Here is a 115,343-nt window from a genome sequence, read left to right as displayed (position 1 = left end):
GCTGCGATCTACCAAAACATCGCAGCCAACGAACAGCGGCAAATGCTGAACGATCTGTTTGTGAATGCTACACATACCTATGCAGAATGGCTAAATGCCTGGTTAAATACAAAGGTTTACGAAAGAGCAGTTGATCTGGCCTTAGTAAGGCTTGAGGGTGTAAATCTGCTTTATAAAAATGGGGACAGACCGGCAATTGACACCTTAGAGGCGCTGACGCTTCTTCAAAGCAGGCAGCAAAAGCTAACCGAATATCAGAATTTGGTTTTAAACAAAAAGAATGAACTGGCTGCCTATTTATGGTTGGATAATTTAAAACCTGCAGACCCGAAAAAATTAAAAATTAAACCAGATACCAGCCTTCTTAAAATGGCTGTATCCGATAGCCTGCTTTTAAAAGAACCGGCTGCGGTGTATGCCCAAAATCCGGATGTAAAAGCATATATGTTTAAAATAGATCAGTTAAATATTGAAAGGAAACTGAAATTAGAAGAGGTCAAACCAATATTCAACGTAAATATCGGTGTCCTGAACTCGGGCGGCGCGTTGTTTAATAACCTGAATTCAAATTGGTTGCAAAACAACCAGAAATTTGGTTTCACTATTGCGATGCCGTTGACGTTCACCAAACAACGGGCCGCCTACAGTTTAAGTAAAATAAAGATAAAGGAAGCGGAATATTACCTTTTAGACAAGCAAAACCTAATAACTGTAAAGTGGAATAATTACCGTAACGAATTTATGAACCTCGAAAAGCAGATTCTGATCAATAATGCGATACAAAACAACAACAGGACTTTATTGACAGGCGAGGAGACGAAATTTAAGATGGGCGAAAGTTCTTTGTTCCTGGTGAATTCGCGGGAACAAAAAGTGCTGGATACACAGGAAAAGCTGAATGAAATTTATACCAAGCGATTTAAAACAATACAATACCTTAATTGGCTGACCAACAATTGGTGACCGGCTCAAAAGTTAAATTTTAATATAACACGAACGTAGAGGCCGAGCATTCTATCAATGAAATTTTATATTTAGGAGATCCGCAAAGTACTGTATCAGGGCGGTCAATGCTGAAAAAGGCAGTATATCTAATTTTTTAACTGGGTTTTGAAGAGTTTACCTTCAAGAAATTAGCTTGTGAAAAATATTCTACCGAAGCTAGCGTCTATAGATATTTTCAAAACAAACGCAGACTTTGATTATAAATTACTGATTTGTATAATAAAATAATAATAAATGAAAGCAGTAAAGTTTATCTCTCAAATGATGTAATAGGAATAAATAATGTGAGATAGTCACGATTTAATCTGACAAGTGCATGTTTTTCTCTGAGATAGTCACGATTTAATCTGACAGTTACGTTCTTTAATTTATCGTAACTGTCAGATTAAATCGTGACTATCTCATTTATATTGAGCTGATCAGTTCTGAGATCCGGTTAGATATGCCAACTTCGTTATCATACCAGGCTACCACTTTAACCAATTTTCCGATAGCCTTGGTCATAGTGCCATCTACAATTGAAGAGTGTGTATTACCCAAAATATCGGACGATACAAAAGCCTCCTCAGTATATTGCATAATTCCTTTTAATGTGGTGTCTGAATAGCGCTTTAATACCTCATTGAGTTCAGCAACTGATACCTCGTTTTTCAGGTTGATCGACAGGTCGACAATTGAACCGTCAATTACCGGAACACGGTATGAGTAACCGTCCAACTTACCTTTAAGATTCGGTAAAACATCGCCTATAGCCTTTGCCGCGCCGGTAGTTGTTGGAATAATATTATAAGCGGCGGCACGAGCCCGGCGAAGATCTTTATGCGGCGCATCCTGTAAGTTTTGGTCAGCTGTAAATGCGTGAACCGTAACCATAAAGCCTGATTCTATTCCGTATTCTTTTTCTAATATGTGCAGCATCGGTGCGATACTGCCTGTGGTACATGAGGCTGTAGAGTAAATCTCGTCATCACTAATTAATTCATTATTTACACCATGTACAACGGTCTTGATGCCGCCTGTAGCAGGTGCCGTGATCAACACTTTTTTGGCTTCTGCACGGATATGAGCTTCGACAGATATTTTATCTGTAAATCTTCCGGTCGACTCAATCACCCGTTCAATTCCTAACTTACCCCAAGGCAGTTTTTCAGGATCTCTTTCGCTCAATAGTTTAATTCGGTTTCTGTTAACAACCATGTAGTCGCCATCAGCGCTAACCTCACCAGGAAAACGGCTGTGGGCTGTATCGTATTTAAGCAAATGCACCAATGTATCTATATCAGTCAAATCGTTTATTGTGACCGAACCACAGTACTTCAATATTTTTAAATACCAGTGGCTACAAGGTAATTCTGCTACAGCTTTAAAAGAGCCGTTTAAGGTAGTATTGTCCAGAAGCGAAGCATTGAGGTATTTTGGCACCGTGCCATTAGCAGCTATTATAGGTAAACAGGTTATTTACAATGATTCATTACGTCTTACAGTTTCCGGGATAGTGGAAGACTGGACTAAGAACTCTGATCTCGCTTTTAAAGATTTTATTTCGTTTGCAACGGTTGAACACAGCTTTTTAAAGCACGATATCGACCTGCATAACTGGGGGATGTGGGAATTTAATTCGCAGGGATATGTGAAACTTGCGAAAGGAGTTACGCCTGCACAGATCGAAAAACAATTTCCGGGTTTTGTAAAAGCTCATATAACGGGGTATGGTAAGCCACCGCGGTTATTGCTGCAGCCCCTGGCTGATATTCACTTTAACAATCGCTACCACGATGTCTATTCCAGGCAAACACATTTGCCAACGTTATATGCCCTGATAGCCATAGCGGTTTTTATTTTACTCATAGCGGTTATCAACTTTATAAACCTTTCTACTGCCCAATCCCTGGCAAGAGCCAGGGAGGTGGGTGTACATAAAGTATTGGGCGGGAGTAAAACAAGCCTAACGGTGCAATTCATGGTGGAAACCTTTATACTAACCCTCATCGCTGTAGTTATTGCGTTGTTCGCCATACACCTGGTAATCTTCTTATTTCATCCCTTTATTCCACCGGGGGCAAACTTGAGTTTATTCAGCCCGGCATTGTCTTTGTTTTTGGTTTTAATCCTTATCGTAACTTCCATACTTGCCGGTTTCTACCCTGCAAGACTGTTATCATCTTATCTGCCCGTATTAAGCCTGAAAGGACAGGGGGCCACACAATTTAATAATAAGAGTTATCTCAGGAAAACATTGATCGTATTCCAGTTTACTGTATCACTGGTGTTTATTATCGGTACGCTTATCGTTGGTAAGCAAATCAATTTTATATTAAATAAGGATCTGGGTTTTAACAAAGATGCAATTATAACGATGCATACAGAATGGAATAATAGCATCGATCAACTAAATGTTTTTTGCAATAAAGTTAAAGAAATACCGGGAGTTCAAGTAGTAAGCCGCCACCGTACGACACCCGCGGCAGAGCGGCACGGCGGAACAATCATTTTTAACAAGGGGGCGGAAAACTCAAAGACCGAAGCTTCATTTGATTTTTGCGACGAAAATTATGTGTCGTTATTCGGCTTAAAGATTGTAGCGGGTCGCAATCTTATCCATTCGGATACTATTAAGGAGTATTTGATAAATGAGACATGTGCTAAAGCCCTTGGGTTTAAAAAACCGGAGGATGCTGTAGGGAAATTTGTCGGGATAGGCATGCCCAATTCTACAAGGCAAATAGTTGGGGTCGTAAAAGACTTCAATTCAAAATCGTTGCATGAAACGGTTACCCCTTTCTTTATGGCCTCGGTTACAAAAAGTGAAAGGACTGTTAGTATCAAATTATCAACCGGGAAAGGAATCAATGATTTTAAAACAACTATAGACCAAATTAACAAAGCGTGGAAGGAAGTGTATCCAAATGAAAAATTCGAATATACTTTTTTCGACCAGACCATCGCTAATTTCTATAACAAGGAACAGAAAACTTCGCAATTGATGAATACGGCCATGCTGATTGCGATATTTATTTCATGTATGGGGCTGTTTGGCCTTGCAACTTTTACCGCACAGCAGCGCGTAAAAGAAATAGGCATCCGGAAGGTGCTTGGAGCAACTGCTGTAAGCATTGTATCGATGTTGAGTAAAGAGGTTTTAGGATTGATTATTATTTCATTGTTAGTGGCCTCGCCGATTGCCTTTTATTTAATGCATAATTGGTTACAGGATTTCGCCTACCGCATTAACATAAATTTATGGGTTTTCTTATTATCAGGATTGGCTGCAATCGTCATTGCCTTGCTAACTGTTAGCTTCCCTGAGATGCATCGGTAAAGCCGGACAGTCGAGATGCTTAACTTAGCAAATCAATGGACAAGAAAAAGTCAAGCCGCCGTGTTTACGATGCGGATTTTAGGTCGGATGTATTGAAGATGGTTTTTAGTGGTCGTTCGGTTGTGGACGTGGCCGCTTCGTTGGGGATCAGGGAGAATTTGATCCACAAATGGAAAAGCCGTTATAAAGAAACAACGGGATCATCGGCGCTGAAATCGCCAGGGTCAGAAACGCCGATTGTATCGGTAGAAGAATATGAACGAATGAAGGTACGTCTGCGAGAAGTGGAGCAGGAAAGGGATATCTTAAAAAAAGCATTGGGCATTTTCAGCCGGACAACTTAAAGCAGGTGTACGCTTTTATTTTATCACAGGAGCTGTTTTTTCCGGTGATAAGGATGTGTGATGTATTATCGGTGAGCAGGAGCTGTTACTATGCCTATCGTAAGCAGGATGAGCAGGCTGAATGCTCAGTTCAAAAGAAGATCGAAGCGCAGGTAGTTGAAGCCTTCCGGTTACATAAACACCGTTATGGTATCCGTAGGTTAGTCCCGGAGTTGTCAGACCAGGGATTAAAGATAGGTCATTACCGGGTACGGCGTATCTTACATCAAAATGGATTGAAAGCGATTCAACCCAGATCATTTGTGCCCCGGACAACAGATAGCCGACATCCATATCCAATCAGCCCCAACCGGTTGAAAGACAGGTTACCGCCATCAGGGATAGACCAGATATGGGTTGGCGATATCACCTATATCCCGCTAAGAGAAGGATCCTGGTGCTATCTGGCGGTATGGATGGATCTGTTTTCCCGCAGAGTGATCGGGTGGCAGTTGTTGCACCACATGAAAGAGGCCCTTGTACTGGAGGCGTTTCAGAAGGCCTATAGCAATCGTAAAGCTGATAAGGGGTTGATCGTTCATTCAGATCGTGGCGGACAATATGCAGGGAATATATTCCGCCGATGGCTTGCCAGGTGTCATGTACTACAAAGCATGAGCGATGCGGACAATCCGTATGACAATGCTTTTATGGAATCGTACTTCTCCCGGTTTAAAGCCGAGCTATTGCAGGACGGCTCTTTTGAAAATATAGAAAATGCCCGCAGCGAGATATTTGAATATATTGAAATGTACTATAACCCTATCCGAAGACATTCAGCCTTAGGCTATATCAGCCCGATGGCGTTTGAGCGAAAGGCAAGTTATCCACAAAAAGCGGAGGCCCGATAAAAAGAAAAAAGAAGCAAAAAAGAAAAACGTGTTGAAATATGGAAAACTCTCCGAGTTTCCCACATTTCAACACCACAAACAAACAACAAGTTATTTATTTTTACTTTTATAAATCATGACAGATCAACTGTCCGGATAAACCATCACACCCCACCAGACACTGAAAGCTGCGTTGACCAACCCGGTTAAGAGTTTAAGAAATGAATAATCACTTGGTTCAAATACCAAAAAGCATAAATAATTATCAAGGCTTTTCTTTTAAGTGCCACTTCAGGCTTCGAACCGACAGAAATTAAAAACAGAAATTTTTTTAAGTGCAATCCTTTCTCTGGTTCAATCAAAAACGGGTTAGATATTCCGAAATCGGCCTTAATCATCAAATAAAGGCGCGAACCTTTTAAGGTCATCTATGAATTGGTTCGTGTGGCCGACGGGTTTGAGTGTACAAGGTTTGACATTTAGTGCAAAGCCATAACCGGCGGGGAAAGATTTTTCTCCGCAAGTTTTTTATTTCCACTCATTCAGTCAGTAATAACCACGCAGTTAGGAAGCAACGCTTTGATGAGATTTATATCTCGTTTATTGATAGAGGTTCTTTCAATATGCAATTCCTGTAATTGCTTTAAATTAGCAATGGATGATGGTAATGATTTTAGATTCTTATTCATACTAACATCCAGGTAAAGTAAATTACTTAGTTCACCTATTTGTACCGGTAACTTTGAGAACGAATTGAAGTCAAGTATTAAAATCTTTAAGTTTTTAAGTTTGCCAATTTCGGGGCCAACATAACGCATATCGTTGGAAGCAAAGGATATTTCCTCAAGTTGACTTAATTTTGTTATTACGATAGGAAAAGTCGTAAATCGATTACCCAAAATGTTTGTAGAAATAACATTATGCAAGTTAAAAAGTTGTCGAGGTAGTTTGGTAAGTTGTTGATTTGCAGCATCAATGCTTACAACATCATCTTTATGCTTGATCGCAGAATCGATATTGTGATATTCTTTGAGCGATCTGTATTTTTTAATATAATCCCAATAAGATTTCATGCCCATAACTAAAGTAAGTCACAATGGAAATTCATGCTTTTTATCGCCTGATTTCCAGATACCCGTGATTGTATGTCTGTCCTTTGACACTTGTCCATCAAATCGTCCAGTGTTATGGCCTTTGATGTCCCATTCAAAAAAAGTTATAGAATAGTCAGTATTAAAAATGCCAGCAAGCTTCAGTCGGCCATTTTGGGGATTATAATTATAGGATCCAACAATCGAGGAATCCAACAGCACCAGAAAGTTAAGCTTAATAGGCAATTTTTTATCATTTGAAATTTGTAGATAGCCATCGTAGTTATAAGTGGGGCGGACACTTTTATCTTGGGCTTGAATTTTGGCAAGCAATAAAATAAGTAGTAAGGTAAGGTTGACAAATTTCATTTTCTAAAAAATATTGCACCAATTTGTAAAAATGGTGCAGATATTACCCATTAGGGTTCATCAAAATCCTTTTACAAATTAGCAAGAAGCCGCATATCATCTAAAAAGTGGTGCGTAAGTTGCCCATTTTGGCGCACGGAAGGTGCACCAAAATGGGCTCGAACCTGTATAAAAACATTAAACAACCAATAGTACTCTTTCGGTGCTTCTCAAAGCAGTCATTAAATTGAATAATGTTTTCAATTTAATGGGAAATTGTTAAGTCATGTTTTATTTCCCCTGTAAAGGGATTTTGGACAATATTTGCAAGTCTTCTTTGAATTGGTTCGAACCAACTAAGTCAAGGAGTACCGAGTCGGGATGAAGCTTTTCGAAGTTTTTATCCCGGCTTTTTTTCTTCCTAACTTATTGTTAGTGTGGTGAATTAAAAATGCAGTCAAGTTAATTTGATTGGTTCTTACAGCTTTTTCTAAAATCTTCTATTTTTCTGGAAATATCGAACCAATAATCGGCCTTTTTTCGTCAATTTTAGCCTTTCTATACGCTTTAAACAGCATATTTAGCCGCAACGATGCTATGTCTATAATTTTGGCATTATCTAAATGTTCGGTGTTATTTTCCTTCAAAGTTTTTAACCCCGCTTCAAATCAAGTTTCATTGGTTTTAAAATTCAGGTTGGAAACTGAATTTGATGCTGAATACGCGTGCGCCGGGTTGGTCAAGATAATTGCAACGGCGAATAAGGTCGATCCGCAAAAATTTGAAAATATTGGCTATACCGGCCCCGACTTCAACATACGGTGCGCTGCCAAGGGTGTAAGTGCCGTTGGAGCTTTTGGTTGCAGCAGGTAAGCGATAAAGGCCTGTGCTTTGCGTCGGATCGTTTTCGGCACGCAAGCCACCGTACAATATTTTAGCAGAGATGAATTCCCGCCATTTTAGATGCTTGATTAGCGGGACTTTGTTTAGCAGGAAGCCGTTAAAGGTGTGCGTAAGGTTAAGGCCAAGGTAGTGATCGCTCACAAATTCAAGATAGTTCAAGGCATTATAAGCATCTCGCTTATAGGCGAGCGATTGATTGGCGGGGCTGATATTGAGCAAGGGAAAAGGCACTTTGCCCAGCACATAGCCGCCGAGCAGGGTAACATCGGTAAAGCCCGCCTGAGAGAGATAAAAGCGCTTATAAATGTTAATGCCAAAGTCGGTATAGGCATACTTGCCACCAAGGCTACGGTTAATAAGAAGGTCATAAATAGGATAAGGGTTATGGATACTATGCCGCGTGCGGCTGCCCTGAATAAGCTCTTCGTGCGGTGCATAGCGTAAGTGAAGATTTAGCTCGCTGGTAGTTAAATTGTTCACCAAACTGCCATCATCATTCTTTTGATAAACCAGTGCTGCAGCCGGTGTTTGCTGCCAGTTTTTATAACCCAGAATATACGAGAAATGATTTTCGAAATCACGAAAATATTGTAGCTCAAATATTCTACTATATAGCCAATAGTTGGTTTTTCCGGTTTGAAAAGATGAGAATGCTGTAGCACGGTTGGTTACCGAAAAAGTATGACCAGGTACATCTACATCATATAAATAGCTTACCTTAAAATAATTATTAGGAAAACGGTAGGGCGCTGTTTTATTTAATGAAAGATAAGCGATTGCACTCCCTTTTACCCGATGATCTTTAGTGCCATAAGCAACGTATCCCTCAAAATAAAAGGTGCTATCCAGCAATGGAGTAGTCTCGTCCGCCCAATTCCAAATGCAAGCCTTCCTGGCTATTAAAAGATAAAAAATGTGCAATAGGTCCGATTTGCACCGGGCCGGTATCGGCATAGCCCGCTGTAAGTGTGGACAGCCACCACATTGTTCTTTTGTAAGACGGCATCTGTTCCAGTTTGTACAACTTTTCGTAAACCTGTGCCTGGCCTTTGCTAAGCGTATCAAAACCAGCTTTGCCCGTAGCCACCTGTAAAGTCTCACCCTGGTAAAATGCCGCAGTCTGCGACGCGCCGATTTTGTAGTTACGATATATCACCTTACGCTCACCAAATACACCCCAGCCTTTTTTAGTCAGCCCAAAATCAGCCTTAACCCTACTGCTGGCCAGTTCATACCGACCGCCAGTTTGCCGGGCAAAATCTAACAGTACATCAAAGCTTCTTACAAAATTTACATTGATCTTCCCATTTAGCCTTAATTCACAAGCTGTTACTGAAAAACGCCCGTCCAACGTTACAACCAACTTGCCCTCAAATAACAGATCCCCTTTTGCGCGCGGCGTAAAAGCGAGCTCTACTTGTTTACCCATAGCTGTGCTAATGGTATCTGTAATAAAAAACTTATAATAATTTGGCGCATGATCCGCTATAGGGCTCAAAAACTGGTTAGCTATAATGAACAGGTTATTCTCATAAATATCCACCTGATGACCGTACAATTGGTTTACATAAAGTTTAACCCCCGCGGTGTCAATAAACTGCAATATATTAACGCCTTTATAGGCTCTCTGTATCTGTATTTTCTTCTCCGGCTCCTTTCGAAAATAAATGTCCGACAGCTTTTCTTCCAGCAATACCGGCAAAAAAGTTTGCCCCTGCACCGTATCCAACATAAACTTATATTGGCTAAAAAATTTACTCTCAACCACTTTCTGCGGTAAATTAAAAAAGATAGTCCCATTCGTTCATACTGCTCGTATTGCAAATAAGCTGCAGCCTCTGCCCGGTTCTCCTGCTTATGATCGATCACTTGCTGAATGAGCGCGACTGCCGGATTTCCTTTGTTGCGATAACGCTGCCCTCTCACAGAGGTTATCGTTACATTTGCCAGCTCATTGGCATCCCGTTCAAGCAATACTTGTAATTTATTCGCTTGCCCGGGTACAATTACTTTGACGGCGGGTAAATAACCAACATGCGAAAATGCTACCTGTGTAAACGTTACTGCTCCGGCCAGCCGAAACCGCCCCAGCGAATCTGACTGTGTGCCAATATTACTACCTGCAAAAGTCACTGAAACTGATGCAAGGGGCTCACCGCTAGACGCATCTACCACTTGCCCTGTTACTAACGTCTGCGCTGCGGCCCATAAGCCTGATATTGAAAAGCATATCAAAAAATAAAGACGCAAACGCATGATTAATTAACCATTTCTGTGAAAATATGTTTTTGCCTTAAATAGCATTTAGATAGTCTTCACTTTCTTTTTCGACCTAACAACTCGTAAAAAATCAATACAATCATGAACCTGTTTGGCATTTGAGCTATCGCTCGGTTGAATGGCTGTATTTTCAGACTGAAGAAGAAAATTACTTTTGAGAGTTTCCTCGTTTGTTGACTGATTTGCCGTATCGCATCATTCAAATATTATGGGTCAAGACTAGGTAAATTGCCTATTTATCTATACTCAGTAAAATTTCAGTCAATTCATCGGGGCGATGCTCCATAACATTATGTTCACAATCAATCACCTCCACTCGCCATTCCGGAGAATTTTTATGTAATTCATATAGTTGCCGGAAAGGAGTACTTTCCCAGCCGCTGAGATAGATAAAAGTAAGGTTTCGAATTTGCTTGTAGTTACCAATTAATTGTAGACTTTGCATAAAGGTAGCCAAAGGGTGTGGGCGCCTTCTACTATCAGAACCTGGTCTGCTAACTACATTAAATCCATCCGCCGCGGCGCCAGCTGCAAAAAGCTCGCGATATTGATCACTAGTTAGCTTCCAACATGAATCCCCGTCTTTGGGAATATAGGCATCTATGTATACAAGCCCGAAAATATTTTCAGGAATAATATCAGCTACACCTGTAATAACCATTCCAGCATAGCTATGCCCGCATAAGATCACATCGGTCAATTTCTTTTCAACAATAAAATCAATGACAAATTGAATATGAGTTGTCAAATTAATGATCTTGTCTTGGCTAACGGCTTTTTGCTCGAGTCCGGGTAATGTTAAAGAAAAACAATCTTTTTCATACGATTTCATTCGCGTTGTTATTGGATCAAATACCCACGCACCATGCCACCCGCCTGGTATAAATAAATAAGTTTTTTTAGTTCTTTCAATCATTGGTTGAAAAGAGTTAGTGAATATTGTGCTTTACTTCAAGTTTTTAGAAGACGAAAGCTAACGGTAATAAAAGGACTGCGCTGTAAAAAAACAACGATCAACGGAACAAGCTTTTGATTAAAAGAAGTTTATTTTTCATTGTGATACGTTAAATATTTATGTATAAGCTAAGATTTTGCCGGGCCGAAAGGTTATCAATTAAGGTGCACTATAAATAGTCCTTTTCTACAAAAACTTCTTCCCGGTTTTGTTCAATAGGAAAGGTTATCGTTAAGGTAACGCCATGGCCATTTTCAATTACAAATTTCCCCTTTAACTGCTTGCCAAGCGCCTTCATCATTTCCATCCCAAGGGAATTAGCTTCACTAAAGTCAAAGTCGGGAGGGAGGCCGCGCCCTGTGTCAGAGACCTTTAAAATAGCGTTTTCATCGTCTGATGTTGACAGGCTCACCTTGATCTCGCCGCCCTTATGATCAAAAGCATATTTTATAGCATTGGTGATAGCTTCGTTTAATATTAAGCCGATGGGTACCGCCAGGGCCGGATCAAGGTTAAGAGGATTTAATACCTGGTTTATTTTGATCTGCCTGTAACCTGTATCGAACGAATCGCTCAGGTAATCGATCAATTCACCAATATAAGCGGGCATAGATACGAGGGCAGTTGTTGTACTGCTGTAGAGTTTCTGGTGTAAAAGCGCGATAGCGTTTACCCGGTGCTGGCTGCCGCGAATTGCTTCAAGCGCGATATCATTTTGTAAATAAGCCGACTGGGTGTTCAGAATGCTCATTACAATTTGCAGGTTGTTTTTTACCCGGTGATGTACTTCTTTCAATAACCATTCCTTTTGCAGCAGCAAATCTTCCAGAAGAACGTTTTTGGAAGTGATCACTTCGTTGCTTTTTTGCTTATGTACGTTTTGCCTGAATAATAAAGCCGCTATGACCAGTAATAAAAATATGGCGCCGATAGTAAGGTTTTTAACCAGGTTGGCCTGCTGTAAATTAGCCTGCTCAAGCTTGCTCTTTTGGTTTAAAAGTGTAATTTGTGCTTCTTTTTGCCGGGTTTCATACTCAATTTGCAACTGCTCAATCTGTTTGCTTTTGGTGGTATTAAATATCGAGTCTTTGATGGTATTGGCTGATATAAGATGATGAATAGCCGACTGATACTGCCTCCGGCTGGTATCAAGGCCAAACCAAAGAGTTTCATTGGTGCCAAGGTCATTGTTATTGCCAATCTTCCTCAATAGATCCTGATTCATTTTGAGGTATTTTAACGCTTCGGCAAACCTGGAGGTTGCGGTGTAAAACTTAATGATTAGTTCATAATAGCTGGTCCGGGCATATAAGTTGAGGTTGGAATTGTTAGTTTGCTGTATCAGTTTGTCGCAGTAAAGTTTGGCCGTATCATACTGTTTTAATGCCAGGTAAACTTTAAGATAGGTTTGACTTACCTCATCGCCTCCTTCATATAATTCTCCGGAGGGCTGTATGAATTTTCGAGTTACCTGTGTTAAAAAAGCTTGGGCTTTTTGGGGCTTATGCATCCGGAGGTAAACATCAACTATATTGCCTGCCAGCAGGTATATGGTTGCATTATCTTTCTCTGATTTGGCAATTTCCAAAGCACGTGAAAAATAATTGATGGCCTTTTGATTGTCGCCAAGCTTTACAAAATTATAGCCCAGGTTATTGTTGATCTGGCATATTAACCTCACATTATCCGCGTGGCTTGTGGTGGCAATTTTCAGGGCCCTCAGTTCATAGCTGATTGCTGTTTTATAGTCGCCCTGGGTATAATACAGCCTTCCTAATAACGCGTACAGCCCCTGGGTTTCCGTGTAATGGGCCTGGTCATAATAGGCTAATGCTTTTTTAGTTTCGGCAAAAGCAAGGGTATAATCATTCATCATCTGGTGAAGGTCGGCTAGTAACCGGTAACACCGGGCAAGTTCAACCAGGTGGTTTGTACGTTCAAAAGCACCGATGGCCTGGTTCAGGTAATCAATCCGGGAAATCATGCTTTGCTGTAAAAAATCCTGGCTGTAATATTCAGATAACTCAAAATAAGCTTTACCAAGCAGCACCCAGTTATGTGCCTGCTTAATTTCCTGTATGGTTTGTTCAAGCAATGCGCGGCCGTTTTTGGATTGGCCTTTCGACTTGTAAAAAGCCGAACGGATCAATGCAATGCGAAAGCTGGTTTCAGCCTGCGGAGAGCGGTAATTAAGCTGTTCGGCCTGGTTAATAAAATGAGAAGCACTATCCAACTGTGCAGTGGAAGGGTGGCGCAGATGGGTGAAAAACTCCGCCAGTTGCAGCGCAACATGGATGCGGTCGGCGGAAGAACCAGGGAAGCTTTTTTGCGAAAGCAAAGAATCAACATGGTGCCTGGTAATTTCCTGCGCGTTTGCTGAAATGGCCAAAAGAAAGCACAGGATAATCAGTTTGCATTTTGGTATCGTTTCAGCTCGTTTCATCTTTGGTTGGGAGCCTGTATGCATCAATCTTTTTTTAAATTTAGGTATATTCAACTACATCTGCTAATTTAAAAGCTATCCTGGTGTGATGTAATTTATTAGTATTCAGTTATTTTAAAGCTTTGTTGAAAGAAATGATTAGCAACATCGAAAAAGAAATAGAATTAAAAACATTAGCAAGGCTATATCAGCATTCACAGGATCTTTTAATATATTTTCTCCGGTATAAATATATCCGTATTTGATAGATCGTCATTGATCAGGATGCTGCAGCTCAGTACATTTATTTTTATTGCTGAGTTATGGCCGGTAATTTGTATCAAACAGGTGCCACAACTCCCCATTCCGCAGCACATCCCCAAGCCCGTTCACTATTGCCCAGGTGATGTAATGTAAATAAAATGCCTTTTTTTCGGGCATCGTATGCTACTTTAAACTTTAACGGGTGCGATAGGTAAATTAATAAAAAATCTCCGGTTACCCGTAATACCCGTAAGGATGCTCGGTTTAAGCCAACGGTAAACTGAAGTGAAAAACAGATCCTGTACCGCTTTCGCTTTCTGCCCAGATCTGTCCTTCGTGCCGGCGGACGATCTCGGCACTTAAATAAAGTCCTATACCGAAACCTGAAATATGACGGGTTTGGTTGCTTTCAACCCGGTAATAACGGTCAAAGATCCTCGGCAGGTCCTGTGCATTAACCCCCATTCCCTCATCTTTTATGCTAACCTGTGCAAAGCCATTGACCGGAGCGCATTTCACTTCAATCTTCCTGCGTTTGGGCGAGTATTTAACGGCGTTGCTAATCAGGTTGGAAATTACCGAGCCGATCTTTTCCCTGTCGGCGTTAACCTGCACATGATTACTGATATCAATGTCAATAATATGAGTGGAAACAGTGAGCCCGTATTCCTCAACAACTTCCCTGATCAGCAGGTCCAGATCAAATAATTCTTTATTGATCGCGATTTTGCCCGATTCCAGGCGCGATATATTCAGGAACCCGTTAATCATGCTGCTCATCCTCTTCGCTTGGATATCCGCTTTTTCCATAGCACCCGCGAGAAAATTATCAGGATTATTTTTCAACTTGAGGTTAGCTACCTGGATCAGCGCCATCAACGAGGTTAACGGGGTTTTAAGTTCATGGCTCACCATGCCTATAAAATCATTTTTTCGCAGCTCGTCCTGTTTCTGTTCTGAAATATCCCTGGCGATCTTGGAAACCCCGGTGATCTTTCCGTGTTTGTCACGTATAGGCGAAATGGTTAGGGATACGTCCAGGACACGACCACCATTCGCCAGTCTTTTTGTCTCAAAATGTTCCATGCGCTCCCCGTTTTTCAAGCGGGCTATTATCTGCGGTTCCTCATCCTGCCGGTCTTCCGGAACCAGTTTAAGAATAGATTGTCCTATCATTTCTGAGGCTGGATAACCAAAGATCCTTTCTGCAGATTTGTTCCAGCTGGTGATCGTCCCATCCAGCGATTTGCCTATTATCGCATCATCTGATGATTCTACGATGGCGGCCAGTTTGGCACTGCGTTCCTCTGCTTTTTCTGATCGGATATGTCAAGCGCGATCACCAGTCCGGCATAAACCATTCCCCGTTCATCTGTTAATGGTACAAAATCTACCTGCAGATCATGACCGCCGGTGCTTTTAAGTTCGGTCCTTATCTGCTCACCGTTCAACATCAGCTCATGGTACTCCCTGGTTATGGCATATCGCTCCGGAGAGTTAAGTTCGGCCATGTGTAAACCTGCATAACTATCTTCGTTGTAACCTAATTTTTGCATCAGGTCACCTTCCATCGTTATCAGGTTATACTCCCTGTCAATAACGAGGATCAGCGAGCGGGGAATATTGACGGCTATAGAACGGAATAACTGCTCCTTCTTTTGTATTTCTTCCCTGCTTCTTTGCAGTTCCTCATTACTTGCCAGCATTTCTTCGTTTGATGCCGCAAGTTCTTCGTTAATAGCTGTAAGTTCTTCATTAAGGGCTTGTGTTTCCTCTTCGCTTTCTGCAAGGGATTTAGTGCGTGCGGCTACCAGTTCCTCCAGCGATCCGTTCATCCGTGAAAGTGCTTGTTGTGCCTCCAAAAGCTCACCATTGATAGAGATGAGTTCTTCGTTTGCTGTGCTGATCTCTTCGTTAGCCGCGGTAAGTTCCTCATTAAAAGCCGCGGTCTCCTGTTCTTTGACCTCCAGTTCCCGCTGCAGACGGTCTTTGACCTTCACATCGCGAATTGCACTGATATATGATAGTGAGGCGATCACAACGGCGAGTATGAGCACTACGATTATGGCTGCAGGAGCAACAAAGGTATAACGCTCCAAAACTGCCCGGCGTTCATCCAATAGTTTGCGTTCGGTATCTTCTGCATGGTCAATGGCATGTCGTAATTCATCCATGGCAGATCTTCCTTCTTCCAGATCGGCAGTGGAAACAAGCTGTTGATGTTGTTTTTTTGAAACAAGTTGCTCCAGGATAGCCATTCGATGGGTTAGTATTACACGGATGCCTGCCATGTTGGCCTCCTGCAGGGCGTTACCGGCGGTTAAGGCACTTACCTCGCTAATCAGGCTCTGTGTTTTGAGATATGCACCCTTATAAGGACCTAAGAAGATGGCCTTGCCTGTGAGTAGAAAGCCACGCTGTCCTGTTTCTGCATCTTTCATTGATGAAATAGCTTGTTCAAGCTTCTGGATCACCAGCGTGCTGTGCCCAACAGCTTTATTGCTGTTTAGCAAATTATTAATCGTAGCGTAAGAAAACAATCCTACGATCAACAGGATCAATATTGAAAACCCGTAGCCGAGCTGCAAATTGCGGGTAAAGTTCAGTCGCATAGAGATACCGGGTAACAATGTTTTTAAGGGGTATGCAATAATTTATGATTTTACGAAAAAAACACGGAGATGGTTTGGCGTTGCCGGTAATAAATGCTGAAGGTAACATAGATGTTACAATTTTATGCCTGCTATTTATACAAAGGTTTAACTTTAACTAAGGGGCTTAATTTTTTTAATTGGTAACTTACTAATTAACAATAACGTTTAACAACTTTATTGATTTACTAACTATATATGAGAAAAGGGGCGTTTGGAATTGCCTTTGCTTATTTGTTGATTAGCCTGTTGTGGATCATGTTCAGTGACCGGCTATTGTTTTATTTCGAAGGAATACTTAGCCCCAACCAATACCTGTGGCTGAGTTTAGGAAAAGGGTGCTTGTTTGTGGTGGTTACAGCAATTGCTCTTTACGCTTTGATCAGGTCAGAAGACCAAAGGTTGAAGCAGAGCGAAAAGCAATACCGGAGCATGTATGAATCCAATCCAAACCCGATGTGGATTTACGAGCCGGGGACACTCCGGTTCATTTCGGTAAATGATGCCGCCATTGCTGTTTATGGCTACAGTGCGGAAGAGTTCAGGCAGCGGACAATTCTGGATATCAGGCCTTTGGAAGACCGGGAAAATGTGATTTCTTCATCAGAGCGGGTGAACAGTAAGCTCAATGATAGCGGTACCTGGCGTCACATTAAAAAGGACGGGCAACTGGTTTATGTAAATATTACCTCCCATAAAATCTGGTTCAATAAAAAGCCTCATATCATGGTTATGATACGTGATATGACCGAACGGGTGGCATTTGAGCGGGCTCTTGAAAAAGTAAACCAGGAGCTTTTAGAAGAAAAACACAAGCTCAGTGAAACCCAGTTGTTGTCGCGGGTGGCCGGATGGGAATTCTACCCTCGCGAAAACAAGTTGATATGGTCAGACGAAGTTTATCGCATTGCGGGCTTGAAACGAGATGGGCGCGAAGCTTTCGATATTTATGTACAGCATATTTTTCCGGAAGACCGGCCGCTGATGATCAACGCTTTGCATGACCTGATCAGTACCGGTAAACAACTCGATATAACGCACCGCATTACTGCGCTGGACGGCACAACCCGTTACATCCGGCAGCTTGCCCGCGTAGAAAGCAGCGGGGAGCAGGAACTTAAAATAGCAGGTTCGCTACAGGATATTACTGAGCTCAAGCTATTGGAAATGGAGCGTAACCGGTACCAGTATAGCTTTGAGCATACGCTGAACAGTATCACCGATTGTTTTTTCGAGCTCGACCACCAAATGAAAATAACCCGGATAAACGATATTTTTCGGGAGATGGTTAAAACAGACAGAAGTCGGATTATTGGTGCAAGTGTTTTTGAGTTTTTTCCTAAAGCCGAAAATAAGTTTTATCATGTTTACCAGAAAGCGCTTGAAGAAAGGATTATTGTAAGGCACGAAGATTACTCGGTTGTCCTGCAGCGCTGGCTGAGAATGGCTGCATATCCTACTGATGAAGGCGTTGCTGTATACTTCGCCGACATTACCGAAGACAGGCTTAAAGATGAACGGTTAAAAGAAGCAGTTGAACGTTACGAACTGGTGGCCCAGGCGACGAGGGATGTTGTTTATGACCTTAATATTGTTGAAAACAAACTGGTATACAATACAAGCCTTACGCATTTGGTGCAAATACCGCTCGATGAAATTAGTTATGAGCTGGAATGGTGGCGGTCACTGATTCATCCGGATGATATGGAAGAAGTAGTGAGCAGCCAGGAAAAGATTAGCCGCGCGGGTTTAACCAACTGGGAATGCGAATACCGGCTCAATTGCGGTAAAGGCGAATATAAATACGTGATGGACCAGGGGTATTTTATATATAACGAACAAAAGCAGCCGATACGACTGATAGGGGCGGTAAGAGATATTGATGCCCTTAAACGCAGCACCCAGGAAAATAAGCGGCTGGCGCGCATCATCAAACAGGTAAATAACATGGTGCTTATTACAGATGACCTGCGAAGGGTACAATGGGTAAATAATGCCTTTGTAGAGCTGACCGGTTACGCTATGGAAGAGGTAGTAAATAAAATGCCGGGTGATTTTTTGACAGACCCCGATGACCCGGTGATCCAAACGTTAATAAGAAAGCAACAGGCCAGGGAAGCTTTTGGTATAGATACAATCATTTATACCAAAAACAGAACCCCGGTTTGGGTATCAGCCCAGTTAACCCCGGCATATGATGAAGATAACGCTTTTCAGGGTTACATCATCGTTTGTCAGGATATAACCTACCGTAAAGAAAAAGAAGAAGAGATTAACAGGCAGAACCGTTTACTCCGTGAGGTTGCGTGGATAAGCTCACATGAGATAAGGCGGCCCGTGGCAACTATGCTCGGATTGGTAAACCTGCTGGATATGACTGAAGATGAGAGCGAGCGAAAAGAAATCTTTTCAAAACTCCGCGAATGCGCCGCGGAAATGGACAGCATGGTGCATGAGATCCACCGTCGCATTGAAGCGGAAAAAGTCATGCAAATTGCGCGCGACCTTTAAACAGGTCATTTAATGGTTAACATTAAAACTTAGTAAAAACTTCACATCACTTTGCCTTAGCGAAAGCCTGCCTGAATAAAGTTACGACAGGTTTTTTAGTATTATACTCCATATGCCGTAGCCGGAATTGTTCCGGCTATTCGCTTTTCAGGCTTTTTATGGGGCAAGTTAACGCTGCTTTTATCGTGTGTAAGCTAACCGTAAGCAGTGTGATGACAAGGGCAGTAAAACCGGTAACGATAAATATCCATGCCGATATACCCGTCCGGTAATCAAAATGTTGAAGCCAGTTGTACATCAGGTAAAATGCTATAGGTGTAGCCAATAGTAATGAAAGCATGACCAGGCTAATGAAATCTGCAGATAATAACCGCCAAAGGTTGAAAACTGTTGCCCCCAACATCTTACCAACGCCGATTTCTTTTACACGTTGTTCGGTCATAAAGGAAGCCATGCCAAACAATCCCAGGCAACTGATAAAGATTGCCAGCCCGGCAAAAAAGGCGGCCAGCCTGCCCATGCGCTGCTCGTTACCAAATTTTTGAGCGTAGGCTCCGTCGATAAAAGTATATTGAAAGGGTTGCTCGGGATTAAAACGTTTAAATACACTCTGGATATTTGCTATAGCAGTACAGGCACTCACCTTTGGGTTAATACGCAGCTATACTGTACCCCCGGCATCTTTATTAAAAAAATAAACACATGGCTTCACCTCCGGGACAACGGGAAAGGTATCCCTGAACAAGCGCAATCAAAAATATTCAACAAATATACCTCATATACTACTTTTGGTACAGCCAGTGAAAAGGAAAGCGGTCTTGAGCTGTTATTATGTAAAGAGTTTGTAGAAAGAAACAATGGCATCATACGGTTTGAAAGTAAGGCAAGGATCGGAAGTACGTTCTATTTTACTGTGCCAATAGAAAACGAAGAGTTGGTTGCTCTTTAAGGGGCTTTAAACAGGTCAGAAGATGGGGTGTCTACCTATTTTTCAATAATCCTCCGATATCAGGGCATGATGTTTGTGTGAAAAGAGTTATGTTAAAACGTAGCTTTTAGAACTATAATGATTGCCTCTTATCAGAAGAGAGTCCTGGTTGTTGATGATGATAAGGACATTCGTGAATTAATGCACCTGATCCTGGAAATGGAGGGATATGCGGTAACCGAACTGGATAATGGTCATGGCGTCCTTGAAGCTATACAAGTCTTACGACCGGATGTTGTGCTGCTGGATGTTATGCTGGGCGATATGGATGGCCGTGACATTTGTAAACATTTGAAGAATGACCCGGGTATGCAGGATATACCTATAATCATTGTTTCGGCAAGTCACGGGTTGCATACGATGAACGAGAAACAATGTGGCGCCAATGATTATCTGGCCAAGCCTTTTGATGTCAATGAGCTCATTAACCATGTCCGGCGTTTTGCCGCCTGACGGGTGCCATTTCGTAAATCTCCGGTTGTGCAATGGCCTGGCAGTTGCCATAGTGGCTCAAATAATTTTTTTATATAGGCTGCCAGCAGGTTAATTAAGGTTGAAATTTCAGGAAGGTTTTCGAGGGTACGAACGATGCCTATCAGTTGGTCCTGCATCTCTGCGGAAAAATATTGTTGCTGAGCCGCCGAAATTTTTCAATCGTATCATTCCACGTAAACGGACGTGTAAAAAAACATGATAATCTCCCTGTTCCCTAATTAGGGTTTGGCTGTTTTTGAGGCCGATCTCCACCTTGGTTTTCATTTTATAGAGATAAGCAACAGTATAAGGATCAAGCAGGCAGGCAACTATCAGCGGTTGATGAAGCGGGAAACCTGTACTTACTTTCAATTGGCTGCATTTTGCATTTGCCGCCTTCGCCCATAGCCTGCAATTGCCTCAATAATTTGGGGATGGCAGGTTTGTTACCAGCGTGGATCAGCGACCCCAAAGCATCAAGCAAATGGCGTTTCAGTTATTCGATGGCGGTTTCACCGATGTCATCATAACGGGCATTAAGCGCGAAGCGGGCGATCTTAAAATTCTGCAGCTCTTTTTCCATGATCTACCTGTTAATTGCTGCGGCCGCGAAACAATGAGATAACCCAGATGATGACCGCGATAACGACGATTACCGCGAAAATGCCCACGGCAGCACCTGCTTTAAAAATACCGACAATGGCATCACAGCTGCTCAATAACACGCAAAGGCTTAAGAATAGTGGTGTAGTTAACTTTTTCATAGACTGATAGTTTTATACTTAAAACTTAAAACAGTGAGCGATGTTTTAATTATCATTTAAAAGATATTTTTTCAACGATTTTTTTAATTGTTAATCGATTTAAACCTATGAACGCATCACCCTGGTTTTGGAATACCAAAGCCGCCCTGCACTTGCCTGACCTTATTCCGGTATATAAAACCACAGCAGGCAATTATGATTTTAAAATATATGACCTTGGCGACAGTTGCTGGCTGGTGGCTCGATGGCCGGATGGCAACCAGATTGCTTTCCGGCTGGCTTATTCACCAAACGACCGGTTGCAGATCACAATAAAAGAAAGGAAAAATGACCTGCGATTGAAGATTGGCTCGTTACTGGGCGACTACGAAGTTGTTTTGACGCTACCCACAGAAAACCGGCCCGTACTTCATTACACCACCAGGTTAACGCCGGCCTCCACCTTATTGTCCCCTTACTGGCCGCGCGACATTGTGCCGCTTGGTTCCGGGGAAAGTGAAAGCATGGCCGAAGGACAAATACATACCCGGCAGGTGGGTACACGTTCGGGACAGCTCTATTTTAGCATGAACCAGCCAAAAGCGGGTTCGGTATTATATCTGCAAAACCTGACCGCTTTGGCCGGTTACAACCAGCAAACCGAAACCTCCGCAGGGGACAGTGTAGGCGGCGAATGGCCCGAAATCGGCTTCGGCCTGCCGCCCACCATTAAAAATAAACCGCTGGCAGCAGGTAAAAGCTATACTTTGAGTGATGCCTTTATTGTTTTTTCGGAAGAAGTGCCTGATGATGAGGCGGCTATGGCTCAGCAATATCTCAACCTGCTGGCTGAAGTTTACCTGGCTTTACCCAAACCGGCAACCAATTATACCCATTGGCCCGACATACTTGGCAAAGGACTAAAGGACCTGATAGACAGCCCGGGCTGCTGGGTACAACTTGATGGTCATCATTATTTTAACGCCTATGTATCAGACTATGTCACTCCTCCCGAAATCATGGTGCAACTGGCGGTACTGCTTCCTTTACTTGATTATGTGGAATGGAGCGGCGCGGAACTGGAAGTAATGAAAAAGTTAAAGCCAGCTTGCCATCATTCTATAGTGAAAAATACAGCACCATAATGCGCTGGCACCCAAAAGCAGCCGATACGCTGGAAGGTGAGGAGGAGCAAAAACAACCGCTGGTTATGGATTCCTGGTACCTGCACCACCCTTTGTTAAACCTGTCGCGCCTTGCGCTGAAGGGCGATAAGGTTGCCAGGAAACTCTTTTTGGATTCTTTGGAATTTTCGATAAGGGTGGCGCATCATTTTGATTATAAATGGCCGGTTTTTTATAAAGTGGATACTCTTGAGGTAGTGAAAGCCGAAACGCAGCCAGGCAAAGGAGGTGAAAAGGATGTGCCGGGTTTATTTGCCCATGTCATGCTGCAGGCCTGGGAGCTTACGGGCGAAAAACGATATTTAACCGAAGCGGAAAAAGCTGCTATGCATTTGCGCGGACAGGGGTTCGACCTGTTTTATCAGGCCAACAATACAGCCTTTTCAGCTGGTGCAATGCTGCGCTTATATAAAATCACCAAAAAAGAAATTTACCGCCAGCTTAGTTATCTGTGCCTGGCCGGTGTATTTAACAACGTGAAGCTTTGGGACTGTGATTATGGCTATGGGAAGAACTTCCCGACATTTTTTGCGCTGTTTCCGCTTAATGATGCTCCTTATACGGCAGTATACGAAGAGCAGGAAGTGTTTTGCGCGCTGCATGACTATCTCCGCAACGCCCAAGATATTGAGATTTTACCATCGGTACGCCTCCTGATAACCGAATATGTCCGTTACCTTGTAGACCGTGCTGCTTATTACTACCCAACAATGCTTCCAAAAGAAATGCTCCAGGAAAAGCCCAAAATAGGAGAGGTTGATCCGAACCTGTGGATCGCGCTTGAGGATTTACATGACGGCTGGGAAAAATCAGGGCAGGTAGGCCAGGAAGTATATGGGGCAGGCAACGCTTTCGGGATCCTGCCACGCCACTATATCCGTATACCCGATCAGCCTTTCATGGTCTTCACTGATTATCCTCTCTATCGATTTTCAACCAGGAAGCAAGATTATCTTCATGTCCGCATGGCGGGCGATAATCGCATCGACTGCCGCCTGATGGTGGTTAAGACCGGTCCTGGTAAATTACCAGGGGTAGAAGTGCACATTAATCATAAGCCTATCCACGGCAAAAAAAGCAAAGGCGGCCACTTTGAATATTTAATACCCGGCAATGCCGAAATCACTATTAGCTGGAAATAACATGAAAAAGAAAATCAATTACTTTGAGCGGTTCTCTAACTGGGCTACTGCGGCAACCGGCAGTTCGGCCGCTTTTATTATCGCTGTGTCCACCATCGTTGTATGGGCTGTTACCGGGCCGGTATTTCACTACTCAGAGACCTGGCAACTTATTATCAATACCGGTACAACCATCGTTACTTTTTTAATGGTCTTCCTTATCCAGAAAGCTCAGAATAAGGATTCGAAAGCTGTCCATTTAAAACTGAATGAATTGCTGGCCTCTCACGAAGGTACCAGTAACAGGATGGTAAATATTGAGGACCTGACTGAAGAGGAGCTGGATCACCTGTACAAATTTTATATCCGTTTATCAGAACTGGCGCAAAAGGAGAGTGACCTTACCAAAACACATTCTATTGATGCAGCGAAGGTAAATCAACAAAATAAATCAAAACGTTATACCAGGAGTAATAAGAGGTCAGAGTAACCGGATTCCTGGAAGCGCCGGTGGCGCGTCAGTTATTGAGTTTATGATAAGCAAAATAAGATTTTTGATCATCATCGGGTTTGTTGCAGCGGGCATTTGGCTGGCGGTAAGGTATCGTTCGGCCCAAAACGTCAAGCCCGTAGTTGTTTGCAGCGGACCTTTAAAAAATTGAGTTATGGAAAAGTTATTGATCACTGTTTTTGGAGAGGGGAAGGACCTGAATGCGCTGCAAATGAGCAGCCGCGGCGTTGTTATCTTTTTTATAGCGCTTATACTGATCCGCATTTCAGGACGTCGCTCTTTTGGGTTACGTACCCCGCTTGATAATATCGTCAGCATTTCGCTTGGGGCTGTTATGAGCAGGGCGGTGGTTGGCGCATCGGCTTTTGTGCCGGTTATTGTTTGCTGCTTTGTGATGGTTCTGCTGCACCGGCTGCTGGGCTGGCTTATTGCACGTAACAGTCCTTTGGTTAGTTGGGTAGAAGGAGAGAAGATCCCGCTTTTTCGTGGCGGCCGGTTTGATGAAGAGCGGATGAAACGGGCGCTGGTTTGCCGTGAAGATGTGATGCAGAGCGTTCGCAAATCTGCACTTACCGAAGACTTAGAAAAGATACACAAGGTGTATATGGAAAGGAATGGCGATATCAGCGCCATTAAAAAATGATACCTATGGAATGGGATATAAGATGTTCAGGGTTTTACTATCTTCACTGGAAAAATACTTTTACCCGGAGGTCTTAACCCTGGCTGCCGGACTGCTGAGAGACTGCCAGGGACTATTCCTGGTAACATCTCGTTTGAGGTTCATAAATGTCATTGAATAGATTTTAAATACATTGTAAATGCGTAATAGTTCTTTTGAAGAATATTTTTAATTATTTAATTAAATTGAGGAGAGGGTCGGCTGAATAATCAACTTTTTCGCGGGGAAGTGCTGTTAGGGGTTAATCCAAAGGGAACGATTTGAACAGTTTTGTTTGGCTTATCACATTTATGTCAACCATTTATGCAAATGTTTGTTAAGCCAATCATGCAACAAGAAACTACTAAAACACGGTACACTGATACCGAATTACATGAATTCAAAACGTTGATCAAAGAAAAGATCGGCATGGCACGCGAAGAGCTGCAGGAACTGGTGGGAACGCTAAGTGCTTCAAACACCAACGGGGACGATGCCGCAATTGCGGGCAAGACGCTTGAAGATGGTTCGGCAACTTTTGAAAAGGAACAGATCAACCAGCTGGCCGCCCGTCAGAAAAAATTCATCGAGCAGCTTGAAGCCGCGCTGATGCGTATTGAAAACAGGACTTATGGCATTTGCCGTTCTACCGGTAAACTGATACCAAGGGAACGCCTGCTTGCGGTGCCGCACACTACCCAAAGCATGGAAGCCAAACTTAAACAGGCATGAGTTCGGCATTTGTAAAAGAGGGGGAGGCCAGGCACCTTAAAGATGTTGCACCGAATATAGGCGCGCTACTTTTTTCTGCGGGTGGAAAACAATGGTACTATTATCCGTGATGAGAAAATCTACTTTAGTCAAAAACATGGCCGTGACGTTTTTGAATTGAGTGACGGCCTGGCTTATGCCCTTGACGATGACAATCATTGGTATATCATACTTGACCTATGAAAGGACTATTTTTTGGAGGTACCAGTGGCTTACAAATCGACAGGCCCAGGCGGGATTTTCCCCCTGAATACAGCCATTTGTCGCGGCTGGGTTATTATGCTTTGCAGGAGAACAGTATAGAGATCAACAGCTCTTTTTATAAAATCCCGCAGGCAAAAACCATAGCCCGGTGGGCAACGGAAGTAACCGAGGGGTTTCGTTTCACTTTCAAGCTGTGGCAGGGGATCACGCACCAGAAAAGTTTGTTTTTTAATGAGGAAGAGGTTACCCGTTTTATGCAGGCTATCCATTTGCCGGAAACTGAGCGGGGTTGTCTGCTTGTTCAGTTTCCGCCAAGCCTGCAGGCGGGAGCTCTTCCTCAGTTAACGGAATTGCTGGAGGCCCTTAAACCTTATACCTGGTCCATGGCCGTCGAATTTCGTCACCCGTCCTGGTACAGGGATGAAGTTTTTGAACTTTTAAACTGGTACCAGGCAGCAATGGTACTGCAGGATATGCCCAAATCGGCCACGCCCATGGAAATCACCGCCGATGAACTGGTTTACCTGCGCTTTCATGGCCCATCGGGCAATTATAAAGGAAGTTACAGCGAAAGTTTCCTTTCTGAATATGCTTCGTACATCAATGAATGGCAGCAGGAGGGTAAAATAGTTTACGTTTACTTCAACAATACCGCCGGGGCAGCGCTGGAAAATCTCCAGTTATTGAAACAGCTTCTCGCTTAATCGAAGCCCTTGGTAGCTTAAACTTGCCCTGTACGAACGCTTTATTGGATCGCCAAGCTGCATGTATTTATTAGTGTTGTAAATACAATTAATTTTTTTATTTCTGTTTTTCAATATAAATTATTTCTTATCTTGTCGTCGTTATAGCCTAAAATAGTTACACCATGCCAAAATTGCTGCTTGGGATGTGATAAGCGTAAACAACAATCTGAATTAATAATTTTATCTCGTCAATTGAATGTATTTAGTACGCTTATAATTATGTACGTACGAAATGCCGGTAAGGATGATTTTATCTTAAATGAAAAATTTTTATGATCATACGGATGTTCAATTGACCGGGCTCTTTGAACCTGGAGATATTGATGCGTTTAAAGAAATCTACAAATGGTATTGGCTAAAGCTCGTAGGTTACTAATAAAAATAAATAAAGCGCGGGATGGTGGGTTGACCTGCATTGTTTTTTTGAACTAACATATCATCAGGATGAAAAAAGATTACTTATTGCATTATCATTTTATTGCGGCATTGCTTATGCGCAAACCAAGGATTATCCCATTAAGCCGGTATCATTTACCAATGTAAAGCTTAACGATAAGTTTTGGACCTCGCGTATTGAAACCAATCGTACGGTCACCATCCCGGCATCATTTGCCCGGTGCGAGAATACCGGCAGGGTTAAAAATTTTGAAATGGCCGCCGCCCGCAGCGGTAAGTTTTGTACTAAGTTTCCTTTTGATGATACGGATATTTATAAAACCATTGAAGGGGCATCTTACTCGATGGCCGTTCATCCTGATACAAAGTTGGATGCTTATGTCGATTCATTGATCACGATAGTAGGAAAAGCGCAGGAGCCGGACGGATATCTTTATACCGCCCGTACTATTGACCCATTGCATCCGCACGCATGGTCGGGCCCGGAGCGTTGGGTAAAAGAGAACGAGCTGAGCCACGAGCTGTATAACTCCGGACACATGTTTGAGGCCGCGGCCGCACATTACCTGGCTACCAACAAGCGCAACTTTTTAGATATTGCGCTTAAAAATGCCGATCTGCTGATTAAAACCTTCGGGCCGGGTAAAAGGCATGTAGCGCCCGGCCACGAAATTGTGGAAATGGGCCTGGTACGCCTGTACCGCATCACCGGCAAAAAAGAATATCTCGATCTTGCTAAATTTTTTATTGACGAAAGAGGGCATCGCACCTATGATAAAACCAGTACCGACGAATGGAAGAACGGGATGTACTGGCAGGATAATGAACCTGTTATAGCCCAGGAAGATGCTGAGGGCCACGCCGTAAGGGCAATGTACCTGTACTCGGGCATGGCCGATGTTGCCGCTTTAACCGGCGATAAGGAATACATTGCCGCCATTGATAAGATCTGGAACAACATGGTTGGAAAAAAATCTATGTGCAGGGCGGCATCGGAGCTGTACCGGGCGGTGAACGTTTCGGAGCCGATTATGAGCTGCCAAATACTACCGCTTATAATGAAACCTGTGCGGCAATAGGTGATGTGTTCTGGAACCAGAGGATGTTTCTGCTGCACGGCGAGTCGAAATATATTGATGTGATGGAAAAAGTTTTGTACAACGGGTTAATTTCGGGTGTTGGGCTGGATGGTAAGACATTCTTCTACACCAACGCCATGCAGGTAACCAATGGGGTTACACATCATGAACTTGAGCCCGAGCGTTCCGGCTGGTTTGAGTGCTCATGCTGCCCAACCAATATGGCGCGTTTCCTGCCCTCATTGTCAGGCTATATGTATGCCCAAAAGGATAATAATGTATTTGTAAACCTGTTTATTGCCGGCACAGCCAATATGGAGATAGGTAATAAAAAAGTGAGCATTGTTCAAAGCAATAATTACCCGTGGAATGGTGCACTGTCGTTTGCTGTGACACCGGAAACTCCAACTAATTTTGCCATGCACATCCGGATCCCGGGCTGGGCAAGGGTAGAGGCGATCCCGTCTGATCTGTATGCTTTCCAAAATAAATCAGCCGCAAAAATCAGCCTGAAACTAAACGGCAAAGCTGTTGCTTATAAAGTTGAAAATGGCTACGCTGTAATTAACAGGCAATGGAAAAAAGGTGATAACATCCAATTAAACCTGCCGATGGAAGTTAAAAAGGTTATTGCCAATAAAGCATTGGTTGATGATAAAGGTAAAACAGCCCTTCAACGCGGCCCGATTATATACTGCGCCGAGTGGAAAGATAACGGCGGAACGGTGAGCAATTTAGCAATCCCTGCAAACGCAGCTTTTAAACCTGTAACCGAACCCAACCTGTTAAATGGCATAACTGTTTTAAAAGGAGAGATCCTGAGTAAAACAAAAGGCGAAGCTGCTAAAAAGGTAGAGCTTACGGCCATCCCTTATTATTCATGGGCAAACCGTGGTAAAGGCGAAATGACCGTTTGGTTTCCCGAAGTAAATGCCGCTACCAAATAAATATTTAAAGCCTCAGTAACTCTCCAGCAAAAAAATAGGATGGTTTAGGGTAATTGCATTCAGCATTCCCGTACTTGTTTTATTATTTGCCAAAGCATTGCTAAGGCTTTTCCATTACAGGCATGATACCAGCCTGTTTAGCAAATACCCTTGATGACCCTGACTATTGGGTGATCAATAAATACGCGAAAAGTATTTATATACACTACCAGTTCAACTGAGTTAACCGGCGCAGGAATTGGCAACTCATCACAGCAAACTTCCGAAACCTATACGCCATCATTTAAGCTCCCCGGCGTAATCTGAAAACATTTATATATTTTTTTAATTGTCAGATATTAGGCTTAAAATTAAATAATTAAAATTTACAAGTCTTAACTACCTATCCCTTAAGATTTACTGGCATATCTTTTTCTAAAAATGTAATGTTTAATAAGCAATCATGAAAAATATTAAAGTGATCATCCTTGCAATCATAACTACCTGTTTTATGGCCGGGGTTTCGGTAAATGCGCAAAGCAGCAAATTAATTACGGCTGATATTTGTGTATATGGCGGAACCTCCGCAGGCGTAATTGCTGCGTATACGGCAAAAAAGATTGGGAAAACGGTGATTTTGATAGAGCCGGGAAAGCATTTGGGTGGTATGAGTTCGGGAGGTCTTGGCTATACGGATATTGGGAACAAATATGTGGTGACAGGTTTAGCACGGGATTTTTACCGCCGTATAGGTACGCATTATGGGAAATTTGAACAATGGATATTTGAGCCAAAGGTAGCGGAGGGCATTTTTAACGATTATGTAAAAAGAGCTGGCTTTCCTGTTTTATTCCGGAACAGGCTTATAAAAGTGAAAAAGGAAGAAAATCAGCTAAAGGAAATTATAGTAGAGGACAGCTATAAGCCCTCGACTGCTACCAATAAGACTATTCGAGCTAAGGTATTTATTGATTGTACTTATGAAGGGGACCTGATGGCCCGCTCGGGTGTTTCTTATACTGTAGGAAGAGAAGCTAACAGCCAGTATGATGAAACTATAAACGGAGTGGAGTTGCTGGATAAACACCAGTTTCCGGATAATATTGATCCCTATAAAGTGCCGGGCGACGCGAAAAGCGGTTTGTTGTGGGGTATAAGTAAGGAAGTATTACAAGCAAATGGTGCAGGAGATAAAAAAGTGCAGGCATACAATTTTCGTATCACGTTAACCAATGTGCCCGAAAACCGGATCCCAATTTCAAAACCCGAAAATTATGATCCCAAAAAGTATGAGTTACTGCTGCGTTTAAAGGAGAAACAACCCTGGAAATCATGCTCCGATGTTTTTTTTATAAGTAAAATGCCTAATGGCAAAACGGATATCAATAATAACGGAGGTTTCTCGACGGATATGATCGGGATGAACTGGGAATATCCGGAGGCTGATTATAATACGAGGACAAAAATTTGGAAGGAGCATGAAGATTATACCAAAGGCTTCTTTTATTTTATCGGCAATGACACCCGCATACCCGGAAATATCAGGGACGAAATGAAACAATGGGGCTACCCTAAAGATGAATATACGGATAACGGGAACTGGACACCGCAGCTTTATATCAGGGAAGCCCGCCGAATGATTGGTGAACTGGTTATGACCCAGCATCATTGCCAGGGAAAAGAACAGGTAGAAGATGGAGTAGGAATGGCCGCATATGGTATGGATTCGCATAATTGCGAAAGGCTGGTAGTGAATGGCGTGGTGAAAAATGAGGGGGATGTTCAGGTACATGGTTTTGCGCCATACGCTGTTTCGTACAGGGCAATAGTCCCAAAGCAAAAGGAAGCCGCTAATTTATTTGTCCCGGTATGCTTATCTGCAAGTCATATAGCTTACGGATCAATCAGGATGGAGCCGGTATTCATGGTATTAGGCCAATCTTCGGCTGTGGCGGCATGCCAGGCTATTGATAAAAAAATAGCAATACAGCAGGTTAATGTAAAAGAAGTACAAAGCTTGCTCAGGACAGACCCTCTTGCAGACGGAAGTATGCCCGAAGTACTGGTTGACAATGAGGACAGTCACATAACAGGCAATTGGAAAACTGAAAAATCAGGCGGTTATGGGCCAACCTATCTCACTGATAACTCAAAAGCAGAAACTGCGAAATCGGTAAGATTTATTCCGGAAAAATTAAAAAAAGGTGCTTACCATGTTTATACCTATTTCCCCAAGGTTATGAATCCGGCAGCAAAAACTTACATTACTATTTACGATGGTGAGAAGGCCACAGAAAAGATAATCAACCAGTCTGATTTGCAGGTAGAAGGCCAAACTTCAGGTGAGTGGCTTCCACTGGGGCTATATAACTTTTCAGAAGAAAATAAGGTATATGTAGAAACTTCGAATAAAAACGCAGATGGCGTAATTGTGGCTGATGCAGTGCTTTTTGTGCCTGTTAGGTAGTTTTATCGTTTTTGTGCGACGCTTAAATTATTAAATGGTCATATTAAACATAGATTTATTTTATTAGAGGTGGAGCCTTAAAGTAGCTGATAAAAAATACCGATGCTGCCTATAACCCCAATATTTTAATTTAATAACATATTTTATATTTTCATTGCTTATAACGGCTTTGATAAATTTAAACTATGTTTAACGGCCGTTGTAAACCAATTAAACAAGCATAATGCAAACAAAGCAAAGAGCTAATTACGGGGTGAAATCCCTCGTACAGCAAATTGTCGGATCAATCAGTAAGAATATTGACAAAGGTGTTTACCGGAAAAATGAAAAGCTGCTATCAATAAATACATACAGCAAGCAACACGGTGTAGCAAGGGACACCATTGAAAAGGCTTACACGATACTTAAGAGCAATGGCTATATCCGTTCGGTTTCCGGAAAGGGTTATTTTGTAGTCGGTAAGCCCGATGTGCGGATCAAGGTACTTTTGTTGTTTAATAAGTTAAGCTCTTATAAGAAAACGGTTTATGATACCATCGTACGCACCCTGGGTGATAAAGCCAGGGTCGATCTTCATATTCATCATTATAATCCCGCTTTGCTCGAGGAAAGTATAGATTCAAATTTGGGCAATTATCATTATTATGTGGTAATGCCGCATTTTTTTGATTATAGTAACGAGCAGGAATATTTAACCATTTTAAAGAAGATCCCGGTTGATCAGTTGATATTGCTGGATAAAGATTTGCCCAAATTAACCAGGCAGTCGGCTGTATTCCAGGATTTTCGCAACGATATCTACGGGGCATTAAATGTAGTCACCGATCTGATTGCCAAATACAAAAAATTAATTATCATATATCCTGTAGACCGCCACCATCCGCCCGAAATTAAAGATGGAATAATGCAGTTTTGTGAAGAGAAAAACAAAAAGTTTGAAGTAATAGACGCTTTTAAAACAGACGATCTCAAAAAAAGCACCCTTTATATTGCATTGACCGAAAATGACCTGGCCGATCTGATTAAAGGCGCCAGAGCAAGTGGATATGAATTAGGGAAAGATATAGGGATCATATCTTTTAATGAAACCGTGTTTAAAGAATTATTGGATATTACCGTTATTACCAGTGATTTTGAAGAAATGGGCAGAAAAGCAGCTGAGCTAATGTTGCAAAACAAAGCCGCGGTTATTAAAAACGCTTTTAAAATAATTATCCGAAAATCGCTATAACGATGCTCTGAGTGTAAGGTAAAAAGGCACCTCGTAACGGCCGGTAGAACCATTTTTAATAATCTCCGCGGTCATTTTTCCCATTTGTTCAAAATCTGTGGATATAGTGGTTAAGCCATTGAGGATGATTTTTTTTAACGGGGTTTCATTGTATGATATCACGCCAACATCTTTACCTATTTTTAACTCCGTAGCCAGGATCCTTTCAATCAAAACCACAAGGTCGTTTTCCATCAGGTTAATGAATACATCTCCTTCATGTATGGGTTCGCCTTGTATGTCATGAACTACTTTGTAGGTAAATGCATATTGGATACAGAAACTGAAAAAGCCTTTCAAAATCTCGCCTGGAAAATAAGTGTATTCAGGAAATATAATCTTTAGGGTGTGATACTTTCTTAATTGCGGCAGGGCTTCCTCCAGGGCCTGGAAAATGTCTTTTTCAAAATTCTCGTACACGGCAGCAAAATCGCCTTTTATCCCTGGCACTAATTTATCAAGTATGATCAGTTTCTCTTTGGGCAGGGTATTGATAATATCGTGAACGTTTTCGCCGCCGTGCATAAAGTGCGGCAGGATCACATAATGAGTATAATCGTTGCTATTATTTTGAAGTAGTTTTTTAAAAAATTCGAAGTCGTTATTGTATATATAAAAGTCGATAGCGGCTTCATGCCCAAGACCATCAACTATGGCATCATAAACCAGCTTTTTATGGGTGCTTAGTTTATTAAATATTAAAAAAACTTTAAATTGCTGCCCCGCCTCGGTGTTTTTGATGTAATACCCCTTGCCAGGTACCGAGCCAAGCAGGCCGATTGATTTCAGGTGTTTATAAGCCTTTTCGGCGGTGTCACGTGATATTTCAAAGTTGCAGTTTAACTCATTAATGGATGGCAGCGTTTCGTTAATGATTAATTTCCCTTCACGAACACTTTTGATGATCGAGTTAGCTAACTGGATGTATTTAGGGGTAGATGAATAATAATCAATATAAATGTATTCTAAAAATCGTGAAGACTTCATAACTATTGAACTGGCTACTGGCAAAAACTTAAAGTTAATCAAATTAGGTTTGATAAGACTCCCACCTTTTGCGTGTGTAAGCCGGGGAAGCTTAATAAGCAGCCAAAATAAATAAAGTGATGAATTTGTTACAATAAGAGGGCCTTCAATCAGGATGGTGCAGGACGCTGTTGGTATGAACATGCCATAACTTTATCTATTATAAACCAGGGCTCGTGTTAGCCTGCAAATAACCAGATAAATACTATCCATAATGATCAAGCTGCCTTACAAGATCTTGTTTTGCGCTATTGGCGTCTCGCTTCGGCTTATTTTGCCTGCGCCACTTTTTGCACAGGCGGTTAAAACCAGCTTTAAGTTTGACTTTGGTAATGGAAAAGCTGCAGCGGGTTATCAAAAAGTAAGTCCTGATGATATCTTTAGCGAGCTTAAAGGCTATGGATTTGATTTTGGCCAGGAAGTAAAGGCAATAACGCGCGGCGAGGGGAATAAACTTACAGATGATTATATAACCGCTGATAAGCCTTTTTATCTCTCAGTAAATGTGCCTGAGGGTAATTATAAGGTTACCTTAACGGTTGGCGACGTCAAAGGTAGTGGTGATATTACGGTACGAGCTGAATCGCGGAGGTTGATGCTGGAAAAAGTAACGACCAATAATTCGGTTAAAAAGTTAAGCTTCATCGTAAACATCCGTAAGCCGGAAATAAGTACGGGCGGTAAAGTAGCGCTTAAGCCCCGCGAGTTGGGTAAATACGATTGGGACAATAAGCTTAGTCTTGAATTTAACGGTACAAGGCCCTGTGTTGATGCGCTGGAGATAGAAAAGGTAGATGACCAGGTAACCCTTTATCTGGCCGGAAATTCAACCGTAGTTGATCAGGATGATGAGCCATGGTGTTCCTGGGGCCAAATGATCCCCCGGTTTTTCAAACCGGGTGTGGCCATTGCCGATCATGCCGAATCAGGACTTAGTTTGGGTAGTTTTTTAAATAGTCATCGTTTAGATAAAGTGCTGAGTGTAATTAAGCCGGGCGATTATCTGTTTATAGAGTTCGGCCATAACGATCAAAAAGAAAAAGGGCCGGAGGATGGCGCCTATAAATCATATACAGAACGTTTTAAGCTGTTTATCAATAAAGCTCGCCAGAAAAAGCCATTCCGGTAATCATAACCTCTACCAGTCGCCGGGCTTTTAATGACAGCAATAAAGTGGTAAATACCCTTGGCGATTATCCCGATGCAGCCAGAAAAGTTGCTACAGAACTGCATGTGCCTTTGATTGATCTTAATGCGATGTCTGCTAAATTTTATGAGGCATTAGGTAACGAAGGGTCAAAAAAGCCTTTGTTTGGTATCCTGCAAACTCGTTCCCAAACCAGCCGAAAGATTTGGCTGATAACACGCATTTTAACAGTTATGGTGCTTATGAACTTGCAAAATGCATTATAGAAGGCATCAGGAGCAATCATTTGGGTATTGAGCAGTATATTATTGATGCGTCGCCTTTTGATTCCGCTCATCCTGATCCGGCAGAAACATTCAGCTTGCCAGCGAGTCCTAAAAACAGCACTGTAAAACCTGATGGAAATTAATTGGCGGTATGAACGTCGGAGCATATAAATTTTAATAAAAATGATAATGAGTAAAAAACTGGCTGTATTAACGCTTGTTGTTTTACAAGCAGGCATGACCGCTGTAAAAGCCCAGAAGGTAATGGAAACAGGTGGCGCCAAACCTATGCCCGCACAGTGGATTGATAGTGAAACAAGTCATAAGGTAATCCGCCTGGTGAACCGCGAAAATGACAATGGTAGTTTTTACTTCAACAATACACCTTTTGTTCCTCAAATAAAGAATGAAGGCGACCTAATGGTATTTTATGGTAAAACGGACAAGGGGGAGCAGCTATTTACGGTTAATTTAAAAACTCAGAAAATAGAGCAGTTAACAAACAGGTCGAAAGTATCCGGCGAGATGGTTTGCGCCAAAACCCGTGAAGCGTTTTACCAAAGTGCCGACAGTATATTCGCCGTAAATGTTAACACCCATAAAACAAGGTTCATTTACGCCTTTTTTCCCGACTTTAAAGGAAGGGTAGGTACTGTAAATGCCGATGGAACCTATATGGCCTCTGTTAAAGCTACCGGTGAGCAGGAGCGTGAAATACTTGCAAAATATCCCGAAAAGCATGATTTCTTTAACAGGATCTATGATGCCCATATCCAACATACCTTATACGTGCTCGATGTTAAACATAAAACATTGAAACAAATACACCAGGAAAACGAATGGACAAATCACCTGCTTTTTTCGCCTACAGATCCTGATAACCTTTCCTATTGCCATGAAGGCCCCTGGGAGAAGGTGGACCGGATCTGGAACATCAATATAAAAACCGGCGAAAACAAGCTGTTGCATAAACGTACCATGGTAAATGAAATAGCAGGCCACGAGTTTTTTCACCGCTGGGTAATACCGAGTGGTTTGATTTGCAGAAACCCAAGGGGCAAACATTTTTTCTGGCAGGCATTAATATGAAAACAGGAAAAGAAGACCGCGTTTATCAAATGGACAGGAACGAATGGTCGATCCACTTTAATGTAACTAAAGACGAGCAAACATTTGCCGGCGACGGAGGCAATTCCGGACAGGTAGCCAAAGCACCCGATGGTATGTGGATCTATTTGTTTAAGCCTAACGGCGATCATTTTAAATCAGAAAAACTGGTAAATATGAAACATCATAATTATCACCTGGAGCCTAATGTGCATTTTTCGCCCGATGAAAAATGGGTTATCTTCAGGGCCAACTTTGAAGGTCACGAAGGTGTTTACGCCGTGGAAATTGCCAAACATCAATAATTTTAAACAGATGTCATTCATTAAAAATAATATAAAAATAGCCCTTGTATTTGCACTGTTAGCAGGTACTCAAACCGCATCTGCACAAATTGGCTGGCCTGCAACCACCGAACAAACCAAACCCTGGGCCCGCTGGTGGTGGGAAGGCAGCGCTGTAAATAAAAAGACCTTACCTGGAACATGGAAAGCTACCATAATGCCGGTTTGGGTGGATTGGAGGTAACGCCGATTTATGGAGTGAAAGGGCATGAAGATGAGTTTATTCAATACCTGTCGCCGCAATGGGTGGATATGTTAAAGTACACGCTAACCGAGGCAAAAAGGCTAAATATGGGTATTGATTTGGCCAATGCTACAGGTTGGCCTTTTGGCGGTCCCTGGGTTAGCAACGAAGATGCCAGTAAAGAACTATTTTGGAAAAATTACGATGTTAAAGGTGGCGAAAAACTGAGTGAACCTGTGGTATTCGTACAGCAGCCCCTGGTGAGGGCCGACGGCCAGGCTCCGAAGATTACAGATTTGGTTGAACCCATTAGCAGCAATAAAAACCTCCAGTTAATGGCCCTTGACCAGGTAAGGTTTGAGAAACGGATTCCTTTAACGGTTTTAATGGGTTATGATGACAAGGGGCAGGTATTGAACCTTACCGATAAAGTTGATGCAGCCGGCAAACTTAACTGGACAGCACCCGCCGGCGAATGGAAGCTGTACGCACTTTTCCAGGGTTGGCATGGTAAGATGGTTGAGCGTGCGGCTCCCGGAGGTGAGGGTTATGTTATCGATCATTTTTCCAAGCCGGCACTTAATCATTACCTTGCCCGGTTTGATCAGGCATTTAAAGGGCAGGATTTAAGCGGGATCAGGGCATATTTTAATGACTCGTACGAAGTGGATGATGCCCGCGGGCAATCGAACTTTACCCCGCTGTTTTTTGACGAATTTATTAAACGCCGCGGGTACGATCTGCGCGATCACTTGCCGGCTTTATTAGGTAATGATAATAAGGAAAATAATAGCCGCATACTATGCGACTATCGCCAAACCATATCCGACCTGTTGCTTGATGATTTTACCAAACCATGGCATGACTGGGCCAAAACCAGGGGCGCTTTAATCCGCAATCAATCACACGGTTCCCCATCAAATATACTGGATCTGTATGCTGCTATTGATATTCCCGAAACAGAGGGCGATGATGTGTTGCGGTTTAAATTTGCCACATCGGCAGCACATGTAATGGGAAAACCTCTTGCATCGTCCGAGTCGGCAACATGGCTTAATGATCATTTTCTATCGTCGCTGGGAGATGTGAAACAGGCTATCGATAAATATTTTGTAGGAGGCGTAAACCATATTTTCTATCACGGCATCAGTTACTCGCCTCAAAATGCCCAATGGCCGGGATGGTTATTTTATGCTGCAGTTCACTTTAATCAAACTAACCCGTTCTGGAATGATTTCTCAACTTTAAATCAATACATAACTAATTGTCAGTCGTTTTTGCAGCAAGGAAAGCCCAATAATGATATATTGGTTTATTACCCGTTATTTGATAGCTTTTCCGAGCCGGGGGATAGGGGCTTGCTTAAGCATTATGATGCCATGAAACCCGATTTTAAGGGGACAGGCTTTGAATCCTCTGCCGAAGAAATGCTTAAAAAGGGCTACACGTTTGATTTTATATCAGATAAGCAAATAATGGATTTACAAACCTCCGGTAGTCATTTGCTTACCGGCGGTCTTAATTATAAGACTATCCTTTTGCCTGATAATAAATATATCCCGCTCGAAACCTTTAATAAAATGGTGGATCTGGCAAAGACCGGGGCAACAATTGTGGTGTATAAAAATCTTCCATCGGGTGTTCCGGGATATTCCGGGTTGCAGGAACGCGAAAAAGCATTTAAAACACTGCTTGCCGGGCTTAATTTTACTGCTGAAAATAATGGTGTTAAAATTGCCAAAGTTGGCAAAGGCCGTTTTTTAATAGCAGATGATATTGCTCCGTTGCTGGACGCGGCGGGAATAAACAGGGAACAAATGACCGATAAAGGGCTGCAATTTGTACGCCGTACTTATGAAAATGGCAACAGCTACTTTATAACAAATAGCGGCGGTAACCAGGTTAATGGTTGGGTTGATCTATCTGTTAGTGCTGCATCAGTAGTAGTATTTGATCCGATGACAAAAAACTACGGACTCGCAAAAAGCCGGAAGCAGGCCGATGGTAAAACCGGCGTTTATCTGCAATTATCGCCGGGGCAAAGCTGTATTTTACAAACCCTGCCTGTAAAAACTCAAATAGCAGCGTATCTCTATTATCAGGTTGCAGGTAACAAGGTGCCTGTTAACGGTACGTGGACACTGAGCTTTACCGAAGGTGGTCCGACATTACCTCAGCCAATAAAAACCGCAGCGCTCAAATCATGGACAGATTTAGGTGGTGATGACCTTAAAGCTTTTTCCGGAACAGGTAGTTATAATATCATCTTTAAAAAGCCGGTACAAAATGCCGCTGTTTGGAAGCTTGACCTGGGAAAAGTTAATGAAAGTGCCGAGGTTTATTTAAATGGTAGAAAACTGGCAACACTTATTGGTCCGCAGTATGTGGTTACTATACCTTCAGCACAGTTAAGGACAGTTAATCAGTTGCAAGTGAGGGTAGCTAACCTCATGGTTAACCGGATCATTGATATGGATAAGAAGCATATGCCTTACCGGATATTTTATAATACCAATTTTCAATCACATAGTCCTGGTTCTAAAGGGCCTGATGGGCTTTTTACCACGATAAACTGGGAACCAAAGCCTTCCGGTTTGATTGGGCCGGTAACACTTGAACCGGTTAAGCCGTTGTTTGTTAGGTAATTATTTAAGGGTTAATTTCAAAAAGGTGGTCATGTTGGCTACCTTTTTTTGTGTTTTTGATGTATCGGAGCAGGATACTACAGGATGGTATTATTGAAATTAACTTTTATGTTCGTTTATACAATTATAACCCAAACTGTACCAAACAGTAAACCCCTTAATTTGATTTTATGAAAAGAATTTTTATTTATTCTTGTAAAATGCTATTGCTGTTGCTGCTCTTTAATGTGGCAGGGGCAAACAGTGCGTTGGCACAAAAGCTTAGCATTACGGGTACTATTACAGATAGTAAGCACCAGCCGGTTTCGGCTGCTTCCGTGCAAATAAAAGGCACGAAATCAGGTACCACGTCTGATATTGACGGAAAATACTCCATTAAGGCTTCCGCAGGGCAGGTTTTAATATTTAAATCAATCGGTTTTGATGCTAAAGAAGTTACCGTAGGCACAAACAATACCATCAATGTTAGTTTAACGGAAACTGAATCGCAATTGAACGAAGTGGTAGTAATCGGCTACGGCGCTCAAAAACGGGCTAATGTTACCGGATCTCAGGCTACCTTCAAGGCCGATAACCTGAACGAGCGGGCTATAACCCGTGTTGACCAGGCCTTGGTAGGCCAAATGGCAGGTGTAACTGTTAAGCAAACAACGGGTGTGCCGGGTAAAGCATTTAGTGTTAACGTGCGCGGCAGCGGCTCCATAAGTGCCGGTAATGAGCCTTTGTATGTAATAGATGGCTTTCCTTTGTCTGTATCGGCAATAGGCAGCGGTGGTAGCTTTGGCTCAGGAAATCCGCTTGATAATATCAACCCAAATGATATTGAAGATATCCAGGTTTTAAAGGATGCAGCAGCGGCGGCTATCTACGGCTCAAGGGCGTCAAACGGCGTTGTATTGATCACCACTAAAAAAGGAAAATCGGGCAAGGCTAAAATTAGCTATAGTGCTTACTACGGTTACAATGCTGCCGCCAAATATTTGCCCATGCTTAACGGCGACCAATGGATTGACAGGGCTACCGAAATGATCAATGCTGCCTATGTGCTCAAATATGGCGCAAAAGGAGCAACTGCCAGTGACGATAATGCAACACGCCAGGCGATGAATGGCGGTGCCTTTAGCTCAGCCTATATGCTCGATCCTAGATGGGCCATGCCGGGCCATCCCGGGCTGCAGTATATAGACTGGCAGAAAGCGATTGAGCAGAAAGGAGCTATGCAAAACCAGGCATTGAGCGCAAGCGGTGGCAATGAATTTGTAAATTATTTTATTTCGGGCAACTACGCCAACCAGGATGGTTTTGTGAAAGGCCTGGGTTATAAAGCCTACTCGGCCAGGGCCAATGTGGAAGCTCGTATTGCCAAAAACCTGAAATTAGGTTTAAACATTGCACCCACTTATTCAATTTCGCAGGACCCTGGTGTAGAAGGGAAAGACAATATTTTTCACCAGGCCATAAGCTATAGTCCTATTCAGGAAGATACGGTAGGTTTATATCCCAACGCGTTTAAGAACGGACAATACACCTGGGGTAATTCACCAAACAGCCCCATAGCTAAATTGGAGAACAAGGTAGGGCAAACCAAAAAATACCGCACACTGGGCAGCATATTTGCCGAATACGAAATTATAAAAGGGTTGACGTTAAGAAGCTCATTGAATCTTGATAATGTTGACAATGCCACTAATAGCTACACACCGTATACCATAGCCGGTAATCTTGCTTCCAGAACGTTTGATGCTGCTAAAAATCCTAATTTAACAGCTAATACTTCAGGATCATACAGCACCTTTAAAAGGCAAACCTTTGTTAATGAAAACACGCTGACTTATAATACCACTATTCACGCAAATCACAGTCTGAGTATATTGTTAGGCCAGTCTTACAATACCGATCGTTTAGATCAGTCTTCATTATCATCAGTTGGCGGTTATACCAGCAGCGTTATCCAAACTTTAAATGCTGCCGCAGCGGTAACAGGCAGTACCTCCAGCACCAAAAGTGTGTTGGTATCCTACTTTAGCCGCGCGCAATATGCATATAAGAACAAGTATCTGTTATCCGCAAGCTTGCGTGAAGACGGTTCCTCAAGATTTGGCGGCAATACCAAATACGGTATTTTCCCCTCAGCATCTGTAGGCTGGCGTATCATACAGGAAGATTTTATGAAAAGACTGTCTGCGGTAAGCGACTTGAAACTACGCTTTAGTTATGGCGTAAATGGTAATAACAGCATTGCCGATTATGGAAGTATTTCGCAAATAGGTTCATATGGATATGTTTTGGGTTCACCTCAGGCTTTAGCCATCGGGCAGGCACCAAGTAACTTACCAAACCCAGATATCAAATGGGAAAAATCACAAACTTATGATGTGGGCCTCGACTTCGGGTTTTTCAGCAATCGTTTAACCGGTTCATTTGATTACTATAACAAACTAAATACCGACTTGTTGCTGAATGTACCTATCCTGCAATCTACCGGTTTCAGCAGCCAGCTGCGCAATGCAGGTTCAGTGCGTAACATTGGTCAGGAGCTGGAATTGACAAGTCGTAATTTGGTTGGCAAAGTTCAATGGAGCACATCAATTAATATCAGTCATTACAAAAATAAAATCGTAAGCCTTTACGGTAATCAGAAACAAATTATTATTCCAAACTCCTTTGATGTTTCAGACGCTATTTTGCGCGTAGGCCAGCCAATAAACAGTATCTATGTAGTAAGGCAGATAGGTTTCCTTACACAGGCCGATATTGATAACCACGTGGCAACCTACGGCACGGGTGAAACCGTTGGTGACCCGAAATATCAGGACCTGAACGGCGATGGTGTGATAACCGAAGCCGATAAACAAATTGTTGGCCACCCCAGCCCTAATTACACCTGGGGTATTACCAATACCGTGCGCTGGAAAGGTTTCGACTTTACTGTTTTAGTTCAGGGCCAAAATGGCGGATCTGTTTATTCACTGCTGGGCAGGGCTATAACTCGTACCGGCCAGGGCTTTACCGATAATGCTCCTGCGTTTTATGATAACCGCTGGAGATCGCCCGAAAATCAGGGAGCGGGTAGGGTTAGTAAAGCTTACTCTACATTCGGTTTCGTAGCCAATACCGATTGGTTATACTCTTCAGATTATGTGAGGGTTAGAAATATCACATTAGGGTACGATCTTAAAAATATCTTTAAAACCAAAGTTTTAGGAGCAGCTCGCTTGTATGTTACGGCCGAAAACTTCTTCGGGCATGACAAATATTATGGAGGTTTCAACCCGGAGGCGCAAAACACAGCCATCAGTTCGGACAGTAACTATCCCGAAGCAGGGGATTACGGAGGCTTGCCGCTGGCTAAATCATTGATTTTCGGCTTAAATGTTACTTTTTAATTATTTCAACCAATTAAAATGAAAAAGATATTTTTTCTATCAACCATATCAGCTGTTATTTTAATGGCTTCCTGTAATAAGGATTTAAACCAGGTACCAATATCCAGCTCAACAACAGCAACTTTTTATAAATCGCCAAGCGATTTTTTGCAAGCAACAAACGCTATTTATGCCGATCTGCACAATTACCCGGTACGGTTAGCCAACATGTCTGAAATCCGTTCGGATAATATTTACGGTGTTTCAGTTACCGTACGTGACTGGGACCCGGTAAATGATTTTTCTCCCTCATTAGCAGCAAACGCTTACGTTACCGAAGCCTGGGGCACCGACTTTAACGGTATTTTCAGGGCTAATACCCTGCTTGACCAGATTGCCAAAAATGGCAGCTACGTAGGTTCGGCTTCATTAGCAACCAGGTTACAGGCCGAAGCTAAGTTTCTGCGGGCATTTTATTACTTCGATCTGCTTAGGTATTTCGGCAAGCTTCCAATCATTGACCACCCGGTTACTGCGCCTGAAGCTAATTCTATCGGCCGCAGTTCTGTAGCTGATGTTTACAAACTGATTATAGCCGATCTGCAATCGGCCATAGCTAACTTACCTACCACGTATACCGGGGTAGACGTAGGTCGCGCTACCAAATATGCAGCGGAAGCCTTGCTGGCACAGGTGTATATGGCTAAATCCGCGCCAAATTATGGTATTGAAGGGCCGGGAACCGGATCAAACGAATGGAATTTAGCTTTGCCTTTGTTGCAGGATATTATCAGTAGTGGTAAGTTCGCTTTTGAGTCTACTTACAGCAATATATTTTCATATGCTAATCAAAGCCCTGCAGTTAATAAAGAGGCCATTTTTGATGTGATGTATACCAGCGGTATCAGCGGTACAAGTGATCTTTACGGCGCCTCATACCCATGGACGCTTGCACCAAGCGCTTATTTTTTATCTATCAAGGATACCAAATCAAACGGAAGCCTGGAGATTATCCCGGTATCAAATGATCTGGCAAACAGCTATGACGCTGCCGATACACGCAAGGCTTTTAGTATCTACACCGCAGGCTATACAAATGCTGGAAGTACAGAAAACCGCCCGTTCTTTAAAAAATGGCTTGATATAACAAAGATTCCAACTGCCAGTAGGTTTGACTGGGGCATCAACTTTATCGCTATCAGGTACACTGATGTTTTGATGCTTAAGGCCGAGTGTATATTGAACGGTGCAACCGGAGGCTCGCAGGCTGATGTGGATGCTATTGTTAACCAGGTGCGCACACGTGCCGGGTTGCCATCCGTGGCAGGTGTAACGCTTGCTCAACTGTTTGATGAACGCCGCAGAGAATTTGCAGATGAAGGCTCACGCTGGTTCGATCTGCAAAGAAGCGGCAACCTCTTAACCATTATGAATAGCTGGATCGCCAAAGAAGATGCCCAGAAAGCTATCAAGCCGGTTATTGCTAATTATGTTATCTACCCTGTACCGCAAACACAACTGGATGCGGCACCTGGGTTATACTCACAAAATCCCGGATATTGATCCGGGGGAATGATGAACAAACGATTTTGATCATCATAAAAATGGTTTATCCCCTGCTTGGGTATAGCCGTCAATTTATGTGGGGATTGAATAGAAGATTTGGAAATTCCCTCTTGAGAGAGTAATAGCCCATGAAAAGGCAGGAATAATTTGTATATTTATGATAATGAATATCATAGAGACGATTAAGCGTTTTCCAGATCAGTCCAGTTGCATAGACTATCTTGAAGGATTAAGATGGCAAGGATTGCCAGAATGCCCGTATTGCAACAGCAAACGGAGCAGCAAGCGCCAGGAAAGCCAACGGCATATTTGCAATAGCTGTAACCGCAGCTATAGCGTTTTGGTCGGCACTGTTTTCGAGGGCACCAAACTTCCTTTGCCGCAATGGTTTTTGGCTATTTCATTAATGCTGAATGCGAAAAAGGGGTTATCTGCACGTCAGTTAAGCAGGGATCTGGGATGCAATCGTAAGACAGGCTGGTATTTGCAGATGCGGATACGGGAAGCCATGCGGGACGGCGGGGATGGCGGTTTGTTTAAGGGTATTGTTGAGGTAGATGAGACTTATTTAGGTGGTAAAAAAGCCAATCACTCAAAGAAAAAGCGGCAGGAAAGGCGCGATAATAATTTGCAGGTCACCGGCATGCAGGATAAACAGCCCGTGATTGGGTTATTGGAGCGGGATGGCCGTCTAAAGCTTCAGGTCATAGATAAGGCACATGGGAAAACGCTCAAACCCATTGTTGAACAATCAGTGAGCACAGATGCTACTATTGTAACGGACGGCTTTGGTGGATATGCCGGTTTAAATAAAATATTCCGTGAACATCAGGTATTAAACAAGGAAAAAGAAGAGTATGCCCGGGGAGAGTATCACACCAATACGATTGAGGGCTTTTGGACATTGTTAAAACGGGGGATATATGGTCAATACCATAAAGTATCGCTCAGACATTTGCAATCATACCTGAATGAGTTCACATTTAAATATAACAATAGAGGCAATAACCAGGTGTTTAACTTTTTAATTAACAAAATGGCTACTGCCTCTTGATGGGCTATTACTCTTGAGAGGGGGCGCGGAGGGAGAGTGGTAGCAGGGGTGTGTTTCTGCAGTAGGTTTATCAAAGCAGAGACACACCCCTCAGCTCCTCTCAAGAGGGGAATCGCACGTTCCCCCGCTTTTTATACCTTAGGTTGACGGCTATGCCTGCTTGGGGGGATAAACCATTTAAAGAATAAGCTTACCTATGAAATTATTACGTTATTCTGTTTTCCTGATAGTTATTGCCGCGAATGCAGTAAACGGGCAAACTAACCTGGACTGGGCAAAAAAGGTTGGGGCCAGGCATGCGCCGCAAAAAACAGTAGTGTGGTATGTTAATGACAATGGTGCGGCTAACGATGGCAACACCGTAAATACAGTAGCGATACAAAAAACTATTGACCAATGCTCGGCAAAAGGAGGTGGTATAGTCTCATTTAAACCCGGTAAATATTTGACAGGTTCCATTTTTTTAAAGAATAATGTTTGCCTCAATATTGATGAGGGAGTAACGTTGTTGGGTAGCCAGGACCTGAAAGATTACCCCGAAATTGATACCCGCGTTGCCGGTATTGAAATGAAATGGCCTGCCGCTTTGATCAACATAGCCGGGCAAGCCAATGTGGCAATTACCGGGAAAGGACTGGTAAACGCACAGGGTAAACCATTTTGGGACCTCTACCGGAAAATGCGGGCCGAATATGACCCTAAAGGTTTACGCTGGATAGTTGACTACGACGCCAAGCGTCCGCGTACGTTGCTGGTTTCCAACTCGGCAGATGTTACCATTAAAAATGTTACGTTGCAACAGGCGGGGTTCTGGACGGTGCAGTTGCTTTACTCAGATCATGTAACTGTTGATGGCATCACCATCCGCAATAACGTTGATGGGCATGGGCCATCGACAGATGGCATAGATATAGATTCGTCCAGCTGGATCCTTGTGCAAAACTGCGATATTGATTGTAACGACGATGATTTTTGCCTTAAAGCCGGCAGGGATTGGGATGGGTTGCGGGTAAATAAACCGACCGAATATGTGGTGATCCGCAAATGTGTATCAAGGGCGGGGGCAGGATTGCTTACCTGCGGCAGCGAAACTTCGGGCGGGATCAGGCATGTGCTTGCCACCGACCTTACAGGTAACGGAACCAGTAATGGGTTAAACATTAAATCTGCAATTACGCGCGGCGGCACGGTTGAGGATATCCACTTTACAAACATAACCATGAATGGCGTAGGCACGGCTTTTCAAATCACTATGAACTGGAACCCAAGCTACAGCTATTCTAAATTACCCGATGGTTACAATGAAGCAACGCTGCCCGATCATTGGAAAAAGATCCTGCATAAAGTGGATCCCGCGGAAAAAGGGATCCCGCACTTTAAGGATGTTTATATTTCAAATATTAAAGTTACCGGCGCTAAAAAGGCCATTAATGCTATTGGGCTTAAAGAATCAACTATGCAAAATTTTCATTTTGATAGAGTTAATATTGAGGCGGGTACTGCAGGTGATGTGCAGTTTGCACAGGCATGGGAGTGGAAAAACTCACAGATCAATACTCAGGATAACACAAAACTTAATTTAAATGATGCCGGCGCAGGTCAATAATAAATACAAGTTTTTAAAGAGAATTCTTGTTTGCGTGGGAGCAGGTTTGGCATTGCTTTTTAGTGCCTGGTCAGTTCCTTCGGCACAAAAGAGAGGTAGTGTTATTTCGCTGGCAGGCCGGTGGCAGTTTCAGATGGATTCGGCCGATAAGGGGATTGAAGAGAAATGGTTCTTGAGACCGCTTACGGATACTATCCATTTGCCAGGCTCCATGATCCAAAACTTAAAAGGAGATGACATCAGCCTTAAAACAAAATGGACAGGAAGTATTTATGACAGTTCATGGTTTTATAACCCGCGTTTAGCTAAGTACCGGGTGCCTGGCAACCTCAAAATACCTTTCTGGCTTACACCGCCGAAACACTATACAGGAGCTGCATGGTATAAAAAGAAGTAATTATCCCTGCAGATTGGAAAAACAAACACCTTGTGCTTTTTCTCGAACGGGCTCATACCGAAACCAGGTTATGGGTTGATGATACCGAAATTGGGATGCAAAACAGCCTGGTAGCCCCGCATCAATTTGATCTGGGAAACAAACTATCGCCCGGAAAACATCAAATTACACTTTGTATTGATAACCGCGTTAAAGCGATCAACGTAGGACCCGATTCACATAGTATTACTGATCATACACAGGGCAACTGGAATGGCGTGATCGGCAAAATGGAGCTGAGAGCCGGAGACCAGACCTGGCTGGATGAGATCCAGGTATACCCTGATCTGAAACAAAAAACAGCCCATATCAAAATACTGATTAAAACCGAAAGGGGAACTGCTAACGGTAAAATCACAGTTTCGGCCAAAGCATTTAATAGCCCGGTTTTACAGCTAATACCAGTTGTAAGTAAGCCTGTTGATATCAAGGATAGTGTAGCAGAGTTAACGATTGACTTGCCGATGGGCGTAAAAATGCAGACATGGGATGAATTTAATCCGGTTTTATACCGGCTTACAGCAACGCTGCACACTGCGGATGGATCAACAGATACAAGGCAGGTGGATTTTGGCATGCATGAGTTTAAGGCCGATGGAAAAACATTTACCATAAATGGCAAACCCGTTTTTCTGCGTGGTACGGTGAATAACTGTGAGTTCCCGCTTACCGGTTATCCGCCTACTACCGAAGCAGAATGGGACCGGATCTTTAAGATTTGCAGGGAACACGGGCTTAACCACATGCGGTTTCACTCCTGGTGCCCGCCTGAGGCTGCTTTCGATGCAGCTGATAAAGCCGGCTTCTACTTGCATGTGGAAGGGCCGTCATGGGCAAATCATGGCAGTGGTTTGGGTGTGGGGCGGCCTATCGACCAATATATTTATGACGAGAACAAACCGCATGGTTAAGTGGTACGGTAATCATCCTTCGTTTTGTATGATGGCTTATGGTAATGAGCCAAGCGGTAAACAGGTAGAATACCTTACTAAATTTGTTGATTACTGGAAAGCTAAAGATCCGCGCAGGCTTTACACAGGAGCGGCGGTAGGCGGTAGTTGGCCGGTAATCCTCAATAACGAATATATGGCCCGTGCGGGTGCGCGTGGTTTGGCCTGGAACCAGCGGCCCGAAAGTTACTCTGATTACAGCAAACAGATAGCTCAGTTTAATGTGCCCTTTGTGGCCCATGAGATGGGGCAATATTGTGCTTTCCCCGATTTTAAGGAAATCAGGAAATATACGGGGATATATAAAGCCAAAAACTTTGAACTTTTTCAGGAAGACCTCCAAGATCATGGAATGGCCGATGAGGCCGAAAAATTCCTGATGGCTTCGGGAAAATTACAGGCTTTATGTTATAAGCACGAAATTGAAAAAGCCATGCGTACACCCGGCTATTCGGGCTTTCAGTTGCTTTCGTTAAATGACTATCCGGGACAGGGTACTGCCCTGGTTGGTGTACTCAATGCCTTTTGGGATAGTAAGGGCTATATTACAGCAAGGCAGTTTGCCCGGTTTTGCAATGCAACAGTGCCGCTTATCCGTACCGAAAAGTTTGTATATCAAAACAACGAAACGCTAAAAGCGCAGGTTGAGCTGTTTAACTATAGCAAGCCTATGACAACCGCGATGAACTGGAAATTAACCGATGCGCAACATAAAGTGATTAGCGAAGGTGTGCTTGATAAAAAAAGCTATGTAATGGGTAACTGCCAGCAGGCAGGAGTGATTAGTGTGGCTTTATCAAAAATAAAATCGCCGGTAAAACTGAACCTTGAAGTAGCCGTGCCTAACACTCAATATGTAAACGACTGGGATTTTTGGGTGTATCCCGCAAACTTGCCTGCTGTGAAAACCGATGTGTATTATACTACTTCGCTGGATGATAAGGCCAAAGAGGTACTCAATAATGGCGGCAAAGTATTTCTGAATGCCTCGGGTAAGGTAATAAAGGGCAAGGAAATTATACAATCATTTACTCCTGTTTTCTGGAATACCTCCTGGTTTAAAATGCGCCCTCCGCATACGCTTGGTTTTGTGTGCGATCCTAAGCATCCTGCGTTTAATGATTTCCCGACATCATCCTATAGTGAAATACAATGGTGGGATATCCTCTCGAATGTGCAGGTAATGCACCTGGAAGATTTTCCGGCAACATTCCGCCCGGTTATTCAGCCTATTGATACCTGGTTCATGAACCGCCGTTTGGCATTGCTCTTTGAAGTCAGGGTGGGTAAGGGGAGCCTGATGGTGAGCAGTGCCGATCTTTCGCCAACAACCGGCGAAGACAGGCCGGCGGCAAAGCAATTATATTACAGCATTTTAAAATATATGTCGTCACCGCAGTTTAAACCTGCTGACAGCATTTCGATGGAAACTGTTGATGATCTTTTCAAAACTGCTTCAAAAGAGGTGTTTGTGTCCTATACCAACGGCGCACCTGACGAACTGAAGCCTAAAAACATAAAAAAGTAATATGAAAGTATTGAAACCAGTTTTAGCTTTATTAATAATGGCCTTTGCCGGCCTGTCTTTTATCAATCAGCAAAAGCCAACCATTTATTTAATTGGCGATTCTACCACGCATAACAACGATAAAGAAACATGGGGCTGGGGAAGCATTATCCCATACTATTTCGATCTGGCAAAGATCAATATTGAAAACCATGCCATGGCTGGTCGCAGCACGCGCACTTTTATAAAGGAAGGCCGCTGGAACAAGGTTGATTCATTATTAAAACCGGGCGATTATGTGATGATGGTATTTGGTCATAATGAAGGCAGTAAGCCCGATACCACAAAAGCCGGTTATCGGGGTGTATTAAAGGGTACAGGTAATGAAACGGTAGAGCTTACCTGGCCTAATGGTACCAAAGAAACAGTACATACCTATGGCTGGTATTTTCACAAATTTATAAGGGATACCAAAGCTAAAGGTGCAACACCTATAGTACTGTCCATGATCCCTCGTAATGAATTTCGTGATGGCAAAGTTATTCGTGCCGATAATGATTATGGTAAATGGGCACAAGAAGTGGCACAGCAGGAAGGTGCCATCTTTATTGATATGAACCATATCACTGCCGATAAATATGATCAATGGGGAGCTGATTCGGTTAAGAAATTTTTCCCCGGAGATCATACCCATACTAACAAGATGGGCGCTACTATAAATGCAGAATCAGTAGTTGATGGCATCCGGGCCAATCCCGTAAACTCTCTGAATAAATACCTTAAAAACTAAAATTTCGGGCTGCTATGAAAAATATGATCCGTACAAATGCCGGCTTAGGCTTATTGCTTGTCCTGGTTATGCTGTTATCTTCTTTTATGTTGATGAAACCTGCCGATAAGCCAACCTTTTACCTGATAGGCGATTCGACTGTAAAAAATGGTAAAGGCAAAGGCGATGGTGGTTTATGGGGATGGGGGAATTACATAGCCCCTTATTTTGATACAACAAAAATAACGGTCGAAAATGACGCGCTTGGGGGCACCAGCAGCCGCACCTTCCAAACTATGGGTTTGTGGGACAAGGTATTGGTTAAAATCAAACCCGGCGACTTTGTGATCATGCAGTTTGGCCATAATGATAGCGGCGCGCTTGATGACACAGCCCGGGCCCGCGGAACTATCAAAGGTATTGGCGGCGAACAGCAGGAAATATACAACCCGATACGGAAAGTAAAAGAGGTGGTACATACCTACGGCTGGTATATGCGCAAATTTATTGCGGATATTAAAGCGAAGGGCGCAACGCCTATTATTTGTTCGCCTATACCCCGTAATGTGTGGAAAGATGGCAAATCTGCAGGCCGCAATAATGAAAACAGCTATGGGCAATGGGCACGTGAGTTGGGCGAACAAACCGGGGCGTTTTTCATCGACCTAAACAAACTGATTGCCGATGATTATGACCAGGAGGGCGAAGCAAAAGTTAAATCAACTTACTTCGGTACTGATGCCACGCATACACTTGAGCCGGGTGCGCAGCTAAATGCCAGCATGGTTATTCAGGGCATCCGATCGTTCAATCAGTTGGCGCTCAATAAATATCTGAAGTAACAGGTTCTGTAATTGATTGTGTCCGGATGATGAAAAGAAGAGATTTTATTGAACAGTTAAGTATGGCTTCGGCAATGGCGTTATTGCCGGGTTTGGCTTTTGGTAATCCAAATGATCATGTTTCGGCATTCGCTAAAAAACTGAAGCCTGTTGGCCGTAAGCTGGAAATGGAGGGTTATTACGTTTGGTGCAATAGCCCGATAGAGGGACCTGATGGCAGGATCCACGTATTTTTTCAAGATGGATTGCTTCAAAAAAATGGGCGGATGGATCAACGGATCTGAAATATGCCATGCTGTGGCAGATACGCCGGAAAGCGAGTATAAGTTTTTAGAAACAATCCTCGCCCCGCGTGGTCCGGGTTATTGGGATGCTACTACCTGTCATAACCCGTCGATAAAAGTAGTTGATGGTAAATATTGCCTGTTTTTTATGGGCAACTCCAACGGTAAAACCAATACAAAACGAATAGGCCTGGCTACAGCCGATTCGCTTGACGGCCCCTGGACCCGTCCGGATGAACCACTGTTGCTGCCCGGTCCCGAAGGTGCATGGGACGATCATTGTACTACAAACCCCGCGTTTGTTAAACATCCCAACGGGCAATATTGGCTGTTTTATAAATCATGGAACACCAAAGAATATGAAACATCAACCGACCCATTGGTAAAGGGGAACCGTAAATATGGTTTAGCTATTGCCGATAAGCTGGAAGGCCCTTATATCAAGTATGATGGCAACCCGGTTATAGATTTTTCGGGACGAGGCAATAATGCCCAGTTGGAGGATGCTTTTGTTTGGCTTGACAGGGGACGCTTTAGAATGCTTGCCCGGGACATGGGGGTATTTAATCACCAGTATGGTTTATACATGGAATCAAAAACCGGTAAAAAATGGGGCGAACCGGAGATTGGCTATTTTAACGCCGATTATTACCATATCAATCAACCACCGCCACCGAAATATTTGAATAAATACGGCAGGTTTGAAAGGCCTCAGCTTTTATTTCAAAATGGTAAACCCACTTACATGTTTACTACATCGCAGGGCGGTAAATACATGACAGCATCGCCATTCATATTTAAAATAGAATCATAGCATCCTCAACATGAAGAAAATACTGCCCGTATATTTTGCATTATTTGTTGTTGTTTGGCCGGTTTTATTGAGGGCGCAAAATAAAATTGACCGTAAGGCTTTGGTGCAAAGGCACAATGTCATAAATAGTGGCACGGATACGCTTTCTCCTCTCTCGGTTGGTAATGGTCGATTTGCTTTTACGGTTGATGCTACCGGCTTGCAAACTTTTCCTGAACATTACGATAAGGGCATTCCCTTAGGAACACAATCAGAGTGGGGCTGGCACAGCTTTAAAGATACAGCAGGCTACAAGTTTGATGAAACTTTAAAAACCTATACGCTCAATGGCCGTAACGTAAGTTATTCGATACAATGGAACCAGCCCGGCCGTAACAGGAATGCTGCCAATTGGTTCAGGGAAAATGTACATCGCCTGCAATTGGGTAACCTTGGTTTCCTGTTATTGCATAAGGATGTGAGCGAGGCACAGATAACCGATATTCAAAATATCCGGCAGGAACTTAATTTGTGGACAGGGTGCATCAGCAGCTCATTTACTTTTGACGGCGAACAGGTAAAAGTTGAAACCTATGCGCACCAGGGGCAGGATCTGATAGCTGTGAAAGTACAATCGCCATTGTTAGCGCAGGGGAGACTTAAGGTAAGGCTATGTTTCCCTTTCCCCACCAATCAGTTTGCCGACTATGGCGATAACTGGAAAAATCCGCAAAAACACTATTCGGCAATTGTTGGTTCCGGTGCCAGCGAGGCTACCATCATTCATCGTTTGGATACCAGCCAATATTTTGTTCGCCTCGCCTGGAACGGTGTAGCTTCGGTTAAGCATACTGCTGCCCATCAGTTTGTGTTAACGCCTCTGGATAAAGCCGCTGAACTGACGTTTACCTGTTCGTTTAATCCAAAGAAATCCACTGCGGCTTTACCTGGTTTTGCCCAAACGCAAGCCAACAGCATACAGCAATGGAAAGCCTTTTGGCAAAGCGGAGGTGCGGTCGATTTCAGTGGCAGTACCGATCCCCGCGCAAAGGAACTGGAACGCAGGGTGGTGCTGTCTCAATATCTTACCAAAATACAATGTTCTGGTCATCAGCCCCCGCAGGAAACCGGCTTAACGTATAACAGCTGGTATGGTAAACCGCACCTCGAGATGCACTGGTGGCACGGGATCCATTTTGCACTATGGGGCAGAGAGAAATTGCTCGAAAACAGTTTGGACTGGTACCATCACGTAAAAGCCAATGCCAGGGCTATCGCCAAAAGACAAGGATATGATGGCATCCGCTGGCAAAAAATGACCGATCCCGATGGCAATGAAAGCCCATCATCGGTAGGGGCATTCCTGATCTGGCAGCAACCGCATTTTATTTATTTTGCTGAGCTGGACTACCGCGCGCACCCAAATAAGGAAACCCTCGACAAATATAAAGACCTTGTACTGGCCGATGCAGATTTTATGGCCTCGTTTCCCACTTATGATAAGGAGCATGACCGGTATAATTTAGGCAAAGGAATTATCCTGGCGCAGGAACGTTACAAGCCCGAAGAAACATATAATCCAACCTATGAGTTGCAATACTGGCGCTGGGCTTTAAATACCGCCCAGCAATGGCTCAAACGCCTGGGCTTGCAGCCGGATAAAAAGTATGCCCAAATCCTGGATAAATTGGCCCGGTTACCCCAAAAGGATGGCGTTTACCTCGCTGCTGAAAGCTCGCCCGATGCCTATACTAATCCTAAATTAAAAACAGACCACCCGGCAGTATTGGCTGCTTATGGTATGCTGCCCTATAATGATAAACTGGATACCGTGGTAATGAAGGAAACCTTTAACCTGGTTTGGGATGTATGGGATTGGAAGGATACCTGGGGCTGGGATTTCCCAATGACTGCCATGACAGCAGCCCGTTTAAATATGCCTGATAAAGCTGTCGATGCTTTGTTTATGCCCATAAAAACCAATACTTACTTAGCCAACGGCCACAATTACCAGGACGGGCGATTACGCATGTACCTGCCTGGCAACGGTGGTTTACTGGCCGCTGTAGCCATGATGTGTGCCGGCTGGGATGGCTCAACCACTGTAAATCCCGGTTTCCCAAAAGATGGGAAGTGGAAAGTAAGGTGGGAAGGGCTCAGGAAAATGCCTTAATGTTTAACGTGTCTTTTTAGAATGGATATATAAAATCTACGATATGAATAAATTATTGCTTACAATAAAAACGGTATTAAGCGCATGCGCTGTTATGGGTATGATAGGTAGTGCATTTGCCCAACTGCCTGCAAAAACAGAGGTGTTGGCCGGTATGGCCCTGGCCAATAATTATTTTATGCAGAAATGGCCGGATCCGGGAACGTCTGTTACCGTAAAAAATGTCACCCGTACCAGCAATTTGTGGACGAGGGCTGTTTATTACGAAGGGCTGATGGCGATGTATAAAATCGATCCTCAAAAAAGGTACTATGATTATGCAGTTGATTGGGGCGAAAAACATCAGTGGAGCCCTCGTGGCGCTGTTGATACCCGTAATGCCGACAATCAATGCTGCGGGCAAACCTATATCGATCTTTACCTGGTAGATAAAAAGCCAGAACGCATTGAAAAAATAAAGCAAAGCATCGACCTGATGGTGAACAGCGAAAAAAAGGATGACTGGAACTGGATAGATGCGCTGCAAATGGCTATGCCGGTATATGCCAGGCTCGGTGCGGTGTATAACGACAATAAGTATTATGAAAAGATGTTCGACATCTACAATTACTCAAAAACCGTTCACGGTGGCAAAGGATTGTATAACACGGTCGATCATCTTTGGTGGCGTGATAAAGACTTTGTACCCCCATATAAAGAGCCTAACGGAGCGGATTGCTACTGGTCGCGCGGGAACGGTTGGGTAGTGGCTGCCATGCTGCGCGTGTTAGAAGTTATGTCTAAAAATGCACCTCATCGCAATGAATACTTATCGGTTTATAAAGAAATGATTGAGGCTTTGGTGCCTCTGCAACGTGCTGATGGCTATTGGAATGTGAGCCTGAAGGACTCGACCAATTTTGGCGGTAAGGAACTATCGGGCACGGCTTTGTTTACTTACGGTATGGCCTGGGGGATCAATCATGGGATCCTTAAAAAGAAAACCTATCTGCCAATAGTTTTCAAAGCATGGAATGCCATTGCAAAAGAGTGCCTGCATCCGGATGGCATGCTGGGTTTTGTACAGGGAACAGGCAAAGAGCCAAAAGACGGACAGCCGGTAGGGTACAATAATGTGCCCGATTTTGAAGATTATGGTTTGGGGTGTTTCCTGTTGGCCGGCAGCGAAGTTTATAAACTGAGCAAATAATGAAAAAGGTATCCTTGTTTTTAGCTTTTGTTTTAATCGGGGTGACTGCCTTTGCGCAAACGGGTATTGGCAGCAATAAATCCGGATACAAAAAAGATGGCAACACCTTGTTATTCAGTAACGCCAACGGAGATGTTAAAATTGAGTTGTGCTCAGCATCCATGTTTCGGGTAAGGGCCAGTTGGAGCCGCAAATTTGCACCGGATGAGCACTTAATGCAGGAAAATTATACGTGGCCCGCTGTTGATTATAAAATAACTGATGCTAAATCGGCATACATAATCCAAACGTCGGCCTTGATTATCACGGTAATTAAATCACCGTTTATAATTAATGTCGCAGACAGCAAGGGCGTGATGTTATCATCAGAGTACGTGCCTGATAGTAAACAAAATGGAGGTTTGCATCACATAGGTGATATGGTTATGTGTACTAAAGACTTGCTTCCCGATGAGCATTTCTTTGGCTTTGGTGAGCGCATGGATTTTACCGAACAGCGTAACAAACTGGTAAAGCTGAACGTGGGCCGGGGAAAAAGCAAAAATAATTTGCTTGGCGCTTATAATATCAACGAAGCTAACTACTGCCCGGTGCCATTTTTTATGAGCACTAAGGGCTATGGCATCTATCTGCATAATTCATCAGCTACCGAATGGGATATGGGTAGCAAAACTGATGATGAATACAGCTTTAAAGCGAATGATGGCGAATTGGATTACTACTTTATTTACGGTCCAACGTTCCCGGTTATTTTAAGCAGTTATTTAAGCATCACAGGTAAATCGCCATTGTTGCCGAGGTTTGCCTTCGGTTTGCATATGGGCACTTATAGCGGCGGCACCTGGGGACATGAGGAACTTACTTCGGACAGATATGTAATAGAACTGGCCCGCAAAATGCGCGAGATGGGGATCCCGGTTGATATCCTTTTCCTCGATTCAACCTGGCGCTTGTTTGGTAAAAATGGGGGCAAAGGAGCTACCTCCTTTGAATGGCGCGAAACATTTAAGGATCCCAAAGCCATGTTTGATAGCCTGTATGCCATGAACTTTAAAATGGTGGGCCTGCATATCCGCCCAAGGTTTGATAACGCCAAAAATCTGAACCTGCTTGATGAGGCACAGGCCAAAGGTTTTACCTATCCCGAAAATGGCAAACCAGGCGAGTTTGTGAACTTTTTGATCAGCGGGCTGCAAACTGGTGGTGGTATAACGGCGTGATGAAAGTAGCCTCAATTGGTGCTAAATTCCTGAAAACAGATGAAGGCAGTGCCTTTGGTTCATTAGCCAATGAAAGTGAAAAAGTTGGGCCTACTGGTAGAGAAGTGGCACAACTTCATAATGTATTTCCCATCGCTTATGCTAAAGCTCCGTATTTAAAATTTCAGGAATATAATGGCATTCGCGGATTAAATCAAACCCGGGAAGGTTATTCAGGGATCCAACGTTATCCCTTCATTTTTGCCGGTGATTGGCCAAGCGAATGGCAATACTTTGCTCCGGTTATAAAAGCCGGGTTAAATATTGGCCTGTCGGGCGTTGGATATTGGGCACATTGCATGGGCGGTTTTGAACACGCGGCCGATCCGGAATTATACATGCGTTGGGTACAGTTTGGTATGTTTAGTCCGGTAGCTATGGTTTTTGGTATGGACCATCCGGGCTATAAAGAACCCTGGAATTATGGGGCTGAGGCTTTGGCTAACTTTAAAAAGTACGACGATCTGCGTTACAGGATGATTCCCTATATCTATAGCAATGCGTACACGCAATATCAAACCGGTATGCCGCTTATGCGCGCTTTGGTGCTGGAATACCAGGACGATCCCAATACCTACAATATAGCCGATCAATACCTGTTTGGTGACAACATGATGGTTTGCCCGGTAACTGTAAAGGGCGCACAAACGCGTACTGTTTATTTACCAAAAGGAATTTGGTTTGACTATTGGACGGGCATAAAATATACCGGAAAGCAATATATCCATATCCTGACCCCTCCAGATCATCTACCCATTTTTGTAAAAGCAGGAGGCATTATCCCAATGCAACTGGCCATGAAATACATGGATGAAAAACCGGTAGATGTGATAACGCTGGACGTGTTTTTGGGCCAGGCATCTGAGTTTAAGTTGTATGAAGATGATGGCATCAGTTTAAAATATAAACAGGGCGACAAGGCGATCACCCAAATTGCTGTGACCAATACTGCCGATGGCTGGCAACTGCAAATTAAAAAGCCCACAGGTAACTTTACCCCGGCGCAGCATACTTATTTGACAAAAATACATTGGGCTTATGATAATGCTCCATCTTCAATAATAGAAAATAATGAAACATTGAAAGCGGCTGATCATGTTGAAGCATTAGACAAAACAGCTGGCTGGTATTATGATAAAATCAATCATTTGCTTTGGATAAAAACATCCAATAGTAACAGGGATGATATTACCCTTAATTTTAAATAGATTGCGATAATCGTCTCCTATGAAAAAGTTCCTTCAAACCATCTTTCTTTTTGCAGTAGCAAGCAATCCAATATTTGCCCAGGATAAGCAACCAGCTAAGCGGCCAAACATCATTATTATTTTGGCCGATGATATGGGCTACTCGGATATAGGCTGTTTCGGCTCCGACACGCAAACGCCCAATCTTGATGCGATGGCGAAAGGTGGTTTGCGCATGACCCAGTTTTACAACGCATCGCGCTGCTGCCCAACCCGCGCGTCGTTACTTACTGGGCTTTATCAGCATCAGGCCGGGGTAGGCGATATGGTAAACCACCGCGATGTACCGGCTTACCAGGGCTACCTGAACCAAAACTGCGTAACCATAGCCGAAGCGCTTAAAGAAGGTGGCTATAATACGCTGATGGCAGGCAAATGGCATGTGGGTACAGACCCCTCGCGCTGGCCGGTTAAACGCGGTTTTGATCATTACTTTGGTTTGATAGACGGTGCAAGCAGCTATTTTACTCCAACCATGCCGTACCGCCCTAATCAAAAGCTTACCATTGCTTTAGATGATAAGGAATATACACCGGGACCAAACTGGTATTCAACCAATGCTTATGCCGATTATGCCCTTAAATTTATTGAGGGTAATAAAGGTACAGGCAAGCCATTCTTTTTGTACATGGCTTTTACCAGTCCGCACTGGCCAATTCAGGCGCTGCCTGAGGATATTGCCAAATACAAAGGCAAGTACCTGAAAGGTTGGGATAAACTCAGGCAGGAACGGCTTGAACGTCAAAAGCAATTAGGTATCATTCGCAAAGATGAAAAGCTTTCGCCAAGGGATAAGAGCGTACCGGAATGGGATAGCCTTACTCCTGAAGAAAAAGAGCAGTTTGATACTAAAATGGCCGTATACGCTGCGATGGTTGACCGGATGGATCAGAATATAGGCCGCATCAGGAAAAAACTTAAAGAGCTGGGCGAGGATAAAAATACGGTGATCATGTTCCTGTCAGACAATGGGGCCAGTAATGAAACTATTGCCGGACCGGGTTTTACCTCCGAGGTACTGGCTGCAAACAGTAAGCCTGCAAGTGATCCAACATCTTTTACATCGTACGGGTCATTAGGTGCCAATGTGAGCGATACGCCTTTTCGCTTGTTTAAGCACTGGGAATATGAGGGCGGCACAGCTACCCCTTTTATAGCTTATTTCCCCGATGTGATTAAGCCGGGGGCAATAGTCAATAAACCTGCCCACATTATCGATCTGATGGCTACCTGCCTTGATCTGGCCGGAGCAACTTATCCCAAAGTTTATCATGGCAATAGCATTACACCCACGGAGGGTATAAGTCTTGTCCCGGTATTTAAAGGCCAGAAGTGGCAAGGACATAACGGGCTGTTTTTTGAACACGAGGGCAATCGTGCTGTAAGGAAGGGCGACTGGAAACTGGTATCGCAACGCCCCGAAAATAAATGGGAACTCTATAATATCAGCACGGACCGCTCCGAGCTAAATGACCTGAGTGTCCAATACCCTCAAAAAGTAGCTGAACTTGAAGCAATGTATAGCGACTGGGCCGCCCGTGCTGGTGTTGTGGAGTTTGATAAGTTAGCAAAAGCGAAAGGTGAATAATTAAAAAGTATAGACTGGCTTTAAGTTTGTGTATTCCCGCTTTTACCAATGCCAATGTTTTAGCTCAGTTCCACATAGTACCGTTAATGCCCATCCACAAACCAATGAAATAACGATGGCCCGCCGCCCCTGTTTACACTGCTGCTATCGGTGAGCCGTCTATTTTTTTATTTCGATAAGCAGGATTACAGCCGGTGGTGAGGTAGAGGAACTGCAATTATCAATTTGTTGTTTTCATGGTGATGTTATTATCACAAAAAAAGGTGATTTTCTTTTACTGCGAAGCCGGGCTCTGCCCGGAGGAAGATAACTGACGTTGTGCTTGGGTTTACTTTTAACAGGTGTCGTCTTATCCGTTTACTACTTCGCCGCCGTTTACATGGATTACCTGACCTGTAATAAAGGAAGAGTCGTCTGAAGCCAGGAAAACATAGGCGGGACCAAGCTCAGAAGGCTGTCCGGCACGTTTCATAGCCGTTTCACAGCCAAACTTTTTGATCTTTTCTTCGTCGAAGGTGGATACAATAAGTGGGGTCCAGACCGGTCCGGGCGCTACGGCGTTAACCCGGATCCCTTTTTCTGTCAGGTTGGTAGCCAGTGATCGCGTAAAGGTAGTGATAGCGCCTTTGGTTGATGAGTAATCAATAAGCGAAGGCGAAGAACGATAGGCGGTTACCGAAGTGGTATTGATAATGCAATCGCCTGCATGCATGTGATCTAATGCAGCTTCTGCAAAATAAAAATAGGCAAATATATTGGTGCGGAAGGTAACATCCAGTTGTCCGGGATCAATTGCCCTGACGTCTTTTTGCGGGAATTGCATACCTGCATTGTTCACCAGGATATTGAGTTTACCAAATTCTTGTATGGTTTGTTGTACCGCGTGTTTGCAAAAGGCCGGGTCTTTTACGTCCCCTTTAATAAGCAAGCATTGCTGGCCTGTTAATTCAACCAGGTCCTTTGTGATTTCGGCATCTTCGTCCTCCTCCAGGTAAACGATGGCCACATTAGCACCTTCCTGCGCAAAATGTACGCTTACCGCGCGGCCAATTCCACTATCGCCCCCGGTAATGAGGGCTATTTTTCCTTGCAACTTTCCGGCAGCTTTATAGTTGTCTTTAATGTATTCCGGAGCCGGATGCATCTTTGCTTCAATACCTGGCTGCCTATCCTGCTTTTGCGGTGTTTCTTCTTTGGTTATCATAGATTCTTTTAAAAAAGTGTTGTTGTTGAGTTGACTAACGAAAGCCGGAACACAGACGCTTATTGAAAGTTGTTTAAACTTTCTTAAAAAATCGTTAGCTCTAAAGCTTTCGAAAAGGGGGAGTTAGCGGCATTAAAAATGCCTGGGCAACTGTTTAATAAAAGCCGTCATCAGCAGGATGACGGCCGGTAGTTTTTTTAAGTATTTCAGGCCGTTTTATTATTATCAGGATAAATACTCCATTGCGCCACGCCTTCGGGCTCAGAGTCCTTTACTTCGGTGCTTTTTTCCTGGCTCATTTGCTTATTCAGCTTTTCGGCCTGTTTAAGTTCCCTCGCCTTATCGTCTTCCAGTTGGGTGAGGCCCTGTGTTTCCCTGACGTGCTTTACCGGGTCAGCTATGTAAATAAATTCTTTTTCCAAATCGGGCATTTCGCCTTCGTTCCACGGGCCGTGAACGTCGGCACCATTAGACATATTGAAATACTGCTGGGTAAAGCGTGGATCGGCTGCCAGTACCCCTGGTGGAAAGTTCGGCTGGATATCGTTTAAAGCCGCTTCAAACATCTTGTAATGCGCCACTTCACGGGTCATCAGGAAAGACAGTGTTTCGTGAATGTAAGGATCATTGGTGAATTTCATCAGGTGTTCATAAACCAGCTTGGCGCGTGACTCTGAGGCAAGGTTACTGCGAAGATCGACGGTCAGGTCGCCATTTGAATGGATATAACTTGCACACCATGGTATGCCCTGGCTGTTGCGGGGCGTAACACCGCCGCCTGTAATAACGCCAAACTGTGGATTGGCGAATACTGCCTGGTGAATAATATCTTCTTTGGCAGCTTTACCATTCAAAACCTGCATGATCTCGGAACTGTCGGCAGCATTCTTAAGTTCGCCATTAACGCCTTTGAGGAGCATTTGAATAGTGGCGCCCACGATTTCAAGGTGACTGAATTCCTCTGTGGCGATATCCATCAGCATATCATATTTGTCGGGGTACGGCACCTTGGCACCAAAGGCCTGCGTGAAGTATTGCATGGCTGCGGCCAGTTCGCCGTTCTCTCCGCCAAACTGTTCCAGCAATAAATTGGCAAACCGGGGATCGGGGCGCGATACGCGCGCGTTAAATTGTAGTTCTTTTACATGGTGAAACATAACATTTGATTTTGGTAGATAGTGTTATGATACAACCAAGGGTAGTGTTTTATGTTTTATAATTTAATAAATTTTTTTAATATGAAATAAAAGTGATCTATTTTACCAATCATTAATATGATTACTGTTTCAATAAACTGCAAAATTTGAGCATCGACTGCGGAGTAATGCTCCAGTTAGGTGCTTTAATATCACCCCAGGCTTTGGGGTTGTCATATAAATTAAAGTAGCAAACGCCAAAAACATGAGGGTTCGCATTTATTGTTTCAGCGGCATCGGCAAGCCATTTGTCCTGGAAGCTTTCTGATCCCTTTACACCGAATTCGGTTATGAACAAAGGCTTATCAAGAAATCTCATCCGAAAATATTTTCGGTTAAATATGGTGCTGAAGGCTTCCTGCTTATCCTGATCGGTAATGTTTTTATCCGGCAAACCGTAAATGGCTATACTGATATAATCTACTACATCGCTTCCGGGCCAAAAATCCGCCGAGCCCCGGTCGCCGGCAGGTCCCCAAACCTTTCTGACATTTTTGCCCGGTCCTCCGTCAAACTGCATAAAATATCTGAAGGCATTGATATAAGTAACAGGGTCCTGGCTTTGCCACTTGTACCGGTGGATAGGGATCTCCATTTCATGCATCCATCTGAGATAAACGATGTTTTGTGTGGCAGAAATTATATTAAATAATTTTTTAATCTGTTTGTTATAACGGCCGTTTAATATACTTTCCATAACAGCAGTATCCGGTATTCCGCTGGTGTCACGCCATGGCTCCATAGTTACAATAACTTCATGGTGACGGTTAATGACCTCCGAAAATTTTTTTCAAAATCGCCTCTTTCAACTTCGCCCCAATCTGTAAAAAGATGTTCTACACTAATTCTTGGTTGATTGAGCAGTTTTTTATTTGGGTCAAATACCCCAATCTTGAGCGAGGCCCTTACCGGCTTTTTAGCGGCACTATCCGCGTAGTTGTCGGCACTGTATACGGTATTCCGGTATTTTATAAAATAGTCTTTTTGTTCGTTTAGCCAACTGTATTTAAAAGGTGTTTTTCCGGTATTATTGTCTATGATCAATACCGGTTTGTCTATAAACCTTAAGCGATGAAGCTTATGTTTTAACATATCAGAAACCGTACTGTCTTTTGGATAAAAGTGGGTGGTATTTTCTGATTGGCTTCCAAGTGTTATACTTACATAATCAACGGTCTTATTTCCGGGCCAGTATTCGGTATCGCCGGGATAACCAGACGGACCCCATATGATTTGTGCCTTTGGGGCAATCATTTTAAATTTTTTGAAAAATAATTAAATGAAGTAATATAGTCTTTAGGCGATTTATATTGCCATGGAAATACGCTGGCCGGTACTTCCATGTCAGGATTCCAGCGGATAAAAACCTGATGGTGACTTTTTGCCGCCAAAACAGCCAGTTCATGAATCTGCTTATCAAAACTACCATTGAGCACTTCAGTTAAAACGTTGTTTTTATAATCTACACCTTTAAGCCAGGTTTCCACGGTGATTAGTACATCATTGTTAGCCAAAGCTGTATCCACATTGCCCCGGCTTGACCTTATAGCCGTATTTTTAAACACTGCCGTGTAACAAATAATAGGTTTGGCCGGTAAGGTATCACTTAAATTCCTGCGGTTAAATATGCCAACCACTTGTTCGTTGCTGCGGTAGTAGTTGTTTGTAAAATAATCACTGCGGAAAATTTTAATGCCCCAAAAGGATATAACGAGGATTATACCTAAACTGATCGCTAAATAAATCTTTACGGACTTTTTTTCATTGACGATTAATTTTGAAAAGGGGTATTTAATGTTGCGTAGTCAACAGTTACATTATCGCCATCGGTTGCAACAAGGTACAGCCTGTATCTGTCGTCATTTTTGGGGATTGTAACGTATACATCCGGACTGCTTCCTACCTTTTTCATGCCGGTTGCATTGCCCCAATTATCTGTTTTGACAAGATACCATTCAAATTTCAATCCGGTTTTTAAATAGGCAGCGATGTTCCAGTGGCCGTAGGAAAATACCAGGGCGTTATAGCGCAGGGATGCCCCCGGAGTAGTTGTTAATGCAGGTTTCAGTATTTTAATATCGGGCAAATTATAGATAGGTGTATTGCCATTCCAGTTCTTGCTTATTTTATAAAGGTAACGTTTATTTCTGCCCCATACGTCTTTTAAACCGTCAAACGTGACAGCAGTGCCGCTTTGTTGATCCTGCCAGTTAGCGTAAAAAATTCCGCCGGAATGCTGTACACCTTCGAGTGCGCCGGGATCAGTGCAACTGAAAAAATAAGGTATTTTAAAATCAAGGCTAACATATTTCAATGACTGTTTATTATCAACAATTACTCCGAAAGCATCAATTGCCGGTATTTGCTCCTTTAATATTTGCATAGCAGGGTTGAGTGTGGGTGAGGATAAAAGGTCGATGGTTAATGGCCTTGTTGGGTCTTCATGTTTAATTTCATTTACCAAACGTTTTAACAAATTGATATAATGCTGTTGGGCCTGGTACAACTGTGGCCCATGATAAAATTGGGATAGTTGCTGGTAGGTACTATTGCCTAAGTTCCAGGCACTGATGTTAGGGTTTGATTTATTTTTATTTATGGTGTTAAGGATGATATTGAATTGCTCGTGCAGGTAGGTGGTGTCATTAATGAAGCTTGATGGGGCAGGCACCCAGAAGCTATAATTAATTTTTAAGCCCTTTTGTGCGGCTGCTTCAAAAATTGAGTGGTCGTAAATATTAGGTCCATATATTTTTATTGTATTTATCCCCGCTTTTCGAATGTCTTCAAAATCATTAACTATCATTTTTTTGGTTAGCGGAGCTATGTTCTTGTACCAGTAGTTTCCTTTAGAGTAGATTACGCCTTTTACTGAAGAAAAGAATGGAGGGTTTACTGATAAACGTTTTTGACCGGTGACTGGATCTTGTTCAATAATATTTATCGAAGTATCTGAAGACGCTCGCGAAGTGCTATTGTAAAGTCGCGATTGCCTGATCAATTGCGATAACCCGGTGGTGTCTGATGAAGAGATGAACTCTGCAAAAGACTTTTTGCTATTATCATTGTTAGCATCGAAACCACGCGCAACATTAAAGTTTGCATCTTCATCCGATTCCTGAGAAGCATATATGCAGATGCCAACCACTAATATGCTAAGTATCAGGCTAACTTTCCTTACACCGAAATATATCTTTCTTCTTAACAGCCAAAAAAATATTTTAACATGCTGTATTTTTGAAACGACCGTAAATAATGTGGCATGTTTATCCAGGTAGGCCTGAAACTTGAGTTCTGAACTTGCGATAAGCATAAATATCATGAACATACAATTCAGGCCAACGATGCCGGACATAAAAAGTGTATAGGGATTCCAGTCGTTGTAAAGGCCGTAAATAATAGCTGCGATGGATACAGCCAACACTACAATATTGGGTAAGTTGTTTTTTAAATTTTTTTCATCTTTGATATCCTTGGGGGTTGCTATGTAAGGAACGTTCTTCCTGATAATAGTATAGACAAAACCTAATATAAAAACCCACCATGTACCTATGAGCAGTAATCCTCCCACCACATGAAACCCCCGCTCATTATCCTCCATTACCCATTGCTGAACAAAATGCCTGATCAGAACTACTGAAGTTATAAAAGGAACACTGATAACTAAAAACTCAGAAAAGTCCATCCTTAACGGAAAAGCATCTGTGAACAGGGATATAACCGGAATTGAGAAATTAATAAGAAATACAAAACCAGATAAGTAAAATAGAGGTAAAAGACCGTAATGAAGTTTCTGCCGCCAGTTGAATTTTCTGAAAAGTTTAACGTAGGAAGTCACAAGAAGCTCAAAAACACCCCGCGACCATTTCAATTGTTGCTTATAATAAGCTGACAAAGTAGCCGGAACCAGGCCCCGGGTCAGTACAGCGGGTACATAAACGGATTTCCAATTGCGTGCATGGAGCTGCATTGCCGTATGCATATCTTCAGCCAGCCCGGCCGCATGTCCGCCAATGGATTCCAAAGCTGTTCGCCTGAAAGTACAATTGGCGCCTATAGCCTGCACAGTGCCATAACTGTTCATGCACATCATCATCGGGCCGTAAAACTGATAGGTTTGTTGTGCCGCGCCTTTAGCTATCCATCCAATGTCATGATTGTAATAGGCCTGCACAATTTGCACATAACCAATTTCCGGGTTATCAAAATGAGCTATTATCGGATCCAGAAATTCGGGTACGGGTATATGGTCGGGATCAAGAATTACACATAGTTCGCCTGATGACTGGGCTAATGCGTTATTAATATTGCCAGCTTTGGCGTTGATTTTTTTAGTTCTTGTTATGTGATGAACGCCCAGTTCTTTACAAACTGATTTCAGGTAAGGGTCATCGGCCTCGTCACACAAAAAGGTTTCATGAGGATAATGTATAGCCTGAATTGCAGTAAGTGTTTCAACAATCATTTCATATGGTTCACCGGCGCAAAACGTGGTAAATATGTCTACCGTATATTGTTTCGTTATGGGTAAAGCAGGCGGAACGCTTATTGACCAATAATGATACCACTCATATATTACCTTAAAAAAGGTATAAACAAAGGTTGATATTAATAGCCAATATAGTGGCCGATAACCAATAACTGATTGTCTGAGCAGGCTATGTATAAAAAAACATACAAAGCAAACCGATGATAATCATCAGCCTTAAATAAAATAATTGCCGTTTGGAAGGTGGTTTTATAGTATTGTTCATGGATTCTTTAATACATAAAAGGGAGTGTTTGAGGTAGCAAAAGAGCCCTTTTGATCATATACATAAACCAATAAGCGGTAAGGGCCTTCTGTGGCGGGTACTTTAAACTTCAAGTCCGGCCCGCTTTGCCCGATTATTAAATTTTTAATCTCTTTTGGTTTCTTTTGGTTAAAAGCGCCATTGGGTTTGAACCAATCCTCCGCAAATATTTCCCATTTAAATGTTAAGCCGGTGGTGTCCGGATCTTCGATATACACTTTGCTGTTTATTGTTATGCCAGGCTTAAATAAGATATTGTCCCTGGCTCCTTTTCCATCTACCAACATGTATTTCAAGACAGGGGCCTTCTTAGGCGCTTTTTGCCCCGTCCAGATATAATGCATCACCTGAACGGCCTCGGTTTCAGCGCCATTTTCATCAAACATACTGAACCAGGTTGGGGTTAGTTCCTGTTTTTGCCCCCAATAAAATACCATCGACCCCAGAAACCTGGAATTATTAACCGGCATATACTTTTCATAGGTTGAAAGATATTGCTCTGCCTTTTTTGTACTGGTATTTTCAATATAAGCCCCCCATGCATTTTGACTGTCGGCGGTCCAGGGACCTTCAATTCCCCATTCTGTTATTAAGAACGGGCCATCCCAAAACCAATTGAATTTCTGAAGATCTTCATTTAAAGTTTGGATCGAACCAAAAATATTGAACGAGATGAAGTCAATCTTGGTCCGTAGCTTAATATTGACAATGTTTTTCTTTTGAAAGGACATAATGGTTGTAGTAACCGGGTGCTGCGGATCGTCCTGGTGGATCATGTTGACTACAGCATTAAATATGGTATAAAACTGATTGTATTTCGGCTTGTAAGGGAATGCAAGCTCATTGCCCACACACCAGCTCAGAAGCGCGGGGTGATGCTTAAATCTATTAACAATCCCGGCAATCTTGCTCACATGGGCACTGGCCTTCGAGGTTTTATAAAAGTCATCTATACTTTCGCTTGGAGGCATTGGCAACCCTGCTATTACAGCTAAATGATGTGCCTGCGCCGAATCCAAAATACTTCCTAAATTTAAGGTATCCCAAACCCTTATCGTATTGCCTCCTGCCTCGTTTAATCGTTTTAAATTGGTAAAACCGGAAGCTCCTTTTATGAAAAAAGGCTCACCATTACGGTACAGTGAATATTTGCCATTCTCATTTTTGATGTAAACTCCATCTTTATTGACATTACGAGGCTGTGATCGATTACAAGATAAAGAGAAGAGACAAAGTATCAGACAGCTAATAATTAATCGTAAAAGAGGACATCTCATAAATAGTAATTCGGTTCATTTAAAAAAGCAAACGATATTTTTGTAGTTATATATAAAACTCTTAGTTTTTGAATAAAAAGAAATTCCGACTGCAGGTTTTGGTTCATGTTGCGAATATTCAAAAAATCATGTAAATATTGACTGTATACGGAAAGTATAATTAATTGTTTATATGTAGACCAGGAATTAACAGGAGGAGGCCATGGGTTAGCAGATACACCTTACCGCCGGCATGATTGGGGGCCATTTGCAGGATAAATTACCCGAATTTATCGAACGTAAAGGTAAGACGGCAAGAAATGATGTGTATATTGTGCCTGATAGCTTAAATCGTCAGTGCGCGTTTTACCAACGGCAAATTAGGCGCGGGCAAATACAAAAATACAGATACCTGTGAAACCGGAAAAACATGATTATGATGCAATAATAGTAGGCTCGGGGCCAAATGGCCTTGCTGCGGCGATATTGTTGCAACAAAACGGACTTTCGGTATTACTGCTTGAAGGAAAAAGTACTATTGGCGGCGGTTTACGTACTGAAGAACTAACCCTGCCTGGTTATAAGCATGATGTTTGCTCAGCTATTCATCCGCTGGCAGTTGGTTCGCCATTTTTTGAAACACTGCCACTGCATGAGCATGGCCTTGAATATATTTATCCCACAATATCTGCAGCGCATCCCTTTGATAATGGAACGGCTGCGGTACTTAAAAAATCCGTTGTTGAAACTGCCAATCTGTTAAGTGCCGACAAGGATACCTACATTAAACTGATGGCGCCCCTGGTAACTTCGTGGCCCGGTTTGGCGCCTGATGTTTTAGGTCCGCTTACTTTTCCCAAACATCCTGTCGACCTGGCTGCTTTTGGGCTGGCTGCTTTAACTTCAGTAAACTATTTGGCCAAGCGCTTCAAAACTGAGGAAGCCAAAGGGCTTTTAGCCGGGATGGCTGCTCATGGCATTCTACCATTAACAAATCTTACCACATCGGCAATTGCTTTAGTGTTGATGGTTAACGGGCATCTAAAAGGCTGGCCGGTGCCTAAAGGTGGCTCGGTAAAAATAGCGGAGGCATTGGCGTCATACTTTACATCTATAGGGGGCAGGATAGAAACCAATACCTACATCAATAATTTTGATCAGCTGCCATCGGCAAAGACAATTTTGTTTGATGTTACGCCAAAACAACTGTTGCAAATTGCCGGACATAAATTTTCATCATTGTATAAATGGCAACTGGAACGTTATCGTTACGGAATGGGTGTTTTTAAAGTTGACTGGGCTCTTGATGATGTTATTCCGTTTAAAGCAGGAGAGGCCCGACAAGCAGGAACGGTACATATTGGGGGTACGCTGAAGGAAATTGCTGCGTGTGAACAGCAAATCTGGGACGGTTTGCACCCCGAAAAACCATTTGTACTGCTGGCCCAGCAAAGCCTTTTTGACAATACCCGTGCACCCCAGGGCAAGCATACCGCCTGGGCATATTGCCACGTTCCCAACGGATCAAACAAAAACATGACCGATTTTATCGAAAAACAAGTGGAGCGTTTTGCCCCTGGTTTCCGCGAACGCATCATAGGCAGGCATACTTTTAACACAGAGCAACTGGAAAACTATAATCCCAATTATATCGGAGGTGATATTAACGGCGGGGTAATTGACATTGGCCAGTTGTTTACCCGGCCGGTATTGCGCCGCTCACCATACCGCACATCGGCAAAGGGGATTTATATCTGTTCTTCATCCACACCGCCGGGAGGAGGGGTACATGGTATGTGCGGCTACCATTCCGCCAAACGCGCTTTAAAAGATGTATTTAACATCAGCATTCAATCATAATTATTAATCAAAGCTGAGGAGTCGCAGCAGCTCTTCATACCTAAAATGATGTTAGGCTTCGCAAAGCCGTGCGCCACCTCCCCGGTATTATTTAAACAACAAATAATACAGGCAAAGCATCGTTGAAACTTGCTTGAAACAGCCCCTTAGGTGTTTCAACGCCACGGTTATCTGGTTTTCAACCGTTCGTTTGGATATTCCTAAGCGGGCGGCAATTTCCTGGTTACTTAGGTTTTCCATGCGGCTCATATAAAATATTTCCTGGCAGCGTCTGGGCAACTTCTCCAGGTAATAACTCAGTTCCTGTAACAACTCCTGATTTTTGATCCGGAAATCACCCTGGTTGTAGTCGGGGAAAAGGCCTGCTTCCAGATTATCTAACTCCACAATTACCGGGCGTTTTACCGCGCGCATGCGATTATAAACCTGGTAGCGGATGGCCGAGAGCAGAAAATTGGGAACAGATTCTATGTCCAGTTGACGCCGGCGATCCCAGATATTCAGGAAAACATCATGTACTGCTTCTTCACTATTTTGACGGTCTTTCAGGTACCGGAAGGCAGTCTTATATAATCTTACCCAATAACGGTCAAAAAGTACGGCGAACGCGTGCTCATCGTTATTACGTACGGCAAGCCACAGGTCCTGATCACTAATATGAGAATTGTACATACAATTGGTTGGATAAAATTAGGAAAAGCCGATCAAAATTATTTAACCTTTAAGCCTGGGCGTGAAAAAAATAAAAATGTATGTGTGTGCCGGTATAAAATTTACACTAACACCATATAAACCTGCAATTGCAACCTGATGATAACTAAGAACGAGTTCCTTGCGCTGTATGAAAAATACATGAGCGGCCAATGCACCGATGCTGAAAAACAGCTATTGGATGCATATTGCGATGAAATGCAGTTAGCCGACGAGGTTTGGGATGATGAAGAGGTAAGTGAAGCAGATGTACATGCGCGGATTTGGAAAAAATTAACTGAAAGCAGACAAAAGGCTATTGTCATAAAACCTCTTAAACAAACGAGCTACAAATGGCTATGGGCGGCTGCTTCATTAGTTGCTATAGCTGTATTGGCTGGCTTGCTGTTTATGCCTGTTAAAAAGGATAATATCACAGGTACAATAGTTAAGAATACTATAACAACCATACTCCCTGGGAGCAACAAAGCATATCTCACTTTGGCCAATGGCAATAAAATATTACTTGATGACGCCAAAAATGGGCAGCTGGCGGCAGGGGCTGGTGTAAAAGTAAGCAAAGCAGCCAACGGTTTAGTGGTTTATAAATTTGACAGAAAGCCAAACGAACAAGGGCAGGCAGGCATCCCACAAATCAATACCATCACCACGCCGCGTGGCGGCCAATACCAGGTAGTATTGGAAGACGGCACCAAGGTGCAGCTTAATGCAGCATCGTCAATCAAATTCCCGGAGTATTTTACCGGGGCCAACCGGGAAATTGAATTAAACGGTGAAGCCTATTTTGAGGTAGCAAGGGATAAAGCTCATCCATTTATAGTTAAGGCCAACGGTACGCAGGTGCAGGTATTTGGTACCCATTTTAATATTAATGCTTATAGCGATAATCAGGATATAACAACTACTCTGCTTGAAGGCTCGGTTAAGATGAGCAAAGGCTCGGCAGCAGTAATGCTTTTGCCTGGCCAACAGGGAACTGTAAACCAAAATGGTTCATCAATAAAAGTACAAAAGGCCGATGTTGAAGCTAATATGGCCTGGATTAACGGCTTTTTTATATTTCATGATCAAAGCATTATAAATATCATGAAGCAGATAAGCCGCTGGTATGATGTAGATGTTGAATATCAGGATGCCCAGGTTCAGGAAAATGAATTTGGCGGTACCATCTCAAAATATAAAGACATTAAAGAATTGCTTGATAATATCAAGCTTACCGGTAGTATTCACTATAAAATTGAAGGAAGGAGGGTTATCATTATGAAGTAACCTAATACTTCCATAATGCTATCCCAAAAGAAAGTAACCAGGAGCGTTCGCACCGCCCCTGGCTCAATGCTACGGATAGCAATCAGGTCAGTTAACGATCATTTTTTCTCACAACCAGTTATTTAACCTAACATTCAAATGTACAAAAATTCTACTGCATTAAAGCGCGGGCAGATACCCCGTGCCGTATCCAAATTATTTCTGATCATGAAATTGTCGTTCTTCTTGTGTCTGGTTTCGATACTTCAGGTAAGTGCCTCAACCACGTTTGCGCAAAGGATAAGTCTTAGTAAAAATAACGCTTCGCTTGTTGAAACGCTTAAAGACATCCACAGGCAAAGCGGATATAGTGTGCTCTACAATTCCAAAATGCTAAAAAAGCACTTCCTGTAAACGTCGACCTTAAAGATGCGGGATTGGAAGAAGCTTTGCAGCAATGTTTCCGTGATCAGCCTTTTAGTTATGTAATTAACAATACCACCATTGTAGTTACCCCCAAACCCGCCGAAAAGAAACCGGTACAGGTTATAACGATTACCGGTACGGTAAAAGATCAGAAAGGCGTGTCTTTACCGGGTGTTACATTAAAGGTTAAAGGTACCAACACGGGTGTACAAACCAATATTGATGGCAATTATACTGTTACTGTGAATGACAATAGCGCAGTGTTGGTATTCAGCTTTGTGGGTTTTGTTACCCAGGAGGTATCTGTAGGCAATCAAACCAAAATTGATGTAACGCTTAAAGAGCAAACATCGGCACTAAACGAAATTGTAGTGGTTGGTTACGGTACACAAAAGAAAGCAAACCTTACAGGTGCTGTATCATCGGTATCCGGCGAGACATTGAATAAACGTCCTGTTGTTAACACTGCGTCTATGCTTGAAGGTCTTGCACCAGGCGTGCAGATTAACACAGGCTCAGGCGAGCCTGGAAATGAGGCTGTATCTATCCGGATCCGCGGTAACAGCACATTCAGTGGCGCCGGTTCTGATCCGTTGGTATTGATTGATGGTGTTCCCGGTAACTTTAGCGATCTTAACCCAACCGATGTCGACAATGTATCTGTTTTGAAAGACGCTGCATCTGCGTCAATATACGGTTCAAGGGCCGCCAACGGCGTGGTGCTTGTAACCACCAAGCAAGGTAAGGCCGGACAAATGTCTGTTAATTACGATGGTAACTTAGGATACAACAGTCCTACCAAAATGTTTAAACTGGTGACCAATTCTGCCCAATATATGGAGATGTTTAACCAGGCACGCATCAACAGCGGCACAACAGATCCTAACTCACTTTATCCGCAGGACCAGATCGATCTGTATCGTAACGCTACAGATAGGGCACGCTATCCTAATACCGATTGGCTGAGCCTGATATTCAGGACTGCTGTAACACAAAACCATAACCTGACATTTAACGGTGGCAGTGAAAAAACTACTTATAACGTGTCATTGGGATATGTTAACCAGGACGGTATTGAAAGGGGCTTTGATTATAAGCGATATAGCGCACGGATCAATCTGACTTCAAAGATCAATGATCATATAAAATTCGGCACTAATGTATTGTTAAAATCAGGCACCAGGGGTGCTGTAGCCGGTAACCCTTCATCACCAAGTCAGTGGGATGGTTCATCTATGGACCTTTTCCTTTCGGCCATGTCGCAGGCACCTACTTATGGTCCATATTTAGCTGATGGTAGCGGGCGGTACACCTACAAAGCTTATGACTTTGAGTATAACAATAAAAACCCGATAGCTGTACTTGATCAAAACTTCAGAAGGATCACCAATGATTACGCTGTAAACGCTCAGGGCTGGTTTGAGGTGCAGTTTACTAAAGATATTTCCTGGTATACTAAAGGTGCTGTGAACTTTAACATGGATAAGTACAAGGACTTTAAAGCCACGTTGGATGAGTATAATTTCCGCACTAATCAACTGGCAACATCTCTTGACCTGGGTAAAGGTTTAACAGATCAGGACGAGCAAACCGTATATACCAACCTGTTCAGTTACCTGAACTATGCACACAATTTTCATGGGCATAATATTAAAGCACAATTTGGTTATAGTATTGAGCAAAGTAAATATCAGTACTTATCAGGTTACCGTAAAAACTTTGCCGATCTGGACCTGCAGGAGTTAAACGCAGGTGGTTCTGATATTCAAAACGCAAATGGAACCAGTAACCAATGGGCCTTAATGTCTTATTTCGGTCGTGTAAATTACGACTATAAAGGGCGTTACCTTTTAGAGGGCAATATTCGTGATGACGGAAGTTCAAAATTCGCCGGTAAAAACAAATGGGGGGTATTCCCATCGTTTTCAGCCGGCTGGAGGGTTACTGAAGAGCCTTTTGTAAAAGCCATGAATTTAACCTGGCTGGATAATTTCAAATTAAGAGGTTCATGGGGACAACTGGGTAATCAAAATATAGTAATGAACGGCTATGGTGCCAACTATCCATATCAGGCTTTATTAAACTTTACCGGCAATTATTCTTTTGATAATTCGACACTGTTAACTGGCGTAGCTCAGCAAAACCTCAACAATCCGGCCATTAAATGGGAAACCACTACTATGACCGATATTGGTTTGGATGTTACCATTTTCAAAAACTTTAATTTAACCGCCGATTGGTATAATAAAACAACATCTGATATTTTGAGGCAGGCACAGGTTACCGCAGCTGTGGGCTTAAGTGCACCTACCATTAATGACGGATCGGTAAATAACAGGGGTATTGAGCTTGGTATATCGTACAATAATGTAATAACTGATGGCGCTTTAAAGGGCTTAGCCTTTAATGTAGGCGCAAACGTTGATCATAACCGTAACAAACTGGTGAAATTTGGTCAAACGGAAATTGGAGATTATACCATCAACCAAAACGGGCAGCCGTGGAACTCATTCTACATGCTGCAGGTTATCGGGATCTTCCAGTCGGCAACAGAGGTAGCTAATTCCCCCAAACAGTTTTCTGATTCTACCTTACCGGGCGACTTAAAATATAAAGACGTAAACGGCGATGGTAAAATTGATCAAAATGACCGTACAATAATCGGTGGTGTTTATCCAAAATTAAACTACTCATTTAACTTATCGGCCAGCTTTAAAGGCTTTGACTTATCAGCCATGATGCAAGGCGTTTACGGTGTTAAATCTTATGTATCAGGTTGGGGCACAATACCATTTGTACAGGGATCTTCACCAACTACCGATTGGTTGAACGCCTGGACTCCTGAACATCCTTCAGCCACTATGCCGCGTCTTTATTTCGGGCAAAGTGCACCGGATAAAATAGGCCGCAGGTCATCATATTTCCTGCAGGATGCATCGTATTTGAGGCTTAAAAACCTGGTGTTTGGTTATACCCTGCCGTCACAGCTTACTAAAAAAGTAGGTATCAATAGGTTAAGGGTTTATTTCGCGGGCGATAACCTGTTAACCATAACCAATTTTAAAGGCCTTGATCCTGAGCGTTATGGCAGCGGAGACCAGGTGCAGTACCCGCAAAATAAAATCTACTCTTTTGGTTTGAACGTTTCCTTTTAATTAGCCCACATGAAAAATCGAATTATAATAACCATCATATTAATTACATCGCTGTTTTTAGGCGCATGTAAAAAGGCTCTTGATCTAAACCCCAATGATCAGATAGCCACTTCAACTTTCTATAAAACGAAAGCAGACTTTGACGCGGCTTTGGCAGCGGTTTACGCTTCCCTTCAGCCAGAAGAATTTTCCTATGGCATGGGCTTCAGGGATGGCTTTACTGATAACGGCTACAATCAGTTTAATTCGGGTGCTGCCAAGGATTTTGTGCAAGGCAACTTTAACCCCACTACAGGTGGTTATGAAACTGCCATTTATAACGATAGTTATATAGGTATTACAAGGGTAAACCTGTTTTTGCAAAATTTAGGTACTTATAAAGGTTCAGATATATCTGATAGCCAGCGTAAGGTGTATGAAGGCGAAGTAAGGTTTATCCGGGCTTTTCTATACTTCCAGTTATATAGCATATATGGTGATGTACCATTGGTTGTGGAACCGCTTAACCTCAGCAATCAAAAGCAACCTAAAGTACCTGCGGCGCAGGTGCTTGCCCAGATCATTGCCGACCTGGATTATGGTATTGCCAATTTGAACGCTGCAGCTTATTATGCTAACGGCGGCCACGCTGCAGCTTCATCTGCAAAGGCATTAAAGGCAAGGGTTTTGTTATTTGCAGCATTTGGCAGCACTGGTACGCCTGATGCCGCCATGCTTACACAGGTTAAAAACCTATGTCTTGATTTGATGGCACAATATAAACTGAGTACCAACTTTGAGGATGTTTTCAGGGATGCAACTCAGAAAAATAATACCGAGATCATGTTTTCGGTTAACTTCCTTGCGCCAAACAACACAGCTCCGTGGGACATGTATTACGGCGACTGGGATGCCTGTGCGCCTATGCAAAATATGGTAGATGCCTACGAGTGTACTGATGGACAACCATATGGCACTTCGCCATTGACCGATACCAAAAATCAATTCAAAAACCGCGATCCGAGGCTGGCCGAAACAGTATACGCCGATTCGGTTTATTTTGGCCCTGGCAAAGTTCACCATCCTTCAAACCTGAGGCCTACAGGCTACGGAATTATCAAATTCCTTGAACCCAATAATATCCCTTACGGCTTTTCAACCCTTAGCCAGCAGGATGCGGTTATACTGCGTTTAGGTGAGGTGATGCTGATGTATGCAGAAGCTCAAAATGAAATTGCCGGCCCTGATGCAACAGTTTATAAAGCTATGGCCGATTTGCGCGCAAGGGTAAATATGCCGGCTTACCCGGCCGGGTATACCAAAGATCAGATGCGTGAACGCATCAGGCACGAACGCCGTGTTGAGCTTGCTTTCGAAGGCTTGCGTCACTATGATCTGTTAAGATGGCATATTGCCAGCCCGGTACTTAACGCGGTAAAAACCAGCCTTATCAATTATCATTTTGAGGATAAGTTTTACCATTGGCCGCTGCCTCAAACAGAAATTGACAAGAGCGGAGGCGTACTTATACAAAATCCGGATTACAAATAACAACCGGATCTTAAAAACCAGAGGCGGCCTGTCAATGAAGCGCATGCCAAAATCTGGACAACAGTCTTAATTAATCATGTGATGAGCCCAGTATTTATCGGGCTCATTCCTTTAGTTTGAGTTTGACCCATTCCAAAAGCTTTTAACTGTATAATTCCGTACTTTATATAAAAGCTAAAAACAGAATGCACAAGGCCCAAAGTTTAATGTGTTGATTATTAATATTATTTATGCAGCTCAATGATGTTCAAACCTGCCGGTGACCTTGTCTATCCTGATCTTATAGACGATCAGGTCGATCTTGTCGCCAATATCATACTCATTTGCGGTTATACCATGGGAGGGATGGTCTGTAGCATGTTCCACCAGTGGCATAACCCGGTGGATCAGTAACTGCATTGTCTGCTCTTGTTCCGCTATGTCTGTAATTTCTTCAAATGTACCCCAGGCTATGACACTTTTCCAGCTAAAGATGTTTTTTATATCATCAACTTCAAAACAAACTTTAGGGTTTTTTCGCATCATTTCAATTTTCTTTCCCGGACCGGAATGCGCATAGATTACGCCGTTCTTGTATACATAGTTAACGGGTACGATATACGTGGTGCCCTGGGCATGACACCCTAAACGGCCGATTACCTGCCGGCTAAGCAACGCTTCAATTTCCGGTTGTTCCAATTTTCCTAACATAACGGCGAATATTAATTGACCAAAGCTAAGCTCATCACTGTTTAAACAAAATGCTGCCGGTCAGTTAAGGGCATGATCGCCGTCACATTTGTGTCAGTATCCCTCGAGCTGTTGATGTTGTGATACATGCTATGCATCCCGATCTGCCGGCTGTTGTACATCATCGCAATCACAGGTAAATATCCCTGTGATTGTTTTTTATGTTGCTTTATTAATCAATTGAACCGGTTTCGGGTGTACAATCAATTGTATAAGTGACGGCCGTCACTATTTTAACCTGCCGAACATCGCAACTTTACCTCATAAAAATAATGTTATGAAAGTAGTTGAGGTAAGCTATGCCCCCAGTAAACGAACGGTCATTTCCCTGTTATACAATTTAAAGTTTTAAAAGCGTGAATAATAAGAGCAGCATAACTGGGATCGAAAATTTTTACGCGGTCGGAATTAATTATAAAAAATCGGACGCCCGGCTTAGAGGCCGTTTTGCAATTTCAAACGAGCAATATGAAGCCATATTGAAAGAGGCCGGTAATTATGGCGTTAGCTCATTATTTATCTTGTCGACATGTAACCGTACCGAAATCTACGGAGTAACCAATACGCCAAATGAACTGGTTAACCTGTTATGCAGTGTTACCAATGGCGAAATAAAAGAATTTAAGGGTCACTGCTATAAAAAGGAAGGCCTTGGCGCGGTTGAACATATGTTTAACGTTGCAGCTGGTTTAGATTCGCAGATACTTGGAGACTATGAAATTATCGGGCAGTTTAAACAGGCTGTAAGGTTTGCGAAGGACCGTGGTTTTATCAATACCTTTTTGGAAAAGCTATATAACACTGTTTTGCAAGCTTCAAAGCAGATCAAAAATCAAACGGGCCTCAGCAAAGGAACTACTTCCGTATCATTTGCAGCTCTGCAATCCATTAAGCAATATCATGCTGATGCCACAAATATTTTGATTGTAGGGGCAGGTAAAATGGGGCAGCGTGCATGTAAAAACATTAAAGATTACCTGGGACAAAAGGTTCGTATTACTTTGGTTAACAGGACTGTTGATAAGGCAGAGCGGCTTGCCGAAGAAATGGATATTAGTTATGGCCATATAGCAGATTTGCCAATACTCATTTCCCATGCAGATGTTATCATCGTTGCCACCGCTTCCGCTACACCTGTAATTCTTAAATCCGATCTTGAACATTGCAGTGAAAAACTGATTATAGATTTGGCAATACCCAACAATGTTGAACCCGCAGCATCAGAATTACCGCACATTAAACTGGTTAATATTGACGAACTCTCGCTTGTTAACAGTGAAACTATTCAGAAAAGGCAAAGTCAGGTTATTGCCGCGCGAGAGATCAACAACCATTTCATCAACAGGTTTGTTGAATGGTGCGAACTGCGAAAAAGCTGCATAGTGGTGAATGCCATTAAAAAACAGTTAACCTCCATTTGTTTAAGCCAATCCAAATCCGCCGGCTGTGTTGCGGGCTTTGTGTCTTCTACGGATGAGCAAAGAATACAGCAAATATTAAACGGAACAGCAGGAAAAATGAAAGGCGTTAACAAAGCCGGCTGCCATTACCTGGAGGCTTTAAATGAATTTATGTCGCCCCCAGGTTTACCAACCAACATATTAAATCCTGAGCGAACGTTAATATAAATAACAATAGACAGCCAAGGCAGATGTTTGAGGTATCGGATAAACAGAAGTAATATCAATTTTGCCTGAATATAACCGGGGCATGAAAGGGATTATTAAATAGCGAATAAGAAAAAGAGGATTTCCAGCGTTCAAAATATCATAGTACCTTTATTACTAAACATATTTTGCAGTATTGCCTGATACAGTACGATTTTTGTTAGTCATTGATCATCATCTTATCTGACTTCGCTATGGAAACCGCAAATCAACACCGCAGGGATTTTATTAAGACAGCCGCCATTGGGTCACTAACCGGGCTGACATTGTTATCAGCTTGTAATGACAACGATGATGAGGAGGATCAAAAAGTATCGCCACCCGAGGATCTTATGCAGGAGCACGGTTTACTGAACCGGGTGCTGCTCATTTATGACCATTGCAAAGGCCTCCTAATAGATAAGCAGGGTTTCCCGATGGAAGCATTGTTAAACTCAGCTGGCATTATTCGCACCTTTGTTGAGGATTACCATGAAAAGCAGGAAGAAAACTACCTGTTCCCACGTTTTCAAAAGGCCAACCAGTTAACTGATCTTGTACAAACGTTGCTGGCGCAGCATAAGGCTGGGCGTACTATCACGGATGAGCTCATGCAATTAACTAAGTCTCAAAACCTGACCGATACGGAAAAACAGCAGCTTATTACCTTGTTGAATAATTTCAACAGGATGTACCGCCCGCATGAAGCGCGCGAGGATACCATTTTATTCCCCGCCTTCCGCAAGATCGTATCCCATCATGAATATGACGCGCTGGGTGAGGAATTTGAAAATAACGAACATAAACTGTTTGGCAAAAACGGGTTTGAAGGGATGGTTGAGAAAGTGGCCGGTATTGAAAAGTCTTTAGGCATTTATGAGCTGGCCCGGTTCACGCCAGGCACCTAACTGCAAATTGCCAACTATTTTTTGTTACCTATCGATAACAGGCTGGCATTAATGGCCACCACTACCGTGCTCACTGTCATGAGTACCGCGCCAATTGCCGGGCTTACCATAATACCCTGGTTGTACAGAACGCCTGCTGCCAGTGGCAGGGTTATCACATTGTAACCAGTTGCCCAGGCCAGGTTCTGTGTCATTTTACGGTAGGTGGCTTTACCAAACAGGATCAGGTTAACGATGTCTTTAGGATTGCTGTTTACCAGCACAATGCCGGCGGTTTCGGCAGCAACGTCGCTGCCCGAGCCAACAGCAATGCCAACGTCGGCCTGGGCAAGTGCGGGGGCGTCGTTTACACCATCACCTGTCATTGCTACAAACTCGCCCTGTTGCTGTAATTCTTTGATCTTTTCCAGTTTTTCATGCGGCAGTACTTCGGCAAAAAAGCCATCCATTTTCAGCTGTGTGCTAACACTTTCGGCAACCTGCTTATTATCGCCCGTCAGGAGTATCGACTTAATGCCGTTTTCGTGGAGGGTTGCTATCGCTCCCTTTGATTCCTCTCTGATGGCATCGGCAAGGGCAACAAACCCGGCAAGTTTTTCACCGATCAATACAAATACCACAGTTTCGTTACTGGCCACCTTGAAATTTACCGGAAGGCTGATGCTATTTTCTTTCAGATAACCGGGACTGACCACTTTGATGTGCTTTTGCTCTGCAACCGCTTCAACGCCTTTACCTGTGATGGCTTTAAATTGTGCGGCTTCTGGAAGGGTTAGTTTTCTTTTTTAACTTCACTTAAAATGCCTGTGGCTATCGGATGTTCTGAATTGCTTTCCAATGCCCCCGCCAGCTTAAGTAATTCATTTTCGCTTTTCAGCACTCCTTCGGTAAACACCATCCTGGATACCTCAAATTTTCCTTTAGTTAAGGTGCCGGTTTTATCAAAAACTATAGACGTGATCTTTCGTGCATTTTCAAAAGCAGTCCTGTTTTTGATCAGCAGGCCATGTTGCGCCGATAAGGATGTTGATTTAGCTACCACGAGGGGAACAGCCAGGCCAAGCGCATGCGGGCAACAGATCACAATAACGGTCACCATCCGCTCCATGGCAAAGGCCAGGTCGTGCCCCAGGCTAATCCATACCACGAACGTAGTTATACCGGCTAAGAGCGCAATGATAGTTAGCCAACGGGCCGCTTTATCTGCTAACAACTGCGTGTTTGATTTAGCGTTTTGCGCATCGCGGACAAGATCGATGACTTTGAACAAATAGGAATCTTTACCGCTATGTGTAACACGAACTTTTAATGAACCGTTACCGTTCACCGATCCGGCAATCACTTGCTGGCCTTTTGTTTTTTGCACCGGGGCAGATTCCCCTGTCAGCATGGACTCATTCAGGTAACTCTCGCCATCTTCCACCATACCGTCGGCGGGTACCTTTTCGCCTGGTTTAATTAAGATCAGGTCATTTTCTTTCAGGCTTTCCGTTTTTACGTCCTCTGTAACGTCTCCTTTAAGCACGTGCGCGGCTGAAGGCATGAGCTGGACCAGCAATTCGAGCTCGCGCGAGGCACCTGCTATCGATTTCATTTCGATCCAGTGTCCCAACAGCATAATGAGAATAAGCGTGTCCAGTTCCCAGAAGAAATCCATGCCCTTAAGCCCGAATACGGTAGCCGCACTGTACAGGTAAGCAACGGATATGGCAAAACCAATCAGGGTCATCATACCAGGGTTTTTCGCCTTTAGTTCCGAAAGCCACCCGGTCAGAAACGGCCGGCCGCCATAAAGAAAAACTGCCGTCGACAGCGCAAAAAGTATATACCGGTCGCCCGGGAAACCAATTTGCAGGTGCAGCCAGTGCTGGATCATTGGCGACAGGGCCAATATGGGTAGGGTGAATGCCAGCACCACGTAAAAACGCTTACGGAAATCAGCGATCATGGCTCCGTGATCATACCCGGCGTGGCCCATGTCTCCATGCCCCATACCATTCCTTTCCTGATGTTGTGGATGATCGTGACCTTTCATTTCAGGCATTTCGTGCTGGTGTTCATGATGCTGATGTTCCATAGTCGTTTGTATTAATTAGCTTTACTTACTGATAACTACTAATAGGTTAATGTTAATCCGGCGCCTAAGCCCATATCGCTGTCATAGTGGCTGGAGAAAGAAAAATTCTTATTAACGATATAGCGCAATCCGGTACTATATTCTTTATCGGTATTGCCTGTAATAGAAAACCGGAGCCTGCTGGTCAATGCAATATCCTCCCGGCCAAGTTGAAACCTGAGTTTGCCATTGCCATCAATACGGGCATCGGCCACAAACAGTAATGGCAAAGTGTAGGCCAAACCTGCAACTACCGTATGCCGGTTGTTTTTATTGCTGAGCTGACCGAACAGGTTTTTTCCTGTTCGTTTGTTTTTTTATAATGATAATCAAATCCTGCATAAGCATACAGCCATTGCATACGGCCAAAGTACCTTCCAAACATGGTTTCACTCTCATATCCCTTGGTATTGTTTATTCCAAGGTGCCACATGGTAGAAAATTTCCAGCGGGTATTTGCTAAAGCCGCGTTGCCATCGCTGCCGTTTGTTTCCAGCCCCAGTTTGGCCGATGCATAATATTTACGATCGTCGGCAGCTACTTTCTTAAAGCCAGCTGCGGGGTCGGGCACTTCGGGGTTAGGCGGCGAGTTTTCGTAACTGAAGATCCGCCCCATACCGCTCATCATATGGTATAGGATATGACAATGGAAAAACCAGTCGCCACTTTCGCTGGCACGGAATTCGATGGTGTCCCTTTCCATCGGCATAATATCCAGGGTGTTCTTCAGCGGCGAGTATTCTCCCTGTCCGTTTAATACCCTGAAATAATGCCCGTGAAGGTGCATAGGATGACGCATCATGGTATTGTTATAGAGAATGATACGAACATTTTCTCCCCGCTTAATCAGGATCTTGTCAGATTCCGAAACGGTTTTGTTGTTGATCGTCCAGATATAGCGGTTCATGTTACCGGTTAATTCAAAATTGAACACTTTGGTAGGGCCGGTTGGAAGCGTTGTCGGTTGAAGGGCTTTCAGCATACCATAGTTCAGGGTAACCGGCGGCTTGCCTTTGTCAAGTTCGGGATACATCACGGTGTTCATGTCCATTACCTGGGTAGTCATCTTCATTCCTTCCATTTCCTTCATGTTACCGTGCATATCCATCATATCATTCATCATTTTCATGCCGTCAAAATATTTCAGCTTAGGCAGCTTTTTAGCGGCGTGTTTAGCACCGCTGCCCAGCCAAAGCGACGTATATTTGGTACGATCTTCGGGTGTCGCCAGGAACTCATAACTGCCATCAGCGGGAATAGTAACCATCAGGTCATAAGTCTCGGCAACGCCTACGATCATCCGGTCCACCTCAACCGGCTGAACATCTTCGCCGTCATTGGCAAAAACTTTCAGTTTGCCGCCCGCCCAGCCAAGCCAGAAATAGGTAGAAGAACTTCCGTTAATTACCCGCAGTTTCACCTTGTCGCCGGCTTTAAATTCGGGAGCTTGGTTTTCGGCCTTGCCATTGCTGAAAAAACGGTCGTAGTAAACATCGCTTACATCCATGGCAGTCATGCGTTTCCATTCATTGGCCAGCTTTGTTTTGAAATGTCCGGTTTGTATCGCCTGCAAATAATTCTGGGTACTGCCTTTACGGATGGCGTACCAGTCTGTGGCATTATGGAGGCGGCGCTGTACCTGTTCCGGGTTTTCATCGGTCCAGTCGCTTAGCAGCAGGGTATATTCCTTTAAAGGGGATGCCTGTTTTTTATGAATGATAAATGCCCCGTACAGCCCGCTTTGTTCCTGCGTCATCGTATGGGAGTGGTACCAGTAGGTTCCGTGCTGCACCAGCGGAAATTTGAACAGGTGCGTTTCACCAGCCTTGATGGGCGTGGTAGTTAGATAGGAAACACCATCATACCGGTTGGGCAGGATCAGCCCGTGCCAGTGGATAGAGGTTTCCATCATCATTTCATTGTGCACATAGATCTCGGCAGTATCGCCTTCGATAAATTCCAGTTCGGGTGCAGGGATACTGCCATTTATAGCCATAGCCGGCCGCTGTTTGCCGGTATAGTTAACGGTGGTATCATTGATATATAAGTGGTAAATCTCCCGGTTACCTGTTTTGGTGAAAAACGGAAGATGCTTGCTCTGACCGGCAGACTCCATTTTCATCCCCGAATGTTGGGCAATGGAACTGACAACAGGCAGCAAAAAAGGAACAATAAAATAAACTTCTTCATAGTATTAAAATATAAGGCCGGAGTATATACCCCGGCCCTTTAATTACTTAGCTGCAGGTAAAGTTTCTTTTACAGCGCCACAGGTTAACATTTGATTGCCGTAGTAGGGATTTTGAATAGCGGCAGTTTCACTTAACCAATATGATTTTTTCATCGGACAATAGTCGCGGTAAACAGGGGCATTGTTCAGTTTGATTGCCTGTACGGTGGCGAACATGTTTTCTGAAAGGCTGGCAAAATGTTCACGCTGATGCGTGATATCATCGCTTTCCGAAATATGGCGGGCATCGAACTGCAACTTATCCGCATATTTTGTCCAGGTAGTTTTATCGGCTGCTGAAAGCTTGTCGACCGGAAATGAACTGATTGCAGCCAGCAACATTTTGGCTTTGGCATTGGTTGCAGACGCGTCGCCGCTGATCAGGGCGTTTTTTACGCCATAATAGGCCGAAAGTACATCCGCTTTGGATGAAGTGTTTTGTGCTTTAACCTGGTTAAAAGCAAATAGCATGATGATGGCGAAAACGAAAATTTGAATCTTTTTCATGATATAGAAATGATTAAGTAATGAATATCATTTCCCGCCGTAGCAGGAAACTATGAATTAAAGAAGTTTTAGGGTTGCAGGATAGCCATAAGAAAGCTACCAGGCTTCGGATTGAAGCAAAAGGAAAATCAAATGCGGAAGGTGCAGTTGCGTAAAAAAACAGGTAGGGTAGTGACAAGCGGCGGTGACTGGCCAACCGGATGACTAATTTTCAGCGGCAGGTAATTGTAAGGCACTAACCCGAAAAGCGGTATAACCAACAATGCGGGGCTTGTGCCCAGGCCAATCTGGCTGTACGTAAGTGAGCTGCTCTTTTCCGATTTCAGTTGCTGGTGTTTATCTGTACAGCATTTTTTTGCAGCCTTGCCATGGTAGTTCATACCGCAAGTATTGCATTTTTTGCCCTGCTCATCATGCCACAACGCAACCTTGACCAGTCTGCCCATGCAGTACTGATAATGCAATGTTGCACCCGAAGAAACCCCGAGGTACAGCACAGCTAAAAAAGTTACGAACATTTTCTTGATCACGGTACAAATATCAGCAAATTAGTAAAGTGTTGTTTATAGAATTTCCTTTTCTTTTTATGTTTTTTTTGGATAGATTATCTTTCAAACATAGGATAATTCATCCTTGCAATAAATGACTATTGTTGTTTTTTTGTGCTGATTGTCAGTTGTTTGCTATTTAAAATGCCGTTGCTTTGGCTAACAAACAACCGTGAAAAAACTAATCACTGCTATTTTGTCTATTAAAGCTACATTATTTGGAATAGTGCACCTGCATTTGCGCAAACAAAAGCGTGCATCGCGGGGGTAAATCTCATCACGCGAAAGACAATTAAGCATCTGCCCGATGCAGTTTTTCTGATGCAGGGTGTTTGCTGGTGTGGTAAGGTCTGTTTATCCATATAGTTGTTGTTTTTAGCCAGGGATGTATCCCCACTATCCTGCTCAGGCCGTAGTTAAATATGACGGAGATCATTTTTGTTTTTGATCGTTTACCGTTATAAGATTTTATCCGGCAACGATATTTGTACTATAAAATATTCAAACGATGGAAGCACTTATTGAAGACACCGAACTGGAATTTGAACTTCAGGAAATTTACCTCACCGGTAAACAATGGCTGGCAGACCTTGCCTTCCTGGATAATGAGCACGCCTTTTTAACAAAACTGCTGGCTGGCGAAAAAAACGCGGCCAGGCATATTGAAGAAGGGCTGCACTCGGCTATGCTTGAGCAACATGACCTGCATAAAGATATTCTTCATTTTATAAACAAAATAGAACAGTTGATCGTTGTTCCGGGAGCTGTGATCGGGTTATCGCTGATAGATGACTTTATCAGTTTACAGATCAGGGTAGGGGGTGCTTTATTGACAATGAAGGACCTTAAATTAGCATTGACGGGCATAAGGCGGGCTGCTTAGTTCCACAAGAAAAATTAATTTATAAAGGTTTTGACAAAAAGTATTTATATCACTTCGGCCGAACCCTATAGCGGCAAATCAGTTATTGTATTGGGTTTGGTGGCTATGCTGCTTGGCCGGGCACAAAAGATAGGTTATTTGAAACCCATTATACCTTTCGGCCCGGAAGAGCAGCCAGATACCCATATTGAAACGGTTTTGGCACATTTTCAACTACCGCAAACTTATCGGGATACCTATGTATTTACCCGGCAGGGGGCTATGCAGCAGATCAAAGATCAGCACCAGGGCGACATGATCGACGCGATTATCGCACGGTTTAAGGCCTTAGAAGCGACGTGTGATTTTACTGTAGTTGAAGGGAGTGATTTTGAAGGGCAGGGAACGGCATTTGAGTTTGAAACTAACCGGCTCATCGCCAAAAATCTGAACTCCCCCGTCTTACTCCTTGTATCGGGCGTGGGGAAAACCACTGCCGAAATCGTTCAGGATGCGCTGAATTTCAGGCAGGCTTACCAGGTGCAGGATATTCAGGTATTAGCGGTTGTTGTCAACAGGGTACAGGCCGATCAGGCTGCAGATGTACAACAATTGCTGCGTGCGCAATTGTCCGAAAATATACTTATCGCCGTTGTACCCGCTGATCCGGGCCTGGAAAACCCAACTGTTCGCGATATTTTTGAAAAGTTGGACGGCAGGTTGCTGTTTGGTAGTGAACACCTCGGAAACCAGGTTGATAACTTTGTGACCGGCGCCATGCAGGTGCCCAATTTTTTGAATTATCTGAAGGAGAATGTTTTGATCGTTACACCTGGCGACAGGGGGATATTGTCATCAGCTCGTTGCAAGCCAATCAATCTGCCAGTTATCCCCGCGTGGCCGGCATTATACTTACGGCAGGTGCAATTCCGGAAGAACCGGTGATGAGGTTGATTGAAGGATTGCAGAACGTTGTCCCTATCCTCGCTGTCGGCTCAGGCACTTTTGAAACAACCAATCAGGTGGCAGCTGTTAAAGCCCGTATTACAGCGGATAATACTAAAAAAATACGGCTTGCTATAGAAACATTTAACCGTTATATAGATATCGCCGCCCTTGATAAAATGCTGGTAACATATCATTCCAATGTGATGACGCCGCACATGTTTCAATACCAGCTCACTCAATGGGCTAAGCGGGAACGCAAAACAATTGTACTGCCCGAAGGGAATGACGACCGCATCCTGCAGGCGAGCGCAAGGCTGATTGCCCAGCAGTTGGTTAACATTATCCTGCTTGGCGATCCTGCAGAAATAGCCGCTTCGGTGAAACGGTTGGGCATTGACCTTGATCTCAATAAGGTAACCGTTATACCCCCGGCCAGTTCGCCTCATTACGAAGATTATGTTCAAACACTGTATGAGCTGCGTAAAAGTAAAAACGTAACCCTCGAAATGGCGAGGGACCTCATGACGGATGTATCTTATTTTGGAACGATGATGGTTTATAAAGGGCACGCCGACGGAATGGTTTCCGGGGCTGTTCATACTACTCAGCATACTATACGCCCAGCCCTGCAGTTTATTAAAACAAAGCCCGGCATCTCTACGGTGTCATCTGTTTTTTTATGTGCCTGGCCGACCGTGTTTCTGTATTTGGCGATTGTGCGGTAAATCCCGACCCTACTGCCGAAGAACTGGCCGAGATAGCTATCTCGTCGGCAGATAACAGCCTGCGTTTTGGCATTGAACCGCGTGTTGCAATGCTTTCATATTCATCGGGCACATCAGGTTCAGGGGCCGATGTGGAAAAGGTTAGGCGAGCTACCCAATTGGTGCGTGACAGACGGCCCGATATTAAAGTAGAAGGTCCTATACAATATGATGCCGCTGTAGATCCGGTAGTTGGCAGCCAGAAAATGCCCGGTTCAGAAGTTGCCGGCAAAGCAAGCGTATTGATCTTCCCTGATCTGAATACCGGGAATAACACTTATAAAGCGGTACAGCGGGAAACGGGAGCACTGGCCATTGGGCCGATGCTGCAGGGGTTGAATAAACCGGTTAATGACCTTAGCCGCGGTTGCACTGTTGATGATGTTTTTAATACCGTTATTATCACTGCTATACAAAGTCAGGATAGCCCGGCCTCATTATAATTTTACATATGGAAATATTTGTTATCAATTCGGGCAGCAGCTCTATCAAATACCAGTTATTTTCTCAGGATTCAAGCAGCCCGCTTTGCAGTGGCCTGGTTGAACGCATCGGTCAGCCAGATGCGCTGATCACTCATAAATACAGGCAGCATGACGAGGAAAAAGTGTTGTACATTCAACAACAGGTACCCGATCACGAAGCCGGCATGCAGGCTGTGGGCGAACTGCTCACCAGGGATGGTATCGCGGTGATCCGCGATTCGGGACAAGTGGGCGCGGTTGGTCATCGTGTAGTTCATGGCGGCGAAAAACTTACCGGTACCACAGTCATTACGCCCGGGGTAAAAGACAAGATCAAAGCACTGTACCCACTGGCGCCTTTGCATAATCCGGGGCATATAAAGGGTATCGAAGTGTCAGAAAAGATTTTCCCCCAGGCTGTACAGATTGCGGTATTTGATACCGCGTTTCATACATCGCTACCCGAAAAAGCTTTTAGGTATGCTATACCCGACTCTTTTTATAAAAACCACGGCATTCGTGTTTATGGCTTTCATGGCATAAGTCATCAGTACGTTAGTGGTGAAGCAATGAAATATCTTAATCATACAGATGCAAAACTCATTACCATTCACCTTGGTAATGGCTGCAGCATGGCCGCTGTTAACGGCGGAAAGAGCGTGGATACAAGTATGGGGCTTACCCCGCTTGATGGGTTGATCATGGGAACAAGAAGCGGAAGCATTGATGCCTCGGTATTATTATACCTTTCAGAACAAGAAAATTACAGTACAGAACAACTTACTACGTTGTTAAACAAACAAAGCGGCATGCAAGGGCTTACCGGTCATAACGATATGCGGGATATCAGCGCGCTTTATAATAATGGGAATGACCGGGCGGAGCTTGCTTATGAGATGTATGCCTACCGGATTAAAAAATTTATTGGCGCTTATGCCGCTGCAATGAACGGGCTTGATGCAATTGTGTTTACGGCTGGGGTTGGTGAAAATGATGCCCTGGCCCGCGACCTCGTTTGCCGAAATATGGATTTTTTAGGCATTAAGCTGGATAACGCAAAAAATTCAGAAAAAGGCAATGGGATTCGTGATCTTAGTTCACCGGCTTCCCGTGCCAGAATATTGGTGGTGCCCACCAACGAAGAATTGGAAATTGCCCGGCAGTGCAGGCAATTGCTCGGTGAAACCACCGGGCGGTAAACTGATCCCCAGGCAAATATTTTATAATTCTGGGGATCATTACTTAATTTCATGAACTCATAGGAACAGCAAGTAACGGTATGTTCAGCCCGGTAGCCATTTGGCGGGTTTTACTTCGGTGAAGGAGTGAAGACCAGAAGCCGTGCTTTTTGGGGATCATGATCAACAACTCGGCGCCACAAGTAATAAGCTCTTTTTTTAATTCGGCAACGATTTTATTTGAATTAGTTTCTCTATAAACACAATCAATACCAGCTGCCTGGAAATTATGCGGTACTGTGCCCTGAACAGGTTTTATTTCAGCTGCTTCTTTATTAACATAAAAAATCTCCACCGGCGATTCGAAAGCAATAACTTCATTCCGAATCATGGAAAGTAACTGTACGGGCTGGTCATTAGCCACATCACATGCCAGCATGATTTTCCTTAGCCCTTTGAACCGGGCGCCAATGGGGACGACCAGCACAGGGAAAGCCAAATTTTTGATGGCAGTTGTAGTTGTATTGCCTAAAACCCATTGATCCTGACTTTCCGGGGCCATGCCAAGCACTACCAGCGAAGCATTGTGCTTTTTTACCAGGTTTTGTAATTCATCTGTAACCGGCGTATAACTGGTTTCATAACTGACAGTGATGTCGTGAATCAGTGCAGTTATTGCTGCTTGTTGTGCAAGCCGGTCTTGATTTTTGCCTCCAGGTCGCTTACAATTGAAGCTGGCAGGAGCGTATTCGATTCGTGCAGGGACAAGCTGAAGGCATTAAAAAGCAGGAGCCTGTAGTTGAAATGTTTGGCCAAAGCGGCGGCATAGGTTACCGCGTTTTCAGCAGCCGGCGAATAGTCTGTTGCAGCAATTATAGTTTTCATATGGGTGACTGGTTGTTTTGTTAATATTCATAAAACCATTAAATACGGGCTCGTAAAAGTAGAAGACCCTTTGTACCATAAATAGCTCAGTTAAACAGCGCGACCTGTTCTGCTTTTTTATCGGTGGTTTCTTAAAAAACAAAGATCAAGAATGGCTTTAAACTTCAACATGACGTTGATCAGCTTAAAAAATGATCACAATTACTAACAAGTGCAGGGAAACCAGAAGGAAATCAGGGAGAAGATCAACTGCCATAGCATCGGACCATTTTGAAAAGTTTATTTTAGGAGATAGGGGCTTTTTAAAAATAGCGTAGGTAATGTGGGCAGAGAGAGAACAGGAAACCAATTGTTGGCAGCCATTTGATCGATGGGTGAACGACGTAAAAAAATATCGTAGCCGGGTAAACGTAATCTTTGCGTCACCTTTCTGAATAATAAAAGATAATTTTATCTTTTATTATTTACATTTGTCCATCAACTCATAAAAAAATGGAACCGTCAGAAATACACATTGTATTGAATGCTAATAGCCTAATCAGTGATCTGCTGAAGTATAACGAAGAGCTGATAATCCAAAAACTTACCGAACTCAATAAAAATTTTAACCGGCTGAAAAATCCTGTGCTCAGAAAGGTTTTAGCCAAACGGGTATCCGTTGCTCAGGCTTGCAGGATAGCTGGCTGCTCGTTGAATGAATTTTTTGACGTCCTTAGACCGCTTGGATTTAAAGCGGCGCACGAAGCTGTTGAAGTTGACAGGTTACCGCTTCCCCTTGCCGCTTCTTTTACTAAAATTATTGATCTTGATGTCAGACCGATTTTGGCGGCAGGAAATGACCCTTTAAAAATCATCCTTACAGCGGCGGCCGGGCTTAAAAATGGCGAGGTGCTTAAAGTGATCAATACTTTTGAACCTGTGCCGTTAATCAGTCTTCTGGAAAATAAGGGATACCGTTCGTTTATGGACATCGCGGGACCGGAACTTGTGAATACTTATTTCCTAAAGAATGAGGCCGAACCTGATGAGCTTATAATGAATATATCGGAATTATCGGTTGAAGCAGATGGGCTCACGGAACTTATGAAAGCCTACCAATTGCACATTATGGACGTCAGGCCTTTCCAAATGCCCAAGCCTATGACTATGATCCTGGACAAGCTGGAAACGCTGAAAACCACTGAAGCCTTGTATGTCTGGCATCGAAAAGTCCCCGTTCATCTGCTCCCGGTATTAAAAGAAAGAGGTTTTGACTTTCGCATCATGGAAACAGCGGAAGCAGTTATCCTGTTTATCTATAGGCCATGAATATGATCACTAAACAGCATCCCGAATTATACCCTATTGTAAGGGCTCACTACCTGGCTTCAGCGGTTTGTTTTGTGCTTATCGGTGTCTTGTTTTTCTTTGCGTCGGCAGATTTTGCCGGGCACTATTTTCAGCCGAAATTATTAGCCATTACCCATCTTGCCGCGTTGGGCTGGGTTACTATGGTTATTTTCGGTGCAGCGTATCAACTTGTACCGGTCATACTTGAAACAGGGTTGTCAGGCTATCGTTTGCCCTGGCTATCATTCGTCGCTTTTTTGAGCGGGCTTGTCCTGTTGGTTTGTTCTTTCTGGCGTTTTGAACCAGGTTTATGTATGCAGGGAGGGGCACTGCTGCTGCTAACCGGCATGCTTGGCTTTACCATTGTCATTTTTCTAACAGGAAAAAGATTAAAGAACAAAAAGGAGAACATTCATCAGGAAATGATCAATACTTCCTGTATCTGGTTGCTGGCCACCGGTATTCTTGGGGTTCTGCTGGTATTCAACCTCCGTTACGCCTTTCTGCCGCAGGATCACCTTCAGTTTTTAAGGCTCCATGCGCATATGGGAATGGGAGGCTGGTTTTTATTGTTAGTGATAGGGGTAAGCAGTAAATTGGTGCCGATGTTCCTGGTGTCCCGCAAACAGAATTTGCAGCTGCTTGATTGGGTTTATTATCTGCTGAATGGCGGCCTGCTTGCATTTGTGATTGATACATACCTGGAAGGTATCAATAACCGGACCTATCTCATCGCACTGCTTCCAGCTGCAGCGTTTATCATATATTTCATTTATTTAATCCAATGTTACCGGTCACGAATGAAAAGAAAGTTGGATTTGCCTATGATGTACACCGTGTTGTCTTTTATATTGCTGCTGGCTGCATTGCTGATACAGCCGCTTATTATTAACGCGCATGTTCAAAATACCACACAAGGCATTGCACTTACTAAACTATACGGATTATTGGTGCTAATGGGCTGGCTTTCTTTACTGATCCTGGGGCAGGCGTTTAAAACTTTGCCTTTTCTGGTTTGGCTAAAAATTTATGGACCAGGCACTGGCAAAGAACCTACACCTTTACCTTCGGATCTATACAGTCAAAAATTACTGATCATCCAGGGTATTGCCTTTACCGGTTTTATATTATCCATGATTACTATGGCGTTATCCGGCCTGGCTACGCCTGCGCGTATTGCCTCAGGTTGCCTGCTGTTAACGGCGCTTTGCTATCTTTTAAATTTAACCAGGGTCCTTACCCACAAAAAAACAACCGGCCATGCATAGCTTTGACATTACCGATCCTGATACTTACATAGAAATGGAAGCATGGGAGCGCTTACGATCCATTATTGACCCTGAACTTCATGTCAATATCATTGATTTGGGACTTGTTTATACTATCAGGGCAAATAGCGCATTGAGGATGCTGGTGGTGGTAATGACCTTATCGTCACCCAGTTGCCCGGTGGGTGAAGCCATTTTGCAGGGGGTGGCCAATTGCCTCGAAGCCAGATTTGCGGACTACAAGACAGATGTGCAACTCACCTGGGAGCCAGTATGGGGTTTTGATAATATTACCGAAGAAGGCAAAAAACAATTGTGGGGATAATGGACTGGATAAGTAAAGGCAGGTATCATTATTGGGCAGGAGGCAGCTTTGTGGTGCTTGCTGTTTTTGGCGTGTTGCTCAGGCTGATGCATGTTACCTTTGTGCCTCATTTAAACTATATTTTTTTACTGCATGCTCACTCGCATTTCGCTTTTGCCGGGTGGGCTTTTCTTGGATTGGCCATGCTATTGGCCGGACGGGTTTCGCCTGTTCAAAGACGCCGGAAGTTCCTGTATGCCCTTAATGCAACACTAGTAAGTGCATATGGCATGCTGGTTAGTTTCTCCTTTCAGGGCTACAAAACAGTCTCTATTATTTTTTCGACGTTTTTTATTTTAAGTACTTATTATTTTACCCTGCAGTTCCTGAAAAGTTTAAAGGAAACCCGGCAACTTTCAAAGGGCGCGCGCCAATTGGCCCTTGGCGCTTTGTTTTTTCTCTGCTTTTCCTCACTTGGCCCCTTAGCCCTGGGGCCGCTTATGGTTATGGGATTAAAAGGCACGGCAGTGTACCAGGATGCAATTTATGTTTACCTGCATTTTCAGTTGAATGGCTGGATGCAGTTGGCGGCCATTGCGTTGGTTGAAATCACCTATTTTAATATGTGCCCAACCAATCCGCAGCGTTGGGTATATCAACTATTAATTTGGTCGAACCTGCCGCTGTATTTAATTTTTACCTTGTGGAGCAACCCTGCCGGTTGGGTTTTTCTGATAGCCGGAATTGCGGCTGCGGGTAATCTTACTGCGTGGTTTATGATATGCCGGGGTCGGAAAACGAGGCTGCTGAAACTGCCTTTGCTGTTAAAAGTTGCATTTTTGGCCATCACCTTAAAAACCGTTTTTCAAACCCTGGTATGTATTCCCGTCATTGGCAGATGGGCTTTCAGTGACCGTAATATCATCATTGGCTATATTCATTTGCTAACATTGGGCATCGTGACACCAATCATACTCGATCAGTTTAAGCAAGCCGGCTTTTTCGGCGCCGGAAAAAAATTGCAGATCATAAACGGAAGTTATATAGTGTTGACTTTCGCATATCTCGTGATATTATTTGTTGAACCCGCCTTAAAACTTGTCGGAATAATAGTTCAGGATGTTGAGCCCCAATTATTGTTGCTATCCATACTGTTGCTGCTATGCGGGGTCGGCTATTTTGGGCTGCTAATTTTAGGTAGTTCAAAAAAAGCGAGGCAGGTAGCGTGTAAAATCAGATTCAAATATTTATTTTTGGATTAACACGCCGGATATGAAAAACAAAGTTCTCCTAATCGAAGACAACCAGGACATTCGGGAAAACGCAGCAGAGCTGCTGGAGCTTTACGGTTTCGAAGTGCTGGTTGCCGACTGCGGCGAGGCAGGATTGTACCTGACTGATTTACACCCGGACTTGATTATTTCGGATGTAGTTATGCCGGGTATTAGCGGATACGATGTGTTCAATCAGCTTCAAGAGGATTCCCTTAAAAAAACATCCCCTTTATCTTTACTACCGCACTTTCCGAAAAGAGGGACCAGGACATAGCAAAAGTGATGGGAATACAAAACTATCTCATTAAACCATATGACGAAGCTGAGCTTATCAACTGTATCCGGAAGTGCCTGGACATAATCTGATTTCCCTTCGGTTGAACGCCCGGTAATTTGCCTCAAATATCGGGTTAACGTGCCATGACTATTTTTTACTGAAATTACGGCAATGCTTTTCAAAGTTTCAGCCGGAGCTAATGAGCGCGGTCACTTTTACGCTTTAAAAATTGATTGTTATCACATTTACAAAAAAAGAACAGCCTAAAATATACAAGAACAATAATAAAGGATAAATTTGTCTTCTATTAAATTAATAACAAATGGAAACACAAATTTTGGATGTAACGGTCATTGAACCAAAACTAAAACATCCCACTATTTTTAAGAGATTCGATGAGCTGACCGGCGGTGAGGAATTGATCATTCACAATGATCATGACCCCAAACCGCTTTATTATCAGTTGCTGGCAGAGCGCGGACAGATCTTTAACTGGGAATATCTGACGAGCGGCCCGGAGGTTTGGAGGGTTCTGATTGGTAAAAAGAACCCGCATAACCAGGAAGAGACAATTGGTGAGATTGTTGCTAAAGACTATAGGAAGGCGATGGTTTTCAAAAAACTCGGCATTGATTTCTGCTGCGGCGGCAAAAAAACATTAACAGAAGCCTGCGTGAAAAAAGGGCTTGCCGTTGAAGAAGTGAAGCTCGCACTGCAGTCGGCGGATAGCGGAGAATATGTAAATGCTCATAATTTTCAGGACTGGGCTCTTGATTTTTTAAGTGACTACGTAGTAAATGTCCATCATAAATATGTGCGTGACGATATCCCCTTTATTGGTGAACTTGCAACAAAAGTGGCGCGTGTACACGGGGACAAACACCCCGAATTGATTGGGGTGGCTAACGTATTCGCTACGGTGGCACAGGAACTGAGCATGCACATGATTAAAGAGGAGCGCATCCTTTTTCCTTATATCAGGGATATGGTGACAGCCCGGGAATTAGGTACCGCTGTGTTGCCGGCACCGTTTGGCGGGGTTATGAATCCCATTCAAATGATGGAGATGGAGCATGAAGGAGCGGGAGAAGAACTCGAAGAGATCAGGCAAATGACAAATAACTATGCGCTTCCAGAAGATGCCTGTACCTCGTATCGCATCCTTTTCCAAAAGTTGCAGGAGTTTGAAAATGACCTGCACACACATATACACCTCGAGAACAATATTTTGTTTCCAAAGTCGGTTCAACTCGAACAGCAGTTAAAAGATAATTCTCAATTATAAGTTTTAAGTTGAAAGGATAGTAGTGTTATTATCTAAATCATGTGAATATGCCATCAGGGCGGCAGTATATGTTGGTTATAAGACCTTGAACAAAGAAAAGACCGGCATCTCAGAGGTCGCTGAAGCGATAGGTGCACCTGTACATTTCACTGCCAGGATCCTGCAGGGGTTATCCCGAAAGCGCGTCATTTCCTCCAGCAAAGGTCCGCACGGAGGTTTTTATATTGAAAACTCCGCCAAGGTTTACCTGATTGATATTATCCGGGCTATTGAAGGGGACGGGCTATTCAATGCCTGCATACTTGGACTTAAAAACTGTTCCGACACGAAGCCTTGTTCGGTGCACGACGAAATTAAGACGGTACGGACACAACTGCTCCTCGAATTTAACAAAAAATCCCTTCGAGACCTGGTAAGCGATTACCAGCAAAATAAGTACGTTTTAAAATAAGCAAATTTTTATTCAACAAACAGGAGGGGACAAGTTTAAAACAATAAAAGATAAAAATATCTTTATTTATAAAGAGTGGCTTTGAGGCGGAATCTATAAGTATATTATATATCATATAAAATGCTATTTAAATGAGATATATCACTAAAAAAACATGATTTAAATCATGAAATAGTCAAAATTAATAAAGCAATTTCGAAGTATTATAAATATGAAAATAATGAAAATTTCAACCAGCTTTATCCGGGCCGCCTTTATAGGAGGTATGGCTCTTTTGGCCGCTTGCGGCCCTTCCAATGGGGGTGATAAACAGGCGACGGAATCTGCTCCGGCTGCCAATGCCGAAAATAGTTCGGCCGCATCTTCAGCAGACGTTGACCCAGCCGCCAAAAGTGAAAGCAAGGGCGTAGGTAAATTCACAAGCGTGGAGATCGGCGCAATCGACAATGCAATGGCCGACAAAGGCAAAGGAGTTTTTACTGCCAAGTGCTCCGCCTGTCACCAGATCACAGATCAGAAGGTAGTTGGGCCCGGCCTGAAAGGGGTAACCAAACGCCGTACGCCGGAATGGATCATGAACCAAATCACCAATCCGGTAGAAATGGAACAAAAAGACCCCGTGGGTAAAGCGCTTTTAGCAAAATATCTGACTCAGATGAGTTTTCAGAATGTAAGTGACGATGAAACCCGACAGATACTTGAGTATTTGAGAAAAAACGATCAATAACCTCTTTATATGTTTAAACCATGAAACGAATTTCACAAACTACCCTGTTGTTAGCGGGACTGGGGGCGATTGCCATCGCCAGCGGTTGTAAAGCAGGTAAAACGGGGCAGGCGGCCACCGATGAAGATGCTGCCAAAAAAGTATACGTAGCGCCCGGCAAGCATGATGAATTGTACATGTTCGCTTCCGGTGGCTTCAGCGGCCAGATTGCAGCGTATGGTATTCCTTCCGGCAGGTTGCTTAAAGTGATACCTGTGTTTTCCCAGAACCCGGAAAATGGTTATGGCTACTCAGAAGAGACCAAACCAATGCTCAACACCTCGCACGGATTTGTGCCCTGGGACGACACGCACCATCCTGAACTTTCCAAAACCAATGGCGAAGATGATGGCCGCTGGCTTTTCATCAACGGCAATAATACGCCACGCATTGCCCGTCTCAACCTGGCAACTTTCAAAACGGAAGAAATTCTGGAGTTACCAAACGTTGCCGGTAACCACGCATCTCCATTTTGTACAGAAAATACCGAGTATATAGTAGGTAACACTCGTTTTAGCGTACCGCTTGATGGAGATAAGGATGTATCGATAGGTGATTTCAAAAGAAGTTCAAAGGTGCCGCGACTTTTATCAAAGTAGATAAGAACACAGGCCGCATGAACATTGCCTTTCAATTGATTGTTCCTGGCTTTAATTATGACCTGGCACATGTCGGCAAAGGCCCCTCACATGATTGGATCTTCTTTACCTGTTATAATACGGAGCAAGCCAATACCTTGCTTGAAGTTAATGCCAGTCAACGCGACAAGGACTTTATCATGGCGGTGAACTGGAAAAAAGCAGAAGAGTTGGTGGCCCAGGGCAAGGGGCGTAAAGTGCCTGCTAAATACGCGCATAACCTCTATAACGAGCGCACCCACTCAGCTACTTCAGCCATGGAAAACGACGTGACCATGCTGGATGTAAAAGATTATCCGGGACTAATCTATTATATTCCCTGCCCAAAATCACCCCACGGTGTTGACGTGGAACCCAACGGCGAATACTTTGTAGCCAGCGGTAAACTGGCCGCGGTGATTCCTGTATTTTCGTTTAAGAAGATGCTTGGTGCTATTGACCAAAAACAATTTGAAGGGGATTTTGACGGTATTCCGGTATTGAAATATAATACTGTATTGGAAGGTGAAGTGCAAAAACCGGGTTTAGGTCCGCTGCATACCGAATTTGACGGTAAAGGTTATGCTTATACGTCCATGTTCGTGTCTTCAGAGATTGTAAAATGGAAAGTGGACACACGTGAGATCATCGATCGTATTCCAACTTATTATTCTATCGGCCACCTTTCTGTACCGGGCGGCGATTCCAGGCATCCATACGGTAAATATGTGATTGCATTGAACAAGATCACCAAAGACCGTTATCTGCCCACCGGTCCTGAGTTAACGCAATCTGCCCAGTTGATTGACATTACCGGCAACAAGATGAAACTATTGCTTGACTTCCCGACCATTGGTGAGCCGCACTATGCGCAGACCATACCGGCGGAGAAAATAGAGAAAAATTCTGTGAAGTTTTTTAAACTGGAAGAGAATGATAATCCATACGCTGCTAAATCAGAGAAAGAAGCCCGCGTAGTAAGAAAAGGCAACCGGGTGGATGTATACATGACTGCTATCCGGTCTCACCTGGCCCCGGACAATATAGAAGGCATAAATCAGGGTGATGATGTGTATGTGCATGTGACCAACCTGGAGCAGGACTGGGACGTTCCGCACGGCTTTGCCATCAAAGGTTCCAATAACTCAGAATTGTTGATCATGCCGGGCGAGACCGCCACACTGAAATGGGCACCTGACCGGACTGGTATTTTCCCATTCTATTGTACCGACTTCTGCTCTGCATTGCACCAGGAGATGTCTGGTTACTTTAGGGTATCGCCTAAAGGCTCAAACGTACCACTTACTTTCCACCTGGGAGAAAACCTGGCGGCAAGGTAATAGATCTTTTATTCAACGGGAGGGCCCTGTGTCCTCCCATTAATACCAATAATATGAAAACCGGTTCAAGAATAGCAATAGCTGCAGCCATGGTGCTGCTGCTAACAGCGTATTTTCTTCCTTTATGGGAGATTACCTTGTCCGCACCACAATACCCCGAGGGCCTGAGTATGGATATATGGCTGAATGGTATCACAGGAAACGTGCTGCAGATCAATGGGCTTAACCATTATATCGGCATGCAGCATATCGACCCGCAGAACTTTGCCGAATTTAAGATTGCCCCCTATGTGTTCGGGTTACTCATCCTGATCGGGTCGGTTGCTTCAGTAAAAGGCAGCAGAAAACTGCTGATTGGCTTGCTGGCGCTGATGATCGTTTTTGCCGCCACCGGATTTATTGATTTTTACCTATGGGAATACAACTATGGGCACAATCTTGATCCTCATGCAGCCATTAAAGTTGAAGGCATGTATTATCAACCTCCGCTGGTTGGGTATAAACAACTTCTGAACTTCCTGGCAGGGTCTTTTCCGGCTACGGGGGGATGCTGATCGGCCTGGCCGGAATAATTACCGCTGCTACATTATACATCGAAATAAGAAATGGTAAAAGAAATGAAAAAGAGAGGAATGATCGTGCTGCTGGCGCTTTGGATCACCGCCTGCAGTCAAAAGCCTGAGGCCCTGCAATATGGAAAAGATGCCTGCGTACACTGTATGATGACAATTATGGACCGTAAATTCGGTGCAGAGATCGTAACTTCCAAAGGCAAGGTTTATAAGTTCGATTCTGCAGAGTGTATGCTGGGTTACATCAGCGAAAAACGTGGGCAGTTTGGCGATGCGGATACTTACCTTGTCGTAAACTACAAGTCAGGCGGTACACTTATGGATGCCCGCAAATGCACCTATATACATGACCAAAAGATCAGTTCTCCGATGGGCGGTAACCTCGCGGCCCTTGCTTCCGAACAAGAGGCGAAAATCTTTCTTGGCAACGGAAACGGGAAACTGCTGACCTGGAATGAACTTGTTAAATAAAAGATCGCATGAAAAGGATCTCGCTCATTTGTCTTTTTGCCGTGGCGGTAACTGTTGCTTCGCATGCACGTACACTTGTAGTGGCCGTGGATACTGCCCTGCCTGATTTAAAGGCAGCTGTTGCTGAGGCTGCCGATGGTGATACGATCAAGGTGAAGAAGGGGTATTATTATTCGTACAATACACTTATCACCAAAAGACTGACCATCATTGGCGATGGGTATCCTGTGCTGGACGCAAATTATAAAGAAGAGGTAGTGACTATCCTGACGAATGGTGTTACGTTCAGCGGCTTTGTGCTCAAAAACTCTAAAACCGGTTCGATGCGCGACTATGCCGGTATCCGCCTGCATAAGGTACACAATGTTACGATCAGTAATAACAGGTTAATCAATAACTTTTTTGGGATTTACCTGTCCGATTGCGATCATGTGTCTGTTATTGGTAATACAACCAGTGGCACTGGTACCGAGCTTACGGCCGGTAACGGCATTCATGCCTGGCAATGTCATGATGTTATCATTATGAATAATTATTCTACCCGCCACCGCGACGGTATCTACTTTGAATTTGTGAAAAAGAGCAGGATCATCAGTAATACCAGTGAACGGAACTTTAGGTATGGGCTGCACTTCATGTTTTCGGACGATGATCTGTATCAAAAAAACACTTTTCGCAATAACGGATCAGGTGTCGCGGTGATGTATTCCAAACGGATACGAATGTTTGATAATTTGTTTATTGAAAACTGGGGAAGCTCCATTTATGGTTTGCTGCTGAAAGATATTACCCGGTCTCAAATTGTTGGCAACCGTTTCGTTAGGAATACGACGGGTATTTACATGGAGGGTTGCAACCTCATGACGGCTAACAATAATACCTTTATCAATAACGGTTGGGCTATGCGTATACTGGCTAATTGTGAAAACGGCACGTTTGAGCGGAATAATTTCGAGTCGAACTCTTTTGATGTGACAACCAACGGGTTACTCAACCTTAATAAATTTGATCAGAACTACTGGGACAAGTATGAAGGTTATGATTTGAATAAAGATGGCACCGGTGATGTACCCTACCGGCCGGTTAGCCTCTATGCGCAGATAATGGAGCAAATTCCGCAAAGCGTGATGTTGATGCGGAGTTTTATGGTCAATCTTTTAGACAAGGTTGAACGGGCTATCCCATCTCTTACCCCTGAATCTGTTAAAGATATAAACCCTAAAATGAAACCATGGACACGTTAATTGAACTAAGCCACATTAAAAAGACATTCGGCAAATTGCAGGTGCTAAAAGATATTAGTTGTCATTTTGAAAGCGGCAACATTGTGTCTGTTTTGGGGCCGAACGCCTCCGGAAAAACAACCATGATCAAAAGTATACTCGGTATGGTTATACCCGACGAAGGCGACATCCGGTTTTGCGGAGCCAGAGTCAACAAGACTTTTGATTATAAAAAATATATCGGCTATATGCCGCAGATCGGGCGTTACCCGGATAATATGAAGATTGGCCAGTTGTTTGACATGATGCTTGATATTCGTAACTGCAATAAAATACCTGATACAGACCTGATTGAGGCTTACCGGCTCAAAAGTATGTACCATAAGCCTATGAGGACACTTTCCGGAGGTACCAGGCAGAAAGTGAGCGCCGCCCTTGCTTTTATGTTTAATCCTGACGTACTGATACTCGACGAACCCACAGCTGGTCTTGATCCCTTTGCCACCGAGATTTTAAAACAAAAGATCCTCGCCGAAAAAGCAAATAACAGGCTTGTGATCATCACCTCGCATATCCTTTCAGAGTCGGAGGAGTTAGCTGATACCGTGATGTACCTTTATGAAGGCAAGATCAAATTTTATGAGCCGCTGGCTGCGCTGCAAATGGAGACAGGTGAGCAGAAACTGGGTAAAATATTGACCCGATTATTAACTGAAGAACATGTTTAAGATAGCCAAATATATTATTCTCGACATCATACGCAGTAAGGTACTCATTGCCTACACGTTGTTGCTCGCTACCATTTGTACGGTCATCTTCCTGTCAGACAGCGATGTGATTAAAGGACTGGTAAGTATTACAACAATTGTGATGATCATTGTGCCGCTGGTCAGTATTATCTATGCAACCACCTATTATTTCAACGCCGCGGAGTTTACCGAATTGCTTGTTTCCCAGCCTATCAAACGCAGGGATATTTTATTGGGAGAATACCTCGGCATCAGTAGCTCTATCCTCGGCGCTTTTGTGCTCGGAGTTTGCCTGCCGGTTGCTTTGTTTGCACTCTCAGCTACGGGCATCACCCTAATGGTTGCCGGAGGTTTGGTAACCTTAAGTTTTACTTCGCTCGCTTTCTGGGCTTCCACTAAAACCAGGGATAAATCAAAGGGGATTGGGCTTGCGCTAATGATTTGGTTCTATGCGGCCATTATTTATGATGCCCTGGTGCTGTTGTTCCTGTTCACCTTTAGCGATTATCCGTTGGAAAAAGCCATGATTGTGCTCACGGCTTTAAATCCCGTAGACCTGGCAAGGATCATGATCTTGTTAAAACTGGATATTTCTGCTCTGATGGGTTACACCGGCGCGCTTTACCGACAGTTTTTCGGAAGCGGTACAGGCATTGCCTTCAGTGTTTCGATGCTATTTATCTGGTCTGTTTTACCCGTACTACTGGCGCTTAAAATTTTCTCCAAAAAAGATCTGTAAGATGTTTCGCCGTTTCACCGCCATATTACTCCTATTCTCGGTACTGGTTATGAACCTGAACTCGCTATGGCTTTATGCGGGGTTCCGGCTCAACCAGGATTATATTGCGGCAAAACTTTGCGCCAATAAGTCAAGGCCCATGCTACACTGCAACGGCAGGTGTTTCCTGAGCAAACAGCTTAAAAAGGCTAATAGTGAAGAGAAAAGCAACGAAAACCGAACCGTTAAAGAAATTATTTTTGAGGCTTATTATCACGGCGTTAATCAATTTACTGTACACATCAAACTGCTGGCCATTTTTACCTCCCTGGTAAGCTTCGCCCTGCTGCTTCGCCCGCTCGGAGCTATCTTTCGGCCGCCCGCTGCATCTTCAGTTCACCGCTACATGCTCTCCTGAGCAAATTCAATTTTGGTTTAACAAGAAGATGTTTAAAAATGAAATACTTTATCGTGTTCTGCTTTGCTATTGCCTTTACTTTACAGGCATCAGCGCAAAAAATACGGGGTGTTGTTGTCGATGCCCAAACCCAGGCACCCGTTGTCGGTGCCAGTATCCGTGTCAAAGGAAGCAAGCTGGGTACCTCAACTGATTTATCAGGCAAATTTATATTGGCGCATAAAAATAAAACTGATTCCCTAATGGTTAGCTGTACCGGTTATGGTACTTGCTGTATCAGGTGCGATAGCTCGCTCACAGTTCAACTAAAACCGGTGATTGCCGGCCTGGAGGAAGTGGTGGTAACTGCGGGCCGCCAGGAGCAGCCCCGCAAGGATATACCGGCTGCAATCAGCAAGATAAGTTCAAATACCATCCGCGAAGCGCATGCAACCGCTCCTTATCAATTGTTGAATAAAGTTGCGGGGGTATATATGGTGAACCTCGGTAATGAGCAGCATACCATGGCTATCCGCCAACCGATTACTTACAACGCGCTTTATCTTTACATGGAAGATGGTATCCCGATCCGACCGACGGGCATATTCAATCATAACGCTTTGTACGAGATCAATACCGATGGTATCCGGGATATTGAGGTGATTAAGGGGCCAGCTTCGTCTTTATATGGCAGTAACTCAATAGGTGCGGCTGTTAACTTCAATACGGCAAAAGAGTCCGTAACCCCGGCAGGGCAAATCAATGTACAGGGAGATAAATACCATTACCTGCGGGCTGGTATTCAGGGAGGGCTCACGGCAGGAAAGGTTGGGTTTTATATGGCAGGATATGCCACACACCAGGAAAAAGGCTGGCAGGATTATACTGATTTTGATAAGTATTCGCTTTCTGCTAAAGTTAGCTATCCGCTGGGGGCCGACAGTAAGCTAACAGTATACGGTACCTATAATTATCTTAACACACAAACACCCGGAAACCTTGACAGTGCACGTTTCTATAACCGATCTTACAGTAGTAATCAGCGTTTTGCCTACCGCAGGGTGAACGCATTCCGGGCCAGCAGTCGTCTTGATCATAATTGGAATGATGATAATCACACCTTTCTAACGCTTTTTTACAGAAACAATTCCACCGGGCAATTACCCAGCTATTACATTTCTGATGTCCGCAACAATAAGGGCCAATACTTAAAGTCAACAGGTCAAATAAATGAGCTGAGTTTTTACAGCTTTGGCTTGCTTGCCCAGCATACGGTAAAGTTAAATTTTATGCACTCACAATTGATCGCAGGCATTTACCTGGATAATAGCCCAAGTTCGTTTTATGCTAACTTCCTGAATATTAAAAAAGATATTGCTGCTCAATATTATACCGGTTATATCAACACTGATTCGCTGATTGATAATTATAAGATTCACCTGTTTAATGCCGCATCCTATGTACAGTATATGGCAGAGCCGGTTAAGCGGATAAAAATTACTGCCGGACTGCGTTATGACCTGCTCGTTTACAATTTTGACAACCAGCTTCCTCCTTTAAAAACCAAGTACAAACAACAGGAGCATAATCGATATGATGTGTTGGCGCCCAAGCTTGGCGTAACTTATGACCTGCAGAAGGGGCGCGGCGTTTATGCCAATTTCAGTATGGGCTTTCAGCCGCCTGAAACTAATACCCTTTACAATTCCAGGCAATTAACACCGCTTAAACAGGCCACTTATAACAATTATGAACTGGGCGGCTGGACATCATTATTCTCTCAAAAGATCAGGTTTGAGCTAACTGCTTATTACTTGCAAGGGAAAGATGAGATCATCAGCTTGCTCCAGGCAGACAATACTACACAATATGCCAACGCTGCTGCTACTACCCACAAAGGCTTAGAGTATAACCTCCTGGTTGGCTCCGTAAAAAGCCTTGCCTTTCGCATCGGTGGAACGTTTGCGTCCCATACCTTTAATAAATATAGTGAAATTAGTGCCGGAAAATCCATCGGCTATGACGGTCATCAAATGACCAATGCGCCAAAATGGATTGCTAATTCGGAGATTACCTGGAAGCCCGCTTTTATCGCTGGCTTCAGAACCGGTGTTGAATGGCAACATTTGGGTAAATATTTTACAAATGCAGCTAATACCAAAACCTACAGTGGTTATGATCTTTTTAATTTACGCACTGCCTATCGCATCAGCAGCGGCAGCGCGAAGGGGCTGGAAGTTTGGTTTAATGTAATGAACCTGACCAATAAGCTATATGCAACTACTGTTACTGGAAATAGCTATGGGGATACTTATACGGCGGCCCCTCCGCGCACCTTTTCATTAGGTATCAGTCATTCTGTTTCAAAACTATGATCATGAAAAAAACATCCGTTGCGAATCCGGTTAGATTGCGATATATCATTCATTATCGTGAAATCACGGTATATCAAAAAGCTTAAAAAAATATGTTAATTACAAATATTTGACTGTTAATTGCTTAACAAATGGCACGTGTTTGGTGTTATGGATAGTAAATTACCACATCACTAACGCTAAACAACCCAAACATGTCAAAAAAAGTAGCCGAGCAACTTGTAGAAATGCTGATACAGGCCGGCATCAAACGTATTTACGCCATTACCGGCGATAGTTTAAACGAACTTAATGATGCCGTACGCAGAACGCCCGAATTAAAATGGATCCACGTACGCAATGAAGAAGCAGGCGCTTTTGCAGCTTCGGCCGATGCGCAACTGAGCGGGCTTGCCTGTTGTGCAGGAAGCAGTGGTCCCGGGCATGTGCACCTGGTGAATGGCCTTTATGATGCTCACCGGTCAGGAGCACCTGTTTTAGCCATAGCATCTACCTGTGCTACTAAAGAGTTTGGTAACTACTTCCAGGAAACCAATGTTATCAAGCTTTTTGATGACTGCAGTTACTATAACCAGGTGGCTGCCAACAACAAGCAAGTACCCCGTATGGCACAGGCGGCTATCCAAACCGCTATTCAGCGCAAAGGGGTTGGCGTATTGGGTTTACCGGGCGATGTGGCAGGGGAGGATGCTGTTGAAATCGATTCGTCGGTAAATAACTTTTTTGCAAAGCCAACATTACCCCGGTATGGGAAGAATTGGTGCAGCTGGCCGACCTGATTAACCGATACCCCAAAGTTTGCATTTTTGGCGGGATAGGCTGTGCCGGTGCTCATGATGAAGTGGTTGAACTGGCGGCACTGATCAAAGCGCCGGTTGGTTATTCGTTCCGTGGTAAAATGTTTTTGGAGCATGATAACCCCTACGAGGTAGGCATGACCGGCCTGCTTGGCTTGCCTGCTGCCTATCATAGTATGCACGAAAGTGATCTGGTTATCCTGCTTGGCACCGATTTTCCTTACACACCCTTTTATCCCCAGGACAAAAAGATAGTGCAGATTGACATCAAGCCTGAAAATCTTGGTCGCCGGGCAAAATTAACGATGGGGCTTTATGGTGATATAAAATCTACAATTAAAGCATTGATCCCTTTAATTAAAGAAAAAACCGACAACAGCTTTTTAGATGCGCAATTGCATGTACATGCTAAAGTAAAAGAGCAACAGCAAGCCTATATTAAGGATTTTGGTGAACATGATGCTATTCATCCCGAAGCTTTAGCCGCTATTGTAGACGAATATGCTTCTGTTGATGCCATTTTTACCTGCGATACCGGGATGTGTAATGTTTGGAGTGCCAGGCATATCAGCGCTAATGGGAGGCGTTCGATGATCGGGTCGTTTGTTCATGGATCTATGGCTAATGCTATGCCGCATGCTATCGGCGCGGCGCTGGCCTGTCCCGACAGGCAGGTTGTGGCCATGTGTGGTGATGGCGGCATTTCCATGTTGTTAGGCGATTTAGCCACTATTAAACAATATGATCTGCCTATAAAGATCATTGTATTTAATAACAGGAGCCTTGGCATGGTAAAGCTGGAAATGGAAGTAATGGGCCTGCCCGATTTTGAAGTGGACATGCACAATCCTGATTTTACCATGGTCGCGGAGTCAATGGGCATAAAGGGGATCACCATAAACGACCCGCAGGACCTTGAGCAGGGCATAGCCGAAGCTTTTGCACACACAGGACCAGTTTTAGTAAATGTTTATACCGACGGAACTGCCCTTGCCATGCCGCCGCATATCGAACTTAAAATGGTTAAAGGAATGGCCGTCTCCATGACCAAAATGATGCTTGGCGGTAAATTTGATGAGGTTTTGGCTACCGTAAAAGGTAACTACAAGCATCTGCCCGAAATATTTGATTAATGGTGGCAATACGTATAACCGGGAGATGTATGCTGTTTATATCTTCCGGTTTTTATATCGATGACTTGATAGGAAAGCCTTTTTGACAATACCCGTCATAAGGTTAGCTACAAAAAGCAATTGCGCAGTCAGCAATACGGTTGTTGCAATAGTAATTATAGTGTTAATGTTGACTGCTTCCCGGATCTGGCCATCGGTATAGTATTTATGCGGACCGCGGATGGATAGCTGTGCGGAAAAATAAGAAATTATAATTAACGCAATCAATGTAACCAGCACGTGTCCCCATTTTAACCAAACTACAGGCAATATCGGTTCGGTTATTATATAAATAACCCATAAGATAAAAAATATTAGGCCTATTAAGCGGCATAAATGAACCGCTGATACTACGAAATAAGTATCATGAAGATTGATATCTATTGTTGCGGCAGTCGTAAAAAATGAAAGTATAATTGATAACAATGCCACAATCGCGAATATGTGCTGGGGACGGGTTTTGATGTTGAAGAAAGGATAAGGTTTCAAGGCGGTATATATGAATAAAAAGTGTTGACTTACAATTTCAAATGCGCAACAATGTTATTGTCCCTGATCTGTATAAAATTAATATGCTCATCAGCCGGATCGTAATCGATACTTAAAACAAGGTTATCTATTTTGTAATGGTCTACCAGGAAGGGTTTATCCAGTATCGGCGAATCTCCGTGTTTGGTTTGTGTTGGCTCACCTGCTTTTTGAAGACCTCTTCACGGGTATCGTCAAATGAAATCTCAAATGGGGGCGCATATTGCAGATCCGGGTTAGGGTAAATATTCAGATGGGAGAATATTGGCCGGCCGGGTTCTAAAACGATCAGTTCATCTTCGTCAATAACAGCATCCTCATTGGTGAACCCCAAATCGATACCCAATATTTCAGATCGCATGTAATCACTTTTTAAAATATTGTATGAGCTAAGATCAGTAAATGTATCCGCTAAAAATGCCTGGAAATTATCATCATAAAGATAGGAGCCGAATTGGTTTGTAAAATGGAGATAGGTGAACATTTGGCCGTTTCTTATTTGATTCATCAAAATTACAACAAATCAAAATAAAGCTACATTATGTTTTTTACTTTCGTTACATGATGATAATGCAGTTTGCTCCAGGTTTGTTTTTGAGGGAAGAAAATGATGATATCTTGATTGTTTCTTATGAAAACCCAATGTTATCCTTCGAAAAAACGATCCATTTAAATTCAAAAGCAATCATCCATAATGATCATCTAAAGACCAATATAGTTGATATTCGTTCAGATAGTCTGGTTTTTATAACAATTGATCAAGGTTCGCCCAGGGGAATTAACACCTGTTCTGAAATCTATGTTAAAAATGCAGAAGAAATCTGTTTGCTTTGCAGTTTTCGGGCGTTTGAACAAGTAAATGACCTTCGTAAAACAGGATGTTATAAGCTTACTGAATATATTGCAAACCGGTTAAAGGATAAATATGGCATCGAATGGGAATACAAAATATCGGTAGATACCCCTGAAAAAAAGAAACAGTTTAACATGAGCGTTTTCGTTATAATCCTCACGCTTATAGTAATTTTTGTTTTAATATACTACAGGCTAAAGTATGATATGAACCATCCTAAAATAAATTCCAGTCGTTGATGATATAAAGCAATTTATTTTTCTTCAGTAAATCGGGCTTCCTCTAAATTTCCCTACTTTTAAGCCCGTAATGGAAGCAAAAAATAACAAGAAAACCATTTGGGCCTGGTGCATGTTTGACTGGGCCAATCAGTCATATAATATCGTTATCACCTCTACTATTTTCCCGGCGTATTTTGTAGAGGTTACCAAGTTTAACTCGAAGAATACCCAGATGGTAACTTTTTTGGGGCACAGGTATGTTAATACGGTTTTATCAAACTATATTCTCGGTTTATCTTACCTTATAGTTGCGGCTATTTTGCCAATCCTTACTTCCATAGCCGATTACCGGGGCAATAAAAAATCATACCTGCAATTGTTTACCTGGTTGGGTAGCCTGGCCTGTGCGGGTTTGTTTTTCTTTAAGCCCGGCACAGGGTTGGAAATCCCGATGCTTTGCTTTGGTCTTGCTTCTATAGGTTATTGCGGTGGTTTTGTGTTTTATAATTCTTATCTCCCTCAAATAGCCACGCCCGATAAGCAGGATGCTGTGAGCGCCAAAGGGTTTATTTATGGTTATGTAGGCAGTATTGTAGTGCAGGTATTATGCTTTATCGTAGTGCTTGAACCTAATTGGTTTGGCATTACCGACGACTGGCTGCCTGCCCGGATCTCGTTCCTGATGGTTTTTGTATGGTGGATAGGTTTTTCCATTATCCCGTTCCGCATGTTGCCGAAAGGGCAGCCCAATGCGGGCAAGCATAGTTATAACGTGCTTACCGGCGGCTTTAAAGAACTGGCAAAGGTTTTTGGCAAAGTGCGCAAAATGCCGCTGCTCAAACGCTTCCTGGTGTCGTTTTTCCTTTACTCGGTTGGTGTACAAACCATTATGCTGGCTGCGGCTAACTTTGCTGCCAAAGAATTGCACATGCCCGATGCTGCCCTGATCTCTATTGTGCTCATCATCCAGGTGGTTGCCGTGCCCGGTGCATTGATCGCCTCCAAATCGTCGGAGAAATTCGGTAATGTACGCACGCTGGTAGGTTTGGTGGCTATCTGGTCGGCCATTTGTTTGTATGCTTACTTTATCACCAATTCTACCCAGTTTTATGTTGCCGCGGTGATCATTGGCATTGTAATGGGAGGGGTACAATCCTTGTCGCGCTCAACCTATTCCAAATATTTGCCCGAAAACATCCCGGATACGGCTTCATATTTCAGTTTTTATGACGTTACCGAAAAGCTGTCGATTGTGGTAGGCCTGTTTTGTTTTGGCTTTGTGGAAGCTGTGACTAATGAGATGCGCGACTCGACACTTGCCCTTGACGGCTTTTTTGTGTTGGGGCTTATTATGCTCATCGTGCTGATGTTTAAAGAAAATAAACTTAGCAAACAGCGGGTTGAAGTGGAGGCTTAAACAATTTGGCGGCAGGCTTGTACTATCAATAAATAAAATCATAAGCCATGATCCACACAGTTAACCACAACGTTACCGGCGATAACGGCACACAAAGAAATATCATTATTGAGCCGGTACTGCATCAATCAACAAATCATGAATTAAATGCCACCGGCTTGTACAAACTTTATAAAGGTGGGGCCGATGGGGAAGCTACGCTTTTTGAAATTCAGGAGATAGCTCCCGAAATTGGTGAAAGCAAGCCGCTGCTGGATGATAACAAAAATCCGGAATATTTAGGACAGATCCGCTTTGAGGGTGATGTTACTTCTAAATGGCATTATTCGGAAGGCACTTTATCGAATAATGAGCAGCAACAGGTGGTAGAGTTTATCCAAAACACAAATTAGTTAGTTTTTCTTTTTCCTGCTGACATAGGGCTGTCACCATGGTTTGGTTACTTTGTATTGTAATCAAAAACAAAACATCAAAGCAATGGAAACTAACACAAATCAGCAATCAACAGAAACCGCAGCAGCATCTGTTTATACACCCGATCAACTTTTACAAAGCTGGCTTGGCCAGCGCCGGGTAACCCGCAGGGTTATAGACGCTTTTCCGGAGGATGCCTTATTTAATTATTCGATAGGTGGTATGCGCCCCTTTGCCGATATGGTTAAAGAGTTTATTAGTATGGGCGGGCCTTGTGTAAGAGGCGTTGTAACAGATAACTGGACACCAATTGCAGGTTTGGATCACCATACAGGTAAAATAGCAGCAACTACAAAGGCAGAACTGCTGCAACTTTGGGATGAGGCCACTGAAGAGATTGAAACCTATTGGCCGCAGATTACGCCCGAGCGTTTCCAGGAAACAGTACTGGCATTTGGCCAATATGAAGGATTGGTCAATTATATTTTACAGTACGTTATTGATAACGAGATCCATCACCGCGGCCAGGGCTATGTTTACCTTCGCACTTTGGGTATTGAACCACCCGCGTTTTATGACAGGAGCTAAGCCCGTTTTATAAAAAATAATCAAGGCTTCCCGAAAGGGAGGCCTTTTTTATGATTGTCCCGGGCCAATGTTTGCGTTTTTATATCTTTAGCGAAGTGGTTCCTTTCAAATTTTAATAATGGCAATTATTCGTTCATTTGCCCTTTTTTTGCTGGCCGGTTTATTTGAGATAGGCGGCGGCTATTTGGTTTGGCTTTGGTTAAAAGAAGGTAAACCGCTTTGGTTTGGTATAGCGGGCGGGGTGATCCTGGCGCTTTATGGTATCGTAGCAACGTGGCAAACCGCCAATTTCGGCAGGGTGTATGCGGCTTATGGCGGTATTTTTATTGTACTGGCATTGATCTGGGCCTGGAAGGTGGATGGATTTAAGCCCGACCGTTATGATATTATCGGCGCTTTGATTGCATTGACAGGTGCTTGTATCATTGTTTATGCACCGCGCGGGCATTAAATCGGCCGTTAGCTGCCCATGGGTAAGATAACGACCTTTTTTATTTTTTGAGGTAAAGTCTTTTAACTTATTTACTGATATTAGCAGCAACAAATCTAAGCCCATCATGAATAGCAGAAATTTCATTATTGCTGTATTTTTTGTTTTAAGTACAATAAAGGCATTTTGTCAGGCCCCCGTCCGGAGAATTTTTAAACGGCCTGAAACAAATCAATACAGATATGCCGGCCGCCAAACTGAATTTCCTGGCTGCGGTAGCAAAATACCCTGCGTTTCACGGCTCGTATCATTTTTTGGGAGTTATCTATTTAAATGATCATAAGCCCGATTCAGCCATCTGGTATTTAAAAAAAGCAGTTGAATTAAATACCAGAAATGTTAACCATACCGCAGAGTACAGCTATTCGCGCTTAATCGCAGCTTATATCAGTAAACAGGACTATGAAAATGCTTTTGCCTCCGCTTGGGACGCTTATAAACTATTCCCTAATTCGCAGGAACTGCAGTCAGGTTTAAAGGATGCCTGTCTTTGGGCATATTACACTAAAAATAATGAATTTGATCCTCAATATTCGTCTATTGACCCACGCGATGAATACGTTGTAAATAACGTGGATGAAGAGTATTTGATTGTAAGAAACTTGCGGGTAAATGATCGTAACTTACAGGTAGCAGGGCAAAGCCTTGCCAACAAAAAAGGATCGGCCTATGACGTTTTAACCTGTTCGGTAGAAGGTACTAATAATACGAGGAAAATTGATTTTAAAATAAACTGGGATATGGGTAAGTATTTCGGTGGTATAAATGGGCCAACTGCCGAAGTATCCGGCAACAAGCAAAAATCGATACCTGAAAGGGCAGGGGCTATGCTGGTTGCCGATAACAAAACAGATTTACCCGCGGCTATTAAAAAGATGCTTGGCGAAAGATAGGTGTTGTATTTAATTGGTGTTTTTTGCAGTTTCTAAAATTTGCATACATTTAGTGAGCAAATGGAAAATAAAAACAACAAAAAAACCATACGCGCCTGGGCTTTCTTTGATTGGGCCAACTCGGCGTATAACCTTGTCATCACTTCAACAATTTTTCCTGCATACTATGTAGCTATAACTACCAATCATGCCAATGGCGATAGGGTTAACTTTTTCGGGAAAAGCTTTGTAAATACTGCACTTTCCGATTATGCCTTATCTGCCGCCTACCTGGTAATGGTGTTGCTGCTACCCATATTATCGTCCATTGCCGATTATAAAGGCAATAAAAAGATCTTCATGCTGTTTTTTACGCTGCTGGGTTCGGCGGCTTGTTGCGCTTTGTTCAACTTTGATAAAGACCACCTGGAGATGGGTATCATTTGCTTTGCGCTGGCGGCTATCGGTTATAGCGGCGGTTTTGTGTTTTATAACTCATACCTGCCCGAAATTGCCACAGTTGATATGCAGGATAAGGTGAGCGCCAAAGGTTTTACTTATGGTTATATCGGCAGTGTGTTGTTGCAGCTTATCTGCTTTTTGTTTGTATTAAAGGGCGAATGGTTTGGCATAGTCGATAAAACCTTTGCTCCGCGCTTATCATTTTTGCTGGTAGGTTTATGGTGGATAGGCTTTGCCATGATCCCGTTTAGTGTATTACCTAAGGGCAGCCCCAACGCAGTAAGTCATAGCCATAATATCATAAAAGGTGGTTTTATTGAGCTGGGCCATGTTTGGAAAAAGGTTAAGGGGATGCCACTGCTAAAAAGGTTTTTGCCCTCGTTCTTTTTCTATTCCATGGGGGTACAAACCATTATGCTGGTGGCAACCGGTTTTGCTGCCAAAGAGCTTAAAATGGAAACTCCGCAGCTCATCACTATCATTTTAATTATTCAATTGGTTGCTATTTTGGGTGCTACGCTTATGTCGCGCCTGTCGGGTAAATACGGTAACGTAAGGGTTTTAATTAGTGTGGTGATCCTGTGGATCGCGGTTTGTATAGCTGCTTACTTTACCTATACACAAACACAGTTTTACATCATAGCAGTGGTGGTTGGTTTGGTGATGGGCGGTATCCAGTCCATGTCGCGCTCAACGTATTCAAAATATCTGCCCGAAAATATCCCCGATACGGCATCTTTCTTCAGTTTTTATGATGTTACCGAAAAACTGGCCATAGTAGGCGGGGTATTTAGCTTTGGTTTTTTTGAAGAAATAACCGGTAGTCCGCGAAATTCGGTTTTGGTATTGGGTGTATTTTTCATTGTTGGCTTAGTTTTGTTGTTTTCTTTGCTGAGGGCTGAACGAAACGTCAATAAAAATTTGGATTTTAGCGCCCGTTAACTAATTTGTGCCGATGAAGGTTGAATTGTTTATACCGTGTTTCATAGATCAGTTGTTTCCGGCAACTGCTTTTAATACTGTAAAATTGTTGGAGAAAGCAGGCTGCAAGGTTAGTTATAACCCGGCACAAACCTGCTGCGGTCAGCCGGCTTTTAAT

The 115,343-nt window shown here is 43.3% G+C and carries 107 protein-coding genes and 4 pseudogenes (2 of these 111 only partly in view); 78 read left to right on the top strand and 33 right to left on the bottom strand.

Translation table 11 applies throughout. The features are described from left to right. Nucleotides 1–963: the 3' portion of a TolC family protein gene (locus tag ACRQ5D_RS26340; RefSeq protein WP_091162894.1), read on the top strand. Its footprint begins 432 nt before the window's first position; the window shows 963 of its 1,395 coding nt (coding positions 433–1,395); its start codon lies off the left edge, out of view; it ends in the stop codon at nucleotides 961–963. 447 nt (nucleotides 964–1,410) lie between these two features. Here the strand turns inward: ACRQ5D_RS26340 and ACRQ5D_RS26335 are convergent, their stop codons facing one another. After that, the gene (locus tag ACRQ5D_RS26335; RefSeq protein WP_218134337.1) at nucleotides 1,411–2,292 is read right to left on the bottom strand and encodes a type I glyceraldehyde-3-phosphate dehydrogenase; all 882 of its coding nucleotides are present in this window, start codon (nucleotides 2,290–2,292) and stop codon (nucleotides 1,411–1,413) included. Nucleotides 2,293–2,302: 10 nt separating this feature from the next. On the opposite strand from ACRQ5D_RS26335, the gene ACRQ5D_RS26330 reads away from it, so the two are divergent. From ACRQ5D_RS26330 to ACRQ5D_RS26320, 3 genes are read left to right on the top strand one after another with little or no spacing between them, the layout of a single operon-like run. Continuing rightward, a complete protein-coding gene (locus ACRQ5D_RS26330) occupies nucleotides 2,303–4,324 on the top strand; it encodes an ABC transporter permease (protein WP_091162895.1) in 2,022 nt (673 codons plus the stop codon). A 35-nt stretch (nucleotides 4,325–4,359) separates the two neighbouring features. Continuing rightward, nucleotides 4,360–4,668 (top strand): transposase, encoded by a 309-nt coding sequence (locus ACRQ5D_RS26325; protein WP_143020740.1) that lies wholly within the window; start codon nucleotides 4,360–4,362, stop codon nucleotides 4,666–4,668. Nucleotides 4,669–4,673: 5 nt separating this feature from the next. After that, entirely contained in the window at nucleotides 4,674–5,558 is an 885-nt protein-coding gene (locus ACRQ5D_RS26320; RefSeq protein ID WP_431198369.1) for an IS3 family transposase, read from the top strand. A 521-nt stretch (nucleotides 5,559–6,079) separates the two neighbouring features. Here ACRQ5D_RS26320 and ACRQ5D_RS26315 read toward each other — a convergent pair. From ACRQ5D_RS26315 to ACRQ5D_RS26275, 9 genes and pseudogenes are all read right to left on the bottom strand, one after another. Beyond that, a complete protein-coding gene (locus ACRQ5D_RS26315; protein ID WP_176844597.1) occupies nucleotides 6,080–6,610 on the bottom strand; it encodes a leucine-rich repeat domain-containing protein in 531 nt (176 codons plus the stop codon). Nucleotides 6,611–6,628: 18 nt separating this feature from the next. Beyond that, nucleotides 6,629–6,997: a hypothetical protein gene (locus tag ACRQ5D_RS26310; RefSeq protein WP_091176175.1), complete on the bottom strand. Its 369-nt coding sequence runs from the start codon at nucleotides 6,995–6,997 to the stop codon at nucleotides 6,629–6,631. Between the two features lie 663 nt (nucleotides 6,998–7,660). Beyond that, nucleotides 7,661–8,731: a DUF5686 family protein gene (locus tag ACRQ5D_RS26305; protein WP_432327124.1), complete on the bottom strand. Its 1,071-nt coding sequence runs from the start codon at nucleotides 8,729–8,731 to the stop codon at nucleotides 7,661–7,663. Continuing rightward, complete coding sequence (locus ACRQ5D_RS26300; RefSeq protein ID WP_432327122.1) at nucleotides 8,721–9,611, bottom strand: DUF5686 family protein; 891 nt, start codon at nucleotides 9,609–9,611, stop codon at nucleotides 8,721–8,723. The genes ACRQ5D_RS26305 and ACRQ5D_RS26300 overlap by 11 nt, the downstream gene beginning before the upstream one ends. Before the next feature lie 212 nt (nucleotides 9,612–9,823). Next, nucleotides 9,824–10,135: pseudogene (locus tag ACRQ5D_RS26295) on the bottom strand (carboxypeptidase-like regulatory domain-containing protein); the annotation flags it as partial. Between the two features lie 256 nt (nucleotides 10,136–10,391). Next, a complete protein-coding gene (locus tag ACRQ5D_RS26290) occupies nucleotides 10,392–11,075 on the bottom strand; it encodes an alpha/beta fold hydrolase (protein WP_091176181.1) in 684 nt (227 codons plus the stop codon). Nucleotides 11,076–11,283: 208 nt separating this feature from the next. Beyond that, entirely contained in the window at nucleotides 11,284–13,557 is a 2,274-nt protein-coding gene (locus ACRQ5D_RS26285) for a tetratricopeptide repeat-containing sensor histidine kinase (RefSeq protein WP_176844599.1), read from the bottom strand. Nucleotides 13,558–14,064: 507 nt separating this feature from the next. Beyond that, nucleotides 14,065–15,054 (bottom strand): sensor histidine kinase, encoded by a 990-nt coding sequence (locus ACRQ5D_RS26280; RefSeq protein WP_432329874.1) that lies wholly within the window; start codon nucleotides 15,052–15,054, stop codon nucleotides 14,065–14,067. A gap of 20 nt (nucleotides 15,055–15,074) precedes the next feature. After that, nucleotides 15,075–16,412 (bottom strand): CHASE3 domain-containing protein, encoded by a 1,338-nt coding sequence (locus tag ACRQ5D_RS26275; protein WP_432327120.1) that lies wholly within the window; start codon nucleotides 16,410–16,412, stop codon nucleotides 15,075–15,077. 237 nt (nucleotides 16,413–16,649) lie between these two features. Here ACRQ5D_RS26275 and ACRQ5D_RS26270 point away from each other — a divergent pair, with 237 nt between their 5' ends. Further along, entirely contained in the window at nucleotides 16,650–18,962 is a 2,313-nt protein-coding gene (locus tag ACRQ5D_RS26270) for a PAS domain S-box protein (protein ID WP_091176188.1), read from the top strand. Between the two features lie 136 nt (nucleotides 18,963–19,098). Here ACRQ5D_RS26270 and ACRQ5D_RS26265 read toward each other — a convergent pair whose 3' ends face one another. After that, the gene (locus ACRQ5D_RS26265; RefSeq protein WP_432327117.1) at nucleotides 19,099–19,605 is read right to left on the bottom strand and encodes an ABC transporter permease; all 507 of its coding nucleotides are present in this window, start codon (nucleotides 19,603–19,605) and stop codon (nucleotides 19,099–19,101) included. Between ACRQ5D_RS26265 and ACRQ5D_RS26260 the strand changes: the two genes are divergently transcribed. Next, nucleotides 19,504–19,911 carry a sensor histidine kinase gene (locus ACRQ5D_RS26260; RefSeq protein ID WP_432327116.1) on the top strand — a complete coding sequence of 136 codons (408 nt, stop codon included), beginning with the start codon at nucleotides 19,504–19,506 and terminating at the stop codon, nucleotides 19,909–19,911. The two genes, ACRQ5D_RS26265 and ACRQ5D_RS26260, sit on opposite strands and share 102 nt — an antisense overlap. Nucleotides 19,912–20,028: 117 nt before the next feature. Continuing rightward, on the top strand, nucleotides 20,029–20,403 hold the full coding sequence (locus ACRQ5D_RS26255) for a response regulator (protein WP_091176192.1): 375 nt from the start codon (nucleotides 20,029–20,031) through the stop codon (nucleotides 20,401–20,403). A gap of 334 nt (nucleotides 20,404–20,737) precedes the next feature. Here the strand turns inward: ACRQ5D_RS26255 and ACRQ5D_RS26250 are convergent, their stop codons facing one another. Together ACRQ5D_RS26250 and ACRQ5D_RS26245 are read right to left on the bottom strand one after the other, a co-directional pair. Next, nucleotides 20,738–20,908, bottom strand: coding sequence for a hypothetical protein (locus tag ACRQ5D_RS26250; protein ID WP_176844601.1), 171 nt, complete (start codon nucleotides 20,906–20,908; stop codon nucleotides 20,738–20,740). A gap of 109 nt (nucleotides 20,909–21,017) precedes the next feature. Further along, the gene (locus tag ACRQ5D_RS26245) at nucleotides 21,018–21,188 is read right to left on the bottom strand and encodes a hypothetical protein (RefSeq protein WP_176844602.1); all 171 of its coding nucleotides are present in this window, start codon (nucleotides 21,186–21,188) and stop codon (nucleotides 21,018–21,020) included. A 107-nt stretch (nucleotides 21,189–21,295) separates the two neighbouring features. Between ACRQ5D_RS26245 and ACRQ5D_RS26240 the strand changes: the two genes are divergently transcribed. The 11 genes and pseudogenes from ACRQ5D_RS26240 to ACRQ5D_RS26190 all read left to right on the top strand — a co-directional run bounded on the left by ACRQ5D_RS26240 (nucleotide 21,296) and on the right by ACRQ5D_RS26190 (nucleotide 32,464). Beyond that, the gene (locus ACRQ5D_RS26240) at nucleotides 21,296–22,312 is read left to right on the top strand and encodes a hypothetical protein (protein WP_432327113.1); all 1,017 of its coding nucleotides are present in this window, start codon (nucleotides 21,296–21,298) and stop codon (nucleotides 22,310–22,312) included. Next, nucleotides 22,231–23,493 carry a hypothetical protein gene (locus ACRQ5D_RS26235; protein WP_432327111.1) on the top strand — a complete coding sequence of 421 codons (1,263 nt, stop codon included), beginning with the start codon at nucleotides 22,231–22,233 and terminating at the stop codon, nucleotides 23,491–23,493. The genes ACRQ5D_RS26240 and ACRQ5D_RS26235 overlap by 82 nt, the downstream gene beginning before the upstream one ends. A gap of 1 nt (nucleotide 23,494) precedes the next feature. Continuing rightward, nucleotides 23,495–23,962: a low affinity iron permease family protein gene (locus ACRQ5D_RS26230; RefSeq protein WP_091176222.1), complete on the top strand. Its 468-nt coding sequence runs from the start codon at nucleotides 23,495–23,497 to the stop codon at nucleotides 23,960–23,962. 175 nt (nucleotides 23,963–24,137) lie between these two features. Continuing rightward, nucleotides 24,138–24,626 (top strand): DUF421 domain-containing protein, encoded by a 489-nt coding sequence (locus ACRQ5D_RS26225; RefSeq protein WP_432327109.1) that lies wholly within the window; start codon nucleotides 24,138–24,140, stop codon nucleotides 24,624–24,626. Between the two features lie 366 nt (nucleotides 24,627–24,992). Next, entirely contained in the window at nucleotides 24,993–25,376 is a 384-nt protein-coding gene (locus tag ACRQ5D_RS26220) for a TraR/DksA family transcriptional regulator (RefSeq protein ID WP_091176224.1), read from the top strand. 81 nt (nucleotides 25,377–25,457) lie between these two features. Next, on the top strand, nucleotides 25,458–25,598 hold the full coding sequence (locus ACRQ5D_RS26215) for a hypothetical protein (protein WP_432327107.1): 141 nt from the start codon (nucleotides 25,458–25,460) through the stop codon (nucleotides 25,596–25,598). Further along, on the top strand, nucleotides 25,595–26,323 hold the full coding sequence (locus ACRQ5D_RS26210) for a DUF72 domain-containing protein (protein WP_091176200.1): 729 nt from the start codon (nucleotides 25,595–25,597) through the stop codon (nucleotides 26,321–26,323). The genes ACRQ5D_RS26215 and ACRQ5D_RS26210 overlap by 4 nt, the downstream gene beginning before the upstream one ends. 452 nt (nucleotides 26,324–26,775) lie before the next feature. After that, nucleotides 26,776–28,028, top strand: a pseudogene (locus tag ACRQ5D_RS26205) (glycoside hydrolase family 127 protein); the annotation flags it as partial. Nucleotides 28,029–28,061: 33 nt separating this feature from the next. Beyond that, entirely contained in the window at nucleotides 28,062–28,787 is a 726-nt protein-coding gene (locus ACRQ5D_RS26200; protein ID WP_431200872.1) for a hypothetical protein, read from the top strand. A 442-nt stretch (nucleotides 28,788–29,229) separates the two neighbouring features. Further along, the gene (locus tag ACRQ5D_RS26195) at nucleotides 29,230–31,233 is read left to right on the top strand and encodes an FAD-dependent oxidoreductase (protein WP_432327105.1); all 2,004 of its coding nucleotides are present in this window, start codon (nucleotides 29,230–29,232) and stop codon (nucleotides 31,231–31,233) included. Between the two features lie 223 nt (nucleotides 31,234–31,456). Continuing rightward, entirely contained in the window at nucleotides 31,457–32,464 is a 1,008-nt protein-coding gene (locus tag ACRQ5D_RS26190; RefSeq protein WP_091176206.1) for a GntR family transcriptional regulator, read from the top strand. Here ACRQ5D_RS26190 and ACRQ5D_RS26185 read toward each other — a convergent pair. Next, nucleotides 32,459–33,490 carry a GntR family transcriptional regulator gene (locus ACRQ5D_RS26185; RefSeq protein ID WP_091176226.1) on the bottom strand — a complete coding sequence of 344 codons (1,032 nt, stop codon included), beginning with the start codon at nucleotides 33,488–33,490 and terminating at the stop codon, nucleotides 32,459–32,461. The genes ACRQ5D_RS26190 and ACRQ5D_RS26185 overlap by 6 nt on opposite strands. A gap of 253 nt (nucleotides 33,491–33,743) precedes the next feature. On the opposite strand from ACRQ5D_RS26185, the gene ACRQ5D_RS26180 reads away from it, so the two are divergent. The 22 genes and pseudogenes from ACRQ5D_RS26180 to ACRQ5D_RS26075 all read left to right on the top strand — a co-directional run bounded on the left by ACRQ5D_RS26180 (nucleotide 33,744) and on the right by ACRQ5D_RS26075 (nucleotide 59,850). Then, nucleotides 33,744–34,658, top strand: a complete 915-nt coding sequence (locus tag ACRQ5D_RS26180; RefSeq protein ID WP_432327103.1) for a hypothetical protein — start codon at nucleotides 33,744–33,746, stop codon at nucleotides 34,656–34,658. A gap of 223 nt (nucleotides 34,659–34,881) precedes the next feature. Next, on the top strand, nucleotides 34,882–35,085 hold the full coding sequence (locus ACRQ5D_RS26175; RefSeq protein ID WP_432327101.1) for a hypothetical protein: 204 nt from the start codon (nucleotides 34,882–34,884) through the stop codon (nucleotides 35,083–35,085). 46 nt (nucleotides 35,086–35,131) lie between these two features. Next, entirely contained in the window at nucleotides 35,132–36,031 is a 900-nt protein-coding gene (locus ACRQ5D_RS26170; protein WP_431198350.1) for an oligogalacturonate lyase family protein, read from the top strand. Further along, a complete protein-coding gene (locus ACRQ5D_RS26165) occupies nucleotides 36,028–36,354 on the top strand; it encodes a hypothetical protein (protein WP_431198349.1) in 327 nt (108 codons plus the stop codon). The genes ACRQ5D_RS26170 and ACRQ5D_RS26165 overlap by 4 nt, the downstream gene beginning before the upstream one ends. 10 nt (nucleotides 36,355–36,364) lie before the next feature. After that, on the top strand, nucleotides 36,365–36,577 hold the full coding sequence (locus ACRQ5D_RS26160) for a hypothetical protein (protein WP_432327099.1): 213 nt from the start codon (nucleotides 36,365–36,367) through the stop codon (nucleotides 36,575–36,577). Beyond that, nucleotides 36,535–39,222 carry a glycosyl hydrolase gene (locus tag ACRQ5D_RS26155; protein ID WP_432327097.1) on the top strand — a complete coding sequence of 896 codons (2,688 nt, stop codon included), beginning with the start codon at nucleotides 36,535–36,537 and terminating at the stop codon, nucleotides 39,220–39,222. Before ACRQ5D_RS26160 ends, ACRQ5D_RS26155 begins: the two co-directional genes overlap by 43 nt. A gap of 170 nt (nucleotides 39,223–39,392) precedes the next feature. Then, nucleotides 39,393–42,608: a SusC/RagA family TonB-linked outer membrane protein gene (locus ACRQ5D_RS26150; protein WP_091176213.1), complete on the top strand. Its 3,216-nt coding sequence runs from the start codon at nucleotides 39,393–39,395 to the stop codon at nucleotides 42,606–42,608. Nucleotides 42,609–42,626: 18 nt separating this feature from the next. After that, nucleotides 42,627–44,150: a RagB/SusD family nutrient uptake outer membrane protein gene (locus ACRQ5D_RS26145; protein ID WP_091176216.1), complete on the top strand. Its 1,524-nt coding sequence runs from the start codon at nucleotides 42,627–42,629 to the stop codon at nucleotides 44,148–44,150. Between the two features lie 166 nt (nucleotides 44,151–44,316). Then, nucleotides 44,317–45,207, top strand: a complete 891-nt coding sequence (locus ACRQ5D_RS26140; RefSeq protein WP_189549506.1) for an IS1595 family transposase — start codon at nucleotides 44,317–44,319, stop codon at nucleotides 45,205–45,207. Nucleotides 45,208–45,403: 196 nt separating this feature from the next. Then, nucleotides 45,404–46,813, top strand: coding sequence for a glycoside hydrolase family 28 protein (locus ACRQ5D_RS26135; RefSeq protein ID WP_091163566.1), 1,410 nt, complete (start codon nucleotides 45,404–45,406; stop codon nucleotides 46,811–46,813). Continuing rightward, nucleotides 46,791–47,210 carry a hypothetical protein gene (locus tag ACRQ5D_RS26130; RefSeq protein ID WP_432327094.1) on the top strand — a complete coding sequence of 140 codons (420 nt, stop codon included), beginning with the start codon at nucleotides 46,791–46,793 and terminating at the stop codon, nucleotides 47,208–47,210. Before ACRQ5D_RS26135 ends, ACRQ5D_RS26130 begins: the two co-directional genes overlap by 23 nt. A gap of 32 nt (nucleotides 47,211–47,242) precedes the next feature. Further along, on the top strand, nucleotides 47,243–48,160 hold the full coding sequence (locus ACRQ5D_RS26125) for a hypothetical protein (protein WP_432327092.1): 918 nt from the start codon (nucleotides 47,243–47,245) through the stop codon (nucleotides 48,158–48,160). Further along, nucleotides 48,135–49,727, top strand: a complete 1,593-nt coding sequence (locus ACRQ5D_RS26120) for a hypothetical protein (protein ID WP_432327090.1) — start codon at nucleotides 48,135–48,137, stop codon at nucleotides 49,725–49,727. Before ACRQ5D_RS26125 ends, ACRQ5D_RS26120 begins: the two co-directional genes overlap by 26 nt. Nucleotide 49,728: 1 nt before the next feature. Beyond that, on the top strand, nucleotides 49,729–50,496 hold the full coding sequence (locus ACRQ5D_RS26115; RefSeq protein WP_091163571.1) for a rhamnogalacturonan acetylesterase: 768 nt from the start codon (nucleotides 49,729–49,731) through the stop codon (nucleotides 50,494–50,496). Between the two features lie 14 nt (nucleotides 50,497–50,510). Continuing rightward, on the top strand, nucleotides 50,511–51,317 hold the full coding sequence (locus tag ACRQ5D_RS26110; protein ID WP_091163574.1) for a rhamnogalacturonan acetylesterase: 807 nt from the start codon (nucleotides 50,511–50,513) through the stop codon (nucleotides 51,315–51,317). A 26-nt stretch (nucleotides 51,318–51,343) separates the two neighbouring features. Then, on the top strand, nucleotides 51,344–51,601 hold the full coding sequence (locus tag ACRQ5D_RS26105; RefSeq protein ID WP_432327089.1) for a hypothetical protein: 258 nt from the start codon (nucleotides 51,344–51,346) through the stop codon (nucleotides 51,599–51,601). Continuing rightward, nucleotides 51,576–52,415, top strand: coding sequence for a glycoside hydrolase family protein (locus ACRQ5D_RS26100; protein WP_432327087.1), 840 nt, complete (start codon nucleotides 51,576–51,578; stop codon nucleotides 52,413–52,415). Before ACRQ5D_RS26105 ends, ACRQ5D_RS26100 begins: the two co-directional genes overlap by 26 nt. A 10-nt stretch (nucleotides 52,416–52,425) precedes the next feature. Next, the gene (locus ACRQ5D_RS26095; protein ID WP_091163579.1) at nucleotides 52,426–54,567 is read left to right on the top strand and encodes a hypothetical protein; all 2,142 of its coding nucleotides are present in this window, start codon (nucleotides 52,426–52,428) and stop codon (nucleotides 54,565–54,567) included. Between the two features lie 43 nt (nucleotides 54,568–54,610). Continuing rightward, nucleotides 54,611–55,756, top strand: a complete 1,146-nt coding sequence (locus ACRQ5D_RS26090; RefSeq protein WP_091163582.1) for a glycoside hydrolase family 88/105 protein — start codon at nucleotides 54,611–54,613, stop codon at nucleotides 55,754–55,756. Continuing rightward, nucleotides 55,756–57,747: pseudogene (locus ACRQ5D_RS26085) on the top strand (glycoside hydrolase family 31 protein); the annotation flags it as partial. The gene ACRQ5D_RS26090 and the pseudogene ACRQ5D_RS26085, both read left to right, overlap by 1 nt. A gap of 53 nt (nucleotides 57,748–57,800) precedes the next feature. After that, nucleotides 57,801–58,223, top strand: coding sequence for a DUF5110 domain-containing protein (locus ACRQ5D_RS26080; protein WP_432329872.1), 423 nt, complete (start codon nucleotides 57,801–57,803; stop codon nucleotides 58,221–58,223). 19 nt (nucleotides 58,224–58,242) lie between these two features. Then, nucleotides 58,243–59,850, top strand: coding sequence for an arylsulfatase (locus ACRQ5D_RS26075; RefSeq protein ID WP_431198344.1), 1,608 nt, complete (start codon nucleotides 58,243–58,245; stop codon nucleotides 59,848–59,850). A gap of 349 nt (nucleotides 59,851–60,199) precedes the next feature. Here ACRQ5D_RS26075 and ACRQ5D_RS26070 read toward each other — a convergent pair whose 3' ends face one another. The 7 genes from ACRQ5D_RS26070 to ACRQ5D_RS26040 all read right to left on the bottom strand — a co-directional run bounded on the left by ACRQ5D_RS26070 (nucleotide 60,200) and on the right by ACRQ5D_RS26040 (nucleotide 68,014). Then, a complete protein-coding gene (locus ACRQ5D_RS26070; protein ID WP_091163589.1) occupies nucleotides 60,200–61,054 on the bottom strand; it encodes an SDR family oxidoreductase in 855 nt (284 codons plus the stop codon). A 206-nt stretch (nucleotides 61,055–61,260) separates the two neighbouring features. Further along, the gene (locus ACRQ5D_RS26065) at nucleotides 61,261–62,211 is read right to left on the bottom strand and encodes a manganese catalase family protein (protein ID WP_091163592.1); all 951 of its coding nucleotides are present in this window, start codon (nucleotides 62,209–62,211) and stop codon (nucleotides 61,261–61,263) included. 121 nt (nucleotides 62,212–62,332) lie between these two features. Further along, nucleotides 62,333–62,947, bottom strand: a complete 615-nt coding sequence (locus ACRQ5D_RS26060) for a hypothetical protein (protein WP_431198343.1) — start codon at nucleotides 62,945–62,947, stop codon at nucleotides 62,333–62,335. A 47-nt stretch (nucleotides 62,948–62,994) separates the two neighbouring features. Further along, on the bottom strand, nucleotides 62,995–63,504 hold the full coding sequence (locus tag ACRQ5D_RS26055) for a hypothetical protein (protein WP_431198342.1): 510 nt from the start codon (nucleotides 63,502–63,504) through the stop codon (nucleotides 62,995–62,997). Next, the gene (locus ACRQ5D_RS26050; RefSeq protein WP_431198341.1) at nucleotides 63,501–63,887 is read right to left on the bottom strand and encodes a hypothetical protein; all 387 of its coding nucleotides are present in this window, start codon (nucleotides 63,885–63,887) and stop codon (nucleotides 63,501–63,503) included. The genes ACRQ5D_RS26055 and ACRQ5D_RS26050 overlap by 4 nt, the downstream gene beginning before the upstream one ends. Before the next feature lie 134 nt (nucleotides 63,888–64,021). Further along, nucleotides 64,022–66,715 carry a glycosyltransferase family 2 protein gene (locus tag ACRQ5D_RS26045; protein ID WP_218134366.1) on the bottom strand — a complete coding sequence of 898 codons (2,694 nt, stop codon included), beginning with the start codon at nucleotides 66,713–66,715 and terminating at the stop codon, nucleotides 64,022–64,024. A gap of 285 nt (nucleotides 66,716–67,000) precedes the next feature. Continuing rightward, nucleotides 67,001–68,014 (bottom strand): glycoside hydrolase family 2 TIM barrel-domain containing protein, encoded by a 1,014-nt coding sequence (locus tag ACRQ5D_RS26040; RefSeq protein ID WP_091163599.1) that lies wholly within the window; start codon nucleotides 68,012–68,014, stop codon nucleotides 67,001–67,003. Nucleotides 68,015–68,713: 699 nt separating this feature from the next. Here ACRQ5D_RS26040 and ACRQ5D_RS26035 point away from each other — a divergent pair. Then, the gene (locus ACRQ5D_RS26035; protein WP_091163602.1) at nucleotides 68,714–70,159 is read left to right on the top strand and encodes a phytoene desaturase family protein; all 1,446 of its coding nucleotides are present in this window, start codon (nucleotides 68,714–68,716) and stop codon (nucleotides 70,157–70,159) included. A gap of 87 nt (nucleotides 70,160–70,246) precedes the next feature. Here the strand turns inward: ACRQ5D_RS26035 and ACRQ5D_RS26030 are convergent, their stop codons facing one another. Further along, the gene (locus ACRQ5D_RS26030; protein WP_091163605.1) at nucleotides 70,247–70,831 is read right to left on the bottom strand and encodes an RNA polymerase sigma factor; all 585 of its coding nucleotides are present in this window, start codon (nucleotides 70,829–70,831) and stop codon (nucleotides 70,247–70,249) included. Between the two features lie 138 nt (nucleotides 70,832–70,969). Between ACRQ5D_RS26030 and ACRQ5D_RS26025 the strand changes: the two genes are divergently transcribed. From ACRQ5D_RS26025 to ACRQ5D_RS26010, 4 genes are all read left to right on the top strand, one after another. Further along, nucleotides 70,970–72,139 carry a FecR family protein gene (locus ACRQ5D_RS26025; protein WP_091163608.1) on the top strand — a complete coding sequence of 390 codons (1,170 nt, stop codon included), beginning with the start codon at nucleotides 70,970–70,972 and terminating at the stop codon, nucleotides 72,137–72,139. A gap of 138 nt (nucleotides 72,140–72,277) precedes the next feature. Further along, the gene (locus tag ACRQ5D_RS26020; protein WP_432327080.1) at nucleotides 72,278–72,532 is read left to right on the top strand and encodes a hypothetical protein; all 255 of its coding nucleotides are present in this window, start codon (nucleotides 72,278–72,280) and stop codon (nucleotides 72,530–72,532) included. A 23-nt stretch (nucleotides 72,533–72,555) separates the two neighbouring features. After that, a complete protein-coding gene (locus tag ACRQ5D_RS26015) occupies nucleotides 72,556–75,699 on the top strand; it encodes a SusC/RagA family TonB-linked outer membrane protein (RefSeq protein ID WP_432327078.1) in 3,144 nt (1,047 codons plus the stop codon). 9 nt (nucleotides 75,700–75,708) lie between these two features. Beyond that, on the top strand, nucleotides 75,709–77,229 hold the full coding sequence (locus tag ACRQ5D_RS26010) for a RagB/SusD family nutrient uptake outer membrane protein (protein WP_091163611.1): 1,521 nt from the start codon (nucleotides 75,709–75,711) through the stop codon (nucleotides 77,227–77,229). 237 nt (nucleotides 77,230–77,466) lie between these two features. Here ACRQ5D_RS26010 and ACRQ5D_RS26005 read toward each other — a convergent pair whose 3' ends face one another. Further along, nucleotides 77,467–77,919: a pyridoxamine 5'-phosphate oxidase family protein gene (locus ACRQ5D_RS26005; protein WP_090525181.1), complete on the bottom strand. Its 453-nt coding sequence runs from the start codon at nucleotides 77,917–77,919 to the stop codon at nucleotides 77,467–77,469. Between the two features lie 395 nt (nucleotides 77,920–78,314). Between ACRQ5D_RS26005 and hemA the strand changes: the two genes are divergently transcribed. Beyond that, nucleotides 78,315–79,586 (top strand): glutamyl-tRNA reductase, encoded by a 1,272-nt coding sequence (gene hemA, locus ACRQ5D_RS26000; protein WP_218134367.1) that lies wholly within the window; start codon nucleotides 78,315–78,317, stop codon nucleotides 79,584–79,586. 233 nt (nucleotides 79,587–79,819) lie between these two features. Then, complete coding sequence (locus ACRQ5D_RS25995) at nucleotides 79,820–80,512, top strand: hemerythrin domain-containing protein (RefSeq protein ID WP_091163614.1); 693 nt, start codon at nucleotides 79,820–79,822, stop codon at nucleotides 80,510–80,512. Nucleotides 80,513–80,526: 14 nt separating this feature from the next. On the opposite strand, the gene ACRQ5D_RS25990 is transcribed toward ACRQ5D_RS25995, so the two are convergent. The 6 genes from ACRQ5D_RS25990 to ACRQ5D_RS25965 form a co-directional block, all read right to left on the bottom strand. Next, complete coding sequence (locus tag ACRQ5D_RS25990) at nucleotides 80,527–81,207, bottom strand: HAD-IC family P-type ATPase (protein ID WP_431198338.1); 681 nt, start codon at nucleotides 81,205–81,207, stop codon at nucleotides 80,527–80,529. Between the two features lie 77 nt (nucleotides 81,208–81,284). Further along, nucleotides 81,285–82,589: an HAD-IC family P-type ATPase gene (locus tag ACRQ5D_RS25985; RefSeq protein ID WP_431198337.1), complete on the bottom strand. Its 1,305-nt coding sequence runs from the start codon at nucleotides 82,587–82,589 to the stop codon at nucleotides 81,285–81,287. 38 nt (nucleotides 82,590–82,627) lie between these two features. Further along, on the bottom strand, nucleotides 82,628–82,870 hold the full coding sequence (locus ACRQ5D_RS25980) for a hypothetical protein (protein WP_432327074.1): 243 nt from the start codon (nucleotides 82,868–82,870) through the stop codon (nucleotides 82,628–82,630). Between the two features lie 8 nt (nucleotides 82,871–82,878). After that, the gene (locus ACRQ5D_RS25975; RefSeq protein ID WP_432327073.1) at nucleotides 82,879–84,750 is read right to left on the bottom strand and encodes a multicopper oxidase domain-containing protein; all 1,872 of its coding nucleotides are present in this window, start codon (nucleotides 84,748–84,750) and stop codon (nucleotides 82,879–82,881) included. A gap of 111 nt (nucleotides 84,751–84,861) precedes the next feature. Beyond that, nucleotides 84,862–85,365 (bottom strand): DUF3347 domain-containing protein, encoded by a 504-nt coding sequence (locus ACRQ5D_RS25970; RefSeq protein ID WP_091163622.1) that lies wholly within the window; start codon nucleotides 85,363–85,365, stop codon nucleotides 84,862–84,864. A 128-nt stretch (nucleotides 85,366–85,493) separates the two neighbouring features. Next, nucleotides 85,494–85,883, bottom strand: coding sequence for an HYC_CC_PP family protein (locus ACRQ5D_RS25965; RefSeq protein WP_091163624.1), 390 nt, complete (start codon nucleotides 85,881–85,883; stop codon nucleotides 85,494–85,496). A gap of 538 nt (nucleotides 85,884–86,421) precedes the next feature. Between ACRQ5D_RS25965 and ACRQ5D_RS25960 the strand changes: the two genes are divergently transcribed. From ACRQ5D_RS25960 to ACRQ5D_RS25945, 4 genes and pseudogenes are all read left to right on the top strand, one after another. Next, nucleotides 86,422–86,796 (top strand): hypothetical protein, encoded by a 375-nt coding sequence (locus ACRQ5D_RS25960; RefSeq protein ID WP_091163628.1) that lies wholly within the window; start codon nucleotides 86,422–86,424, stop codon nucleotides 86,794–86,796. Between the two features lie 30 nt (nucleotides 86,797–86,826). Continuing rightward, complete coding sequence (locus ACRQ5D_RS25955) at nucleotides 86,827–87,720, top strand: phosphotransacetylase family protein (RefSeq protein WP_432327071.1); 894 nt, start codon at nucleotides 86,827–86,829, stop codon at nucleotides 87,718–87,720. Next, nucleotides 87,672–88,930: pseudogene (pta, locus tag ACRQ5D_RS25950) on the top strand (phosphate acetyltransferase). Before ACRQ5D_RS25955 ends, pta begins: the two are co-directional and overlap by 49 nt. An 8-nt stretch (nucleotides 88,931–88,938) precedes the next feature. Next, nucleotides 88,939–90,150: an acetate/propionate family kinase gene (locus tag ACRQ5D_RS25945; protein ID WP_091163634.1), complete on the top strand. Its 1,212-nt coding sequence runs from the start codon at nucleotides 88,939–88,941 to the stop codon at nucleotides 90,148–90,150. A 49-nt stretch (nucleotides 90,151–90,199) separates the two neighbouring features. Here ACRQ5D_RS25945 and ACRQ5D_RS25940 read toward each other — a convergent pair whose 3' ends face one another. Then, nucleotides 90,200–90,784, bottom strand: a complete 585-nt coding sequence (locus ACRQ5D_RS25940; RefSeq protein ID WP_432329870.1) for a hypothetical protein — start codon at nucleotides 90,782–90,784, stop codon at nucleotides 90,200–90,202. A gap of 17 nt (nucleotides 90,785–90,801) precedes the next feature. Continuing rightward, nucleotides 90,802–91,014: a universal stress protein gene (locus ACRQ5D_RS25935; RefSeq protein WP_432327069.1), complete on the bottom strand. Its 213-nt coding sequence runs from the start codon at nucleotides 91,012–91,014 to the stop codon at nucleotides 90,802–90,804. A 492-nt stretch (nucleotides 91,015–91,506) separates the two neighbouring features. Here ACRQ5D_RS25935 and ACRQ5D_RS25930 point away from each other — a divergent pair, with 492 nt between their 5' ends. The 19 genes from ACRQ5D_RS25930 (at nucleotide 91,507) to ACRQ5D_RS25840 (ending at nucleotide 108,360) form a co-directional block, all read left to right on the top strand. Next, nucleotides 91,507–92,322, top strand: a complete 816-nt coding sequence (locus tag ACRQ5D_RS25930; protein ID WP_091163638.1) for a DUF2249 domain-containing protein — start codon at nucleotides 91,507–91,509, stop codon at nucleotides 92,320–92,322. A 2-nt stretch (nucleotides 92,323–92,324) separates the two neighbouring features. Continuing rightward, a complete protein-coding gene (locus ACRQ5D_RS25925) occupies nucleotides 92,325–93,611 on the top strand; it encodes a hypothetical protein (protein ID WP_143020707.1) in 1,287 nt (428 codons plus the stop codon). Beyond that, entirely contained in the window at nucleotides 93,604–93,936 is a 333-nt protein-coding gene (locus tag ACRQ5D_RS25920) for a metal-sulfur cluster assembly factor (protein WP_218134368.1), read from the top strand. The genes ACRQ5D_RS25925 and ACRQ5D_RS25920 overlap by 8 nt, the downstream gene beginning before the upstream one ends. Then, complete coding sequence (locus tag ACRQ5D_RS25915; protein WP_432327067.1) at nucleotides 93,936–95,177, top strand: hypothetical protein; 1,242 nt, start codon at nucleotides 93,936–93,938, stop codon at nucleotides 95,175–95,177. The genes ACRQ5D_RS25920 and ACRQ5D_RS25915 overlap by 1 nt, the downstream gene beginning before the upstream one ends. Before the next feature lie 10 nt (nucleotides 95,178–95,187). After that, nucleotides 95,188–95,463 carry a response regulator transcription factor gene (locus ACRQ5D_RS25910; RefSeq protein WP_091163648.1) on the top strand — a complete coding sequence of 92 codons (276 nt, stop codon included), beginning with the start codon at nucleotides 95,188–95,190 and terminating at the stop codon, nucleotides 95,461–95,463. A gap of 325 nt (nucleotides 95,464–95,788) precedes the next feature. Continuing rightward, entirely contained in the window at nucleotides 95,789–96,751 is a 963-nt protein-coding gene (gene ric, locus ACRQ5D_RS25905) for an iron-sulfur cluster repair di-iron protein (protein WP_091163653.1), read from the top strand. A gap of 22 nt (nucleotides 96,752–96,773) precedes the next feature. After that, nucleotides 96,774–97,202, top strand: a complete 429-nt coding sequence (locus ACRQ5D_RS25900; protein WP_091163655.1) for an RrF2 family transcriptional regulator — start codon at nucleotides 96,774–96,776, stop codon at nucleotides 97,200–97,202. Nucleotides 97,203–97,422: 220 nt separating this feature from the next. After that, on the top strand, nucleotides 97,423–97,929 hold the full coding sequence (locus tag ACRQ5D_RS25895; protein ID WP_431200750.1) for a c-type cytochrome: 507 nt from the start codon (nucleotides 97,423–97,425) through the stop codon (nucleotides 97,927–97,929). Nucleotides 97,930–97,949: 20 nt separating this feature from the next. Next, nucleotides 97,950–98,567, top strand: coding sequence for a hypothetical protein (locus ACRQ5D_RS25890; RefSeq protein WP_432327064.1), 618 nt, complete (start codon nucleotides 97,950–97,952; stop codon nucleotides 98,565–98,567). 17 nt (nucleotides 98,568–98,584) lie between these two features. Further along, a complete protein-coding gene (nosZ, locus tag ACRQ5D_RS25885; RefSeq protein WP_432327062.1) occupies nucleotides 98,585–99,925 on the top strand; it encodes a Sec-dependent nitrous-oxide reductase in 1,341 nt (446 codons plus the stop codon). Between the two features lie 53 nt (nucleotides 99,926–99,978). Then, nucleotides 99,979–100,479 (top strand): hypothetical protein, encoded by a 501-nt coding sequence (locus tag ACRQ5D_RS25880; protein ID WP_432327060.1) that lies wholly within the window; start codon nucleotides 99,979–99,981, stop codon nucleotides 100,477–100,479. A 63-nt stretch (nucleotides 100,480–100,542) separates the two neighbouring features. Continuing rightward, nucleotides 100,543–100,968 (top strand): nitrous oxide reductase accessory protein NosL, encoded by a 426-nt coding sequence (locus ACRQ5D_RS25875; protein WP_176844387.1) that lies wholly within the window; start codon nucleotides 100,543–100,545, stop codon nucleotides 100,966–100,968. Nucleotides 100,969–100,976: 8 nt separating this feature from the next. Then, nucleotides 100,977–102,212, top strand: coding sequence for a nitrous oxide reductase family maturation protein NosD (locus ACRQ5D_RS25870; RefSeq protein ID WP_091163664.1), 1,236 nt, complete (start codon nucleotides 100,977–100,979; stop codon nucleotides 102,210–102,212). Continuing rightward, nucleotides 102,200–102,919, top strand: a complete 720-nt coding sequence (locus tag ACRQ5D_RS25865; RefSeq protein ID WP_091163667.1) for an ABC transporter ATP-binding protein — start codon at nucleotides 102,200–102,202, stop codon at nucleotides 102,917–102,919. Before ACRQ5D_RS25870 ends, ACRQ5D_RS25865 begins: the two co-directional genes overlap by 13 nt. Further along, on the top strand, nucleotides 102,912–103,679 hold the full coding sequence (locus tag ACRQ5D_RS25860) for an ABC transporter permease subunit (RefSeq protein WP_090525226.1): 768 nt from the start codon (nucleotides 102,912–102,914) through the stop codon (nucleotides 103,677–103,679). The genes ACRQ5D_RS25865 and ACRQ5D_RS25860 overlap by 8 nt, the downstream gene beginning before the upstream one ends. A gap of 1 nt (nucleotide 103,680) precedes the next feature. Then, nucleotides 103,681–104,076: a hypothetical protein gene (locus ACRQ5D_RS25855; protein ID WP_091163670.1), complete on the top strand. Its 396-nt coding sequence runs from the start codon at nucleotides 103,681–103,683 to the stop codon at nucleotides 104,074–104,076. A gap of 38 nt (nucleotides 104,077–104,114) precedes the next feature. After that, nucleotides 104,115–106,430 (top strand): TonB-dependent receptor domain-containing protein, encoded by a 2,316-nt coding sequence (locus ACRQ5D_RS25850; RefSeq protein ID WP_091163673.1) that lies wholly within the window; start codon nucleotides 104,115–104,117, stop codon nucleotides 106,428–106,430. Nucleotides 106,431–106,624: 194 nt separating this feature from the next. Next, nucleotides 106,625–107,209 carry a thiamine pyrophosphate-binding protein gene (locus tag ACRQ5D_RS25845; protein ID WP_432327057.1) on the top strand — a complete coding sequence of 195 codons (585 nt, stop codon included), beginning with the start codon at nucleotides 106,625–106,627 and terminating at the stop codon, nucleotides 107,207–107,209. Beyond that, nucleotides 107,191–108,360, top strand: a complete 1,170-nt coding sequence (locus ACRQ5D_RS25840) for a thiamine pyrophosphate-dependent enzyme (RefSeq protein WP_431200746.1) — start codon at nucleotides 107,191–107,193, stop codon at nucleotides 108,358–108,360. Before ACRQ5D_RS25845 ends, ACRQ5D_RS25840 begins: the two co-directional genes overlap by 19 nt. Before the next feature lie 36 nt (nucleotides 108,361–108,396). Here ACRQ5D_RS25840 and ACRQ5D_RS25835 read toward each other — a convergent pair whose 3' ends face one another. Beyond that, nucleotides 108,397–108,639 (bottom strand): hypothetical protein, encoded by a 243-nt coding sequence (locus ACRQ5D_RS25835; RefSeq protein WP_432327055.1) that lies wholly within the window; start codon nucleotides 108,637–108,639, stop codon nucleotides 108,397–108,399. A 391-nt stretch (nucleotides 108,640–109,030) separates the two neighbouring features. Continuing rightward, nucleotides 109,031–109,435, bottom strand: coding sequence for a hypothetical protein (locus tag ACRQ5D_RS25830; RefSeq protein ID WP_432327053.1), 405 nt, complete (start codon nucleotides 109,433–109,435; stop codon nucleotides 109,031–109,033). 62 nt (nucleotides 109,436–109,497) lie between these two features. On the opposite strand from ACRQ5D_RS25830, the gene ACRQ5D_RS25825 reads away from it, so the two are divergent. From ACRQ5D_RS25825 to ACRQ5D_RS25790, 8 genes are all read left to right on the top strand, one after another. Continuing rightward, complete coding sequence (locus tag ACRQ5D_RS25825; RefSeq protein ID WP_432327051.1) at nucleotides 109,498–110,019, top strand: hypothetical protein; 522 nt, start codon at nucleotides 109,498–109,500, stop codon at nucleotides 110,017–110,019. A gap of 70 nt (nucleotides 110,020–110,089) precedes the next feature. After that, nucleotides 110,090–111,418 carry an MFS transporter gene (locus ACRQ5D_RS25820; protein WP_091163685.1) on the top strand — a complete coding sequence of 443 codons (1,329 nt, stop codon included), beginning with the start codon at nucleotides 110,090–110,092 and terminating at the stop codon, nucleotides 111,416–111,418. A 47-nt stretch (nucleotides 111,419–111,465) separates the two neighbouring features. After that, the gene (locus ACRQ5D_RS25815; protein WP_091163688.1) at nucleotides 111,466–111,810 is read left to right on the top strand and encodes a hypothetical protein; all 345 of its coding nucleotides are present in this window, start codon (nucleotides 111,466–111,468) and stop codon (nucleotides 111,808–111,810) included. An 85-nt stretch (nucleotides 111,811–111,895) separates the two neighbouring features. After that, on the top strand, nucleotides 111,896–112,420 hold the full coding sequence (locus tag ACRQ5D_RS25810; protein WP_091163691.1) for a DinB family protein: 525 nt from the start codon (nucleotides 111,896–111,898) through the stop codon (nucleotides 112,418–112,420). Between the two features lie 118 nt (nucleotides 112,421–112,538). Continuing rightward, entirely contained in the window at nucleotides 112,539–112,871 is a 333-nt protein-coding gene (locus tag ACRQ5D_RS25805; RefSeq protein ID WP_176844389.1) for a YnfA family protein, read from the top strand. A 221-nt stretch (nucleotides 112,872–113,092) separates the two neighbouring features. After that, entirely contained in the window at nucleotides 113,093–113,803 is a 711-nt protein-coding gene (locus ACRQ5D_RS25800) for a tetratricopeptide repeat protein (RefSeq protein ID WP_091163695.1), read from the top strand. Nucleotides 113,804–113,863: 60 nt separating this feature from the next. Further along, complete coding sequence (locus ACRQ5D_RS25795) at nucleotides 113,864–115,186, top strand: MFS transporter (protein WP_091163697.1); 1,323 nt, start codon at nucleotides 113,864–113,866, stop codon at nucleotides 115,184–115,186. 13 nt (nucleotides 115,187–115,199) lie between these two features. Continuing rightward, a protein-coding gene (locus tag ACRQ5D_RS25790; protein ID WP_091163699.1) for a (Fe-S)-binding protein crosses the window boundary here: on the top strand, nucleotides 115,200–115,343 show its 5' end (the start). 585 nt of this gene lie beyond the right edge of the window; 144 of the gene's 729 nt are visible here — the first part of the coding sequence; it begins with the start codon at nucleotides 115,200–115,202; the stop codon falls past the right edge of the window.

It is taken from the genome of Mucilaginibacter sp. P25, from assembly GCF_050859465.1.
GTDB classification, from domain to species: Bacteria; Bacteroidota; Bacteroidia; order Sphingobacteriales; family Sphingobacteriaceae; genus Mucilaginibacter; species Mucilaginibacter gossypii.
This window is presented reverse-complemented; position numbering and strand designations above follow the sequence as displayed.

What these genes read in the sequence shown, in the direction of transcription:
- ACRQ5D_RS26025 (WP_091163608.1), top strand. Translation starts at nt 70,970, where the DNA reads ATGATAACTAAGAACGAGTTCCTTGCGCTGTATGAAAAATACATGAGC.
- ACRQ5D_RS25880 (WP_432327060.1), top strand. Translation starts at nt 99,979, where the DNA reads ATGAAAACCGGTTCAAGAATAGCAATAGCTGCAGCCATGGTGCTGCTG.
- ACRQ5D_RS26065 (WP_091163592.1), bottom strand. Translation starts at nt 62,211, where the DNA reads ATGTTTCACCATGTAAAAGAACTACAATTTAACGCGCGCGTATCGCGC.
- ACRQ5D_RS26020 (WP_432327080.1), top strand. Translation starts at nt 72,278, where the DNA reads ATGTACAAAAATTCTACTGCATTAAAGCGCGGGCAGATACCCCGTGCC.
- ACRQ5D_RS25995 (WP_091163614.1), top strand. Translation starts at nt 79,820, where the DNA reads ATGGAAACCGCAAATCAACACCGCAGGGATTTTATTAAGACAGCCGCC.
- ACRQ5D_RS26225 (WP_432327109.1), top strand. Translation starts at nt 24,138, where the DNA reads ATGGAAAAGTTATTGATCACTGTTTTTGGAGAGGGGAAGGACCTGAAT.
- ACRQ5D_RS26210 (WP_091176200.1), top strand. Translation starts at nt 25,595, where the DNA reads ATGAAAGGACTATTTTTTGGAGGTACCAGTGGCTTACAAATCGACAGG.
- ACRQ5D_RS26170 (WP_431198350.1), top strand. Translation starts at nt 35,132, where the DNA reads ATGAGTAAAAAACTGGCTGTATTAACGCTTGTTGTTTTACAAGCAGGC.
- ACRQ5D_RS25910 (WP_091163648.1), top strand. Translation starts at nt 95,188, where the DNA reads ATGAAAAACAAAGTTCTCCTAATCGAAGACAACCAGGACATTCGGGAA.
- ACRQ5D_RS25875 (WP_176844387.1), top strand. Translation starts at nt 100,543, where the DNA reads ATGAAAAAGAGAGGAATGATCGTGCTGCTGGCGCTTTGGATCACCGCC.
- ACRQ5D_RS26290 (WP_091176181.1), bottom strand. Translation starts at nt 11,075, where the DNA reads ATGATTGAAAGAACTAAAAAAACTTATTTATTTATACCAGGCGGGTGG.
- ACRQ5D_RS26040 (WP_091163599.1), bottom strand. Translation starts at nt 68,014, where the DNA reads ATGCCTCCAAGCGAAAGTATAGATGACTTTTATAAAACCTCGAAGGCC.
- ACRQ5D_RS26160 (WP_432327099.1), top strand. Translation starts at nt 36,365, where the DNA reads ATGTCATTCATTAAAAATAATATAAAAATAGCCCTTGTATTTGCACTG.
- ACRQ5D_RS25975 (WP_432327073.1), bottom strand. Translation starts at nt 84,750, where the DNA reads ATGAAAATGGAGTCTGCCGGTCAGAGCAAGCATCTTCCGTTTTTCACC.
- ACRQ5D_RS25935 (WP_432327069.1), bottom strand. Translation starts at nt 91,014, where the DNA reads ATGAAAACTATAATTGCTGCAACAGACTATTCGCCGGCTGCTGAAAAC.
- ACRQ5D_RS26030 (WP_091163605.1), bottom strand. Translation starts at nt 70,831, where the DNA reads ATGTACAATTCTCATATTAGTGATCAGGACCTGTGGCTTGCCGTACGT.
- ACRQ5D_RS26245 (WP_176844602.1), bottom strand. Translation starts at nt 21,188, where the DNA reads ATGAAAAAGTTAACTACACCACTATTCTTAAGCCTTTGCGTGTTATTG.
- ACRQ5D_RS26045 (WP_218134366.1), bottom strand. Translation starts at nt 66,715, where the DNA reads ATGATTGTTGAAACACTTACTGCAATTCAGGCTATACATTATCCTCAT.
- ACRQ5D_RS26150 (WP_091176213.1), top strand. Translation starts at nt 39,393, where the DNA reads ATGAAAAGAATTTTTATTTATTCTTGTAAAATGCTATTGCTGTTGCTG.
- ACRQ5D_RS26235 (WP_432327111.1), top strand. Translation starts at nt 22,231, where the DNA reads ATGGAGCGGCGCGGAACTGGAAGTAATGAAAAAGTTAAAGCCAGCTTG.
- ACRQ5D_RS26180 (WP_432327103.1), top strand. Translation starts at nt 33,744, where the DNA reads ATGATCAAGCTGCCTTACAAGATCTTGTTTTGCGCTATTGGCGTCTCG.
- ACRQ5D_RS26140 (WP_189549506.1), top strand. Translation starts at nt 44,317, where the DNA reads ATGAATATCATAGAGACGATTAAGCGTTTTCCAGATCAGTCCAGTTGC.
- ACRQ5D_RS25920 (WP_218134368.1), top strand. Translation starts at nt 93,604, where the DNA reads ATGCATAGCTTTGACATTACCGATCCTGATACTTACATAGAAATGGAA.
- ACRQ5D_RS26325 (WP_143020740.1), top strand. Translation starts at nt 4,360, where the DNA reads ATGGACAAGAAAAAGTCAAGCCGCCGTGTTTACGATGCGGATTTTAGG.
- ACRQ5D_RS26310 (WP_091176175.1), bottom strand. Translation starts at nt 6,997, where the DNA reads ATGAAATTTGTCAACCTTACCTTACTACTTATTTTATTGCTTGCCAAA.
- ACRQ5D_RS26275 (WP_432327120.1), bottom strand. Translation starts at nt 16,412, where the DNA reads ATGCGACTGAACTTTACCCGCAATTTGCAGCTCGGCTACGGGTTTTCA.
- ACRQ5D_RS26090 (WP_091163582.1), top strand. Translation starts at nt 54,611, where the DNA reads ATGAATAAATTATTGCTTACAATAAAAACGGTATTAAGCGCATGCGCT.
- ACRQ5D_RS26135 (WP_091163566.1), top strand. Translation starts at nt 45,404, where the DNA reads ATGAAATTATTACGTTATTCTGTTTTCCTGATAGTTATTGCCGCGAAT.
- ACRQ5D_RS26105 (WP_432327089.1), top strand. Translation starts at nt 51,344, where the DNA reads ATGATGAAAAGAAGAGATTTTATTGAACAGTTAAGTATGGCTTCGGCA.
- ACRQ5D_RS25870 (WP_091163664.1), top strand. Translation starts at nt 100,977, where the DNA reads ATGAAAAGGATCTCGCTCATTTGTCTTTTTGCCGTGGCGGTAACTGTT.
- ACRQ5D_RS26220 (WP_091176224.1), top strand. Translation starts at nt 24,993, where the DNA reads ATGCAACAAGAAACTACTAAAACACGGTACACTGATACCGAATTACAT.
- ACRQ5D_RS26120 (WP_432327090.1), top strand. Translation starts at nt 48,135, where the DNA reads ATGACGAGAACAAACCGCATGGTTAAGTGGTACGGTAATCATCCTTCG.
- ACRQ5D_RS25915 (WP_432327067.1), top strand. Translation starts at nt 93,936, where the DNA reads ATGGACTGGATAAGTAAAGGCAGGTATCATTATTGGGCAGGAGGCAGC.
- ACRQ5D_RS26155 (WP_432327097.1), top strand. Translation starts at nt 36,535, where the DNA reads ATGGAAAGCTACCATAATGCCGGTTTGGGTGGATTGGAGGTAACGCCG.
- ACRQ5D_RS26270 (WP_091176188.1), top strand. Translation starts at nt 16,650, where the DNA reads ATGAGAAAAGGGGCGTTTGGAATTGCCTTTGCTTATTTGTTGATTAGC.
- ACRQ5D_RS25800 (WP_091163695.1), top strand. Translation starts at nt 113,093, where the DNA reads ATGCCGGCCGCCAAACTGAATTTCCTGGCTGCGGTAGCAAAATACCCT.
- ACRQ5D_RS26255 (WP_091176192.1), top strand. Translation starts at nt 20,029, where the DNA reads ATGATTGCCTCTTATCAGAAGAGAGTCCTGGTTGTTGATGATGATAAG.
- ACRQ5D_RS25815 (WP_091163688.1), top strand. Translation starts at nt 111,466, where the DNA reads ATGATCCACACAGTTAACCACAACGTTACCGGCGATAACGGCACACAA.
- ACRQ5D_RS25965 (WP_091163624.1), bottom strand. Translation starts at nt 85,883, where the DNA reads ATGTTCGTAACTTTTTTAGCTGTGCTGTACCTCGGGGTTTCTTCGGGT.
- ACRQ5D_RS26130 (WP_432327094.1), top strand. Translation starts at nt 46,791, where the DNA reads ATGATGCCGGCGCAGGTCAATAATAAATACAAGTTTTTAAAGAGAATT.
- ACRQ5D_RS25970 (WP_091163622.1), bottom strand. Translation starts at nt 85,365, where the DNA reads ATGAAAAAGATTCAAATTTTCGTTTTCGCCATCATCATGCTATTTGCT.
- ACRQ5D_RS25985 (WP_431198337.1), bottom strand. Translation starts at nt 82,589, where the DNA reads ATGGAACATCAGCATCATGAACACCAGCACGAAATGCCTGAAATGAAA.
- ACRQ5D_RS25810 (WP_091163691.1), top strand. Translation starts at nt 111,896, where the DNA reads ATGGAAACTAACACAAATCAGCAATCAACAGAAACCGCAGCAGCATCT.
- ACRQ5D_RS25895 (WP_431200750.1), top strand. Translation starts at nt 97,423, where the DNA reads ATGAAAATTTCAACCAGCTTTATCCGGGCCGCCTTTATAGGAGGTATG.
- ACRQ5D_RS25930 (WP_091163638.1), top strand. Translation starts at nt 91,507, where the DNA reads ATGGAACCGTCAGAAATACACATTGTATTGAATGCTAATAGCCTAATC.
- ACRQ5D_RS25945 (WP_091163634.1), top strand. Translation starts at nt 88,939, where the DNA reads ATGGAAATATTTGTTATCAATTCGGGCAGCAGCTCTATCAAATACCAG.
- ACRQ5D_RS26055 (WP_431198342.1), bottom strand. Translation starts at nt 63,504, where the DNA reads ATGATTGCCCCAAAGGCACAAATCATATGGGGTCCGTCTGGTTATCCC.
- ACRQ5D_RS26285 (WP_176844599.1), bottom strand. Translation starts at nt 13,557, where the DNA reads ATGAAACGAGCTGAAACGATACCAAAATGCAAACTGATTATCCTGTGC.
- ACRQ5D_RS26300 (WP_432327122.1), bottom strand. Translation starts at nt 9,611, where the DNA reads ATGTTGGATACGGTGCAGGGGCAAACTTTTTTGCCGGTATTGCTGGAA.
- ACRQ5D_RS26075 (WP_431198344.1), top strand. Translation starts at nt 58,243, where the DNA reads ATGAAAAAGTTCCTTCAAACCATCTTTCTTTTTGCAGTAGCAAGCAAT.
- ACRQ5D_RS25805 (WP_176844389.1), top strand. Translation starts at nt 112,539, where the DNA reads ATGGCAATTATTCGTTCATTTGCCCTTTTTTTGCTGGCCGGTTTATTT.
- ACRQ5D_RS26110 (WP_091163574.1), top strand. Translation starts at nt 50,511, where the DNA reads ATGAAAAATATGATCCGTACAAATGCCGGCTTAGGCTTATTGCTTGTC.
- ACRQ5D_RS26195 (WP_432327105.1), top strand. Translation starts at nt 29,230, where the DNA reads ATGAAAAATATTAAAGTGATCATCCTTGCAATCATAACTACCTGTTTT.
- ACRQ5D_RS26165 (WP_431198349.1), top strand. Translation starts at nt 36,028, where the DNA reads ATGAAAACAGGAAAAGAAGACCGCGTTTATCAAATGGACAGGAACGAA.
- ACRQ5D_RS26100 (WP_432327087.1), top strand. Translation starts at nt 51,576, where the DNA reads ATGGGCGGATGGATCAACGGATCTGAAATATGCCATGCTGTGGCAGAT.
- ACRQ5D_RS25960 (WP_091163628.1), top strand. Translation starts at nt 86,422, where the DNA reads ATGGAAGCACTTATTGAAGACACCGAACTGGAATTTGAACTTCAGGAA.
- ACRQ5D_RS26115 (WP_091163571.1), top strand. Translation starts at nt 49,729, where the DNA reads ATGAAAGTATTGAAACCAGTTTTAGCTTTATTAATAATGGCCTTTGCC.
- ric (WP_091163653.1), top strand. Translation starts at nt 95,789, where the DNA reads ATGGAAACACAAATTTTGGATGTAACGGTCATTGAACCAAAACTAAAA.
- ACRQ5D_RS25795 (WP_091163697.1), top strand. Translation starts at nt 113,864, where the DNA reads ATGGAAAATAAAAACAACAAAAAAACCATACGCGCCTGGGCTTTCTTT.
- ACRQ5D_RS26240 (WP_432327113.1), top strand. Translation starts at nt 21,296, where the DNA reads ATGAACGCATCACCCTGGTTTTGGAATACCAAAGCCGCCCTGCACTTG.
- ACRQ5D_RS25925 (WP_143020707.1), top strand. Translation starts at nt 92,325, where the DNA reads ATGATCACTAAACAGCATCCCGAATTATACCCTATTGTAAGGGCTCAC.
- ACRQ5D_RS25830 (WP_432327053.1), bottom strand. Translation starts at nt 109,435, where the DNA reads ATGAATCAAATAAGAAACGGCCAAATGTTCACCTATCTCCATTTTACA.
- ACRQ5D_RS26005 (WP_090525181.1), bottom strand. Translation starts at nt 77,919, where the DNA reads ATGTTAGGAAAATTGGAACAACCGGAAATTGAAGCGTTGCTTAGCCGG.
- ACRQ5D_RS26185 (WP_091176226.1), bottom strand. Translation starts at nt 33,490, where the DNA reads ATGAAGTCTTCACGATTTTTAGAATACATTTATATTGATTATTATTCA.
- ACRQ5D_RS25860 (WP_090525226.1), top strand. Translation starts at nt 102,912, where the DNA reads ATGTTTAAGATAGCCAAATATATTATTCTCGACATCATACGCAGTAAG.
- ACRQ5D_RS25820 (WP_091163685.1), top strand. Translation starts at nt 110,090, where the DNA reads ATGGAAGCAAAAAATAACAAGAAAACCATTTGGGCCTGGTGCATGTTT.
- ACRQ5D_RS26070 (WP_091163589.1), bottom strand. Translation starts at nt 61,054, where the DNA reads ATGATAACCAAAGAAGAAACACCGCAAAAGCAGGATAGGCAGCCAGGT.
- ACRQ5D_RS26095 (WP_091163579.1), top strand. Translation starts at nt 52,426, where the DNA reads ATGAAGAAAATACTGCCCGTATATTTTGCATTATTTGTTGTTGTTTGG.
- ACRQ5D_RS26190 (WP_091176206.1), top strand. Translation starts at nt 31,457, where the DNA reads ATGCAAACAAAGCAAAGAGCTAATTACGGGGTGAAATCCCTCGTACAG.
- ACRQ5D_RS26230 (WP_091176222.1), top strand. Translation starts at nt 23,495, where the DNA reads ATGAAAAAGAAAATCAATTACTTTGAGCGGTTCTCTAACTGGGCTACT.
- ACRQ5D_RS25890 (WP_432327064.1), top strand. Translation starts at nt 97,950, where the DNA reads ATGAAACGAATTTCACAAACTACCCTGTTGTTAGCGGGACTGGGGGCG.
- nosZ (WP_432327062.1), top strand. Translation starts at nt 98,585, where the DNA reads ATGAACATTGCCTTTCAATTGATTGTTCCTGGCTTTAATTATGACCTG.
- ACRQ5D_RS26200 (WP_431200872.1), top strand. Translation starts at nt 28,062, where the DNA reads ATGGCGCGTTTCCTGCCCTCATTGTCAGGCTATATGTATGCCCAAAAG.
- ACRQ5D_RS26010 (WP_091163611.1), top strand. Translation starts at nt 75,709, where the DNA reads ATGAAAAATCGAATTATAATAACCATCATATTAATTACATCGCTGTTT.
- ACRQ5D_RS26080 (WP_432329872.1), top strand. Translation starts at nt 57,801, where the DNA reads ATGCAACTGGCCATGAAATACATGGATGAAAAACCGGTAGATGTGATA.
- ACRQ5D_RS26145 (WP_091176216.1), top strand. Translation starts at nt 42,627, where the DNA reads ATGAAAAAGATATTTTTTCTATCAACCATATCAGCTGTTATTTTAATG.
- ACRQ5D_RS26060 (WP_431198343.1), bottom strand. Translation starts at nt 62,947, where the DNA reads ATGGAAAGTATATTAAACGGCCGTTATAACAAACAGATTAAAAAATTA.
- ACRQ5D_RS25845 (WP_432327057.1), top strand. Translation starts at nt 106,625, where the DNA reads ATGTCAAAAAAAGTAGCCGAGCAACTTGTAGAAATGCTGATACAGGCC.
- ACRQ5D_RS25825 (WP_432327051.1), top strand. Translation starts at nt 109,498, where the DNA reads ATGCAGTTTGCTCCAGGTTTGTTTTTGAGGGAAGAAAATGATGATATC.
- ACRQ5D_RS25855 (WP_091163670.1), top strand. Translation starts at nt 103,681, where the DNA reads ATGTTTCGCCGTTTCACCGCCATATTACTCCTATTCTCGGTACTGGTT.
- ACRQ5D_RS25850 (WP_091163673.1), top strand. Translation starts at nt 104,115, where the DNA reads ATGAAATACTTTATCGTGTTCTGCTTTGCTATTGCCTTTACTTTACAG.
- ACRQ5D_RS26315 (WP_176844597.1), bottom strand. Translation starts at nt 6,610, where the DNA reads ATGAAATCTTATTGGGATTATATTAAAAAATACAGATCGCTCAAAGAA.
- ACRQ5D_RS25865 (WP_091163667.1), top strand. Translation starts at nt 102,200, where the DNA reads ATGGACACGTTAATTGAACTAAGCCACATTAAAAAGACATTCGGCAAA.